The following is a 91,529-nucleotide window of genomic DNA, read 5'->3' on the forward strand; positions in this document are numbered from 1 at the left end:
GGCAAGGTGGCGCTCGCCCTCGGCCTGGTCTCGGCCGCGTACATGGCCGAGACGATCCGCGCGGGCATCCAGGCGGTCCCCAAGGGGCAGATGGAGGCGGCCCGTTCGCTGGGCTTCTCGCACGCGCGGGCCATGGTCTCGATCGTCGTCCCGCAGGCGTTCCGCATCGTGATCCCGCCGCTCACCAACGAACTGGTGCTCCTCTTCAAGGACTCCTCGCTGGTGCTCTTCCTCGGGGTCACGCTGGAGGAACGCGAACTCACCAAGTTCGGACGCGACCTGGCCAGCCAGACCGCCAACTCCACGCCGATCCTGGTCGCGGGCCTGTGCTATCTGCTGGTCACGATCCCGCTCGGATTCGTCGTACGCCGTCTTGAGGCGAAGGCCGGGGAGGCCACCAAGTGAGCAGGCCCGAGATCCAAGTGAAGGACCTGCACAAGTCCTTCGGTGACAACGAGGTGCTGCGCGGCATCGACCTGGAGATCGGTTCGGGCGAGGTCGTCTGCGTCATCGGGCCGTCCGGCTCCGGCAAGTCCACACTGCTGCGCTGCGTGAACCTCCTGGAGGAACCCACCAGGGGCCAGGTCCTCGTCGGCGGCACGGAGGTCACGGACCCCGATGTCGACATCGACGCCGTGCGGCGCCGTATCGGCATGGTCTTCCAGCAGTTCAACCTCTTCCCGCACCTGTCGGTGACCGAGAACCTCACGCTGCCGCAGCGCCGGGTGCTCGGGCGGGACAAGGACCGGGCGGCGGAGGTGGCCGCCGAGAACCTCAGGCGGGTGGGCCTGTCGGAGAAGGCCGACGCCTACCCCGCCTCGCTCTCCGGCGGTCAGCAGCAGCGGGTGGCGATCGCCCGCGCGCTCGCCATGGGCCCCGAGGTGATGCTCTTCGACGAGCCCACCTCGGCCCTGGACCCCGAACTCGTCGGCGACGTGCTCGCGGTGATGCGCGGGCTCGCGAACGAGGGCATGACGATGATGGTCGTCACCCACGAGATGTCGTTCGCGCGCGAGGTCGCCGACCGGGTCGTCTTCATGGACGGCGGGGTGATCGTCGAGGACGGCACCCCCGAGCAGGTCATCGGCAACCCGGGCAACGAGCGCACCCGCCACTTCCTCTCCCGGCTGCTGGACCCCGCGATGGCGGACGTGGAGGAGGAGACCCCCGACCGGGCGGACCGGGTGAACCGCGAGGGCCGGGGCCCGAACTAGGGTGCAGTCCATGAGCGATGGCGCGGTGCTGCACGTGAAGGGGCGGGTGCTCGTCGGGCCCGACGAGGTCCGGGACGAACTCTGGGTCGTCGGCGGGAGGATCTCCTACGAGCGCCCCGTCGGCGCCCGTGACGTCCGCGGTGTCGAGGGCTGGGTGCTGCCCGGCCTCGTCGACGCGCACTGCCACGTCGGACTCGACCAGCACGGGCCCGTGCCCGACGAGGTCTCGGAGAAGCAGGCGCTGACCGACCGGGACGCGGGCACCCTGCTCGTCCGGGACGCGGGCTCGCCCTCCGACACCCGCTGGATCGACGACCGCGCCGACCTCCCGAAGATCATTCGCGCGGGCCGCCACATCGCCCGTACCCGCCGCTACATCCGCAACTACGCGCACGAGATCGAGCCGGAGGACCTGGTCGCGTACGTCGCGCGGGAGGCCGGGCGCGGCGACGGGTGGGTGAAACTGGTCGGCGACTGGATCGACCGCGGCACGGGCGACCTGGGCGCCTGCTGGCCCCGGGACGCCGTCGAGGCCGCGATCGCCGAGGCGCACCGGCTGGGCGCCCGGGTCACCGCGCACTGCTTCGCCGAGGACTCCCTGCGCGACCTGGTCGAGGCCGGTATCGACTGCGTCGAGCACGCGACCGGGCTGACCGAGGACACCATCCCGCTGTTCGCCTCGCGCGGGGTCGCGATCGTCCCCACACTCGTGAACATCGCCACCTTCCCGCGGCTCGCCGACGGGGGAGACGCCAAGTTCCCCCGCTGGTCCGCGCACATGCGCCGGCTGTACGAACGGCGGTACGACACCGTGCGTGCCGCGTACGACGCGGGAATCCCGGTCTACGTCGGTACGGACGCGGGCGGCACGCTGCCGCACGGGCTGGTCGCGGCCGAGGTCGCCGAGCTGGTGACCGCGGGCATCCCGCGGGTCGAGGCGCTCTCCGCGACGGCCTGGGGCGCCCGGCGGTGGCTCGGCAGGCCGGGGCTCGACGAGGGGGCGCCGGCGGACCTGGTGGTGTACGAGGGCGATCCGCGCGCGGACGTCAGGGTGCTGGGCGCTCCGCGTCTGGTGGTGCTGAACGGGCGGCCCGTCGGGTAGCGGGCGGTGACCTGGGTGTTCGCAGCGGCGCACTCGGTGGTGGGGCGCCGGGCGAGTCCCGGGCCGTCGGATTCGAATGGATTCACGGATACGCCACGTTGGAGTGAAGTCACCTCAGGTTGCTGACCGTTCACTCTTAGTACGTAATTCTTTCCGGGTCCCAAGCTTTCTCTCCTGGGGGTCCCACCCTTGAACACCCACTACTTCCGCATGCCCGCACGCCGGTTCACCGCCACCGCGGCGGCCACCGTCCTCGCCGCCGGTCCGGTGGTGCTGGCCGGTGCGGGCTCCGCGCACGCCACCGGCGCGCAGGGCCGGGCGAGCGCCGTGGTTCTGCGCACCGGGCTCGACGTGTCCCTGGTCAACAAGACGCTGAACGTCCCGCTCGCCGTCTCCCTCAACGAGGTGCAGGCGCCGCGGAGCGCCGAACGCACCGCGCTGACAGCCCGGCTGGACGGTGTCGCCGGCGGCCGGCCCTTCAGTGTGCTGCGCGCGGACGCCGCCACCGCGAAGGCGACGGTGTCGCCGACGACGGCCGAGGCGTCCACCAACCTCGCGCACGCCAGGGTCCATGTCCCCGGACTTCCGTTGCTCTCCCTGGTCGAGATCTCCCAGGTCACCTCCACGGCGACCTGCGAGGCGGGCCGTAAGCCGGTCGCCTCGACGAACGTGCTGGGCGCGGTGACGGTCCTCGGCAGGAAGGTCACCGTCACGGCGGGCGGTCCGACGGAGGTGAAGGTGCCGGGGGTCGGTGAGGTGCGTATCGACTTCTCCGAGGCGCAGACCTCGTCGCGTACGGCGGCCGCGTCCGCGCTCGTGCTCAAGGTGTCCATCAACCCGTTGAAGCTGAACGTGGCCGAGGTGGAGGGGACCCTGACCCTCGCGGGCGTCTCGTGCGAGGCGCCGGCCGCGCCGGTGCGGGAGAGCGGCGGTGCCGCGCCCGTGTCCGAGGTGACGCCGCAGGGGGCGGCGCAGGCGCCCGCGCCGTCGAAGGCGGAGGCGGGGCTGGCCGAGACCGGGGGGTCGTCGGCGACGCCCTATGCCGTCGGGGCCGGGGTGGTGCTGCTGGCCGCCGGTGCGGGAGCGATCGCCCTGGGCCGACGCCGCACGCGTCCCTGACGGCGGGGTCCTCGACGGGTGCGGGTGAGCGGGGGCTGGTCGCGCAGTTCCCCGCGCCCCTCGGGTGCGTGGTCGCGTCCGGTGTCTCGCGCGCGGGCCGGGGATCTCCAGCCCGTCCGGCGTTCGAGGACGGGCCCTTCGGGCGACCGGGGGTCCGGGGGCGGAGCCCCTGGGTACGGGATGGGACGGGTAGGGGCGGCGGGGGCGAGAGGAACCCCCTGCCGCACCCCCCGTCTCAGCTCCCCGCCGCCGCCATCGCCCGGTCCAGCGCCTGCAGGAACCCGTTGACGGTGGTCCGGTCACGAACGGCGAGGCGCAGCCATTTCTCCCCGAGCCCCGGGAACGTGTCCCCGCGCCGCACCGCGAACCCCAGCCCGCGCAGCCGGTCCCGTACCGCCGCCGCCCGGGGCAGCCGCACCAGGACGAACGGCCCGTCCGCGGGCTCCACGACCCGCAGTCCGTCGGGTTCGAACTCCCGCAGACCCGCGACCAGATGGGCCCGGTCCGCGGCGACCCGGCGGGCGGCGTGCCCCGCCTCCGCGAGCGCCCGGGGCGACACGCATGCCTCGGCCGCGGCGAGCGCGGGCGTGGAGACCGGCCACAGCGGCTGCGCCCGCGACAGCTCCGCGATCGTCCCGGGATCGGCGAGGACGTAGCCGATCCGCAGCCCGGCCAGCCCCCACGTCTTCGTGAGGCTGCGCAGCACGACGAGGCCGGGCACGTCCGTCCGCCCGGCCAGCGCGTCGCGTTCCCCCGGCACCGCGTCCATGAACGCCTCGTCGACGACCAACGTCCGTCCGGGCCGGGCGAGTTCCACGAGCAACGCGGAGGGGTGCAGCACCGACGTCGGGTTGGTCGGGTTCCCGACCACGACGAGGTCGGCGTCCTCGGGCACCGCCCCCGGATCGAGCCGGAAACCGTCCTCCTCGCGCAGCAGCACACGGCCGACGGCGTGCCCCGCGTCCCGCAGCGCAGCCTCCGGTTCGGTGAACTGCGGGTGCACCACCACGGGCTGACGGATCTTCAGGCCGCGCGCGATCAGCACGAAAGCCTCGGCGGCGCCCGCGGTCAGCAGCACCCGCTCCACCGGCAGCCCGTGCCGCGCCGCCACCGCGGCCCGCGCGGTCCGCCCGTCCGGATACGCGGCGAGCCCGCCCAGCGAGGCGGCGATCCGCTCCCGCAGCCATACCGGAGGCGTGTCCGCGCGGACGTTCACCGCGAGGTCGGTGAGCGCCGGACCGCCGTCCCGCACCTCGACGTCGCCGTGGTGCCGCAGATCGTGTCCGTCCGCCCCGGTGGTGTCCCCGTCGCGCCCCGGGTTCCCGGCGTCGTCAGTGCGCATGGGAGGAGGAGTGCGCGGGACCACCGTGGTGGTGCCCGTGGTGACCGTCGTGGTGGTGGCCGTCGTCGTCCGGATGGAAGTGCGGCTGCTGGGGGAGCCCCACCTTGTCCTCGAAGCCGGGCAGCGCGATGCGGTAGACACAGGAGTCGCAGTTCATCCGCAGATCCCCCCGTACGGCCTCCCGGTACCGCTCCATGACCAGGTCGAGCAGCTCCGGCTCCGGACCGATGACGTCGGCCGAACGCACCTCGACGTCGGGGTGCGCCGCCGCCCAGCCCTCGGTCTGCTGCCGCACCCGCTCCGGCAGGATGCCCGTGAAGAGGAAGTAGGGCAGGACGACGATCCGGCGGGCGCCCAGGCGCACACAGCGGTCCAGGCCAGACGGCACGTCCGGCGCGGCCAGCGACACGAACGCCGTCTCCACCCCGGCGTACCCGCGCCCCTCCCACAGCAGCCGCGCGGCCTTGTGCACCTCGGCGTTGGCGTCCGGGTCGGTGGAGCCACGCCCGACGAGCAGCACGGTGACGTCGGCCCGGTCCGCGGGGGTGCGGACGGTGCCGCCGAGAACCTCGTCGAGCCGCCGCTCCAGGACCGCGAGCAGCGACGGATGCGGGCCCAGCGGACGCCCGTACGTGTAGGAGATCCCGGGGTGGCGCTCCTTCTCGCGGGCGAGCGCGGCCGGGATGTCGCCCTTGGCGTGCCCGGCGGACACCAGCATCAGCGGGACGGCGGCGAACCGCCGCACGCCCTGGTCCACCAGCTCGCCCACCGCTTCGGCGAGCGGGGGCGGCGACAGTTCGATGAAGCCTCCGGCGACGGGCAGTTCGGGGTGGCGGCTTCCCAACTCCCGTACGAAGGAGCGGAATGCCTCGGCTCCGGCCGCGTCCCGGGTGCCGTGTCCGGCGATGAGCAGGGCGGGGGGCGGGGTGGTCACGGTTTCTCCTTCGGTACGGGGTGGTACAGCAGGGCGTTGAGCGCGGCGGCGGCGACCGCCGAACCGCCCTTCTCGGACACGTTGCTGACAGCGGGCAGCCCGCTCTCGCGCAGCGCGGCCTTGGACTCGGCCGCGCCGACGAAGCCGACGGGCAGACCGATGACGAGCGCCGGATCGGCGTGCAGGGTGAGGAGTTCCTCCAGTGCGGTCGGCGCGCAGCCGATCACCCAGAGCGCGCCGGGCCCCACTTCCTCGTACGCGAGCCGGATCGCGTGGGCCGAACGGGTCAGCCCCGGGCCGGACTCGGCGTCCTTGAGGCGGCAGACGGTGGCGCGACGGGTGATGCCCGCCGCGACCATCTCCACGTCCACCACGACCGGTGCCCCGGCGTGCAGCGCGGCGTGTGCCGTGGCCAGGGTGTTCTCGTCGGTGACGAGGTCGCTCGCGTAGTCGAGGTCCGCCGCGGAGTGGACGACCCGCTCCACGACGGCACGTGTCAGCGGCGGGAAGTGCGAGGTGTCCAGGCGGGCGCGCAGCCGCCGGAAGGACTCCCGCTCGATGGGGTGGACGACCCGGGGCTCCGGGAAGACCTGGCTCACTCGGCTCACTTGGGCTCCTCCTGCCAGCGGTAGCCGCGGGGCGTCACCATGCGCCCGGCGATCTCGCGGGTCGCCGTGTTGCCCACGGTCACGACGGTCATCATGTCCACCGTCGCGGGATCGAGTCCCGCGAGAGTGGTGAGGCGGCTGCTCTCGTCGGGGCGCGAGGCGTTGCGGACGACGCCCACCGGCGTCGTCGGCTCCCGGTGCCCGGAGAGGATCGCGAGCGCCTTCGGGAGCTGCCAGTCACGGCCCCGGCTGCGGGGGTTGTAGAACGTCACGACGATATCGGCCTCGGCCGCCGCCCGTACCCGCCGCTCGATGACCTCCCAGGGGGTGTGGAGGTCGGAGAGGCTGATCGAGACGTGGTCGTGCCCGAGGGGCGCGCCGAGGATCGCGCCCGCCGCGAGCGCGGCGGTCACCCCGGGCACCCCGACCACGTCGATGTCGTCGGACGCCTCGGCCAGTGCGGGGGAGGCCATCGCGTACACACCCGCGTCCCCGCTGCCGATCAGCGCGACGGCCTGTCCGCGCCGGGCCTCGGACACCGCCGTGCGCGCCCGTTCCTCCTCGGCGCCGAGCCCCGACTCCAGGATCCGGGTGCCGGGCCGCAGCAGATCGCGGATCTGGTCGACGTACTGGTCGAGCCCGACGAGCACCGAGGCCCGCCGCAGCTCCTGCCTGGCCCGGGGGGTGAGCAGGTCACGGGCGCCGGGGCCGAGCCCGACCACCGCCAGCCGGCCGCGCGCCGGGCGGCGTACGACCGCACAGGTGGCCATCGCGGGCTGTCCGTCCGCCCGCGCCGACTTCCGCTTGGGGACCAGGAGTTCACCGCCGCGCAGCAGGGCCGCGGCCTCCGCCACGGACGGGGTGCCCAGGGCGGCGAGCGGCGCGCCGGAGGGGTTCGGCACGTCGACCGCCGCCAACTCCCCGGCGGTGTACGTGATCAGGGGCACCCCGAGCCGCTCGGCGGCCCCGACGACGCCGGGCTCCCCGGCCTTGGCGTCGACGGTGGCCAGCTCGGCGACGGACCGCGCGGACAGCCCGGCGTCGCGCAGAGCGTCCTCGACGAGTCCGAGCACCTCGTCCACGGGGGCGCCCTTCGAGGCGCCGACGCCGACGACGAGGGAGGGCGGGCGGAGGACCACCAGGCGCTCGGCGGGGGCGACGACCCGGTCGGTGACCCGGACCGTGTACGCGCCCTGCGCCCCGAGCGGCAGCGCGGGCAGCGGCCAGGGCGACTCGGCGTCCAGGGCGACGGGTTCGCCGTCCAGCAGGGCCCGGGTCACCCCGGCGACGTCCCCCTCCACGGGGAGGCCCAGCGTGTCCAGTCCCGGCACCCCCACCGCGTCCGTGGCCGTCGTCACCACCGGCTCGGCGCCGAGCAACTCGGCCACCTCGCCCGCCAGTTCGTTCGCCCCGCCGCCGTGCCCCCCGACGAGGGACACGGCGAACCGACCGGCCTCGTCGACGCACACGACACCGGGATCGGTGGTCTTGTCGCCCAGCAGCGGCGCGACCAGCCGCACCACCGCGCCCGTGGCGAGGAAGCACACCAGCTGGTCGCACTCCGCGAAGGCGCGCCGCACGGCGTCCCCGACGGAGGCGGTGTCCCCGCCGGCCCCGCCGGACCCGTCGTACACGCGGGTACGGGCCGGCCAGGCGGCGGCCAGCCGGTCGCGGGCAGCCGCGCCCGCCGCCGTGGCGGAAATCAGGCCGATCACTGGGAGACTCCTTCGGTAGGGGCCGGAGGCCGGACGCCCCACAGCAGGAAGACGGGATTGGTGGCAGCGAGCCGGGTGACGTTGCCCGGCAGCGGCGCGAGCCGGGACGACTGCAGCAGCACGCCGTCGCAGGCGAACCCCGCGGCCTCGAGCGCGTCCCGGGCCGCCGGGACCCGGTCCAGCGCGGCCATGGCGACGACGACGGCCCGCCGGGCGCGCCGCGCGCAGACCGCCACGATGGCGGGCAGCTCCCGTCCGCCACCGCCGATGAAGACGGCGTCCGGATCCTCCAGATCGGACAGCACGGTGGGCGCCGCCCCGTGCACGACCCGTACGTCGACCCCGTGCGCCCCGGCATTGGCCCGGATCCGGTCACAGCCGTCCCGCGTCTTCTCGATCGCGGTGACGGCGGCACCGAACCGCGCGCACTCGACGGCGACGGACCCGGAGCCCGCCCCGACGTCCCAGACCAGTTCCCCGAGGCGTGGCCCGATCCGGGCCAGCGCGAGTGCCCGTACCTCGAACTTGCTGATCATCGAGTCGCGGTGCGCGAACTCGCTCTCGTCCAGGGCCCACCGGTCGGGACCGGCGGCCGGCCCGGCCACCGTCCGCACGGGAGCCAGGACACGCGACTCGTCCAGGCACAGGACGACGCTGACCGCCGTACCCCAGTCGCGGGCCGCGGCCTCGGCGGGCGTGACCCGCTCCACGCGTTCGTGCGCGGGGTCGCCGAGGGCGCTCGCCACCACGAGGACGCGCGCGCCGGAGCGATGGGTGAGCGCGGCACCGAGTTCGGCGGGACCGGAACCGGGCCCGGTCAGCACGGCCACCTTCGGATGGGACCTGCAGACGTGCGCGGCCGTGCGCAGGTCACGCCCGTGGGCGCTCACCACCACCGCGTCGTCCCAGGGCAGCCCGAGCCGCGCGAAGGCGGTCGCGACGGACGAGACACCGGGCCGGACGTCCAGCCGCTCCGGCCCGAACCGCTCGGCCAGCGCCCGTACGATCCCGAAGAACCCGGGGTCGCCGGAGGCGAGCACGACGACCCGGCCGCCCTCCGCGTCTTCCGCGTCTTCCGCGCCTTCCTTCCGGTTCTCCTCCGCCTTCGCCAGGTACCGCTCGACGGTGTCGAGGGCGGGGGCGAGCGGGCCGAGGACGACCTGTTCGGCGCCCGCCGACAGCCGCGCGGCGGCCAGATGGCGCCGGGCCCCGACGACCAGTCCGGCCCGCGCCACGGCGGCCTCGGCGTCCGGTGGCAGCGGCGCCCCCGTCCCCGTACCGACGACGGTGATCACGACGTACTGCCGCGCCGCGCCGCACGCAGCTCCGCGCGGGCCCGCGGGTCGGCCTTGCGGAAGCCGTGGAAGTGACCGGGGTGGTAGAGGTGCGAACGGGTGCCGCTCGCGTCGAGCGCCGGACCGACGAGGAACAGCGTGTGCTTCCAGAGCTTGTGCTCCTTGACCGTCTCCTCCAGCGTCCCGATCGTGCACCGGACGATCAGCTCCTCCGGCCAGGTCGCCTGGTACGCGACCACGACCGGCGTCGAGGTCGGATAGCCGCCCTCCAACAGCTCCCGTACCAGCTGGCCGCTGCGGGCCGCCGACAGGAACAGCGCCATGGTCGTCCCGTGCCGGGCGAACTCCCGCACCTCCTCCCCGGGCGGCATCGGCGTCTTGCCGCCGCCGAGCCGGGTGAGGATCACGGACTGCGCGACCTCGGGAATCGTCAGCTCGCGCCGGGCGAGCGCGGCCACCGCGGAGAAGGAGGAGACACCGGGCACGATCTCGGTCTCCACGTCCAGGTCCGCGCACCGGTCGAGCTGCTCCTGCGTGCCGCCCCACAGGGACGGGTCGCCGGAGTGGATACGGGCCACCCTCAGGCCCTCGCGGGCGGCGCGCTCGTACACGGCCACGACGTCCTCCAGGGACATCGTCGCCGAGTCCAGGATCTCCGCACCCTCGCGCGCGTGTTTGAGTACCTCGGCCTGCACCAGGCTGGCCGCCCAGATCACGACGTCGGCCTCGGCGATCGCGCGCGCGGCGCGGAACGTCAGCAGGTCGGCGGCGCCGGGCCCGGCCCCGACGAAGGTCACCTTGCCGGTGGGGGCATCGGCCATGGGAATCGGTCCTCTCCTACGGAAACTCGGGTGCTGCGAAAAGATTTCGGTAGCCGGATCGGTGGCTACCCGCCCGTTGGACATGCGAGACCGGGGCCTGATCGGATAGCAAGGGCCTATGGCGGTCCTCGTCGCGCTCGGCGCGTTCCTGATGACGCTGGCCGGCGGCTGGACGGCACAGCGGGTGACCGACCGCCGTCATCTGGTGCTCGGCCTGGCCGGCGGGCTGATGCTGGGCGTGGTCGGCCTGGACCTGCTGCCGGAGGCCCTGCGCACGGCGGGCGACGTGGTCTTCGGCGTACCGGCCGCGCTGCTGCTGTTCGTCGCCGGGTTCCTCGTCGCCCATCTGGTGGAACGGCTGCTGGCCGCCCGGCAGGCCGCGCACGGCGGCGAGGAGTGCGCCGGCCGGGCGCCGGAGGTGGGCCTGACGGCCGCCGCCGCGATGGTCGGCCACAGCGCCATGGACGGCGTCGCGATCGGCGCCGCCTTCCAGGTGGGCGGCGGCATGGGCCTGGCGGTCGCCCTCGCGGTGGTCGCGCACGACTTCGCGGACGGCTTCAACACCTACACGATCACGAGCCTGTACGGGAACGCGCGCCGCAAGGCGATCACGATGCTGTTCGCCGACGCGGCGGCCCCCGTCGTCGGCGCCGCCTCCACGCTCTTCTTCACCATCCCGGTGGACCTGCTCGGCGGCTATCTCGGCTTCTTCGGCGGCGTCCTGCTGTACCTCGCCGCCGCCGAGATCCTGCCCGAGGCGCACCACGAGCACCCGGCCCGCTCGACCCTGCTGTTCACGGTCGCAGGCGCGGCCTTCATCTGGCTGGTGGTGGGCCTCGCCGGAACCGGATGATCTCTCGTCGCTCACAGTTTCCCGCCGCGTCCGCCGTCCCGCCGGGCGGGCGCGATGAGCGTGGAGAGGTACGGCAGCGGCTCGCCGCCCAGGTCGGCGGCGGGCCGGATGGACTCGCCCTCCAGACCGAGCGCCGAACCCCACACCGCGTCGTCGATCCGCCCGGTCTCCCGCAACGCGCGGGCCACCTCGTGCGCCTGCCGTCCGAACTTGTACGCGACGACCGTGCCGGGCCCGCTCAGGGCGTCCTTGAGCACGGCGGCCCCGGCCGTCACCGGTACCAGGGTGAGCGGCTCGGTCCCCTCCGTGAGCACGGCCCCCGAGCGGGCGGCGAGGTCCTGCATGGCGGTGATGCCGGGCACGGTCTCGATCTCCGTCCCCGGGACGAGCGCGCCGATGGTGTGCGCGAGATAGGTGAAGGTCGAGTACACGTTGGGGTCGCCGATGGTCGCGAAGGCGACGGTCGTGTGCCGCTCCAGCAGCTCCGCGACCCGCGCGCCCGCGGCGTCCCAGGCGGCATCCCGGCGCGCCCGGTCGGTCCGCTCGTTGAGCGCGAACACGATCCGCAGGACCTTCTCCGCGGCCACGTAGTGCAGGACGGTCGCCTCGGCGCGCCCGCGTTCCCCGGTGTCCATGACGGGCACCACGACCACCTCGGCGGCACGCAGCGCGTTGACGCCCTTGACGGTCACCAGCTCCGGGTCTCCGGGGCCTACGCCGACTCCGATCAGCTTGCCGCTCATGACGTCAGGCACCTCTCCACGAACCGACGGGCGACACCGGGTACGGACGCCCAGTGCGTGTGCAGATAACTCGCGTGCACACCTTGTTGTACGAAACCCTCGACGCGCGGACGCGGGGCGCGCACCCCCCAGGCGGGAGCCGCGCCGGCGCCGGGCTCCACGACCGTCCGGTGGAACTCGTGCCCGCGCATCCGGGTACCGGCCGCGGCGAGCACGCTGTCGGACACGGCCACGGCGTCCCGGTAGCCCAGGGTGAGCCGCTCGTCCATCCGGGCCGTGACGTCGAGCACCCCGCACATCGGCTGTCCGTCGAGCTCGCGCGAGAGATACAGCAGACCGGCGCACTCGGCGGCGACGGGCGCGCCGCCGGACGCCAGCCCGGCCACGGCCTTGCGCAACGGCTCGTTGGCGGACAACTCGGGCGCGTACACCTCGGGGAAGCCCCCGCCGATCACCAACCCGCCCGTTCCCTCCGGCAGTTGCTCGTCACGAAGCGGATCGAAGGTGACCACGTCGGCCCCGGCGGCGGTGAGCAGCTCGGCGTGCTCGGTATAGGAGAAGGTGAAAGCGGGGCCACCGGCGAGGGCGACGACCCTCGGCCCCCTCGGGGCGGGGGAAAGGGACGGCGGGGGCGACGAGACGACCGCCTCGGTGGCGTTCCAAGCCGCATCGGTCAACTCACCCGCACCACGCGCCAACGCGAACAACGCGTCCAGATCGCACCCCTGCCGCACCTGCTCGGCCATGGCCCGCACGGCGTCCACGGCGTCCGCGCGCCGCTCGGCGACGGGCACCAGTCCCAGGTGCCGGGACGGTGTGTCCACCTGCGGAGCGCGCCGCAGCACTCCGAGCACCGGCACCCCGGACGCGTCCAGCGCCTCCCGCAGCATCTCCTCGTGCCGGTCGGACCCCACCTTGTTGAGGATCACCCCCGCGACCCGCACCCCGGGATCCCAGGAGGCGAACCCGTGCACCAGCGCGGCCACGGACCGTGACTGCGACGAGGCGTCGACCACCAGCACCACCGGCGCCCGCAGCAGCTTCGCCACCTGCGCCGTGGACGCCAGGTCGCCCTGCCCGGCCGCTCCGTCGTACAGGCCCATCACACCCTCGACGACGGCGAGATCGCATCCCCGCGCCCCGTGCGCGAACAGCGGCGCGATCAACTCCGTACCGCACAGGTACGCGTCGAGGTTCCGCCCCGCACGTCCGGTCGCGAGCGCGTGGTACCCGGGGTCGATGTAGTCGGGCCCCACCTTGTGCGGGGACACGGCGAGCCCCCGCGCGGTGAAGGCCGCCATCAGCCCGGCGGCGACGGTGGTCTTGCCGCTGCCCGAGGAGGGCGCGGCGATGACCAGCCGGGGGACGGACGTCACCACTCGATGCCCCTCTGGCCCTTCTGGCCGGCGTCCATCGGATGCTTGACCTTCGACATGTCGGTGACGAGATCGGCGGCTTCGACCAGCTTCTCGGGGGCGTTGCGTCCGGTGATCACCACATGCTGGGTACCGGGCCGGTCCCGCAGCACCGAGACCACCTCGTCCACGTCCACCCACCCCCAGTGCATGGGGTACGCGAACTCGTCGAGGACGTACAGCCGGTACGTCTCGGCCGCGAGGTCCCGCTTGACCTGCTCCCAGCCCTCCCGGGCCTTCTCCTCGTTGGTCGAGTTGTCGCCCTGGAGGCCGCGCTGCACCCAGGACCAGCCCTCGCCCATCTTGTGCCAGTCGACGGACCCGCCCTCACCGCTGGCGCCCAGCACCCGCAGCGCGTTCTCCTCGCCGACCTTCCACTTCGCCGACTTGACGAACTGGAACACCCCGATGGGCCACCCCTGGTTCCAGGCGCGCAGCGCGAGCCCGAAAGCGGCGGTGGACTTCCCCTTGCCCACGCCCGTGTGCACCACGAGCAGCGGCCGGTTGCGCCGCTGACGCGTCGTCAGTCCGTCGTCCGGTACGACACTCGGCTGCCCCTGCGGCATTACGCGGCCCTCCTCGAAGTTCCCTGCACATCGCGCACGAGCCCGGCGATGGAATCCGCGCGCAGCTCGTCCAGCGTCACCGCCGTCCCGCCCAGTTCGTCCGCGAGCCGCCCCGCGAGCCCGAGCCGCACCGGCCCCGCCTCGCAGTCCACGACCACGGAGGCCACTTGGCCGGCCGCGAACAGCCGTGCCGCGCGCCCCGCGAGCGCGACCGGCTCGGGCCCGCCCGTGGCGCGTCCGTCGGTCACCACGACGACCAGCGGCCGGCGTGCCGCGTCCCGCAGCCGCTCGACCCGCAGCACCTCGTGCGCGCGCAGCAGCCCGGCCGCGAGCGGCGTCCGCCCGCCCGTGGGCAGCGACTCCAGCCGCGCCGCGGCCGCGTCCACCGAGGAGGTGGGCGGCAGCGCGACCTCGGCGGCGGAGCCGCGGAAGGTCACCAGACCGACCTTGTCCCGCCGCTGGTAGGCGTCGAGCAGCAGGGACAGCACCGCACCCTTCACGGCACCCATCCGCTGCCGCGCCGCCATCGATCCGGAGGCGTCCACCACGAACAGCACGAGATTGCCCTCGCGCCCCTCACGGGTGGCCTGGCGAAGATCGTCCCGTCGTACGACCAGACCGGGACCCGAGCGTCCCCGCGCCCGCTGGTGCGGCGCCGCCGCCTGTACGGTCGCCGCCAGGTGCAGCTTGGTGAGCGTGCCCCGGGGGCGCCGCGAGCCCGTCGTCCGGCCGTGCTCGGTCCGCGCCCGGGAACGCCGGCCGGCCGCGCCCTCGCCGAGACCGGGCACGCTCAGCACCTTCGTCCGGAAGGGTTCGGCGGCCCGCACCGGGGACTGCTCGCCGGCGCCCTGCCCGGCCGGCGCCTTTCCGTCCTGCGAGGGCTCGCCCTGTGCCGGGACGTCACCTGAGGGGGCGTCGCCCTCCGGCCCGTCCTGCGGCGGCCGCCCGCCCCCACCGGGACCGTCGGGGTCGGGGTCGGGGTCGGGATCCGTGTCGGGGTCGGGCCGCGGATCGTCGTCGGAACCGCCGAACTCCTCCAGCGTCTCGTCGAGTTTGTCCTCGTCGAGACCCGGAGCGTCGAAGGGGTTGCGCCGACGCCGGTGCGGCAGCGCGAGCAGCGCCGCCTGCCGTACGTCCTCGGGCAGCACCTCGGTGCGCCCCGCCCAGGCGGCCAGCGCGGTCGCGGTCCGGGCCATCACGATGTCGGCCCGCATCCCGTCCACCTCGAACGCGGCACAGGTCGCCGCGATCTGCCGCAGTGCCGGGTCCCCGAGGCGCACCGACGGCAACAGCCGCCGCGCCGCCGCGATCCGCGCCCGTACCGCGGACTCCTCGTCGGCCCACCGCGCCGCGAAACCGTCCGGATCGTCGTCGTAGGCGAGCCTGCGCCGGACGACCTCGACCCGCTGGTCGGGCTCCCGGGAGGCCGCGACCTCGACGGTCAGCCCGAACCGGTCGAGCAACTGCGGCCGCAGCTCGCCCTCTTCGGGGTTCATGGTCCCGACCAGCAGGAAGCGGGCCGCGTGCCGGACCGAGACGCCCTCCCGCTCGACGTACGAGGCACCCATCGCCGCCGCGTCCAGCAGCAGGTCGACCAGGTGGTCGTGGAGGAGGTTGACCTCGTCCACGTACAGGATCCCGCGGTGCGCGTCGGCCAGCAGGCCGGGCTCGAAGGCCTTCACGCCCTCCGCGAGCGCCCGCTCGATGTCGAGCGCGCCGACGAGCCGGTCCTCGGAGGCGCCGACGGGCAACTCGACCGTACGGGCCGGCCGCGACAGGTACGGGCCGCCGTCGTGCGGCCCGTCCGGGCACGCGGGGTCCGGCGCGTCCGGATCGCACGAGAAGCGGCACCCGGAGACGACGTCCACCTCCGGCATCAGCACGGACAGCGCGCGCACGGCGGTGGACTTGGCGGTGCCCTTCTCCCCGCGGACCAGCACACCGCCCACCGCGGGTGAGACGGCGTTCAGCAGCAGCGCGAGCCGCAGGTCGTCCTGGCCGACCACGGCCGTGAACGGGAACGGGGTACTCACTGGTCGTCGCCCTCCAAGTCGCCTTCGAGCTCCAGATAGGTGGCGCGCAGCCGCTCCAGGGTGTCCGCGTCCGGCTCGGCCCACAGCCCCCGGTCGGCGGCCTCCAGGAGCCGTTCGGTGATGCCGCGCAGCGCCCACGGGTTGGACTTCTTCATGAAGTCCTGGTTCTCCGCGTCGAAGACGTACTCCGCGCTGAGCTTCTCGTACATCCAGTCGTCCACGACCCCGGCGGTGGCGTCGTAGCCGAAGAGGTAGTCGACGGTCGCCGCCATCTCGAAGGCGCCCTTGTAGCCGTGCCGGCGCATCGCCGCCATCCAGCGCGGGTTGACCACCCGGGCGCGGAAGACACGGTGCGTCTCCTCCCCGAGGGTGCGGGTCTTCACCTGGTCGGGCACGGCCGAGTCACCGACGTACGCCTCCGGGCTCGCGCCCGTCAGATGGCGCACCATGGCCACCATGCCGCCGTGGTACTGGAAGTAGTCGTCCGCGTCGACGAGGTCGTGCTCGCGGGTGTCGACGTTCTTGGCCGCCACCGCGATGCGCCGGAACGCGGTCTCCATGTCACCGCGCGCCGCCCGGCCGTCCAGCCCGCGCCCGTAGGCGTAGCCGCCCCACACCGCGTACACCTCGGCGAGGTCCGCGTCGGAGCGCCAGTTGCGGGCGTCGATCAGCGGCAGCAGGCCGGCCCCGTAGGCACCCGGCTTGGAGCCGAAGATGCGCGAGGTGGCGCGCCGCCGGTCGCCGTGTTCGGCGGTGTCCTCGTCGGCGTGCGCGCGGATGTGGTTGAGGTCGGCCGGCTCGTCCAGCTCCGCCACCGCCCGCACCGCGTCGTCGATGAGACCGACCACGTGCGGGAACGCGTCCCGGAAGAAGCCGGAGATGCGCACCGTGACGTCGATGCGGGGGCGGCCCAGTTCCTCGGGGGGGACGATCTCGAAACCGGTCACCCGGCGCGAGGCGTCGTCCCAGACCGGACGGCAGCCCAGCAGCGCCAGGATCTCCGCGATGTCGTCGCCCTGGGTGCGCATCGCGGACGTGCCCCAGACCGTCAGACCGACGGACTTCGGGTACTCGCCGGTGTCCTGCAGATATCGCTGCACCAGCGAGTCGGCGAGCGACTGCCCGACCTCCCAACTCAGCCTGGAGGGAATCGCCTTGGGGTCGACCGAGTAGAAGTTGCGGCCGGTCGGCAGGACGTTCACCAGACCGCGGGTCGGCGAGCCCGACGGACCGGCCGGGACGTAACCGCCGTCCAGGGCCCGCAGGATGTGGGTGATCTCGTCCGTCGTCCGGGCCAGCCGCGGCACGACCTCGCGGCAGGCGAACTCCAGCACCGCGACGGCGTCAGGGAGTTCGGTGCCCAGCACCTCGCGCAACAGAGCGGGCACGGCCGCGCCGTCCCAGCCGCGTTCCTCCATGCCCTCGGCCGCGCGGCGGCACAGCTGCTCCAGCAGGTCGATCGCGTCGGCGCCCGTCCGCGCCGGTCCCCCGACGAGGTCCGTCAGTTCCACCGGCACCTTCACCGGCGCGCCGGGCTCGCTCAGCAGGTCCTTCTCGGACAGCCCGAAGTGCGCGGCGAGAGCGGCCCGCAGACCCGGCAGCGCGTTCGCGGCGCCACCCCACACCTGGGAGGCCCGCAGCACCGCCAGGACCAGGTTGACGCGCGGTTCGGCCTCCGGGCCACCGCCCAGGACGTGCAGGCCGTCCCTGATCTGCACGTCCTTGATCTCGCAGAGATAGCCGTCGATGTGCATCACGAACGCGTCGAAGTCGCCGTCGTCCGGCTGGTCGTCGACGTGCAGGTCGTGATGGAGCTCGGCCGCCTTGACGAGCGTCCAGATCTGCGCGCGGACCGCCGGGGCCTTCGTCGGGTCCAGGTCGGAGACGAGGGCGTACTCGTCGAGGAGCTGCTCCAGCTTGGCGAGGTCGCCGTAGGTGTCGGCGCGCGCCATCGGCGGCACCAGGTGGTCGACGACGGTGGCGTGCCCGCGCCGCTTGGCCTGGGTGCCCTCGCCCGGGTCGTTGACGATGAAGGGGTAGACGAGCGGGAGTTCACCGAGCACGGCGTCGGGCGCGCAGCCACTGCTGAGCCCCAGTCCCTTGCCGGGCAGCCACTCCATCGTGCCGTGCTTGCCCATGTGCACGACGGCGTCCGCGCCGAAACTGTTCTCCAGCCAGCGGTAGGCCGCCATGTAGTGGTGCGACGGCGGCATGTCCGGGTCGTGGTAGATCGCGATCGGGTTCTCGCCGAAGCCGCGGGGCGGCTGGATCATCACGACGACGTTCCCGAACCGCAGGGACGCCAGGACGATGTCGTCGCCGTCCACGTACAGGTTGCCCGGCGGTTCGCCCCACGCCTCCAGCATGCCGTCCCGCAGCCCGGGGTCGAGCCGGTCGAACCACGCCCGGTAGTCGGCGAGCGGTACCCGCGCCGGTGCGGTGGCCAGTTGTTCCTCGGTGAGCCACTCGACGTCGTGGCCGCCGGCGGCGATGAGACGGTGGATCAACTCGTCGCCGTTGTCCGGGTATTCGGTGAGGGAGTACCCGGCGTCCCGCAGCGCGTCCAGCACCCGTACGGCGGACGCGGGCGTGTCCAGGCCCACCGCGTTGCCGACCCGGGAGTGCTTGGTCGGGTACGCGGTGAAGACGAGCGCGAGCTTCTTCTCCGCGTTCGGCTTGTGCTTCAACCGGGCGTGCCGTACCGCGATTCCGGCGACGCGCGCGGCCCGTTCGGGATCGGCCACGTACACCGGGACGTCGTCGGGGCCCTGCTCCTTGAAGGAGAACGGCACGGTGATGAGCCGCCCGTCGAACTCCGGGATGGCGACCTGCATCGCCGCGTCCATGGGGGAGAGGGCGGCGTCCGACTCGTCCCAGGCCCGCTTGGACGAGGTCAGACAGAGCCCCTGCAGCACGGGGACGTCGAGGTCGGCGAGGGCGCCGATGTCCCAGGCCTCGTCGTCGCCGCCCGCGGACGCCTCCGAGGCGTGCGTGCCACCCGCCGCGAGCACGGTGGCGACCAGCGCGTCGGTCCTGCCGAGGATGTCGTACAGCCCGCTGTCGGCGCCGCGCAGCGAACCGCAGTACACCGCGAGGGCGTTGGCGCCGCGCGCCTCGACCGCGTCGCACAGCGTGTCGACGAAGGCCGTGTTGCCGGCCAGCTGGTGGGCGCGGTAGAAGAGCACACCGACGGTCGGACGGCCCTCGACGAAGGCACGCTCGCCGTGGACGCCGAACTCGGGCATCTTGCGCGGCTCCTCGAAGCCCTCGCCGGTGAGCAGCACGGTGTCGGAGAGGAACCGGGCCAGTTCGGTGAGGTTCCCGGGGCCGCCCTCGACCAGATAGCGCAGCGCCTCGGCCACCACACCGGCCGGCACCGACGAATCGGCCATCAGCTCGGCGTCGGGGACGCTCTCGCCGCCGAGCAGCACGGTGGGGACACCGGACGCCTTCAGGAAGGCCAGGCCGTCCTCCCAGGCCCGCTTGCCGCCGAGGAGCCGTACGACGGCGAGGTCGGCGCCCTCGACGAGCGCGGGGAGTTCGTCCGTGACGTCCACCCGGGTCGGGTTGCCGATCCGGTAGGCGGCGCCGGAGGCACGGGCCGCCAGCAGATCGGTGTCGGCGGTCGACAACAACAACACTGTGCTCATGCGGGCGCTCCCGGTGGAATGAAAGGCAGTCCTTGCGGCGCGCCGGACTCGATGAGCCGCCACAGCGCGTCCGTGTCCGCGTGTTCCTCGATCAGATCGCCGAGCCGGTCCAGCTGCTCCTCGCGCAGCGCCCCGAACGACGTGTCGGCGGCCGGTACGAAGCGGCGGCCCGCGGCGGCCGCCACCTCGCGCAGGAAGGCACGCCGGAAGCCGTCCGACTCCAGCGAGCCGTGCCAGTGGGTACCCCAGACGGCACCCACCCGGCACCCGTCCAGGAAGGGCTCGCCACCGGTCACCTCGGCGACGCCGTGATGGATCTCGTACCCCTCGACGTGTTCCCCGAGTGCCTCGCCGGCCGGGCGGGTGAGGGTCTTCTCGTGAGCGAACCGCACCCGGACGGGGAGGAGTCCGAGCCCGTCGACATGCCCGGCCCGTGACTCGACCTCGTCCTCGATGTGGTCCCCGAGGAGCTGGAAGCCGCCGCAGATCCCCAGCACCGGGCGGCCCTCGGCGGCCCGCCGGGCGAGCGCGTCCGCGAGGCCCCGCTCGCGCAGCCACGCCAGCGCCCTCACGGTGCCCCGGGTCCCCGGCACGACGACCAGGTCCGCGTCGGCCAGTTCCGCGGCCCGGTCCACGAACCGCACGACGACGCCGGGTTCGGCGGCCAGCGCGTCCACGTCCGTGAAGTTGGACATCAGCGGGACCGCGCAGACCGCGACGCGCAGGACGTCCTCGTCGACGGGCCCGGCGACCGCCGACTCCCGCACGGCACCGCGCAGCGACACGCGCAGGCCGTCCTCCTCGTCGATCCCGAGGCCGTGCCGGAAGGGCAGGACCCCGTACGTACGGCGTCCGGTGAGGTCCTTCAGCATGTCGAGTCCGGGCTCCAGCAGGGACACGTCGCCGCGGAACTTGTTGACCAGGAACCCGGCGACGAACTGCTGGTCCTCGCGGGACAGGAGCGCGACCGTCCCGAAGAACGAGGCGAACACGCCGCCGCGGTCGATGTCGCCGACGACGAGCACGGGCAGCCGCGCGTTGCGCGCGATCCCCATGTTCACGATGTCGGTCCGCCGCAGATTGATCTCGGCAGGACTGCCGGCCCCCTCACAGATCACCGCGTCATACGTGCCCCGCAACTCGGCGAGGCAGTCCAGCACGGTGCCCAGGAGCTGTCGCTGCCTACCGCCGTGGTAGCCGCGGGCCGTCATCTCGCCCACCGGCCTGCCCATGAGCACGACCTGACTGCTCCGGTCGCTGCCCGGCTTGAGCAGCACGGGGTTCATGAGCGCGGTCGGTTCCACCCGGGCGGCCTGCGCCTGCATGGCCTGGGCGCGCCCGATCTCGGCGCCCTCGCGGGTCACGAAGGAGTTCAGGGACATGTTCTGCGCCTTGAAGGGCGCGACCTTGACGCCCTGCCGCACCAGCCACCGGCAGATCCCGGCGGTCACGACGCTCTTGCCGGCGTCGGAGGTGGTTCCGGCGACGAGGAGACCGCCGCTCATGTCGTACGCCCCTTCGTGAGTGGTCCGTTGGCGAGCAGCCGCCCGGCCAGCAGCCGTCCCGCGGCACTCACGCCGAGGGCGAGCCAGCCGACGCGCCGCGACAGCCGCACGGCCCGTTCGATGTCGCCGACGCGCACGGCGCGCCCGCCGTCGTTGAGGACGGGCCGGTGCTCGATCCGGCCGGCGTACGAGAGGGTCCCGCCGAGCCGTACCCCGAGTGATCCGGCGAACGAGGCTTCCACGGGACCGGCGTTGGGGCTCGGATGCCGGCGGGCGTCGGTGCGCCAGGCGCGCACGGCCCCGCGCGGGTCGTCGCCGGCGACGGCGGCGAGCGCCGCGGTCAGCCGTGCTCCCGGCCAGCCCGCGACGTCGTCGAGGCGCGCGGAGGCCCAGCCGTAGCGCAGGTACCTGGCGGATCTGTGTCCGACCATCGCATCGAGCGTGTTCACGGCGCGGAACGCGACCAGTCCGGGCACACCGCCGACGGCTCCCCACACCAGGGCGCCCACCACGGCGTCGGAGGTGTTCTCGGCGACGGACTCCACGACGGCGCGCGCGATGCCGTCGCGGTCCAGTGCCAGGGGGTCGCGCCCGCACAGGTGCGGCAGCCGCGCTCGGGCGGCCTCGACGTCATCGGCGCCGAGCGCGGCACCGATCGCCCGCGCCTCGCGCCCGAGGGAGGTGCCCCCGACGACGGCCCACGTGGCGGCGGCGGTCAGGGCGACGGAGGCGGTACGGGAACGGCGTACGCCACGGCTCGCCAGCGCGGCGAGCACACCGGCGCCGCCGACGCAGACGGTGGTGTGCAGCGCTCCCCAGCCGCGGTGGTCGCGCCACAGCATCCGCTCCACGGCGCCCGCGGTCCGCCCGAACGCGGCGACCGGATGGCCCCGGCGGGGATCGCCGAGCAGCAGGTCGCCGAGGAGGCCGGTGGCGGCGCCGTACGCGAAGACGCGATCGGCACGCACGGGGTCAGCCCGCCGTGGGGTGAAGTGGAACCCTCGTACTCATCAAGACCCGCAACGGGCAGCCGCGCATGGCGATATGTCCTCACTCAGGGTGTCCGCGCCCTGGTTCGACGAGACCGGCGGTGAGAGTTCCTGGCTCCCGGGGAGTTCCTTCCCCGGTCACAGTGGCGGGACCGCGCCGGATTCACACCGGCTTCCTCTTCTGTCGCCGTACTTGGCTCCGGCAGTCCACCACGGGTTGCAGGACCCGTCAACTTGCCGTTGACCTGCGGGGGGAGAGTGTGCGAAGGCCCACATGGCGAGGGGCGGGGGAGGACGTGTGCGGGGGGTGCGGCACGGCATGCGCGTGGGGTGCGGGACGGCGATCCGTCCCGCACCCCACGTGAAGTGCTGCCCGTTTCAGGCTGTTTGCCGGGGCGCGGTCACTTGCCGACGATGAGATAGATCCCGTAGGCGACCGCCGCCGCGCACGCGGCGAAGCAGACGTACGCGCCGGTGACCGCGAGAGCGGCCGAACCGCCCTGGGCGGACGCGGACTCGCGCTTGGTGAGGCCGACGATGCCGAGGGTGAAGAGGCCGACGAGGGCCACGGTGACCACGAGGCTGACTCCGAAGACGGAGCCGAGGGCTGCCCAGTCGATGTTCATGCTGTTCTGTCCTTACACCGTGGCCGGGCGGGTGGGCTCCGCGTCCGGGGACGGGATGGTGGTCTTCAGATCGCCGGACAGGTCTCCGGTGACGGGGCCCGCGGGCGGCGGGGTGACCGCGGCCATCGCGGTGGTGACGACGCCGGCCGGCTCGGCGGCGTCGTTGACGTTGTCGATGGTGACCGGCTGGCGGCGGGACAGCGTCCAGATGGCGCCGGCGCCGGCGACCAGCAGCGCGCCGGTGAGGACGATGCCCCAGGTGCCCTGCTTGGTCAGGAACTCGGCGGCGGCACCGGCCAGTCCGGCGGCCGGCAGGGTCAGGCCCCAGGCGACGAACATCCGGGTCGCGGTCGACCAGCGGACGACACCGCCCTTGCGGCCGAGGCCCGAGCCCATCACGGCACCGGAGCAGACCTGGGTGGTGGAGAGGGAGAAGCCGATGTGCGAGGAGGCCAGGATGGCCGTCGCGGCGCTGGTCTGGGCGGCGAAGCCCTGCTGCGGGGCCAGGTCGGTCAGGCCCTTGCCCATCGTGCGGATGATGCGCCAGCCGCCCAGGTAGGTGCCGAGCGCGATGGCGGTACCGGCCGAGACGATGACCCAGGTGGGAGGGTTCGAGCCGGGGGCGATCACACCACCGGTGACCAGGGCGAGGGTGATGATGCCCATCGTCTTCTGGGCGTCGTTCGTGCCGTGCGCCAGCGAGACCAGACCGGCCGAGGCGATCTGGCCCGCGCGGTAGCCCTTGGCGGTCGCCTTCTGGCCGGCGCGGTCGCTGATCCGGTACGTCAGCCGGGTGGCCAGCATCGCGGCGAGTCCGGCCACGATGGGCGCGGCGACCGCGGGGAGCAGCACCTTGGTGACGACGGTCGAGCCGTTCACCGACGACCAGCCGGCCGACATGACCGCGGCGCCGATCAGACCGCCGAACAGTGCGTGGGAGGAACTGGAGGGCAGACCCAGGAGCCAGGTCAGCAGATTCCAGAGGATGGCGCCGACGAGCGCCGCGAAGATCACTTCGGTACGTATGCCCTCTTCGTTGATGAGTCCGCCGGAGATCGTCTTGGCGACCTCCACCGAGAGGAACGCACCGACGAGATTCAGCACGGCGGACATGGCCACCGCCGTCTTGGGCTTCAGAGCGCCGGTCGAGATGGTCGTCGCCATCGCGTTGGCAGTGTCGTGGAAACCGTTCGTGAAATCGAACACGAGAGCGGTGACGATCACGATTCCGAGGAGGAGCGTGATGTGTTCCATTTACCCAGGCTTCTGTTTGACGTCAGTGGCACGTGGACCGTAGGCAACCTGAGTGAACGGAAGATGAACTGAGGCAGGCTTAGGGGTGTATCGAACCATGGATCGCCCCTCCGTTTGTGCCGGTGTGGATACCGGAGGGGGGACCCAGGGTTCGAACGAAGGCGGAATATCGGGCTCCGCTAACCCTTCGCGAGCCTCTTCAGCCGGGCGCTGGATCCGTTGAAGAGATCCTGGTCACCCGGCAGGGTCCCCTTGTTGTCGTACTGCCAGAACGTCCAGGTCGACCAGCCGCCCGGCAGTGCGCCGATGTCCGCGGTGTCGTAGCGGGCCAGCCAGAGGGGGTGGTCCGCGGCGAAGGCGTGGCTGTCCCCGGTGCAGGTGTTCCACCAGTGGGCGGTCGTGTAGATCACCGGGCGGCGGCCCGTCTCCCGTTCGAGCTCGTCGCTGAAGTCCTGGATCCAGCTCACGAGCCCGGCCTTGGTCATGCCGTAACACTTGTGCTTGCTGTACGGGTTGTACTCGATGTCGAGCGCGGGCGGCAGCGTCCGGCCGTCGGCCTGCCAGGCGCCCCCGTTGCGCACGAAGTACTCGGCCTGGGTGGCACCGGACGACTTGTCCGGCACCGCGAAGTGGTAGGCGCCGCGGAGGATCCCCGCGTCGTAGGCCCCGTTGTACTGCTGGTCGAAATAGGGGTTGCGGTACGTGTGGGACTCGGTGGCCTTCACATAGACGAACCGGGCGCCCTTCGCCCTCGCCCGCTGCCAGTCGACGTACTTCTGGTGCGAGGAGACGTCGTGCCCCCTGGGTACACCGGCCGCGGTGGCCGGCGCGCCTGCGAGCCCGGTCGCGGTGGCGGCGAGCGCAGCCAAGGCGGCGCTCGCCGCGAGGGCGCGGGCGAGGGTGCGGGCGTGGCGACGGAACGGCTGGTGACCACGGGCCATGCTTCCCCCCGGAATGGCGTCGTGCACGGCAAATCCCCCAGAGGTTAGTGGAAGATCATTCAATACATGCCGATCACCGGCCAATAGCTTTAAAGAGGTGATCTGTCCGCATATGCACCCTTACGGACGTACGCCTTCCGCCCCGAAGTGCCCTCGCCGCCGCCCGGTTGGCGTCCGTCCTGGCAGGATCGCGGGCATGGCGGAGCAGCGGCGGGACGCGCGGGTCGGACGGGACGCGGGGGAGGGCGCGGACGGTGCGCGGGCGCGGGAGGTGGCGGACGCGTGGGGCGAACTCGTCGCGACGGCCCGTCGGACGGTGGCCGACGGGCTGGTCGTCGGAACCTCGGGCAACGTCTCCGTGCGGGTCGGCGACACGGTCCTGGTCACGCCGACCGGAGTGCCCTACGACCGGCTCACGCCCGACGACGCCGTCGGGGTCGGCCTCGACGGCCGGCAGACCCTCGGCGTCCTTCGTCCCACCAGCGAACTGCCGATGCATCTGGCGGTCTACCGCGCCACCGACGCGCGCGCCGTCGTCCACACCCACGCCGCGCACGCGACGGCGGTGTCCACGCTCGTGACCGAGCTTCCCCTGATCCACTACATGGCGGGCGCCCTCGGCGGACCCGCCCGAGTTGCCCCTTATGCGCCTTATGGAAGCCCCGAGTTGGCCGAGAGCATGCTTCGGGCGCTGACCCGGCGCACGGCCTGCCTCCTCCAGAACCACGGCACCGTCGCGTACGGAGACTCCCTGGACCAGGCGTACGACCGCACCGCCCAGCTGGAGTGGATGTCCCGCGTGTGGCTCCTGGCGTCGTCCGTGCCGGGACTGTCGCCCGCGCTGCTGTCGCGGGAACAGCTGGGGGAGGCGCAGGAGCGGCTGCGGGGGTACGGCCAGCCCGGCCCGGACGCGGACGGCGTGCCGGTCGCGTAACGGGCGCCACGGCGTCGTGTCGCTTCACCGCGGGACCGCGCGCCCGCTTCGTCCCGGGGCCGTGTCGCTTCGCCGCCGCCCCGGGACCCCCGTCGCCGTTCCCGGACGAGGAGCCGTCGGTCGCGCTCCCGCTGGCCGACAACGGGATGCGCCGTGAGACTGAACCCGTGCGTACTGCCAAAGCGACGGCCGCGGCCGTCACCGTAGCCCTGGCCGCGAGCGCGGCCTCCGTGGCGGTGGGACGGTTCGCCAGCGACGCCGCGCTCAAGACGTCGCCCGGCCGGCCCCTGCCCACCGAGCCCCGGCTCACCGTGCACGCAACGGCCCCGGGCCGGATCACGCTCACCCGTGCCCTGGCCTCCCGGCGACCGGGAACGTACGGACTGGCCGGCGACGGCTCGCACGCGGTCGTCGGCCCGGTCCTGGAGAACGCGCCCCACACCGCCGACACGGTCGTACGCCGCCTCGAACACGTCACCCACGGCACCCTGCGGCCCGGCGACCGGGTCTGGCTCACCCCGAACCTGTACGTCGGCAACCCGAGCACCGCGCTCGGCCTCGACCACGCCGACGTGGACGTGCCCGGCGAGCTGGGCCCGCTGCCCGCCTGGTTCGTGCCCGGTGTCCGCGACACCTGGGTGATCACCGTCCACGGCCTGGGCGCCACCCGGGAACTCCCGATGAACGTGATGCGGTTCCTGCACCGCAGCCGGCTCCCCGTCCTCGACCTCGCCTACCGGGGAGACGTCGGCGCGCCCCGCCCCCCGGACGGCCTCGGTCACCTCGGCGAGACCGAGTGGCGCGACCTGGACGCCGCGCTGCGCTACGCGGTCCGCTACGGCGCCGCGCAGGTCGTCCTCTACGGCTGGTCCACCGGCGCCACCATGGCCCTGCGCACCGCCGCCCACTCCGCCCTGCGGGACCGGATCGCCGGGCTGGTCCTGGACTCCCCCGTCCTCGACTGGGAAGCCACGCTGCGCGCCCTCGCCACCGCCCGCCACACCCCGAGGGCCCTGCTGCCGCTCGCGGTCCGGGCCGCCCAGGGCCGCACCGGACTGCACGGCGACCGCTCCTGGCAGGCCGCCGATCCCGACCGGCTCACGGTGCCGACGCTGGTGGTGCACGGCCCGGACGACGTCCTCGCCCCCTGGGGACCCTCGCGCCGACTCGCCCGCCGCCGCCCGGACCTGGTGACCCTGCACACGGTCGCGCAGGCCCCGCACGGCGCCCTGTGGAACGCCGACCCCACGGAGTACGAAGAGGTCCTGCGCCGCTTCCTGACCCCCCTGATGTAGGGGCCCTGCCCGCCGCACGGGAACCGGCGACGGCCGCCCCGGCACACGGCACCACTTCTTCCGCGCGGCGTCCGGGAGCCCCGTGCCGACCCTCCCGCGCGGCGCCGCGAGCGCTGTGCGGACCCTCCCGCGCGGCGCCGCGAGCGCTGTGCCGACCCTCCCGCGCGGCGTCCGGGAGCCCCGTGCCGACCCTCCCGCACGGCGCCGCGAGCCCCGTGCCGACCCTCCCGCGCGGCGCCCCGGCGAAGGCACCGGCAGGCTTCCGGTTGGGATCGGACCAAGTCGCACGGGGCCGCGAGCACACGTGTCGAGCCCCCGCAAAACCCCGTGCATTGGCCACCCCTGTCGCCTGCTGTGACATTCCGTTTGGGTTTTCGGACCGCCAACCGGAAGACTGCACCTGTGACGTCCCGTAACCCGCGCGACTCCAGGCTCCGACTCGTCCGCCCGCGGCCCCTGGCTGCCGCCCCCCGAGCGGTGACCCAGCGCAGCTCGCGCCGACCCGCACCCCGCCCCCCCGAGGGCACCCCGCCGCCGGCGGAACTCGCCCGCATGGCGCGCGCCGGCCTCGCCGACGCGGCCCGCGTCGCCCGCTGGGCCGACTCCATGCTCGGTCCGGGGCGCGACGGCGCGACCCCCGACGACAAGGGCACCCTCTCCGAAGCGACCGCCGAACGGGCCGCCGAGGAATTGGGCCTGACCCCGGTTCAGGTCCGCGCGGACTGGGACACCGCACGCCTCGCGGGCCTGGTCGAGGTGCACGGCGACATCGCCCGCCCAGGCTGGCGGCTGCGCGCCTGGAACCGCGACGACAGCGCCGTCCTGCGCGGCTGGGTCGCCCTCTTCGACGCCTGGTCGCTCGCCCATCCGGAGCCCGCGGACCGTGAGGCGTCCGCCGTCGCCGAGGTCGTCTCCGCGATGCCCCAGGTGCTCTCCTTCCTCCAGCTCTCCGCCGGGCCCGTCCCCGTGGAGCAGCTCCTCGACCTCCTCGAACAGCGGGTCACGGAGCTGCGCACCGAGCGCTGCGAGATCCCCTACGGCCCCCAGCCGGAGCCCGCTCCGGAGACTGCCGCGCCCTCGGACACGGACGCCCCGCTCGCCCCTCTCCTCGACTGGGCCCTGCACGCCCTCGCCGCCGTGGGAGCGCTCACCTGCGCCGACGGACAGGCCACCCTCACCCCGCTGGGCAGCTGGGCGGTCTGGGTCAAGCTGGAGCAGATCTGCGTCGCGGCGCAGAGCCCCGCGGGGAACATCGAGCAGCCCGCCGCGGACATGCTCCGCGGCTGTGCCCAACTGCGCCCGAACGCGGCCCGCGCCGAGTACCGCGCGTGGCTCGCCGCCCGCCCCGTCGGCAGCGCCGTCACCGAACTCCTGGCGGCCGCCCGCGGCGAGGACGCCCTCACCCGCGGTCTCGCCTTCGAGGCGCTGCGGGTGGTCGGCGCCCCGGCCGAGCCCGATGTGCGCTCCGTGGCCGAGGAGAGCTGGCTGCGCCCCTACGCCCTGCTGTGGCTCGCCGAGCACGACGGCCACGACCCGGAGGACGCCCACGAGGTGCTCACCCGCGAGGAGTCCACCTGGCTGTGGGTCGACACCGCCGCGGCGGTCGCCGACCACGGCGAGGCACCGCTCCTCGTGCGCCACCTGGAGTCCGCCGTGCAGCCGACCGTGCCCGCGCTCCTCGACGAGGTGCGCGCCGTCGGGCACCCCCGCACCGTCCAGGTCCTGGTCGCGCTCGCGGCCGCGCACCCCGACCCGGCGCTCGCCAAGGCCGTCCGCCGGGCCGCCTTCCAGGTGCACACCGGAGGGAGCTGAGCGGCGCCCTGGGGTGCGCCGCGAAAGCCCCGCCCGCCTCGCTCCGGGCGGACGACGGGACCTTTCGCTACCCGCCCTGGGCGCCCGTCTCCGGCGCGTACGTGCCGAAGCTCCAGATGTTGCCCTCGGCGTCGCGGGCCAGGTAGTCCCGCGAGCCGTACTCCTGGTCGGTCGGGGGCATCAGGATCTCCGCGCCGTGGTCCAGGGCGCGCCGGTGGTGTGCGTCGACGTCGTCCACGACCACGTACACCCCGGTGGGGCCGGCGTCCTTCATCGCGGTGTCGAAGACGCCGCCGCGGCCCTTGGAACCGAGCATGACCGCTCCGGTGCCCTGGACCAGCTCGGCGTGCATCACCGTGCCGTCCTCGCTCTCGTACACCGACAGCTCCGTGAAGCCGAAGGCCTCCGTGAGCTGCCTGATCGCCGCCTTCGCGTCCGCGTACAGCAGTGTCGGGTAGATGCTCGGACGTCCGCCGTCCATGCCCGCCATACCGACCACTCCTTCTCGTCCCGCCGCCGGAATGTGACCTGCCCCACAGTCTCGCACCGGCCACTGACAACGCCCCGGACGGCGGGACCGGGCCGTCAGCGGAAGGTGTTGCACTGCGCCATGTCGCCGGTGCGGTAGCCCTGGTAGAACCACTGCTGCCGCTGCGCGGCCGAGCCGTGCGTCCAGGTCTCCGGCGTCACCCGCCCCTGGAACCTCTGCTGGATCCGGTCGTCGCCGACGGCCGCCGCCGCGTCCAGCCCGTCGCGGATGTCGGCCGCGGTGAGACTGCTGAGCAGCGGCCTGCCCGTCGACGGGTCCTTCGTCGTCGTCGCGTGGTGCGCCCACACCCCGGCGTAGCAGTCGGCCTGGAGCTCCAGCTTCACCGAGTTGCTGGTCGCACCCGAGACACCGTCCTGGGCCCGGCCCAGCGTCCCCATCAGGTCCTGCACATGGTGCCCGTACTCGTGCGCCACCACGTAGGCCTGTGCGAACGGACCGCCGCTGGAGCCGAACTTGGTGCGCAGGTCGTCGAAGAAGCCCAGGTCCACGTAGACCTTGCGGTCGGCGGGGCAGTAGAAGGGCCCGACGGCCGAGGTCGCGGTGCCGCAGGCGGTGGCCACCCGGTTGCTGAAGAAGACGGTCGGCGAGCGTGTGTACACACCGTCGCGCCGCGCGAACTCCTGTGCCCAGAAGTCCTGCACGCTGTTGACCACCGCGACGACGCGGCAGTCCTCCTTGGCGTTCGCGTCGCGCCCCGTCCGGCACGTCTCCTTGATCTGGTCGAGCGAGGAGGAGGTCGCCGCGGGCTGGTCGTTGCCGGAGGAGAGCCCGAGCTGGTCGGGTCCCACTCCGAAGAACAGCCCGAGCAGCAGCGCGACCAGGCCGGCGATACCGCCGCCGACGGTCGCCCGGCCACCGGGGATCCGGCTGCCGCGCGCATCCTGCACCTCGGAGGTGTCCAGGTCGGCGTCGTCGTCGAACTGCATGGGCGCACCATCCTCCGCGTCCGGCCGCGTACGTCGCTCCGTGCCGCCATCCTCGTACGGCGTCGGCTCCCCGGCTCCGGGCGGAGGGCCGAACGGGGGACCTCCGCGCGGCCGGGCGCCGTGTCCCCGTGAAGCCACGCCGGGACATGCCTACGCTCTGCGCCGGAGCCCGGGCAGGGGCGAAGGAGGGGGCAGGGGTGTCCACTGCGCCGGTCGAGGCGACACGGTCCGCGCGGACCGCCGGGCCCGTACGGACCACGGAGTCGGTACGGACCGCGGAGCCTGTAGGGACCAAAGAGTCTGCACAGACCACGGAGCCTGTAGGGACCACGGAGTCGGTACGGACCACGGAGCCTGTACCGACCGACGGGTCGGCTCGGTCCGAAGGGTCGACTCGGACCTTCCGGGCCCCAGACTGCCGAACGCTCCCCGCGCCGCCTCCCCCCGCGGTCCGCCGCCGTACGGCTCGCGCCCTGCTCCTCGTCGCCGTCGCGCTGCTGCTCGCCGTCGCCCACCAGGCACGTCCCGCCCCCTACGGGGACCGGCTCGTGCTCCACGCGCGCGTAGGCCACACACAGGGCACGCCGCCGTCGTCGAGGCCCCCGCTGCGGACGACCGCCGCCGCCGTCGAGGCCTACGACGCGGCGACCGGCCGCGCCCGCTGGACGTACGCGCGCGAGGGCCGCCGCCCGCTGGCGGTGCTGCCCGCGCGCGGGCACGCGATCGCGCTCTGGGACGACGGGCTGGTCACCGACACGACGCGTCGCGACGGGAGCGCCGTCCGCTGGCACCGGGCACTGCCCGAGGCCGCCCGATGGCTCGCGGACCACGGGGCGACCGGCGTGCTGCGGCTCCTGGGCGACGGCATGCTCGCCGTGATCACCCCCGAACGTGTCGCCGCCTACCGCGTGGCCGACGGCGACCTGCGCTGGATCCTGCCCGCCCGGCCCGGCTGCCGCTTCGTGCCCGCACGTGCCGTTCGTCACGGCGCGGTGCTCCTGATCGCCCGTCCCTGCCCCGCCGAGGACCGCTGGACGGCAGGGCTCGTCGCGGTGGACGACCTGGGCGTCGTCGCCCCGCACCGCGCCCCGCTGGGCAACGGACGGCGGGGCGAGAGTCACAGCGCCGGACACCCGCGCCCAGGAAAAGTGGTTGCACCGCCCCGTTAGACTTGGCCCATGGCCATTCTCCTCGCGCATTAGACGGCGGGAACGTCCTCAGCCGCCCACCCCGCCAACGACCCTGCCCAGGAGTCTGTCCGTGATCTCCGCCTCCGGTATCGAGCTGCGCGCCGGCGCCCGCATTCTCATCGAGTCCGCCACCTTCCGCATCACCAAGGGCGACCGCATCGGCCTGGTCGGCCGCAACGGCGCGGGCAAGACGACGCTCACCAAGGTCCTCGCGGGCGAGGGCCAGCCCGCCGCGGGCAACGTCGCCCGCTCCGGCGAGGTCGGCTACCTGCCGCAGGACCCCCGCACCGGCGACCTCGACGTGCTCGCCCGCGACCGCGTCCTGTCGGCCCGCGGCCTGGACGTCCTGATCCGCAAGATGCGTGAGAACGAACAGCGGATCGCCAACGGCTCGGGAGCCACCCGCGACAAGGCCATGCGGCAGTACGAGCGCCAGGAGACGGAGTTCCTCACCAAGGGCGGATACTCCGCCGAGGCCGAGGCCGCCACCATCGCCGCCGCCCTCAACCTGCCCGACCGTGTGCTCGGCCAGCCCCTGCACACGCTCTCCGGCGGCCAGCGGCGCCGTATCGAACTGGCCCGGATCCTGTTCTCCGACGCCGACACGCTGCTGCTCGACGAGCCCACCAACCACCTCGACGCCGACTCGATCGTCTGGCTGCGCGACTACCTGAAGACGTACCGCGGCGGGTTCATCGTGATCTCCCACGACGTAGACCTCGTCGAGACGGTCGTCAACAAGGTCTTCTACCTGGACGCCAACCGCGCCCAGATCGACGTCTACAACATGGGCTGGAAGCTCTACCAGCAGCAGCGCGAGGCTGACGAGAAGCGCCGCAAGCGCGAGCGGCAGAACGCCGAGAAGAAGGCCGCGGCGCTGAACGCGCAGGCCGACAAGATGCGCGCGAAGGCCACCAAGACCGTCGCCGCCCAGAACATGGCCAAGCGCGCCGACCGGCTGCTCGCCGGCCTGGACGCCGTCCGTGTCTCCGACAAGGTCGCCAAGCTGCGCTTCCCGGAGCCCGCTCCCTGTGGCAAGACCCCGCTCATGGCCGAGGGCCTGTCGAAGTCGTACGGCTCCCTGGAGATCTTCACCGACGTCGACCTGGCCATCGACAAGGGCTCCCGCGTCGTCATCCTCGGCCTGAACGGCGCGGGCAAGACGACCCTCCTGCGCCTCCTCGGCGGCGTCGAGACCCCCGACACCGGCGGGGTCGTCGAGGGACACGGACTCAAGCTCGGCTACTACGCGCAGGAGCACGAGACCCTCGACCCGGAGCGCACGGTGCTGGAGAACATGCGCTCCGCGGCCCCGGACCTCGACCTGGTCGAGGTCCGCAAGACGCTCGGTTCGTTCCTGTTCTCCGGCGACGACGTCGACAAGCCCGCCGGGGTCCTCTCCGGCGGCGAGAAGACCCGTCTCGCGCTCGCGACCCTGGTGGTCTCCTCGGCGAACGTCCTCCTCCTCGACGAGCCGACGAACAACCTCGACCCGGCCAGCCGCGAGGAGATCCTCGGCGCGCTGCGCACGTACAAGGGCGCCGTCGTCCTCGTCACCCACGACGAGGGTGCCGTCGAGGCGCTCCAGCCGGAGCGGATCATCCTGCTGCCGGACGGTGTCGAGGACCTGTGGGGCGCCGACTACGCGGACCTCGTCGCCCTCGCCTGAGTCCCCGTAAGGCCCCCGGGGACCTGATGGGCAGCCCCGGGACCGCCGTCAGCACGACGTGATCGAATGACTGATCCACTGCGTATGGATCATTCGGCCGATCCGTGATCCATCATCTGTGTGAGATCTCCTCGTACCGAGGTGTGTCGTACATCGATTTCCCGGCCGAGTCCCTTGTTCTCAAGGGCTCGGCCGTTGTGCGTCGCTGACCTGGCACTTTGCCGAAGAACCCGTTCGGCCGCACGAAGGGACCGGGGTGGAACCCTTGATTCCACTCGTGGGGACGGGCTCCTGTCGTCAAAACCTTGTCCCACGGACCTTGCCGAATGGCTGGCCATGAAGCCCTTGAGGGGTGATCATGAGAAGTCCAGAGCGCACTTCCCATGAGGAGGCACGGGTGGCCGAGACTCTGAAGAAGGGCAGCCGGGTAACCGGCGCCGCGCGCGACAAGCTCGCGGCAGACCTGAAGAAGAAGTACGACTCCGGTGCGAGCATTCGAGCGCTGGCCGAAGAGACCGGCCGCTCGTATGGCTTCGTGCACCGGATGCTCAGCGAGTCGGGCGTCACGCTCCGTGGGCGTGGCGGAGCGACGAGGGGCAAGAAGGCCGCCTCGGCCTGAGGCCGGGCGTCCCCATCGGCTTCGGTGGTGGCCACCCGGTCGGTCGGGTGATCGACCGGGTGGTTACTGTGCAGTCACTTAGGTGTGTCCCCGTGTACGGGTGCGCGCCCGATCCGACCGCACCCATCGGAGGCAGCCCATGGCTTCGCTCGACAAGGACCTCGACCCCGTACTCGACAAGGACGGCGTACGGCTCACCGTCGACGACGCGATCGCCACGGTGACGCTGACCAACGCGGCCAAGCGCAACGCCCAGAGTCCCGCTCTGTGGCGGGCGTTGACGGAGGCCGGACGGTCACTGCCGGGCACCGTCCGGGTGGTCGTCCTGCGTGCCGAGGGCAAGTCGTTCTCGGCCGGGCTCGACCGGCAGGCGTTCACGCCCGAGGGCTTCGACGGCGAACCGTCGTTCATCGAGCTCGCGCGCGGCACGGACGCCGACCTCGACGCGACCATCGCCGAGTACCAGGAGGCGTTCACCTGGTGGCGGCGCAGCGACGTCGTGTCCATCGCCGCCGTGCAGGGGCACGCCATCGGAGCCGGGTTCCAGCTCGCCCTCGCCTGTGACCTGCGCGTCGTCGCCGACGACGTGCAGTTCGCCATGCGCGAGACCAGCCTCGGGCTCGTGCCCGACCTCACCGGGACGCACCCGCTGGTCGGTCTGGTGGGTTACGCCCGCGCGCTCGAGATCTGCGCGACGGGTCGCTTCGTGGCGGCCGAGGAGGCCGAGCGCACCGGTCTCGCCAACCTCGCGGTCGCGGCCGGACAGCTCGACGACGCGGTGCGCGATCTCGCCGCGGCCCTGCTCGCCGCGCCGCGCGACGCCGTCATCGAGACCAAGGCGCTGTTGCGGGGGGCGAGGGAGCGCACGTACGAGGAGCAGCGCCGCGCCGAGCGCGCGGCCCAGGCCCGGCGACTGCGGGACCTCGCCGGCGTGGGGGACTGAGACCGTCCTCCGGCGCCGGGATACGGGGGACGCGCGCGGTCCTCGCGTGCCCGCCCGCCCACACACGTGCCGCTAACGCACGGCGGTCACCAGTACGGCCACCGACGGGACGTCCGGCAGTGCCTCGGCGACGCGGGCCCTGACCGCCCGAGCCACGTCGGCCGTCCGTTCGGCGGCCGATACCGCCAGTTCGACCCGCACATGGCGGCGCGGCAGGGCCGGGTCCGTACCCCGGACGTCGGTGAAGTGGACCGGACGGCCCAGCGCGCCGGTCAGACGGTCCACCCCCGGGACGGACAGGACGGCAGCCACCACGCGCGCCTCCTCGGCCGCAGCGGAGTCGTCGACCGGACCCGACTCGCCGACCGGACGTGATCCTCCTGCCCGAGCCGTCTCGTCGACCGGACGTGATCCTCCGGCCCGAGCCGTCTCGTCGACCGGGCCCGTCCCGTCGACCGGAGCCGATCCGTTGCGCGGGCCCGGCCCACCAGCAGCCGGACCCGGTCCGTCGGCCGGACCCGGTCCGTCGGCCGGACCCGGTCCGTCGGCCGGGCCCGGTCCGTCGGCCGGACCCGGGGTGCCCCGGTCCGCGGCGGTGGGCGGCGTGTCCGTGTCCAGCAGCTCCGTGACGCGCAGGTCCACCTCCGTCACCATGAGCCCCAGACGTTCCGTCGCCGCCGTGGCCAGGGCCGAGCGCAACCGGGCCGCCGCCGTCGGGAGCGGTTCACCGCCCGGCGCCGAAGGGTCCGCCGAGGCGGCGAGATCCCCGGTGACGCGGAGCGGACCGGGCGGCAGCGCGCCCGGCGGAGGCGGTACGGCGGGCTCGTACGTCCGCTCCGGGTCCGTGAGGGAGATCCGCAGCGCGCCGAGCGCCACCCCGGGGACGGCGGCCGCCGCGCGCCGAAGCACCGTGCCGGCCGCCTCCTCGGTGATCCACGCGCCGTCGCTGGAGTGGCCGAGGGGGAGGAACCGCCCCAGTCCGAGCCGCTGTCTTACCGCCCGCGTCCATCGGTCCGACGTCATTCCTCCAGCCTGCCGCATCCCTGGCGCGCAATCGCGGGGGCGCACTTAGTGTGGGCGCAGGAGGACGACCGAAAGGGACGTGCGGCGATGACCGACATGACGGAGCGGAACCGGACGGAGAACCCCGAGGGCGAGACGCCCCAGACCCGTAAGCCCACCCGGCGCGGTGGCGGTGATCCCGCCACCCGGGGCCGGACCACGATCGCCGACGGCGTCGTGGAGAAGATCGCCGGACTCGCGGCCAGGGACGTGCTCGGCGTGCACGCGATGGGCAGTGGGCTGAGCCGTACCTTCGGGGCGGTGCGCGACCGGGTGCCGGGCGGCTCGAAGTCCGTCGCCAGAGGCGTCAAGGCGGAGGTCGGCGAGGTGCAGACCGCGCTCGACCTGGAGATCGTCGTCGAGTACGGGGTGTCGATCGCGGACGTGGCCCGCGCGGTCCGGGAGAACGTGATCACGGCCGTCGAGCGCATGACGGGTCTCGAGGTCGTCGAGGTCAACATCGCCGTGAGTGACGTGAAGCTTCCCGATGAAGAGGACGAGGAGCCGGAGTCGCGGCTCCAGTGACCGGACCGGCGACCGAACTGCTGAGGAGCGCACATGAGCTTGGCCGTGATCGGCATGATCGCCGGAATGGCGCTGGGCTTCGCCGGATACTTCGGGGGATTCGGGGCCTTCCTGCTCGTGGCCGCCCTGGGAGCCGTCGGCTTCGTCGTCGGACGGTTCCTCGAGGGGGACCTGGACCTCGGTGCCCTCTTCCGCCCGCGTGACGACCGGCGGCGGTGACACCCGTGACCGGCGCGCCCGGTGACACCCGGCGGCCTTCGGCGGTCGTCGTGGCCGCCGAGCGCGGCGCGACCCGGATCGCCGACCGCGTCGTGGCCAAGACCGCCGCACAGGCGGCCCGCGAGGTCCTCGGGCCGCTGCCCCCGGACGCCGCGCCGCCGCACGCGACGGTCCTCGTGCGGCACGACACCGCCCGCGTCCACGTCCACCTCGAACTCGCCTACCCCACCGACATCGGCGCCCGTTGCAAAGCGGTGCGTTGTCATGTCGAGGAGCGGGTAAGCGCGTTGACGGGGATGGAAGTGCCGGAGGTGACCGTCCAGGTGGAACGACTGCACCTGGTACCGGTACCCGGCGTGGCACAGGGGAGGACGCAATGAGCGAGCCTCAGGGCTCCGACAGCACGACCCGACGCTTGCCCGTGATGGAGAAGCGGCCCGAGGACGAGTTCGACCGGTCCGCGTCGGCGGACGCCCACGATCCCGCGGGCACCGCCGGCGAGGAGGACGGCGCCCAGGGACGGTTCTGGTCGACGCGCCGCGTCCCCGCGGGGATCGTCGCGGTGCTCCTCCTGATGGGCGCGGGCGCCTTCCTGTACGACGTCACGGCGGTCCGTGCGCACCGGCCCGCGTTGCACTGGCGCAGGTCTCTCGCCCGGCAACTGGCCGAACGCCCCCTCGACGACACGTGGGTGCTCGTCGGCGCCGGGATCGCCGCGGCCCTCGGGCTCTGGCTGATCGTCCTCGCGGTGACCCCGGGACTGCGGGGTGTCCTGCCGATGCGGCGCACCCACCACGACGTACGGGCCGGGCTGCACCGGGACGCCGCCGCCATGGCCCTGCGCGACCGGGCCATGGAGGTCGCCGGGGTGCAGTCGGCCAGGGTCCGTACCGGGCGGCGCACGGTGGACGTCCACGCGGTCTCGCATTTCCGTGAACTCGACGACGTACGTGCCGACCTGGACGCCACACTCGCCGACGGCATCAGGGGGCTGGGGCTCTCCCGGCCCCCGGCGCTCTCGGTGCACGTGAGGCGTCCCGGACGGAAGGGGTGAGTACGGTGCTCAGGATCGTCAACCGGGTGCTGCTGGGAGTCGTCGGGCTCGCCCTGGTCGTCCTCGGCGGCTCCGTGCTCGCCATCGGACTGGGTGCGCGGCCGCCCTCGTGGTGGATCCACGAAGGGCCGCACGACGTGCTGTTGAGCGACACCGGACGGACCCGCTGGCGGGACCAGGGCTGGTGGTGGCCGGCCGTCATCGCCGGGCTCGCGGTGCTCGTCCTGCTCGCCCTGTGGTGGCTGGCGGCCGTGCTGCGCCGGCGCCGGCTGGCCGAGGTACTGGTCGACGTCGGTGACGGCGAGGGCGCGCTGCTGCGCGGCCGGGCCCTGGAGGGCGTACTCGCCGAGGACGCCGGGCGTCTGGACGGTGTCACGCACGCCCAGGCGCAGTTGACCGGGAGGCGGGGCGCTCCGGGCGCACGGGTTCAGCTCCTGCTGGAACCGCATGTGGACCCCGGACACACGCTGCATCTGCTCACGACGGAGGCGCTCGCGCACGCGCGTGACTCGGCGGGCCTCGCCGCGCTGCCCGCGGAGGTGCGCCTCCGCGCGGTCAAGCACCGTGCGGAACGCGTGAGCTGAGCCGGACGGCGGCGGACCGGGGCTTCCCCCGGCCCGCCTGCCGCCGAAGGGGGATGGGCAGGCCCTCGCCGACCGCCCGGCCGCGGGAGCGGAGGGGAATCGCCGGGTGCGGCGGAGATCACCAGCACGCGTACCGCTGGAGCCCCGGGCCGCGCCGCCGGAACCGGTTTCGGCCGAGGCTCGTATCGCTGGAGCCCCGGGCCGTGCCGCCGGAGCCGGTTTCGGCCGAGGCTCGTATCGCTGGGGACCCGGGCCGTGCCGCCGGAACCGGTTTCGGCCGATGCCCGTACCGCTCGAGACCCGATGTCGCCGGCGCCCGTGCCGCAGGCCGGAACCGGTACCGCCTGCACACCTGTGCCCGCGGTACCGGCGACCGCTGCCGCCAGGGCGTGTCGCGAAGGTCCCGCCTGCCTCGCGACGCCTGGCACGCTCCCCCACTGCCTCAAGGGCGTGGGAGGTGCCCCCACTCGCCGCACCGGGCGAAAACCCGGGTACGTCCCGTACGCGGGCTTCCGCCCGGCACCGAGAGCACGCACCGGACGCCGCGAGGCCCGCCCTCCGGGCGGACGACGGGATTTTCGCAACACGCCCTAGAACCCGTGCCGCATACCGCCGTCCACCGGCAGCATGATCCCCGTCAGATAGGACGCCGCGGGGGAGAGCAGGAACGCCGCGGTGCGGCCGAACTCCTCCGGGGCGCCGTACCGGCGCAGCGGGATGCGGGCCTCGTTGGCCGCCCGGGTGGCCTCCGGGTCGGCGGAGAGACCGTCGAGCTCGCGGACGCGGTCCGTGTCGATACGGGCCGGGAGCAGACCGACCACGCGGATCCCCCGCGGGCCCAGCTCGTCGGCGAGGGACTTGGCGAAGCCGGCGAGCCCCGGGCGCAGACCGTTGGAGATGGTCAGGCCCGGGATCGGCTCGTGCACCGAACCCGACAGGACGAAGCCGACGACACCGCCGTCACCCAGCTCGGCGACGGCAGCGCGGGCCAGCCGGACCGCGCCCAGGAAGACGGACTCGTACGCGGCCGTCCACTGCTCGTCCGTGGTGTCCGCGACGAACCCGGGCGGCGGCCCGCCGACGCTTATGAGGATGCCGTCGAACCCGCCGAAGTGCTCGCGCGCCGCCGCGATCAGCCGGGCCGGGGTCCGCGGGTCGGCGTTGTCGGCGGCCACCCCCACCGCGTTCGGGCCGAGCGCGGACGCGGCGTCGGCGGCGCCCTTCTCGTCGCGCCCCGAGACGATCACCTTCGCGCCGTCGGCGGTGAGCTCGCGCGCGGCGGCGTTGCCCAGACCACGGGTGGCTCCCGTGACGACGTACACACGGTCCTTCAGTCCAAGATCCATGGCACCCATCCTCCCTCACCCCGTCATACCGTCCGTTCGGCCCCTCCCATCGTCTCGGGGCTCTCGCCCCCGAACAGGTTGAACGCGGTGCCCACCAGGCCGAGATGGCTGAAGGCCTGCGGGAAGTTGCCGAGCTGGCGGCGCCCCACGGGGTCGTACTCCTCGGCGAGCAGCCCCACGTCGTTGGCGAGCCCGATCAGCCGCTCGAACAGGTCGCGGGCCTCCTGCGTACGGCCCGTCATCTGCAGCGCGTCGGCGAGCCAGAACGAACAGACGAGGAAGGCGCCCTCGCCGCCCGGCAGGCCGTCGACGTCCGTGCCCTCCTCGCTGTAGCGGCGCAGCAGGAAGTTGTCGCGTTCGAGTTCCGCGCGGACCGCGTCGATGGTGCCGACGACCCTCGGATCGTCCGGCGGCAGGAAACCGGCGCGCGGGATGAGCAGCAGCGACGCGTCCAGCTCACGCGAACCGTAGGACTGCGTGAAGGTGTTCCGCTCGGCGTCGAACCCGCGCTCGCACACCTCCTTGTGCACCTCGTCGCGCATCTCGCGCCAGCCCTCCAGGTCGCCGGTGAGCCCCGGTTCCGCCTCCAGGGTGCGCACGGCGCGGTCGGCGGCCACCCACGCCATCACCTTCGAGTACACGAAGTGCCGACGGGGACCGCGCACTTCCCAGATCCCCTCGTCGGGCTGCCGCCAGGCGGTCCGCAGGAAGTCCATCAGCGCGCACTGCAGCCGCCACATGTGCGGCTTGGACGGCAGGCCGGAACGCCGGGCCAGTTCGAGCGAGTCGATGACCTCGCCGTACACGTCCAGCTGCAGCTGCTTCACCGCCTCGTTGCCGATCCGGACCGGGTACGAACCGGCGAAGCCGCGCAGCCAGGGCAGCTCGAACTCGGGCAGCCGGCGCTCACCGGAGAGCCCGTACATGATCTGCAGGTCGGCCGGGTCGCCCGCGACCGCGCGCAGCAGCCAGTCGCGCCAGGCCTCGGCCTCCTCGTGGTACCCGGCCGCGAGGAGCGCGCCCAGCGTGAGCGTGGAGTCGCGCAGCCAGCAGTAGCGGTAGTCCCAGTTGCGGACGCCGCCCAGCTCCTCCGGGAGCGAGGTGGTGGGGGCCGCCACGATGCCGCCCGTCGGCGCGTAGGTGAGGGCCTTGAGGGTGATCAGCGAACGGACCACGATGTCCCGGTGGGGGCCCTCGTAGCGGCAGCGCGCCGCCCACGCCTGCCAGTCGGCGACGCTGCACCGCAGCGCCTCGAACGGGTCGATCAACGGTGGGCGCGCCCAGTGCGAGGGATGCCAGGTCAGTACGAAGGCGACCTTCTCGCCCGCCTCCACGGTGAACTCCGAGAGCGTGCGGAAGTCCTTGCCCCAGGTCCGTACCTCGGGCTCGCTGCGCAGCCACACCGAGTCCGGGCCCGCCACCGCCACCCGGTGACCGTCCGACTTGCGCATCCACGGCACGACCGAGCCGTAGTCGAAGCGCAGCCGCAGGGTGCTCTGCACCGTGACGCGGCCGCTGATGCCTTCCACGATGCGGATGAGATCGGGCGCCTTGTCGCGTTGTGGCATGAAGTCGGTCACCCGGACCGTGCCGTCGTCCGTCTCCCATTCCGAGTCGAGCACCAGGGAGTCCGGCCGGTACGCGCGCCGGGTGCAGGGGCCCGCCCCCTTGGGCGCGATCCGCCAGTGGCCGTTGTTGTCGTCGCCGAGCATCGCGGCGAAACAGGCGGCCGAGTCGAACCGTGGCACGCATAGCCAGTCGATCGACCCGTCCCGGCCCACCAGTGCGGCCGTCTGTTCGTCCCCGATGAGCGCGTAGTCCTCGATACGTGGGTGCACGTGGGGCGGGTTCCCGGCAGGGGCCGGGGCCAATCGGGTCGGGGGCCGACCGGGTGAAGCGAGGGTACGTTCGAGGGCGGACCGCGCAGGGCTCCGGGCGGGGAGGATCGCCTCCGCGGGCGGTGGGCCGCGCGGACCGGGGCGGTTCCCGCGCGGTCCGCGGGGCGGGACAGGTCCCGCGGGGTCTACACGGCGGCCGGGGCCGGTTCCGGGGCGGTGTGCGTGGTGGCGGCCGTCGCGCGGTCACGACGCTCGCGGCGGACCAGGACCACCCAGCCCACGGGAACGCCCGCGGAGAAGAGCCACCACTGGATCGCGTACGCCATGTGCGGGCCGATGTCGTTGTGCTCGGGGTCGGGGAGCAGTTCGGGCGAGTCGCCCCTGGGCGCGGGCGCGGTCTGCTCGATGTAGCCGCCCAGGACCTGCTTGCCGAGGTTCTTCGCCTGCTGCCCGCTGCTGATCAGCATGACCTGGCGGTCGGGCAGCCCCGCGACGTTCTTGATACCGCTGGCGCCGGTCGTCTCGTCCGGCATCAGCCGCCCGGTGACGGTGACCTCGCCCTTCGCGGGCGCCGGGATCCTCGGGAAGGCGGTCTGCACGCCGTTCGCCGGGATCCAGCCCCGGTTGACCATCAGCACCCGGCCGTCGGCCAGGTCGAAGGGGGTCAGGACGTGGAAGCCGACCTCGCCGTCCGCGTTGGTGCGGCGCCGTACGACGACCTCGTGCGCGGTGTCGTAGGTCCCCTTGGCGGTCACCCGGCGGTACAGGTCGTCGTGCGGGACGCGCTGCCCCGGCGCGGTGAGCGACTCGGCCGGCACCGGCTTCGCCGACAGCGAGGCGGAGATCACCGCGTTCAGCGCGACCTTGTGCTCATGCCGGTGCAGCTGCCAGAAGCCCAGCTTGATCATCGTCGGGATGAGGGCGAGGGCCACCAGGGTGAGAATCACCCACTGCCGGGACAACAGGAAGCGGTACACCCCATTGACGGTACTCGGCACGATTCGGCCCTCGACGGGAGGGTCCCGCCGAGGGCCGCGCCCCGGCTCACACTTTGTCGACGATCCCCACCCTCCCCTCGGCGCGGGCGCAGTGGGCTCCGCAGAACCAGTGGCCCTCGACCTCGACTCCCTGGCCGATGATCTGGACACGACAGTGCTCGCAGATCGGGGCCATCCGGTGGATCGCGCAGGAGAAGCAGTCGAAGACGTGCACCGCGCCCTGCGCGTGCACCTCGAACGTCATTCCGTAGTCATTGCCGCATACTTCGCATCTCGCCATGCGCCACAGGGTGCGGGGCGGACGCGGAACCGGCGAGCGGGTGCCGGGCGAGTCGCGCGCCAATCACCCGTACGTCGGTCAGTCACCCGTATGCCGGTCGGTCACCCAGGTGTCCGCCGGTCACCCGTACGCCGGTCACCCGTGTGCCCGTCGGTCACCCGTACGCCGGTAGGTCACCCGTACGCCGGTAGGTGTCCGGCGCACCGGTCACCCGAGGGCGTGCCGGCCGTGCCCGGTCACTTCCCCGGTGCCGGTTCCACGTCCCGCAGCAACTGGCCGAACGCCGCCTCGTCGATCACCGGCGTGCCGAACTGCCGGGCCTTGAGCACCTTGGACGTGCTGGAGTCCGGATCGTTCGTGACCAGCAGGCTGGTCAGCCGGGACAGGCTCGTCGCCACATGCAGCCCCGCCTCGACGGCACGGTCCTCCAGCAGTTCGCGGTCGACGGACGTGTCCCCGGAGAACGCCACCCGCATGCCCTGCTTGAGTGGTTCACCCGGTTCGTAACGTCCTGGGTTGGGATAGGGGCATGCGGGGCGTTTGCGTGAAGGGCGCCAACTCCCCGACGGATAGCCGCCCCCGGACCCGTGACCGCCTCCGGAGGACCCGCCCTCGTACCCCCCGGACTGCCGCCCGATGCGGGGCGCCGCCGGGCTCTGCGACCACTCCTTGAGCGGCCGGCACTCCAGCAGCGGCAGCCGGATCCCCTCGCGCGCGGCCGCCCGCAGGCTCGGCCGGAACGCCTCGGCCAGCACCCGCGCGTCGTCCAGCGCGTGGTGCGCGCGCTGCTGCACGACGCCGAAGTGCGCGGCCAGCGACTCGAGCTTGTGGTTGGGCAGCGGAAGGCCCAGCTCCTTGGAGAGCGCGATGGTGCACAGCCGCTGACGCACCGGCGCCTCGCGCTCGGCGCGCGCGTACTCCCGCGCGATCATCGACCAGTCGAAGACGGCGTTGTGCGCGACGAGGACGCGGCCGTCGAGCCGGGCGGCGAACTCCTCCGCGATGTCCTGGAAGAGCGGGGCGCCTTCGAGCACGTCGCTCGTCAGACCGTGGATCCACACCGGGCCCGGGTCCCGCTCCGGGTTCACCGTCGTGTACCAGTGGTCCTCGACCTCGCCGCGCGCGTCCAGCCGGTAGACGGCGGCCGAGATGATCCGGTCGTCCCGGGCCAGGCCGGTGGTCTCCACGTCGACGACCGCGTACCCGTGCGGATACGCGGCCGGCCAGGAGGCTGGGGACGCTGCGGTCGTCAGGTCTTCGAGCATGGTCATTGAGGATACGGGCCACGACCGACAGCCCTGTCCCCGGACTCCGCGCGCCCGCCGGGGCCGGGCCGCTCCCTATGGCGTCAACAACCCGGCCACCAGCGCCTTGACGGACGCAGTGAACAGCCGCTCGGTGTCGACCGGTCCGGCCAGCGCCCGCGCGAGCGCCGGGTCGCGCTCGGCGGTGCGCGCCCCCCACAGCTCCTCCTCGCCGGGACGCTGCGCCGGAGCGCGCTCGCGGTTGCGCTCGACCAGGACGTGCCCGACGACCTGGAACTGCACGGCCCGGACGACCCGGGCGGCGCGCGCGCCCCGCAGCCCCGCCGCGTGCACCTCGCGCACCAGAGCCCGCTGCGCGGGCAGGAACATCCGTTCCGTCAGGCCACGTTCGTGCACCATCGCGATGAGGTGCGGATGCTCCCGCAGCTGCCGGCGCAGGACGCGGGCCACCGACACGACACGCGCCGCCGGGGTGCGCCCGGTGGGCCGGATCTCGCCGAGGTCGGCGACGGTCCGCTCGACCAGTGCGTCGAGCAGGGACTCGCGGTTGCCGACGTGCCAGTAGATCGAGGTGACCGCCGTGCCCAGCTCGGCCGCGAGCCTGCGCATCGTCAGCGCGTCCGGGCCGTGCCGCCTCACCAGGGTCCCGGCGGCGTCGAGGACCGCCTCGCGGCTGACTCCCGGTCTCGTCATGATGCCCCCAAGTCCGTTTCGTGCACGCGTATTTACCCTTCGCGAGGTCTGCTGTAACTGTGTTACAGCTGACGGTCCATCAGGGAAGGGCGGTACGACATGGCACGAGTGAGGTACGGCGCGCGCAGCGAGGCGGAGATCGCCGCCGCGCGTACCGCGAGCGCCAGGCTCCCCGACATCTGGTCCACCGGTGTGGTGGCCGTCTGGGAGAGCGATCCGGACGCGGTCGCGGCGGTCCTGCCGCCCCCGCTCAAACCCACCGCGCGACCCTTGGTACGGGTGAACATCAGCAAGGTCGACCTGCCCGGCTACCCGCTGGGTGCCGGCTCGTTCGCCGTCGCCGCGGCGCACGACGGGGTCGAGGGCTGGTATCCGCTCGTGATGCCCATGACCCACGAACGCGCCCTGACCGGCGGCCGGGAGGTCTTCGGTGAGCCCAAGAAGCTCGGCGAGGTGACCGTCGAGCGGGACGGTCTCGTGGTGCGGGCCGCGCTCGCCCGGCACGGCATCGCGTTCGTCGAGGTGCGCGGCGCGGTCAGCGGGGACCTGCCGCTGCCCGAGCCCGCCCGGAAGACCGACTTCTACTTCAAGTTCCTTCCCGGGGTGGACGGTGCGGGCTTCGACGCCGACCCCGTCCTGGTGCACTGCGTGCGCGAGGAGAGGGTGCGCAGGCTGGAGCGCGTCACCGGGGACGTCGTCCTGCGCGAGTCGATGTACGACCCGGTGGCCGACCTCCCCGTCCGCGGACTCGTCGGGATCACCTTCGGCGAGAAGACCACGGACCAGCGCGGCAGGGTCGTCGAGCGCGTCGACCCGTCGGCCCTGCTGCCCTACGTCCACCAGCGCTACGACGATCCGCGGCAGCTCCTCGACGGTCCGCCCGAGGGGAGCGTCTGATGCGCCTGCGGGCGGGACACGTCACCGTCGTCACCGGCGCCGCGAGCGGCATCGGACTGGCCATGGCGCGGCGGTTCGCGGCCGACGGTCTGAAGGTGGTCCTCGCGGACGTCGAGGAGGGGGCCCTGGAGAAGGCGGCGAGCGGGCTGCGCCAGGGCGGGGCCGACGTGCACGCGCGCGTGGTCGACGTCGGGGAGCGCGCGGAAGTCGTCGCACTCGCCGAGGACGTCTACGGGAGGTACGGCGCCGTACACGTCCTGTGCAACAACGCCGGGGTCGGCTCCGGCGCCGAGGGCCGTATGTGGGAGCACGACCCGAACGACTGGAAGTGGGCCTTCGCCGTCAACGTCTGGGGTGTCTTCCACGGCATCCAGGCGTTCGTGCCGAGGATGATCGCCGGCGGAGAGCCGGGTCACGTCGTCAACACCTCGTCCGGCGACGGCGGGATCGCCCCGCTGCCCACGGCCTCCGTCTACGCCGTCACCAAGGCCGCCGTCGTGACGATGACCGAGTCCCTCTACGCGCATCTGAAGGCGGAGCACGCGCGCGTGGGGGCGTCCGTGCTCTTCCCCGGGCCGCACATGCTCCGCACCGGGCTGTGGGAGTCGCACCGCAACCGGCCGTCGCGGTACGCGAAGCAGCGGCCGCGCAGGACCCCGTACCGCGGGCTCGACAAGTGGGAGGCCGCGATGCGGCAGGCGGGGCGGGAGGTGCGGTTCACGCCGGTCGAGGAGGTCGCCGACCTGGTGGCGGAGGGCATCGGCGCGGACCGCTTCTGGCTGCTGCCGGAGAGCGAGCACAGTGACCGCCAGATCCGGGCACGCGCGCGGTCGATGCTCGACCGCGCGGACCCCTCGTACCTCGAACACTTCATCCTGGACTGAGGAGGCGGCCGATGACCGACCTGGATCCCTACCTGATCATCTCCTCCGACTGCCATGCCGGACTCCCCACCGAGGAGTACCGGCCCTACCTCGACTCCCGTTTCCACCGGGACTTCGACGAGTTCCTCGCGGGCCGGGACCGGCGCCGTGAGGAGATGACACGGCTCGGCGTCCGCAACGAGGCGTTCGCGGACAAGTGGTTCCGGGACAACGAGGAGGGTCTGCGCGGCGGGTGGGACACCGGGCAGCGCCTGAAGGAGCTGGACGGCGACGGGGTGGCCGGGGAGGTGGTCTTCCCGGACGCCGACGCCGTGGACAGCCGGACGGCCGCCCCCTTCGGCGTGGGCCTCGGCCTCTCCGGCGACCAGGACCCGGCGCTGGGCATGGCGGGCGCGCGGGCCCACAACCGATGGCTCGCGGAGTTCGTGGGCGAGAACCCCGAACGGCACCGGGGGGTCGCGCTGCTGCCCGTCACGGCGGAGACCGATCTGGTCGTCGCGGAGGTGTACCGCGCCAAGGAGTCGGGGCTCGGCGCCCTGATGATCCCCGCCATGTGGGTCGACAAGGAGCCCTACCACGACCGCCGTTACGACCCCGTGTGGGCGGCGGCCGCCGAGTGCGGGCTCCCGGTGGTCACCCATTCCGGGGCGGCGCCGCGCCACGAGTACGGCGACCACCTCGGCATCTACGTGAGCGAGGTGACGTGGTGGCCGGCGCGTCCGCTGTGGTTCCTGCTCTGGTCGGGAGTCCTCGAGCGGCACCCGGTCCTCAGGTTCGGCGTCGCGGAGTCGGGCTGCTGGTGGCTGCCGAACCTCCTCTGGTTCATGGACCGCCTCTACCTCGGCGCGCACGGCGGCAAGAAGCTGTCGCCCTTCGCCGAGCTGAAGCGGCCCCCGCACGAGTACCTGGACCGCCAGGTGTTCGTCTGCGCCACCAACACCAAGCGGCGCGAACTCGCCCAGCGCTACGAGATCGGCGTCGACAACATCCTGTGGGGCAGCGACTTCCCGCATCCCGAGGGCACCTGGCCCGACACGCGCGCGTGGCTGTCGAGGACGTTCCACGACATCCCGGTGGCGGAGACCCGCCGCATGCTCGGTCTGGCGGCCGCCGAGGTCTTCGGCTTCGACACCGGGAAACTGGCCCCGCTCGCCCGGCGCATCGGCCCGACCCCGGCCGACCTCGGCCAGTCCGAGGACCAGGCGGCCGTGACGGCGTCCTGGGCACGCTCGCGCGAGGTGGGCCGCCACTGGCTCACGGACCACGACTTCCCCGTACTGGGGGCCACACCATGACCCCGTCGACCCCGTCGACCCCGTCGACCCCGTCGACCCCGTCGACCCCGTCGACCCCGTCGACCCCGTCGACCCCGTCGACCCCGTCGACCCCTGGCACCCCCGCGGCGCCCCCCGACGGCGACCGGTACACGGTGATCTCGGCCGACTGCCACGCGGGCGCCGATCTCCTCGACTACAGGCCCTACTTGGCGAAGGAGCACCACGACGAGTTCGACGCGTGGGCGGCCACGTACGTCAACCCGTACCAGGACCTGCTCGCCGACACGGCGGACAGGAACTGGAACTCCGAGCGGCGCCTCGCGGAACTGGAGCGGGACGGGATCGTCGCCGAGGTCGTCTTCCCGAACACCATCCCGCCCTTCTTCCCGTCGGCGTCCCTGACGGCACCGGCGCCGACGGGACAGGAGTTCGCACGGCGGTGGGCCGGGCTGCGCGCCCACAACCGCTGGCTGGCGGACTTCTGCGCGGCCGCGCCCGGCCGCCGGGCGGGCGTGTTCCAGATCCTCCTGAACGACGTCGACGAGGCCGTGCGGGAGATCCGCTGGGCGGTCGGCGCGGGCCTCGGCGGCGGTCTCCTGCTGCCCGGCACGCCCCCGGGGTCGGGCCTGCCCGAGCTGTACTCGACGGCGTACGACCCGATCTGGGCGGTCTGCGCCGAGCTGGGCGTGCCCGTGAACCACCACGCGGGTTCCGCGTCCCCGCCGTTGGGCGACGAGCCCGCCGCACGTGCGGTCTTCATGGTGGAGACGACGTGGTTCTCGCACCGGGCGCTGTGGCACCTGGTGTTCGGCGGCGCGTTCCGCAGGCATCCCGGACTGAGACTGGTGCTGACCGAGCAGGGTTCGGGCTGGATCCCCGGGGTGCTCGACATGCTGGACTACTACCACGGGCGACTGGTCGCCGCCGGGACGAGGGCGTCCACCGCGGAGGCCAAGTTCGGCGCCGGGCTCGGGGCCTCGATGGGCGAGCGGCCCTCCCGGGTCTGGCGCGAGAACTGCTGGGTCGGCGCGAGCTTCATGCGCCCGCACGAGGTGCCGCTGCGCGACCGCATCGGCCTCGACAAGATCATGTGGGGCAGCGACTACCCGCACGACGAGGGCACCCACCCCTACTCCCGCGAAGGGCTGCGGATCGCCTACGCCGGGCTGCCGCGGGAGGAGGTCGCCGCCATGGTCGGCGGCAACGCGGCCCGGGTGTACGGCTTCGACCTGGAGCGTCTCGCCCCGCTCGCGGCCGAGGCGGGACCGACGGTGGCGGAACTCGCCGAACCGCTCGGCGAACCGCCCGCCGACGCGACGAGCCCGGCGTTCGCGAAGGGAGGGTCGGTGCGCGTGTGGTGACGCACCGGGTGCGATCCTCGCCGTGTGACCGAAGCGACGCACGACGAGGCCCACAAAGGAACCCTCGGATCGCGGCTGAACTGGCTGCGGGCCGGGGTCCTGGGCGCCAACGACGGGATCGTCTCCACCGCGGGTCTCGTCGTCGGGGTCGCGGGCGCCACGGACGACCGCGGCGCACTGCTGACGGCGGGCCTCGCGGGCCTGCTGGCCGGCTCGATGTCCATGGCGGCGGGGGAGTACGTCTCGGTCTCCACCCAGCTGGACTCCGAGAAGGCCGCGCTGGCGACGGAACGACGCGAACTCAGTGAGCAGCCCGAGGCCGAACTCGAGGAGCTGACCGAACTCCTGGAGCAGCGCGGCCTGTCGCGGGAGGTGGCCCGGGAAGCGGCACAGCAGCTCACCGAACGGGACGCGCTCAGGGCCCACGCGCGCGTGGAGCTCGGCATCGACCCCGACGATCTCACCAACCCGTGGCACGCCGCCTGGGCGAGTTTCGTGTCCTTCACGGTGGGCGCCCTGCTGCCGTTGCTGGCGATCGTCCTCCCGCCGGCCGGCTGGCGCCTGCCCGTCACCGTGGTCTCCGTCCTCGCCTCCCTTTTCGTCACCGGCTGGGTGAGCGCCCGCCTGGGTGCGGCGGACCCCCGCCACGCGGTCCTGCGGAACGTGGCGGGCGGGGCGCTGGCGATGGGGGTGACGTACCTGGCGGGGGTGCTGCTGGGAGCGGCCGGGACATGAGGTGCCGCGGCGGTGGACGACCCGTGAAGGTGCCCCGCGGGTCCCGCCCACATCCGCCGGCGCCGGCCCCCCATTGGCGGAGATCACCAAGAAGCAAGCGCGTACCGCCGGTAATACTTGTCGGTAACAACGTCTAGCCGCGGCCGGTCCGCCGTCCTACGGTGCATCCATGCCGAACCTGCCCGATGTCGTGCTGTGGTCGATACCCGCCTTCGTGCTGCTCACCGTGATCGAGATCGTGAGTGTCAGGATCCATCCGGACGAGGAGGACGAGGGGTACGAGGCGAAGGACGCCGCCACCAGCGTCGGCATGGGCCTCGGCAGTCTCGTCTTCGACTTCCTCTGGAAGATCCCGATCGTCGCGCTCTACACCGCGATCTACGAACTGACACCGCTGCGGGTTCCGGTGCTGTGGTGGACCGTCCCGCTGATGCTGCTGGGACAGGACTTCCTCTACTACTGGTCGCACCGCGGACACCACGTCATCCGCATCCTGTGGGCCTGCCACGTCGTCCACCACTCCAGCCGGAAGTTCAACCTCACGACCGCGCTGCGCCAGCCCTGGACCACCTGGACCGTGTGGCCCTTCTACGTGCCGCTGATCGCCCTCGGCGTGCACCCGGCGGCGCTCGCCTTCTGCTCGTCCGCGAACCTCGTCTACCAGTTCTGGATCCACACCGAGCGGATCGACCGGATGCCCCGCTGGTTCGAGTTCGTCTTCAACACGCCGTCGCACCACCGGGTGCACCACGCCTCCCAGGGCGGCTACCTGGACCGCAACTTCGGCGGGATCCTCATCGTGTGGGACCGGCTCTTCGGGTCCTTCGTCCCGGAGACCGAGCGGCCCGTCTACGGGCTCACCAAGAACATCGCCACATACAACCCGCTGCGCGTCGCCACCCATGAGTACGCCGCCATCGCCCGGGACCTGAGGGCGGCGGCGAGCTGGCGCGAGCGGGCGGGACGGGTCTTCGGCGGCCCCGGCTGGCAGCCGGCCCCGGCCCGCGCCGAGCGCGCGCCGGTCACGGAGTCCGCCGCGTGAGCACACGGCACGCGCGCGTGCTGCTCGTCTCCTTCGGCGTGGCGGCCCTCGTGGACCTCGTCTCGCTGGCCGCCGGGTTCACACCGGGGCACCTCGTCGCCAAGCCCCTCCTGATGCCGCTGCTCGCCGCCCACACGGTCGCCCGCGGCGGACCGCGCCTCCTGGTCGCCGCGCTGCTCTGCGGCTGGGGCGGCGACCTCCTGCTGCTGTCCGACGCCGACCCGGCCTTCCTGGTGGGGATGGCCTCCTTCGCGGCCGGACACGTCTGCTATCTCGTCCTCTTCCGACGAACCGCCGCGCTCCGCCCGGCCACCCGCGCGCGGGGCGCACTGCTCACCGGCTACGTCCTCGCCCTGAGCGCCACGGTCGTCCTGCTCTGGCCCGGCCTGCCCGCGGGTCTGCGGATCCCCGTGGCCGGCTACAGCCTGCTGCTGACCGCGATGGCGTACGGCGCCACCGGACTCGGACGCCTCGCGGCCGCCGGCGGGGCGCTGTTCATGCTCTCGGACACGCTCATCGCCACCGGGGTCGCCGACTGGCCGCAGCTCCCGAGACCGGACTTCTGGATCATGTCGACCTATGCCGCCGCCCAGTTCTTGCTGGTCAGCGGAGTCCTGAGCACCCTCGGCGCGCGGCCCGCGCCGAGGGCGGCGTACGGTGAGATGCGCTCAACCACCCCCTGAGCGCATCTCACCCCAGCCGATCAGCCGAGAAGGATCCTCGTCATGCGCGCCACCACCATCCACGCCCCGTACGACATGCGTGTGGAGGACGTGCCCGAGCCCGTGGTGCAGTTGCCGACCGACGCGGTCGTCCGGGTGCTGCGGTCCTGCATCTGCGGAAGCGACCTGTGGGCCTACCGGGGTGAGGCGGCGCGCAAGGCGGGGCAGCGGATCGGGCACGAGTTCCTCGGCATCGTCGAGGACGCCGGATCCGACGTGACGGGGGTGCGGCGCGGGGACCTCGTGGTCGCACCGTTCATGTGGTCCGACGGCGTCTGCGACTACTGCCGCGAGGGGCTCACCACCTCGTGCGAGCACGGCGGCTTCTGGGGGGCGGTGGGTTACGACGGCGGGCAGGGCGAGGCCGTGCGGGTCCCCTTCGCCGACGGCACCCTCGTCCAGCTGCCCAAGGAGGCGGCCTCGGACGACCGTCTGCTGTCGGCCCTGCTGACGCTGTCCGACGTCATGGGCACCGGCCACCACGCGGCCCTCGGCGCGGGGGCCCGCAAGGGCGCCACCGTCGCGGTCGTCGGGGACGGCGCCGTGGGCCTGTGCGCCGTCCTGGCCGCCAAGCGGCTCGGCGCCGAGCGGATCATCGCACTCGGACGCCATGAGGTGCGTACGGACATCGCGCGCCGTTTCGGCGCCACGGACGTCGTCGCCGAGCGCGGCGAGGCGGCCGTCGAGGCCGTGCGCGAGCTGACCCGGGGACAGGGCGCGCACGCCGTCGTGGAGGCGGTCGGCACCGAGCAGTCCATGCGGACGGCCGTGAACATCACCCGCGACGGCGGCGCCATCGGCTTCGTCGGGGTGCCGCACGGCAGTGGCACGGGCCTGGACCTGGGCGTCATGTTCGACCGGAACATCGCGCTGCGCGGCGGTGTCGCACCGGTGCGCGCGTACATCCCGGAGCTGCTGCCCGACGTCCTCGACGGCACCATCGACCCGTCGCCCGTCTTCGACCGGACCGTCGACCTGGAGGGCGTGCCCGAGGGCTACAAGGCGATGGACGAGCGCACCGCCCTCAAGGTGCTCGTCACCAACGGCTGCTGACGGTCCGAAGACCGACGGCGGCCTGGCGGCCGGTGAAGCTCCGAAGGCCGACGACGCCCCGGCGGCTCCCGGCGGCTCCCGGCGGTCCGAGGTCTGCCGACCCCTGGCCGTCCCGCGCCCTGCCGACGCCCCTGGCGGCGGGAGCCGGACACGCGGCGGACGGCGATCCGCCGTCCGCCCGCCGCCGTCCGGTGACGGTCCGTCCGGTGACCGGCCGACCGTCCTCCGTCCGGTGACCGGCCGACCGACCGCCGCCCGCCGTTGACCGCCCGCCAGCCGTCAGCCGCCGCCCGCCAGCCGCCAGCCGCCAGCCGCTAGCCGTCAGCCGCCGTCCGCCGTCCGCCAGCCGCCGACCGTCCGCCAGCCGCCGTCCGCCGACTAGCTGACTAGCCGACTGGCCGACCGTCCGCCGTCCGTAAAGCGTCGGCTGTCCGCCGTCCGTCCGACCGTTCATGACCATCTGATGGGCAGCGGCAGCGCCGTCAGCAGCCCCGACGCCGCGACGACCAGGGCCAGTGCCGCGACCTCCCCGCGCGCGGGGACACCGGCGCCGAACCGGTCCGCGGACCGGCGCAGCCGCAGCCGCAGCCGCGCGAGCAGGGCCAGCACGGCGACGGCCGTCACCAGGAGCAGCTTGGCCAGCAGGGCGCGCCCGTACGACGTCGACGTCAGCTGGTCCAGGACCGTGCCGGACGGCATCCGGCGCAGCGTGCTTCCCGCGCCCGTCGCGGTGATCACCGCGAACAGGACGGCGGCCACGCGCGCGTAGCGGCCGAGCAGCGCCGCACCGGCCTCGGCGGCGCCCCACGCGCGCAGCGTCCGCAGGACGTGCGGCAGGCCGCCCGCCCACAGGGCCGCGCAGGTCACGTGGACGAGGGTCAGACCGGATCCGATCAGCGGCTGGTGCTCGGCCGGCGGATGGGCGCGCAGCGCCTCCGCGACCGCGACCGCTGTCAGCGGCCAGACCTGGGCGGCCGGCCGTCGCGAGAGGGCGCACAGCCCCGCCACGGCGAACGCGTTGACCTCCAGGAGCGCGAGCTTTCCGTCCCGGGTCCGGTAGAGGCCGCCGACGTCCACGTCGGAGAGGTGGTGCGGCAGCAGATTGCCGGTGGCCACCACCGAGGCGAGCCCCAGCGCGGCGACGAAGCCCGCGGCGGCGGCGTACGGTGCCCAGCTGCGCGGCGCCACCCGCGAAGGCGCACCCGGTACACGGCGGGCCAGCCGGGCCGCGAACAGTTCGCCCGTGGGGACGCACAGCGCCGCGAACAGGACCGTACGCAGCAGGGCGATGCCGCCTGTTCCGGGGGCGGCGGCCTCGCCGGTGCCGTCCAGCGCGGGGCGCGGGCCGAACAGCGGGATCAGGGCGGCCAGGGCCACCAGGACGAGGAGGGCGACGGCCGGTCCGGCCGCCGGGCGCCGCGCCGGACCATTTGTGCCCGCCGCCTCGGCCGCCGGTCGTGTCGAGGTCACCCCGAGATCTTCGCCAGTCGGCGCAGATCCGGGCAAGTGCGGGGAAAGAAGCGGTGGTTCGGCATTCCGCCCGCAGGTACCTGTCCGGCCGGGCCCTCGCTCACGCCCGCCGGGCGCACCGGGTGCTCGGCGCGGCCCGGTGGCTCAGGCCCACCGGGCCGCGTCCGTCCCCCAACGTCCCGGTGGCCGCGCCCAGTCGGCCGGCCCGCCGGTGAAGGAGACGGGTGTCCTGGCGTACTTGAGCCGGCCCAGGTCACTGTCGGTCTCGGCGAGCCAGGGTTCCGGGTCGTACGAGGCATCCCAGCGCTCCTCGTCCGGACGCTCCTGGTCCGGACGCTCCTGGTCCGGACGCTCCTCGTCCGGACGCCCGAGACCGTCGACCAGCCACGCGGCCGTCCGGGCGAGCGCCAGCCGGACGAGCCGCGTCCCGCCCTCCCGGGACCGCTCGGTGAGCGACCGGAGCACCGCGGCGGCCAGCAGATACCCCGTGCCGTGGTCGAGGGCCTGCGCGGGCAGCGCACCCGGCCGCTCGGCGGACCCCTCGATCGCCGCGATCCCGGTGGCGACCTGCACCAGGCTGTCGAAGCCCCGCCGCCCGGACCACGGCCCGTACCGGCCCCACGCCGACAACTGCGCGACCACCAGGCCGGGCCGCCGCACGGCCAGTGCCTCCGGCGTGAGCGCGAAGCGGTCGAGGGCGCCGGGCCGGTACCCGGTGACCACGACGTCGGCCCCGGCGAGCAGGTCCTCGAAGGTACGGCGGTCCGCGCGCACGCCCAGGTCGAGCCGGGTGGAACGTTTCCCGAAGCCGGTGTCGGCGTGCGCGTCGGGGTCCTCGGGCAGCCATGGCGTGTCCACGCGCAGGACGTCGGCGCCCAGCAGGGCGAGGGTGCGGGTGGCGACCGGGCCGGCGATGACCCGGGTGAGGTCCAGCACCCGCACGCCGGCCGCGGGCCGCAGCGGATCACCGGAGAGCCGCCCCGGTGCGCTCGGCGCCGACCGCTCCGCCCCGGCGACGGACTCCCGGCTCAGCAGGGGGTGGCGCGCGACGGCCGCCCCCTGTTCGTGCGCCGCCCACTGCGCGGGCGTACGCAGGGCGACGGCCAGACCCCCGGCCGCGTACACGGTGGCCTCCACCTCCGCGGCGGATCGCTCGCCGAGGCAGGCGGCGACCGTCTCCACGGACGCGTCCGCGTCCAGCCTCAGCGACTCGAGCAGCCGCGCCCGGTGGTGGGGGTAGTTGGCGTGCGTGCGCACCCAGCCGTCGGCGGTCCGCCAGAACCGGGACAGCGGCGCGAAGTTCACGGGGGCTCGTCCGTCGACGAGCAGATGCCGTTCGCTGACGAACGCGGTGGCGACGGCCGCGTCGTCGACCAGCACCCCGGGAACGTTCCCTCCGGTGCGGACGGCGGTCAGCTCGGCGCCCGCGAGCGCGCACGCGCCCACGCACGCCCGCGCCAACTCCCGTACGGGCAGACGGGCGTCGAGCGCTCCCGGCCGGACGACCGTCGACAGTCGGGACAGCAGCGCCGGGTCTCCGCCCAGCGCCGCCCACACGGACTCCGTACCAGCAGCCGATCGCGTCATGCGGACACTGTGCCAGGTGGGTTCCGGGTGCCCGGAACCCACCGCCGCAGAGTCCGGAGCGGACCCTTTCGCCGCCGCTTGCGCCCCGGTGCCACGGCCGTCCTCGGTGAACGGCCATGGCACCGGCGGCGCGGGTGAGGCGCCGTCACCACACGGGTGTCACCGACGCGTCGCCCGCGCCGGAGGCCTCGGGTCCCGGGCTACCTGACCGCTCGCAGCGCGTTGACGATCCCGGCTCCGTAGAACCCGTTCAGGTGCTTGTTGCCGACGCAGGTGGCGTCGACTACGCCGTCGCCGTTCCCGTCGTACGGGCCGGCCGGGCAACCGGGGTTGTCCGCCTCGGCCTTCAGGAGCCTCTGGAGCGTGGCCGGGCCGGCCCAGGGGTACTTGGACTTCAGCAGCGCCGCCACGCCCGCGACGTGCGGTGTCGCCATCGAGGTGCCCTGCAGCCAGCCGTACTGGTTGTTCGGCAGCGTGGACAGGATGCGGCCGTTCTTCGACGGAGTGTCCGGGATCTGGAACCGGTCACCGCCGGGCGCCGCGACGTCGATGACGCCCTTGCCGTAGCTGGAGAAGTACGACTTGGCTCCGGTGACACCGGTCGAGCTCACCGTGACGACGCCCGGCAGCTGGGTCGGCACGTCGAAGCACTTGTGCGGGTCGACGGTGCGGGGGACGGGCGTCGAGTCGTCGGGGCTGGACGCGTCGGAGAGCGCGTCCGCGTCGAGGTCGTCGTTGGAGTTGCCCGCCGCGGCGACGTTGAGCGTGCCCTTCCGCTGGGCGTACAGCTGGGCCCGGTCGACCGCGTCGACGATCGCCCGCTGGTCGGGGTCGTCCATGCAGTTGTAGAGCCACGGGTCCACGTAGTAGCTGTTGTTGGTGATCTCCACGCCGTGGTCGGCGGCGAACACGAAGGCGCACACGACGCTCTCCGGGTAGAACAGCTGGGTGGAGTCCGGCTCGGCCACCGTGATGCCCGAGACCTTCACACCCGGTGCCACGCCCGCGACACCGACGCCGTTGCGGGCGGCGGCGATCTCACCCGCGACATGCGTGCCGTGGTAGTGGTCGGCGTCCACCGGGCGCCAGGCGCCGTACGTGGTGTCCGGCTTGCCGCCCACACAGTTCGCGGACTGGGAGGCGGAGAAGTTCGGGGCGATGTCGGGGTGGGTGTCGTCGACACCCACGTCGATCACGGCCACCGTCACCTTCTTGCTGCCCGGGTCCTTCTTCGCGGCCCTGTCGGCGCCTATCGCGCGCAGGTCCCACTGGTCGGCCTCCAGGGGCTCCTGGCCCGGCGCGGCGCTCCGGGAGACCTTGGCCGCCTCCGCGGCCGACAGCACCTTCGCCGCGCCCTCGTCCGTGGTCCCCGCGGCCGCCAGCGGCGCCGTCCGTGTCGCACCGGCCGACTGCACCCCGCGCACGGCGCGGATCCGGCTGCCGAAGTCCGGGTCGGCGGAGTGGACGACGATCACGCCGATCTGCTCGTAGGCGATGACGACACTGCCGCCGGCCGCGGCGATCGCCTTCTTCACCGACGCGATCGTGTGGTGGTCCGTCCTGGTGTTGACCACGTACGCCAGGGCGGGGCCGTCCGCCCGGGTGGCGGTGGACGCGGTGAGTGGTGCGGCCGACGCGGCGCCCGGCAGGAAGCCGAGCGAGGCGGTGAGCGACAGGACGACCGGTACCGCGAGGGCGAGCCGGCGTCTGGATCGCAGATGAGCCATGGGATCTCCACATCATCCGGAACGAAAGCCGCCCGAACACACGGGGCGCTCGGGCAGGTACATGACGAGTGGTGCAGGCCGAAGCTATCCCCCGTCCGAGCTGGCCAGCAACGATTTCCGGAGATGACTTCCGAAACACCTGGGAGCCGACTTCCGAAAGAACCCCGGGGAGTTGAACCGGTCCGCGCGCGGCGCCGTGACCTTGAACGGGAGCGCGAGCCCGCTCGGGCCCCCGGCGGATCACACCCGACGCACACCGTCACCACCCGGTCAACGTGATCCGTGCCACTGTGAGGTTCGTACAACGTCCGTGCCCGACCCGACCCGGTCCGCGAGCCCCAACTCGCCCCGCCCACCGTCACATCCGCACCCGCAACGCGAGGAGACTCCGTGGCTACCGACGCACCGCCCCCCTCGAAGGCCGATCCAGGACTGCCCTCGACCGAGGAGTTCGCGGAGGTGCAGCAGAGCGCCGAGTTCGCCGAACTGCGCCGCTCGCACCGCTCCTTCGCCTTCCCCCTGACCGTCGGCTTCATCGCCTGGTACCTGCTGTACGTCCTGCTCTCGAACTACGCGGGCGACTTCATGGGCACCAAGGTGGCCGGCAACGTCAATGTCGCCCTGGTCCTCGGACTCGCCCAGTTCCTCACCACGTTCCTCATCGCCTGGTGGTACTCGCGGCACGCCGCCGCGCAGCTCGACCCCAAGGCCGAGGCGATCAAGTCCCGGATGGAGGGCGGCGCATGAGCCCCGTACCGACCCTGATCGCAGCCGGTGAAGCAAGTCAGCACCGGCCGCTGATCATCACCCTGTTCTCGGTGTTCGTCGCCGCGACCCTCGTCATCACCGTCTGGGCGGGCCGCCAGACCAAGGACGCCGCCGACTTCTACGCGGGCGGCCGCCAGTTCACCGGATTCCAGAACGGACTGGCCGTCTCCGGCGACTACATGTCCGCGGCCTCGTTCCTCGGCATCGCCGGCGCCATCGCCCTCTTCGGCTACGACGGCTTCCTGTACTCCATCGGCTTCCTCGTCGCCTGGCTGGTGGCCCTGCTCCTGGTCGCCGAACCGCTGCGCAACTCCGGCCGCTACACCATGGGCGACGTCCTGGCGTACCGCATGCGCCAGCGCCCGGTACGCACCGCCGCCGGCACCTCAACGATCGTCGTGTCGATCTTCTACCTGCTGGCCCAGATGGCCGGCGCGGGCGTCCTGGTCTCGCTGCTCCTCGGCATCACCAGCGACGGCGGCAAGGTCGCCATCGTCGCCCTCGTCGGCGTCCTGATGATCGTGTACGTGACCATCGGCGGCATGAAGGGCACCACCTGGGTGCAGATGGTCAAGGCCGTCCTGCTGATCATCGGCGCGCTGCTGCTCACCTTCCTGGTCCTGCTGAAGTTCAACTTCAACATCTCCGACCTGCTCGGCAAGGCGGCCGACAACAGCGGCAAGGGCGCGCCCTTCCTGGAGCCCGGCCTGAAGTACGGCGCCACCTCCACGACCAAGCTGGACTTCCTCTCCCTCGGCATGGCCCTGGTCCTGGGCACCGCCGGACTTCCGCACATCCTGATCCGCTTCTACACCGTGCCCACGGCGAAGACCGCGCGGAAGTCCGTGAACTGGGCGATCGGCCTCATCGGCGCCTTCTACCTGATGACCCTCGCCCTCGGCTTCGGCGCCGCCGCGCTGATCAAACCCGACGAGATCATCGCCTCCAACAAGGCGGGCAACACGGCCGCGCCCCTGCTGGCCCTGCACCTGGGAGGCGTCGACTCCGACTGGGGCGCCATCCTGCTGGCCTCCATTTCCGCCGTCGCCTTCGCCACGATCCTCGCGGTCGTCGCGGGCCTGACGCTGGCCTCCTCCTCGTCGTTCGCGCACGACATCTACGCGAACGTCATCAAGAAGGGGAAGGCCGACGAGAAGGACGAGATCAGGGCGGCCCGGTACGCGACGGTCGGCATCGGCGCCGTGTCCATCCTCCTGGGCGCCCTCGCCCGTGACCTCAACGTCGCCGGCCTGGTCGCCCTCGCCTTCGCCGTCGCCGCGTCCGCCAACCTGCCGACGATCCTCTTCAGCCTCTTCTGGAAGCGGTTCACCACCCCGGGCGCCCTCTGGTCGATCTACGGCGGTCTGGTCACGGCGGTCGGCCTGGTGCTGTTCTCGCCCGTCGTCTCCGGCAAACCCACCTCGATGTTCCCGGACGTCGACTTCCACTGGTTCCCGCTGGAGAACCCCGGCATCATCTCGATCCCGGTCGGCTTCCTGCTGGGCTGGCTGGGCACCCTGCTGTCCAAGGAGGAGCCCGACGCCGGCAAGTACGCCGAGCTGGAGGTCCGCTCCCTGACGGGCACCGGAGCGCACTGACGCCCCTCGCCGACGGCCGCGTCGTAGATCCCTACGACGCGGCCGCGCCGTACCTCGTGGGATCCGGCCACGCTGGATGTCCGCCCTGTCACGTAGGCTCGAACGTGCCGGGCAAGGATGATCCGCATCGAGGGAGGGGGCCGACATGCTCATCGACACCTACGGCCGAGTAGCCACCGACCTGCGCGTCTCCCTGACGGACAAGTGCAATCTGAGGTGCACCTACTGCATGCCCGAAGAGGGCCTGCAATGGCTGTCCAAGCCCGATCTGCTCACGGACGACGAGATCGTCCGTCTCATCGGGATCGCCGTCACCCGTCTCGGTGTCACCGAGGTCCGCTTCACCGGCGGTGAGCCCCTGCTGCGCCCCGGCCTGGTGGGCATCGTGGAGCGGGCCGCCGCGCTCACGCCCCGCCCGCGGATGTCCCTGACCACCAACGGCATCGGCCTCGAGCGCACCGCCGCCGCCCTGAAGGCGGCGGGACTGGACCGGGTGAACGTGTCACTGGACACGCTGCGCCCGGAGGTCTTCAAGACCCTCACCCGCCGGGACCGTCACCACGACGTCGTCGCGGGCCTAGAAGCCGCCCATAACGCGGGTCTGACCCCGGTCAAGGTCAACACGGTCCTGATGCCGGGCCTGAACGAAGACGAGGCCCCGGACCTGCTCGCCTGGGCCGTCGCGCACGACTACGAGCTGCGTTTCATCGAGCAGATGCCCCTGGACGCCCAGCACGGCTGGAAGCGCGAGGGCATGGTCACCGCGGGCGACATCCTCGACTCGCTGCGTACGCGCTTCACGCTCACCGAGGAGGGCGACGGCGAGCGCGGGTCCGCTCCGGCCGAGCGTTGGCTCGTCGACGGCGGCCCGCACCGCGTCGGCGTGATCGCCTCCGTCACCCGCCCGTTCTGCGCGGCCTGCGACCGTACGCGTCTCACCGCCGACGGCCAGATACGCACGTGTCTGTTCGCGACCGAGGAGACCGATCTGCGCGCCGCGCTGCGCTCGGAGGCTCCCGACGAGGAGATCGCGCGCGTCTGGCGCCTGGCGATGTGGGGCAAGAAGGCGGGCTCCGGTCTGGACGATCCGTCGTTCCTGCAGCCGGCGCGCCCGATGTCCGCGATCGGCGGCTGAGGCGATCCCGCCGGGGGGCCAGGGCGCGAGCTCAGGCGCCGGGGGCCACCCAGTCCGCCAGCGGGACCACGTCCTTCAGGAACCCTCGCACGCCGAGGAACTGGGACAGGTGTTCGCGGTGCTCGTCGCACGCCAGCCAGGTCTTGCGGCGCTCCGGTGCGTGCAGCTTCGGGTTGTTCCAGGCGAGCACCCACACCGCGTCGGCGCGGCACGCCTTGGCGGAGCACTGCGGGGTGGCGGGAGCGGGCGACGGGTCGAAGAGCGGGAGGTTCACGACTCAACCCTAGGCGGCTGCCGGAGCTGTTCCGAACGCCCCCCGAACGAACCTCGTACGGCCCCGTGGACGGCCATGAACCGGTCTTCGATCGATCTTCGACCGGGACCCTCGCGCAGTCTCTCGCGCAGCGTCCGAACGGGCCCCGAACCGCTCTCCCCGTTCGTCGAACCGACCCTGATCCGGCCCCGGAAACGGCTCCCAAAAGGCGACGCCGAGCAGCCACGGGGGGAGCTGCCCGGCGTCGGTCTGTCGCTCCGACGGGGGATGCGGAGCGCGTACGAAGTATGTCACGGGTAACCCGCTGCCCGGCACCTGAACAACATGATTGATCTGAGCTTTTCTTGAGCTTGGCGCGCGGCCGGATTCCGTTTTCGGCGGATCGTCCGGCGGATCGTCCGTGGTCAGGCGAGGGGCGACTCGGAGTCCTGCGCGCCCGCGCGGGTGGCCCCCGGTCCCGTCCCGGCGTCGGCGCCCACGTCCTCAGGGACCGGCTTCGCGAAGGCGTCCGGCCGCGGCGGGGAGATCATCGCGGGGCCGGGAAGAGTGACGAAGGTGGAGGGCAGCGACGGCGCGTTCTCGCGGCCGGCGTTGGCGATCACCACGGCGACATAGGGGAGCAGGATCCCGAGCACCAGCGCCACGATCGCGACGTGCCGTTCGACGTTCCAGAGGGTGGCGGCGAGGATCACGGAGAGCGTGCGCACGGACATCGAGATGATGTAACGGCGCTGTCTGCCGCGGACGTCCTCGTCGAGCCCCTGCCTGGCCCCGGTGATCCGGAAGACCTGACCGCCGCTCTGCTTCCGCAGCATGTGCCACCACCTGCCTGTGTCGGACTCTCCCCGGCCCGTACCCGCGCGGACCCGGTCAGGGACGCGGGCCCGAACAGGTTCCACGTTACGCCGCGCCTGCGTCGCCTTCGAGACCGGGGCGGGTCCGGTCCGAGGGGACCTGATGCGCCGTCCCGCGTATGGCCGAGCCCGACATGCGCCGTACGACGGCCGGACCGAGACTGGCCGTACTGCTCACGCGGAGCCGTACTAGGAGGCATACATGGGCTGGTTGTGGGCGATCATCGTGGGCTTCGTGCTCGGCCTGCTGGCCAAGGCGATCCTTCCGGGCAAACAGCACAGCCCGCTCTGGCTGACCACCATCTTCGGCATCATCGGCGCGATCGTCGGCAACGCCATCGCGGGCTGGCTCGGCATCGCCGAGACCAGGGGCATCGACTGGGGCCGGCACGCGCTGCAACTGGTGGCCGCCATCGTCATCGTCTTCCTGGGCGACATGGTCTACATGTCGTTGCGCGGCAACAGACAGCGGGCCTGAGCGTACGGCGGCATGACGGCCTGACGGTACGAATACGAAGGAGGGGGCGGCCCATGACAGGGCCGCCCCCTCAGCCGTGCGTGCGCACGCGCGCTCAGGCGCCCGTGACCTCCACCGCGGCCAGGCTCTTCTTGCCGCGGCGCAGTACCAGCCAGCGCCCGTGCAGCAGGTCCTCCTGGGCGGGGACCGCGTCCTCGGCGGTGACCTTCGTGTTGTTCACGTAGGCACCGCCCTCCTTGACCGTACGGCGCGCCGCGGACTTGCTGGCGACCAGGCCGACCTCCGCGAAGAGGTCCACCGCGGGGCCGAGCTCGGCGACCTGGATGTGCGGCACCTCGGAGAGGGCCGCTGCCAGCGTCTTCGCGTCGAGCTCCGCCAGCTCGCCCTGGCCGAACAGGGCCCTGGACGCGGCGATCACGGCGGCCGTCTGGGCGGCGCCGTGCACCAGCGTGGTCAGCTCCTCGGCGAGCGCGCGCTGTGCCGCGCGGGCCTGCGGACGCTCCTCGGTCTGCCGCTCCAGGTCCTCGATCTCCTCGTGGGACCGGAAGCTGAAGATGCGCAGGAACTTGGAGACGTCCCGGTCGTCCGCGTTCAGCCAGAACTGGTAGAACGCGTACGGCGTGGTCATCTCGGGATCCAGCCAGACCGTGCCGGACTCCGTCTTGCCGAACTTGGTGCCGTCCGCCTTGGTGATCAGCGGAGTGCCGAGCGCGTGCACCACGGCCTCCGGCTCGACCCGGTGGATCAGGTCCGTGCCCGAGGTGAGATTGCCCCACTGGTCGCTGCCGCCGGTCTGCAGTGTGCAGCCGAACCTCCGGTACAGCTCCAGGAAGTCCATGCCCTGCAGGATCTGGTAGCTGAACTCCGTGTAGCTGATGCCCGCGTCGGAGTTGAGCCGCCGCGAGACGGCCTCCTTGGCGATCATCTTGTTGACCCGGAAGTGCTTGCCCATGTCGCGCAGGAACTCGATGGCCGACATGCCCTGGGTCCAGTCCAGGTTGTTGACCATCACCGCGGCGTTCGGGCCCTCGAAGTCCAGCAGCGGGGCGATCTGCGCGCGCAGCCGCTGCACCCACTCGGCGACGACCTCGGGCGAGTTCAGCGTGCGCTCGGAGTTCGGCTTCGGGTCACCGATCAGACCGGTGGCACCGCCCACCAGGCCCAGTGGGCGGTGGCCCGCCCGCTGGATCCGGCGCATCGTGAGGATCTGCACGAGGTTGCCGAGATGCAGGCTGGGCGCGGTCGGGTCGAAGCCGCAATAGAACGTGACGGGACCGTCCGCGAACGCCTTGCGCAATGCGTCCTCGTCCGTGGAGAGGGCGATCAGCCCCCGCCACTTCAGTTCGTCGACGATGTCCGTCACGGTTCTCGTATCTCCTTGAGTGGTCTCGTGAATCAGGTACGAGGTTATACGCCCTGGCTGACAGAGCTCATGTTGAAGTCGGGCACGCGCAGCGCGGGCATCGCGGCACGGGTGAACCAGTCGCTCCATTCGCGAGGCAGGGTCTTCTCCGTACGCCCGGCCTCCGTAGCGCGCCCCAGCAGGTCCACCGGCGACTCGTTGAACCGGAAGTTGTTGACCTCGCCGACGACCTGGCCGTTCTCCACGAGGTAGACGCCGTCCCGGGTCAGGCCGGTCAGCAGGAGCGTCGCCGGGTCGACCTCGCGGATGTACCAGAGGCAGGTCAGCAGCAGACCCCGCTCGGTGGCGGCGACCATCTCCTCCAGGGAGCGGTCCTCGCCGCCGTCGAGGATCAGGTTCCCGATCGTCGGCGCGACGGGCAGCCCGGTCAGGCCGGCGCTGTGCCGGGTGGTGGAGAGACGGGCGAGCGTGCCCTGGCTCACCCAGTCCGTCGCGGACAGCGGGAGCCCGTTGTCGAAGACGGACGCGTCGTCGCCGGAGGAGTGCGTGAGCACGAAGGGCGCCGACTCCAGCCCCGGCTCGTTCGGGTCGCTGCGCAGCGTCAGCGGCAGCTCGGTGAGCCTCTCACCGACGCGGGTGCCGCCGCCGGGCTTGCTGAAGACCGTCCGGCCCTCGGCCGCGTCCCGGGCCGCCGCCGACCACATCTGGTAGATCAGCAGGTCCGCGACGGCGGTCGGCGGCAGCAGTGTCTCGTAGCGCCCCGCCGGCAGGTCGACGCGTCGCTCGGCCCAGCCCAGCCGGACGGCCAGCTCGGCGTCGAGCGCCGCCGGATCGACGTCCTTGAAGTCACGGGTGGAACGCCCCGCCCACGCGGAGCGCGTACGGTCCGGCGACTTGGCGTTGAGCTCCAGTGTCCCGTTGGGCTGGTCGTGCCGCAGACGCAGACCCGTCGACGTGCCGAGATAGCTGGAGACCAGTTCGTGGTTGGCGAAGCCGTACAGCTCACGGCCGCCCGCCCGCGCGCGGGCGAACGACTCGCCGAGCGCGGGGGCGAAGTCCGCGAAGACGGTGGAGGAGGTCTCGGCGGGCGCGTCCGTGAAGTCCGGGGACTCCGGTACCCCGGTGACCAGCGGCTGGGCGTCCTCGGCGGGGCCCGCGCCGCGTGCCGCCGCCTCCGCGGCCCGCACCAGCGGCTCCAGCTCGTCCGAGGTCACCGCCGCGCGCGAGACGACCCCGGACGCCGTGCCCTCACGGCCGTCGACGGTCGCGACGACGGTGAGCGTGCGCCCGCGCGTCACCCCGTTCGTGGTCAGCGCGTTGCCCGCCCAGCGCAGGTTCGCGGTCGAGTGCTCGTCGGCGATCACCACGCAGCCGTCGGCGCGGGAGAGTTCGAGGGCGCGCTCGACGACCTCGTGCGGCTTGTTCGGCTTGTTGGTGCGCTCGCTCATCGGCCGGCCTCCTGCGTCGTGTTCAGAATGTTGACGCCCTTGAAGAGGGCGGACGGGCAGCCGTGCGAGACCGCCGCGACCTGGCCCGGCTGGGCCTTGCCGCAGTTGAAGGCACCGCCCAGGACGTACGTCTGCGGACCGCCCACCGCGGCCATGGACCCCCAGAAGTCCGTCGTCGTCGCCTGGTACGCGACATCGCGCAGCTGACCGGTGATCCGGCCGTTCTCGATCTTGAAGAACCGCTGTCCGGTGAACTGGAAGTTGTAGCGCTGCATGTCGATCGACCAGGACCGGTCACCGACGACGTAGATGCCGCGGTCCACACCCCCGATCAGGTCCTCGGTGGAGAGCCCCGCGGGGTCCGGCCGCAGGGACACGTTGGCCATCCGCTGCACCGGCACGTGCCCGGGGGAGTCGGCGTAGGCGCATCCGTTCGAACGCTCGAAGCCGGTCAGCCGGGCGATACGGCGGTCGAGCTGGTACCCGACGAGCGTGCCGTCCTTCACCAGGTCCCAGGACTGGCCCTCGACGCCCTCGTCGTCGTACCCGATGGTCGCGAGGCCGTGTTCGGCGGTGCGGTCACCGGTGACGTTCATCCGCTCGGAGCCGTACCTCAACTTGCCGAGCTGGTCGAAGGTGGCGAAGGAGGTGCCCGCGTACGCCGCCTCGTAGCCCAGCGCGCGGTCCAGCTCGGTGGCGTGGCCGATGGACTCGTGGATGGTCAGCCACAGGTTGGAGGGGTCGACCACGAGGTCGTACAGCCCGGACCGGACGCTCGGTGCCCGCATTTTTTCGGCGAGCAGCTCGGGCATCCGCTCCAGCTCGGAGTCCCAGTCCCAGCCGGTGCCCGTCAGGTACTCCCAGCCGCGCCCGGCCGGAGGCGCGATGGTGCGCATCGAGTCGAACTCGCCGCTCGACTCGTCGACGGCGACGGCGGTCAGCTGCGGGTGCAGCCGGACGCGCTGCTGCGTGGTGACGGTCCCCGCGGTGTCGGCGTAGAACTTGTTCTCGTGCACGGTCAGCAGCGAGGCGTCGACGTGGTTGACGCCGTCGGCCGCCAGCAGCCGGGCACTCCAGTCCGAGAGCAGCCCGGCCTTCTCCTCGGCGGGCACGGAGAAGGGGTCGATGTCGTACGACGAGACCCAGGTCTTCTCGGCGTGCACCGGTTCGCCGGCCAGCTCCACCCGCTCGTCGGAACCCGCCGCCTTGATCACCTGGGCCGACAGCTTCGCCATCGCGACGGCCTGCGAGGCGACCTTCGCGGCCGCGTCCATCGTCAGATCCACGCCCGACGCGAACCCCCAGGTCCCGCCGTGCACCACCCGCACCGCGTACCCCAGGTCGGTGGTGTCCGAGGATCCGGCGGGTTTGGCGTCGCGCAGCCGCCAGGACGCGCTGCGCACCCGTTCGAACCGGAAGTCCGCGTGCTCGGCGCCCAGGGCACGGGCGCGCGCCAGCGCGGCGTCGGCGAGGGCGCGCAACGGCAGTGCCGTGAAGGCTTCGTCGATGGAATGAGGCACGGAGGTCTCCCTGCTGTCGTGGCCTGTCGGGTCCGATCATGTCGCGCGGGCGGGTCCGGCGGCCACGGCTTTGCCTCGGCCGAGGCCGGATCTTTCCGTCGGCGGAAGGCGGCTTTCTGTAGGGATCCGACAGCGAGCCCCCCGCGCCACTGTCGGGGACCGATTCTCCGGGAGACGGACCGGACCGATAGGTTTTCGGGGAAGGCGCCTGTCCTGCAGGGGTTTCAGACTGCTATCGAAAGGGTGATCCGTTGAGCCGCTCGGTTCTCGTCACCGGAGGCAACCGGGGCATCGGCCTCGCCATCGCCCGCGCGTTCGCCGATGCCGGCGACAAAGTCGCGATCACATACCGCTCGGGTGAGCCGCCGGCCGCCCTCACCGCCCTGGGCTGCCTCGCCGTCAAGTGCGACATCACCGACACCGAGCAGGTGGAGCAGGCCTACAAGGAGATCGAGGCCGAGCACGGTCCCGTCGAGATCCTGGTCGCCAACGCCGGTGTCACCAAGGACCAGCTCCTGATGCGCATGTCCGAGGAGGACTTCACCTCCGTCCTCGACACGAACCTCACCGGCACCTTCCGGGTCGTCAAGCGCGCCAACCGCGGCATGCTCCGGGCCAAGAAGGGGCGCGTCGTCCTCATCTCCTCGGTCGTGGGGCTGCTGGGCTCCGCGGGACAGTCGAACTACGCCGCCTCCAAGGCCGCCCTCGTCGGCTTCGCGCGGTCGCTCGCGCGGGAGCTCGGCTCGCGGAACATCACCTTCAACGTCGTCGCGCCCGGTTTCGTCGACACCGACATGACCAAGGTGCTCACCGACGAGCAGCGTGCGGGCATCGTCGCCCAGGTGCCGCTCGGCCGGTACGCGCAGCCCGAGGAGATCGCCGCCGCGGTGCGGTTCCTCGCCTCGGACGACGCCTCGTACATCACTGGAGCCGTCATTCCGGTTGACGGCGGACTGGGAATGGGTCACTGATCACCATGAGTGGAATCCTCGAGGGCAAGCGCGTCCTGATCACCGGTGTGCTGATGGAGTCCTCCATCGCGTTCCACACCGCCAAGCTGGCCCAGGAGCAGGGCGCCGAGATCATCCTGACCGCGTTCCCGCGGCCCACGCTGACCGAGCGCATCGCGAAGAAGCTCCCCAAGCCGACCAAGGTCATCGAGCTCGACGTCACCAACGACGAGCACCTCGGGCGGCTGGCCGACATCGTCGGCGAGGAGCTGGGCAGCCTGGACGGCGTCGTGCACTCCATCGGCTTCGCGCCGCAGGACGCCCTCGGCGGCAACTTCCTCAACACGCCGTTCGAGTCGGTGGCCACCGCCATGCACGTCTCGGCGTTCTCCCTGAAGTCGCTGACCATGGCCTGCCTGCCGCTGATGCAGAACGGCGGCTCGGTCGTCGGCCTCACCTTCGACGCGCAGTACGCCTGGCCGCAGTACGACTGGATGGGCCCGGCCAAGGCCGCGCTGGAGGCCACCAGCCGCTACATGGCGCGCGACCTGGGCAAGCAGAACATCCGCTGCAACCTCATCTCGGCGGGCCCCATCGGATCCATGGCCGCCAAGTCCATCCCGGGCTTCAGCGACCTGGCCGCCGTGTGGGACGACCGCTCCCCGCTGGAGTGGGACCTGAAGGACCCGGAGCCGGCCGGCAAGGGCGTCGTCGCCCTGCTGAGCGACTGGTTCCCGAAGACCACCGGCGAGATCATCCACGTCGACGGCGGTCTGCACGCGATCGGCGCGTAGGCGCTCGCACAGGCGTTCCCGTACGGAGCGGGCCGCCTCGTGGCTCGAACGGAGGCGGCCGTCCTGTGCGGAAGTGACCCCTCCCGTCCGGAGGCGACCCTCCCGTCCCTCGTACGAGGAGCACCGCCCCGTACGGCCTTGACGCCCCGCTCCCCGCCTCGCGCGGGGAGCGGGGCGTCGCCCGTTCGGCCCAGTCGGCCGGGCGGCACGGGTACCCCGGCACGCACGATTGGAGTACGTACCGCCCCGTAGCCGTACGGCCGAGGAGGTTCCCCTTGTGCGCCTGTCCCGCCGTTTTGCCCCGGTGTTCGCCGCCGTCACGCTGATGGTCGCGCTGCCGTACGACGCGATGCCCAACGCGCGCGGACGCCACGAGAGCACCGCCGTGCCCCAGCCGTTCGGCGCGGCGTGCCGCACCACGGTCGCCGGCTCCCACGCGGTCGCGTACTGCCACAACCCCTATCCGGGGACGGACCTGGTCAGTCTGCACATCGAGTGCGACCGCTGGTGGGACATCGACACCGACAGCGCCCCGGTCGAGGCGGGACCCGCGATGACGGTGCGGATGGAGGGCCGGTGCTGGAAGGAGATCCGCTCGGTGTGGGTCAGCCACCGGAAGCGGGACGCCTGAGCCACGGGCGGCACTGGAACGGATAGCCCGCGGCCTCCGTGGCCGCCGCCTCCGTGTCACCCCCGCGGATCGCGTCGACGAGCCGCGCGTGGTCCATGTACGTCTCCGGCGTCAGCTCCTCGCCGACGTCGTCGCGCAGCCAGTCGCGCAGCACCTCGCCCAGGTCCGCGTACATCGCCGTCATGACGTCGTTGTGGGACGCGGCCACCACCGCCAGATGGAAGGTCGCGTCGGCGGTCACGAATGCCTCCGTGTCGCCCGACTCCCAGGCGTCCTCGCGCCGGAGCAGCAGCGCGTCGAGCTGCTTGAGATCGCGCTCGGTGCGCCGTTCGGCGGCCAGCTTCGCGGCGCTCGACTCCAGGGTGGAACGCAGCTCGGCGATGTGCCGGGGATCGGCGTCGGCGAAGCGGCGGTGCATCACGCCCGCGAGTTCGCTGGTCGCGACGACGTAGGTGCCCGAACCCTGGCGGATGTCGAGCAGGCCGTTGTGGGCGAGCGCCCGGACGGCCTCCCGGACCGTGTTGCGGGCGACGCCCAGCTGTTCGACGAGCTCCGGTTCGGTCGGGATGCGGGAGCCGACCGGCCACTCGCCGGAGGTGATCTGGTTCCGCAGCTCGGCGATGACCTGCTCGGACAGCGCCGAACGGCGGGGGTGGCTCAGCGGCATGGCGGTCCTTCGTACGGGCCCGGGTGCGGTCGTTCGCGCGGGGCCGGAGGTTCCGGAGATTAACGCAGTGAGATTGGACAGCCAATCATCCCATGATTCTATGATGGCGCCATGGCCATCGAGGAAACCCGGACCACCACGTCCCCACCGATACGCGGCCGCGCGGATCTGGAGCCCAGGAGCGGGGCGGCGTCCCCGCAAGCTCCCCCGCGCGCGTGGGCGACGCGGCTGGTGATCGTGGGCATCGTCCTCGCGGCCCTCAACCTGCGTCCGGCCATCACCAGCTTCGGTGCCCTCCTCGAAGAGGTGCGCGACGGGCTCGGCATGAGCGGCAGCGTCGCCGGACTGCTCACCTCCGTGCCACCGCTCTGCTTCGCCCTCTTCGGCGTCATGGCGCCGCGGCTCGCCCGCCGCTTCGGGCCCGGCGTGGTCGTATGCGCCGGGATGGTCGCCATCACGGCGGGGCTCGCGATCCGCCCGTACACCGGGAGCGCGGCCGGCTTCCTGGCCGCCAGTGCCCTCGCGCTCATGGGCATCGCCGTCAGCAACGTGCTCATGCCGGTGATCGTCAAGCGCTGGTTCCCGGACCGGGTCGGCTCCATGACCGGCCTCTACTCGATGGCGCTCGCCCTGGGCACCTCGGCCGCGGCCGCCCTGACCGTGCCCATGACCGACGCCCTGGGCGGCAGTTGGCGCTCGGGGCTCGCCGTGTGGGCGGGGCTCGCCGGGGTCGCCGTACTGCCGTGGATCGCGCTCGTCCGCACCCGGGGCGCCGCGTCCCCGGGCGGCGCCCGCCCGCCCGCCGCGGACACCGCCCCGCCCGAGCCCGAGGGGCTGCGCATCACCCGCAGCCGGACCGCCTGGGCCCTCGCCGTCTTCTTCGGTCTCCAGGCCACCGCCGCCTACATCACGATGGGCTGGATGCCGCAGATCTTCCGCGACGCGGGCGTCTCCGCGGGCACCGCGGGACTGCTCCTCGCCGTCACGATGGTGATGGGCGTGCCACTGGCCTTCGTCATCCCGCGCCTGGCCACCCGGCTGCCCCGCCAGGGGCCCATCGTGGTCGCGCTCGGTGCCTGCGGACTCGCCGGATACGCGGGTCTGTACGCCGCCCCGGCCGGCGGCGCCTGGGCCTGGGCCCTGCTGCTCGGCGTCTCCAACTGCGCCTTCCCGCTCGCCCTCACCATGGTCGGCATGCGCGCCCGGACCGGGGTGGGTGTCGCCCAGCTCTCGGCCTTCGCGCAGAGCACCGGCTATCTGCTCTCGATCCCCGGCCCCCTCCTCGTCGGCGTGCTCTACCAGCACAGCGGCGGCTGGGGCCTGCCGATCGCGCTCATGGCCGCGCTGATGGTCCCGCAGATCGCGGTGGGCGTCCTGGCGGGCCGCGACCGCACGGTCGAGGACGAGGCCACCCCCGTACCTCGGCCCTGAGGACACGGGCCCGGGGGCCGGGCGACACGCGGCGGGACGGCCGACCCCACCCGCCGGAGACCGGGCGAAGGGTGCGAGACTGGGCGTATGCCAGTGCTCGATCCGAACCCTCAGAACGGCCAGAAGAAGATGCTGCTCGTCTTCGGCATGTTCCTCGCCATCACCGTGATCATCGCCGTCATCGCGACCATCGCGTCCCCGTGACCCCACCCGCGACCCCCGGGACGGCGATGGTGGGGCTAGCCCCCGTGTCCCCTAGGGGGTGAGTGTCAGGGTCAAGTGGGTGGATCACCGGATGGGTTGGCGTACCCGGATTCCGTAACTTCGAGATGTGGCCGCGAGGACGCGGAACACGGACCACGCGAAGACCCACGGAGGCGGCATGTCGGCCCGTACGCACACCCGGCCCCACCCGGTGACCCCGGGCCGCGTCGAGATCCGTCTGCCCTGGTGGGCCGTCGCCCTGCCGGCCCTCGCCTTCGCCACCCTGCTGCTCCTGCTGCTGAACCCGGCGGACGCGCATGCCGCGGCCGGCGACCCCGCGCTCACCCACCTCTTCGAGCGCCTCCAGCAGACCGTGCAGCACCAGGCATCCTGAGCCGCCTTCACGCACGGTGCCGCACCCCTCGCGCACCGTGCCGAACGGCACGTGTCCCGTGGTGAAGGAGCCCGTCAACTCCTTGAGCCACATGGCGTGTTTCGTGCGAAGCTGGGACTCATGAGCGTCGCAGAACCCCGCAGGATTGTCCTCTTCCGGCATGCGAAAGCCGACTGGCCGGAGGTGTCCGACCATGAGCGGCCGCTCGCTGACCGGGGCCGTACGGACGCCGCCGTCGCCGGACGCAGGCTGGCCGACACCGGCATCCCCTTCGATCTGGCCCTCTGCTCCACCGCGGCCCGGACCCGTGAAACCTGGAAGCTCGCCGTCCATGAGTTCCCGCACCGGCCGAAAACGGTCTATGAGGAGCGGCTCTACGAGGCATCGCCGGGCGAGCTGATCGCCGTGCTCAACGAAACCCCGGACGATGCCCAGGACGTGCTCCTGATCGGGCACAATCCCGGCATCCAGGGCCTCGCCGAGGTACTGGCCGGCCGGGCCGACGGCGAGGCCCGTGCCCGGATGACCGAGCGCGGCTTCCCCACCGCGGCCTTCGCCGTGCTGTCCTTCGACGGTTCCTGGAAATCGCTGGAGCCCGGCGTGACCACGCTGACCGACTACTGGGCACCGACCGAGTGACCCACCCGTGCGGACGACGCGGGGGCCCGGCACCGTCCTGACGGCGCCGGGCCCCCGTCGTACCGGCCAGGGTCCCGGGCGTGCGTGCGTCCGGCGGGCGTCAGGAACGCGCGGTCAGTGGTCGTCCAGATGCATGTCCGCCGCCTCGACCTCTTCGCGGGTGACCCCCAGCAGATACAGCACGGTGTCCAGGAAGGGGAAGTTCACCGCGGTGTGCGCGGCCTCCCGTACGACGGGCTTGGCGTTGAACGCGACACCCAGACCCGCCGCGTTGAGCATGTCGAGGTCGTTGGCGCCGTCGCCGATCGCCACGGTCTGGACGAGCGGCACCCCCGCCTCCGCCGCGAACCGGCGCAGCAGCCGTGCCTTGCCCGCGCGGTCCACGATCTCCCCGGTGACCCGGCCGGTCAGTTTCCCGTCGGCGATCTCCAGCGTGTTGGCCTGCGCGAAGTCGAGCCCGAGCCGCTCCTTCAGGTCGTCCGTGACCTGGGTGAACCCGCCCGACACGACACCGACTTGGAAGCCGAGGCGCTTCAGCGTACGGATCAGGGTGCGCGCTCCGGGCGTCAGCCGTACCTCCTCGCGCACCTTGTTCACCACCGAGGCGTCCAGCCCCTTCAGCAACGCCACGCGCGCGTGCAGCGACTCCTCGAAGTCCATTTCCCCGCGCATCGCGGCGGCCGTCACCTCGGCGACCTCGGCCTCGCACCCGGCGTGCGCGGCGAAGAGCTCGATCACCTCGTCCTGGATCAGCGTCGAGTCCACGTCCATGACGACCAGCCGCTGGGCCCGCCGGTGCAGCCCCGACGCGACCACGGCGATGTCCACCCCGAGTGCCGCGGCCTCCGTCACCAGCGCGGTGCGCAGCGCCTCGGTCTCCGCACCGGACACGGCGAACTCCACCGCCGTCACCGGGTACTTGGCGAGCCGGAAGATACGGTCGATGTTCCCGCCGGTCTTGGTGATCCGCGCGGCGATCGAGGCCGTCGACTCGGCGGTGAGCGGATGACCGAGCACGGTGACGTGCGAACGCCCCATGCCACGCGGCCGGTTGTCGCCGAGGCCGGAGATGATCTCCGCCTGCATCTTCATCGAGTCCGCCCAACTGTGCACGGTGGCCCGCAGGTCGCCCTCCAGACCGGAGGGCGGCTCGGTCACGAGCGCGCACAGCACGATCCGGCCACGGGTGACGACCTGCTCGATGTCGACCACGTCGACGGAGAAGGCGGCGAGGGTGTCGAAGAGTCCGGCCGTGATGCCCGGCCGGTCCTTGCCGAAGATCTTGACAAGGAGGGTGGGGATATCGGGGGTCTGCGTAGCGCTCATGGTGCTTCCACCGTATCCGGCACCCAGTGCCTTCCGCCCCCGCGGTCCGTCCAGCGGACAGGGAACTCTGGGTGTCGGAGTGGTGTCGCGCGCGTTTCCGCGAGTCGACGCCCAGCCCCGCCACGCTGTGGGCGGCCGGGCTCAGTCGTGCCGCCGGGGGCCGGGCGGCGGAGGCTGCCCCTGGTCGGGCGGGGGCTGCGGGGGAGGGGGCACGCTCTGCCCCGGTGGCCGCCTGCGCGGTCCCGGCGGCTGTGGCAGCGGCCGGACGACCGTCGGCGCGCCGTACACGTCGTCGGGCGCCCGCTTCCGCTCGGGCCGCTGCCCGCCGCGCGGCTCCCGCAGCTCGTCGGGCAGCCGCAGATACGGATTGGTGTCGGGGTTCGCGGGCCGGTACGGCGCGCTCGGCGCGTACGGTCCCGACCGCGGCGGGAGGCCGGCGTGGGGCGGCGGGCCCGAGGTTCCGGCGTCACCCAGTGCCAGGGGCGCCGCCCGCCGCCCCACGGCGCCGGCCGCGTGGGCCAGCAGCGCGCCGGCCGCCCCCGCGCCCGCGCCCCACCCGGCACCGAACAGCAGTGCGATGCCCAGATGGCCGTGCAGCCGGATCCCGGCGCCGAACGCGTCGATGCCGAACACCGACAGCGAGGCGTCCACGGACACGTCCGTCAGCCACGCCAGCAGCGGCAGTGCCAGCGCCGTCGCGATGCCCAGCCGAAGAGCGCAGCGACCGGCGAACCCGAGGGCGCCCACGCCTCGTACACCGGGAGCATCCGGGATGCCCCCGGAAGCGGCATCCCGCCGCCGTACAAAAGGCGTACGCGTGGCGGCGAGGACGCCCGCGAAGAGCATCATGAGCGCTGCCGCGACCCCCAACAGCCACACCCGCCCGTCGAGTTCGGCGAGGCGGCCCAGGGTCACCGGCCGGCCTGAGTCGGCACTCAGGAGCCTGTCCAGGGGGTCGGGGAGCAGCCTGGTGAGTTCACCGGTGGCCCTGCCGTCCCAGGGGACGAGGAGACCGATCGGCACACCGAGCCACACCCCGTTGGGCGCGCCGAGCAGCGCCGCGCCCGCGATCAGCTTGGGGTGGGGGTCACCGATCGCCGCGTACGCCGCCGCCGCGAGCCCCGCGACGACCGCCACCAGTGCCACCGTGACCAGCGCGGACGCGGCCGGCCGCACCGTCCGGTGCACAGCCTCCCAGCCGCGCGGCAGGGGGGTGCGCCGGGAAGCCAGCAGGGAGATCACCAGGACTCCGGCGGCCCAGGCGGCACCGCCGAGCAGTGTGGGCACCGTGTCCACGGTGAATCCCACCGCCGCCTTCGCGTCCACGAGGTCGTCGATCCTGCCCGGCAGCAGTCCACCGAGGTCACCGAGCCCGCCCGGCAGCTTGTCGGTGATCTTCCCGAGCCCGCCGCCGCCCGTCACCCTGTCGAGTCCGAGCTTGTTCCCGTCGATGGTGATGACGTCGTGACCGGCCCAGGCGAGTCCGCCCAGGGTCGCCACGAACAAGGTGACGACCGCGCCCGCGCGCGCCAGGAGTTCGGACGGCGCGATCACAACTCCCGCTCCCCGCAAGGAGCGCAGGAAGAAGTAGGAGAGCAGGAGCGCGCCGACCAGTCCCACCCCCAGGGGCGTGATCTGGATGGCCGTGTGCGCCTCGGCGCCCTTCAGCCCGAAGGCCGACACGTTGCCGGACGGTTCGACCGCGCCGTTCGCCCCCAGTGCCACCACGGCGGCGGTCATCGGCCCGAGCGAACCGGCCTCGTCCGCGCCCACCAGATGGAGGCCGAGCGCGGCCGTGCCCGCCATCGCGATCAACGCCCAGCTCACCGAGGCGATCGCGGACAGCAGCACATCCCCCCACGGCACGCGCCTGCCGCGCCCCACGGTGTCGATGCTCATCGTCAGACCCCCCGATCCGCGCCGCGTACCACCACCATGGATGTCCCCCTCGCGTGGGATTACCACTCTCCGGTCCGGTATCAACCCCGTCAACGGAAACGGGCAACCCACCCGTACCCGGTCTTCGCGGGGCCCGGCTTTCGGTCAGGGGCCTGCTCCTGAAATAGTTCCCCCCGATGTTCGACATCCCTAGACTCCCTGTGATGGGGGTAACTCGGGGGACAACTCAGTGGGGCATGGAGTGCCGGAACTCGTACTGGAATTGAACGGACGGACCTGGACGCTCGATGCGGCCAGGCCATACACCCTCGGACGTGATCCGCAGGGGGACGTCGTGCTCGACGACGCCAGGGTGTCCTGGCGTCACGCCACGATCAGCTGGAGCGGCCGCAGTTGGGTCATCGAGGATCACGGCAGCACCAACGGCACGTTCGTGCAGGGGCAGCGGATCCATCAGCTGGAGATCGGGCCCGGTTCGGCCGTGCACCTGGGCAACGCGACCGACGGTCCGCGGCTGAAGCTGTCGGGCGCCGCGGCCCCGGCCGTACAGCCCCAGCAACAGCCGTACGCGGCGCAGGGCGCGGGCCCCGGCTGGGCCCAGCAGGCGCCGCAGCAGCAGGCGCCCGAACAGGGTCACCAGCCGTCGCAGAGCGCGGGGCAGGTGCCGAGGCAGCAGGGACCAGGTGGCGCCGCGGGGGCGCCACCGGTCTACGGAGACCGCAGCCCGACCACCTTCTACCAGCTGGACCTCGGCCGGGTGATGCGCATCGGCCGTGCGCTGGAGAACGAACTGGTCGTCTCCGACCTCCAGGTCTCGCGCCACCACGCCGAGTTCCACGCGACGCCCGACGGCCGCTTCGAGATCCGCGACCTGGGCTCGCACAACGGCACGTACGTCAACGGCATGCCGATCGCCAAGGGCGGCTCGGCACTGCTCGGCCCGAACGACATCGTGGGCGTCGGCCATTCGACGTTCCGTCTCGTCGGCGACCGCCTCGAGGAGTTCGTCGACACCGGCGAGGTGTCCTTCTCCGCCCGTCACCTGACCGTCACGGTCGACGGTGGCAAGCAGATCCTCAAGGACGTCTCCTTCGGCGTGCCCGAGAAGTCGCTGATCGCGGTCATCGGCCCGTCCGGCTCCGGCAAGTCGACGCTCCTGAAGGCGCTCACGGGCTACCGCCCGGCCAACCAGGGTGACGTCCTCTACGACAACCGCAACCTGTACAAGCAGTTCGCCGAGCTGCGCCAGCGCATCGGTCTGGTCCCGCAGGACGACATCCTGCACAAGGAGCTGACCGTCAAGAAGGCCCTCAAGTACGCGGCCAAGCTGCGCTTCCCCGCCGACACCACGGGCGAGGAGCGCGAGGCGCGGATAAACGAGGTGCTGCGCGAGCTGAAGCTGGACATCCACAAGGAGAAGAAGGTCACCTCCCTCTCCGGTGGCCAGCGCAAGCGCGTCTCGGTGGCACTGGAGCTGCTGACCAAGCCGTCGCTGATCTTCCTGGACGAGCCGACCTCCGGCCTCGACCCGGGCATGGACCGCGACGTCATGCAGCTGCTGCGCGGCCTCGCCGACGACGGCCGTACGGTCCTGGTGGTCACGCACTCCGTGGCGGAACTGGCCATCTGCGACAAGCTGCTCGTGATGGCCCCCGGCGGCTCGGTGGCGTACTTCGGGCCGCCCGAGGAGGCGCTGAACTTCTTCGGCTACGAGACCTGGGCCGACGTCTTCTCCGCCTTCGAGAACTACCGCGACTACGACTGGGCGGGCCGCTGGAAGGGCTCGCAGCACTACCAGATGTACGCCGCGGACATCGACGCGGTCGCCCCGCAGTCGGTGAACGTGCCGCCGCAGCAGGCGATGAAGCCGCCGAAGCCGCAGAGCTGGGGCTCACAGCTGACCACCCTGGTCCGCCGGTACGTCTCGGTGATCGCGTCCGACAAGGGCTTCCTGGCGCTGACGGTGATCCTGCCGGCGGTGCTGGGCTCGGTGAGCCTGCTCATCGACTCGGACAAGACCCTGCTGGTCAACCCGATCGTCACCAAGTCCGGCGTGCACGTCGCGAACGGCACGGCGACGACGGTGCTCCTGATCCTCGCGGTCGGCGCGTGCTTCGCGGGCGCGGCCAACTCCGTCCGTGAGCTGATCAAGGAACGGGTGATCTACGAGCGGGAGCGCGCGACGGGTCTGTCGCGTTCCGCGTACCTGATGTCCAAGGTGATCGTCCTCGGCGTGGTGACGCTGTTGCAGGGCGCCCTGGTCGGTGCCATCGGCTTCGGCAGCCGCACGGTCCCGGACAAGGGTCTGATCCTCACCAGCCTGCCCAAGGTCGAGCTCACCCTGCCGATCATGGCGCTCGGCTTCGCGTCGATGATGTTCGGCCTGGTCATCTCCTCGCTGGTGAAGACCGCCGAGAAGACGATGCCGCTGCTGGTCATGTTCGCGATCGTCCAGGTCGTGTTCACCGGCTGCCTCTTCATCCTGAACGGCACGATCGGCGTCAATCAGTTCTCGTACCTGATGCCGGCCCGCTGGGCCGTCGCCGCGTCCGGCGCCACGCTGGACTTCAACAACATCTTCCCGAACCAGGACGATCCGACGAGCACGGACCCGCTGTGGAACCACACGGCCGGCATCTGGGTCATGGACATGGTCGCCCTGATCGCCCTCGGTGTGCTCTGCGGGTTCTTCGTGGCCCGCTTCCTGCGCCGCCACGAGCCCGAGGTCATGCGCAAGTAGTCACGGGTGGCGCGCGGAGATGCGCGGAGATGCGCGAAGGGCGGCACCCCGGTGGGGGTGCCGCCCTTCGGCGTACGGCGGAGAGGTCCGCGCCCTGCCTCAGTACGCGCTGTTCACGTTGTCCATCGAGCCGTACTTGTCGGCCGCGTAGTTGCAGGCGGCGGTGATGTTGGCGACCGGGTCGTAGATGTTCCACGAGGTACCGGGCACGTGGTAGGCCTTGAAGGTCGGCGGGATGACCTGCAGCAGGCCCTTCGAGGGGATGCCGTTGATGGCGTTGATGTCCCAGCCGTTGATGGCACGGGGGTTGCCGGACGACTCCCGCATGATGTTCTTGTACAGCCCGTGGTACGAGCCGGGGATCTTGTGCTTCTTCATGATGTCGAGCGACTCGTGGATCCAGCCGTCGAGGTTGTTCGTGTACGACTTGGCGGCGACCGTCTCGAGCTGGACGCGCTGCACCGAGCGGCTCGCGGCCTGCTCCTTGACGCGCGCCTCCTGGGCGGCCTTCGCGGCGGCGGTCTTCCGGGCGAGCTCGGCGTTCTTCTTGACGACGGCCGCGTCGGCGGCCTTCTTCGCGGCGATGCTCTGGGCCTTCAGGCTGGCGCCGGCCATGCGGTCGGTGATGCTGGCCTTGACGTCCTTGACGGGCTGCTGACCGAAGGCGACGGGAGCCTGCGACACGGCGGCGTCGTTCGTGCTGGTGTGGGCACCACTGGGCGTCGCGGTGAACGCCAGGGCCGCTGCACCGAGGGTGGCGATACCGGCGATCGAAAGCTTGTGGACCTTGGTCAGCTTCGGACTATGACCAGGAGTGATGATGTTCTTGGGCATAACTGATGGACCTCTTCGAATAGCGCGGATGCCGCTCTCGGTCCGGTGGGGACAGTTCGTTTCCGGATCAAACGCTGCGGGTAAGAACCTGCGGCGTTGAGCGACTGGAGCCATTGTTAGCGGCCGCAAAATCGTGTGGCAAAGGTGTGACGTACGACGCCGAGTAGTAGATCCAGGAGGGGCAAAACGGGACATAGTGGCACGTCTGCCCCGCTCATCAGGGCACCGTTTATCTCCTATGTCCGTTCGTACGTGATGTGCGCCCTATGTGCGGGCTCACATGGCGCTTAGATCATTCTCACCGCGAGTTGCTGAAGCAACGCTCAGGGTGAGCGTTCTCCGCCGGGAGGATGAGGTGGGCGTCCCCGAACTCGTGCCACAGGTAGAGCCCCCGCACCGCCGCGGCGTACGCGCGCTCGACCGCGGCCCTTCCCGCGACGGCCTCCAGCATCAGCAGATGGGAGGCCTCCGGCTCGTGCAGCCCGGTCAGCAGCCCGTCGACCACCCGCACACCCCGCCGCGGCGTCACCACGAGATCCGTCCACCCCCGGCAGGCGTGGACCACCCCGTCGGGGCCCGCCGCCGACTCGACCGCACGCACGGCCGTCGTACCGACCGCCACGATCCGCCCGTCTCCCGCACTCGCCGCGTTGATCAGCCGCGCCGACGCCTCCGGCACCTCGTACCACTCCGCGGAGGGCGGTTCATGGGCCTCGGCCGAGGAGACACCCGTGTGCAGCCTGATCGGAGCGACCTGCGTTCCCCGGCTCACCAGCTCCGTCACCAGACGCGCGGTGAAGGGCCGGGCCGCGCTCGGCATCTCCGCGCTGCCCGCGCCGTCGGCGGACGGCAGCGCGAACACCGTCTGATAGACGGAGAGCGGCTGGTCCCGCTCCGTATAGGAGTACCGAATGGCACGCCCGTGCCGCCGCAGCAGCCCGGGTACATCCGCACCAGGCACCCGCGCCCACCACAGCCGGGGGCCGCCCGCCGCCAGCGGCTCCTCCAGTACGAGCCGCACATCGCCCGCGAGACACACCTCCGTCCCCGCGGGCCCGCCCCGGCGCGGACCCGTGGTGCCCCTCCCATCGGGATGCCGCAGCTCGACGGCCCAGCGCCCGTCATCGCCCCGGGTGGAGAAATGGACCACCACGCGCGCGTGCCCGATCCGTCCGTCGACGGCGGCTGCCAACGTGGGAGAGGTGTTCACGACGAGCAGGTCCCCGGCCCGCAGCTGCCGGGGCAGCTCCGCGAACGTGTGATGGGACACCTCCCCGCCCCGGGAGACCAGCAGTCGCACGGAATCCCGGTCCCGCCCGGGTCCGCGCTGCTCGGCCGGCACCCGCGCCGACAACTCCTCCGGAACCCGCACCACGGTCGTCACCGCTCCTCCAGGAGCGCGGGCGCCGCGTAGCGGCCACTGGCCGGCCGCTCGTCGAGCAGCCTCAGGAAGGCCGGCACCACGCTGTCCGGCGCCGGCCGCGGCCCCCCGTCGTCCGGTACGGCCGCCGCGTACAGGTCCGTGGCCATGTCCCCGGGGTCCACGGACCAGACCCGCAGGCCGGGCTCCTCCTCGGCGAGCACGGCCGAGAGGTGGTCGAGGGCTGCCTTCGACGCCCCGTAACCGCCCCACGTCGGGTACGCCTCGGCCGCCGCGTCCGAGCTGACCGCGACGACCGCGCCCGCCCGCGCGGCCCGCAGCAGCGGCAGCGCCTCCTGGACCAGGCCGAGCGCCGCGACCACGTTGACCTCCAGAGCCCGCCGCAGCCCGCCCGGTGTCAGATCCTCCAGCCGGACCAGCGGCTCGGCGCCGAGCGCGCTCGCGTTGTTGACCAGCAGATCGACGCCCCCGAACCCACGGGCCGCCGCCACCAGCGCCGCCCGGTGCCCGGCGTCCGTGACGTCCCCGGGCAGCGCCGCCACCCGGGTCCCGTACCCGGAGAGCGCCTGCGCCGTCTCCGCCAGAACATCGGCGGTCCTGGCGTCGAGCACCAGATCCCAGCCGCGCCGCGCCAGGGCCGCGCCGAGCGCCCGCCCCAGCCCCTTCGAAGCCCCCGTGATGACCGCTACCGGCATGACGTCCGTCCCCTCGTCCCGGCCCGCCGCCGTCGGCGGGCGTCCTCAACGTAGGAACCGGACCGCTCCCGCCGCCTCGTACGCGGGTCCCGGCGACCGGGGGCCCTTCGTCCTAGGCCCAGCGGCCCGGAGACGGCCACCACAGGTCGGATACGCACGGTCACACCCCACGGGTACGTTGGGGTCATGAGCCAAGGTCCCCGGTCCGGTCTGTACGCGGTGAGCTCCGCACTGCTGGCCATGAGCAGGCACCTGGAGGTGCGCGACGTCCTCAAGACGATCGTCGCCTCGGCCCGCGAGCTGCTCGACGCCCAGTACGCGGCGCTCGGCGTCCCCGACGACCACGGCGGCTTCGCACAGTTCGTGGTCGACGGTGTCAGCGACGCCCAGTGGAAGGCCATCGGCCCGCTTCCTCGCCAGCACGGCATCCTCGCCGCGATGCTGCACGAGGCCCGACCCGAGCGCCTGGCCGACGTGCGCAGGGACCCCCGCTTCGAGGGCTGGCCCGCCGCCCACCCCGACATGTCCGACTTCCTCGGCCTGCCCGTCCGCGACGGCGACGAGACCATCGCGGCACTGTTCCTCGCCAACAAGAACGGCACCAGGACCGACGGCGGCTGCGGCTTCACCGAGGACGACGAGGAACTCCTCACGATCCTCGCCCAGCACGCGGCGATCGCCCTGACCAACGCCCGCCTGTACGAGCGCAGCCGTGAACTCACCATCGCCGAGGAGCGCTCCCGGCTCGCACACGAACTGCACGACGCCGTCAGCCAGAAGCTGTTCTCCCTGCGTCTGACGGCGCAGGCCGCCGCCGCCCTCGTCGACCGCGACCCCGCACGCGCCAAGGGCGAACTGCACCAGGTGGCCTCGCTCGCCGCCGAGGCCACCGAGGAACTGCGCGCCGCCGTCATCGAGTTGCGCCCCGCCGCCCTCGACGAGGACGGCCTCGTGGCCACGCTGCGCACCCAGATCCAGGTGCTCGACCGCGCCCACTCCGCGCGCGTGACCTTCACCGGCCTGGGCGTGCGCGCCCTGCCCGCCGCCCAGGAGGAGGCCCTGCTGCGCGTCGCCCAGGAGGCCCTCCACAACGCGCTGCGCCACTCCGGGGCGGCCCGCGTCGATGTCCTCCTGGAGAAGCGCGGACCGGGCGCCGTGCTCCGCGTCAGCGACGACGGCGACGGCTTCGACCCGACGGCGATACGCACGGCGGGACGCCACCTCGGCCTGGTCTCCATGCGCGACCGGTCGAGCGGGGTCGGCGGCACGCTGACCGTGGAATCGGCGCCCGGGAAGGGCACCACGATCGAGATGGAGGTCCCTGGTGGCTGAAGCAATCAAGGTGCTGCTCGTCGACGACCACCAGGTGGTCCGCCGGGGCCTGCGCACCTTCCTCGAGGTGCAGGACGACATCGAGGTCGTGGGGGAGGCGTCGGACGGCGCCGAAGGGGTCGCCCGCGCCGAGGAGTTGAAGCCCGACGTCGTCCTCATGGACGTCAAGATGCCGGGCATGGACGGCATCGACGCGCTGCGCAGACTCCGTGAACTCGCCAACCCCGCGCGCGTGCTGATCGTCACCAGCTTCACCGAGCAGCGCACGGTGGTCCCGGCCCTGCGCGCGGGCGCGGCGGGCTATGTCTACAAGGACGTGGATCCCGACGCCCTCGCCGGGGCCATCCGCTCCGTGCACGCCGGGCACATCCTGCTGCAACCCGAGGTGGCGGGCGTCCTGCTGTCCCAGGAGGAGGTCAACTCGGGACAGGGAAGGGGAGGTTCGCTCACCGAGCGGGAACGCGAGGTGCTCGGCCTGATCGCCGACGGCCGGTCCAACCGTGAGATCGCACGCGCGCTCGTCCTCTCCGAGAAGACCGTCAAGACGCATGTCTCGAACATCCTGATGAAGCTCGACCTCGCCGACCGGACGCAGGCCGCGCTGTGGGCCGTACGGAATGGAGCGGCGGGCTGACCGCGGCAATTCGGAGGGTTCCGCTCCGGGCTGAGATTCATACCGTCGGGTGTATGTCACCCGGATGGCGCATCCTTCGCGGACCCGGGCCGTTCTCCAGTGCGTGCCGCGGTGATCTGCCGCGGTGATCGCTAGGGAGGGCTCAGAAGTGAAGAACCTGAAGAAGGCCACGGCTGTCGCGATGGTGGCGGGCGGCCTGGTCGCCGCCGGTGCCGGTATGGCTTCCGCGACGGACGGCTCGTGGGCGGGCGGCCAGGCCGCGGGCTCCCCGGGTGTCGTCTCGGGCAACGTCATCCAGGCGCCGATCCACATCCCCGTGAACGCGGTCGGCAACAGCGTGAACGTGATCGGGGTTCTGAACCCGGCCTTCGGCAACCTCGGCCTCAACCACTGAGGTCCGTGCCGCACTCGTCATGACCACCGGCCCCTCAGGCGCTTCTGAGGGGCCGGTCGGGTGTTGTCGGCCGATCTGTACATCGTTCGATTGGCCCGAACGGTCACTTCGGCCGGCATTTCCGTACCGTGAGGCGGCTTTCCGCGTTGCTCAACGTACGACCCGCGGCCGGGTCGGAACCGCAATCGCAGGAGGAACGTTTCTCATGAACATCGCCAAGAAGGCCGCTGTGGCCCTCACCGTCGCCGGTATCGCCGCGGGAGCCTCGGCCGGCGCAGCAGTGGCCGACGCGGGTGCCAGGGGCGCGGCCGCCCAGTCGCCGGGTGTCGTCTCGGGCAACGTCATCGAGGCGCCTGTCCACATCCCCGTCAACGTCGTGGGCGACAGCGTGAACGTCATCGGTCTCCTGAACCCGGCGTTCGGCAACAGGGCCGCGAACGGCTGACGCACCCCGCCACACAGGGCCCCGCGGACATCCGCGGGGCCCTGCGTCGTCCGGACGGTACGCACCGAACAGCCCGTTGCCGGCGCGGGCACGCACATCCGGCCCGTCCGGCGTTCGAGGACGAGCCGTCCGGGCGGGACCGCGTCGCGCGAAGCGAAACCGCGGGGGCTTCCCCCACTCGGCGCACGCAGGGCGCAGCGCACGCCCCGCTCAGCGCGCCCCCCGCTCAGCGTCTCCCGTTCAGCGCAAGCGCCGCTCAGCGTCTCCCGTTCAGCACGCGCCGTTCAGCACGCGCCGCTCAGCGCGCCCCCCGCTCAGCGTCTCCCGTTCAGCGCAAGCGCCGCTCAGCGTCTCCCGTTCAGCACGCGCAGTTCAGCACGCGCCGCTCAGCGCGCTCCCCGCTCAGCGTCTCCCGTTCAGCGCACGCCGTGCTCAGCGCACGCCGGTCAGGGCGCCCCCCGTTCAGCGCGCTCCCCGTTCAGCGCACCCCCCGCTCAGCGCACGCAGTGCTCAGCGCACGCCCCGCTCGCGCTCCTCCACGAACGCGTTGTACGCCGCCACCTGCGCGCGCCGGGCCGTCCGCTCCACCGGCCGCAGCGCCTCGGTCCGGGCCGCCATCTCCGAGGCGCTCACCGCCCCGCCGTGCCCGTTCTCGTACGCGACGGAGACCAGCAGACCCACTCGCTGGGCGAGCTCCAACACCCGCACCGCGCGCGGCGGATACCCGGGCGCCAGCACCTCGCGCCCCCGCTCGGCCCGCGCCCGGTACGCGTCCACCGCCGCCTCCGCGACCGGCCCCGACCCGGCCACGTCCAGCCGCGACAACACCTCCGTCGCCTCGCGCAGCGCCTCCGCCAGCTCCCGCTCGGCCTCGCCGAGGGACGGCACGTCGGCGGGCGGCGCCTCCCGCACCCGGAGGCAGTGCCAGACGACCTCGACGTGGACGTCACCGACAGGCCCGGCCTCGTACACCTCGGGCACGAGCCCCAGCGCGGCGCCGTGGCAGACGACCGCCTCCTCGGCGTCGAGGGCGCGCGCGTTGAAGTCCGGCGGCCCGCTCAGCCCGAGCGGGTGTCCCGGCGCGGGCAGCGCGACCCGCAGCCCGGCGACCCCGAGCGCCCGCAGTCGGCCGAGGGCGAGCGTGAGCCCGACGGGCCCCGCCTCGCCCGGCAGCCCCTCGACCCGGTGCACCGCGTCCTCGCCGACGATGGCGAGTACCGCGTCATCCGGAGATACAAAACCGGCCAAAAGGGCATTTCCCCATGAGGCCAAGCGTCCTGAGCGTGGTTCCGAGAGCATGCCTCCACCCTAAGGACCGGCCGATGGACAGGAGCGCCCGACCGGTGGCGTAGGTTTTCCCTGGGGGCTGCGTCCACAGACGTAAGCGACGGCCGAGACTGCAATGGGAGACAACGCGCTCATGAGCGATGTACTGGAGCTGGAGGACGTGTCCGTGGTCCGCGAGGGCCGGGCTCTGGTGGACCAGGTCTCCTGGTCGGTCAAGGAGGGGGAGCGCTGGGTCATCCTCGGCCCGAACGGCGCCGGCAAGACGACCCTCCTGAACCTCGCCTCCAGCTACCTCTTCCCGAGCCAGGGCACCGCCACCATCCTCGGCGAGACCCTCGGCAAGGTCGACGTCTTCGAGCTGCGCCCGCGCATCGGCGTGGCGGGCATCGCCATGGCCGAGAAGCTCCCCAAGCGCCAGACCGTCCTGCAGACCGTGCTCACCGCCGCCTACGGCATGACCGCGGGCTGGCACGAGGACTACGAGGACATCGACGAGCAGCGCGCCCGCGCCTTCCTCGACCGCCTCGGCATGAGCGACTACCTCGACCGCAGGTTCGGCACCCTCTCCGAGGGCGAGCGCAAGCGCACCCTGATCGCCCGCGCCCTGATGACCGACCCCGAGCTGCTCCTGCTCGACGAGCCGGCCGCCGGCCTCGACCTCGGCGGCCGCGAGGACCTCGTACGCCGTCTCGGCCGCCTCGCCCGCGACCCCATCGCCCCCTCCATGATCATGGTCACGCACCATGTCGAGGAGATCGCCCCGGGCTTCACCCACGTGCTGATGATCCGCCAGGGCAAGGTGCTGGCCGCTGGCCCCCTGGAGCTCGAACTCACCTCCCGCAACCTCTCCCGCTGCTTCGGTCTCCCCCTCATCGTCGAGCAGGTCGGCGAGCGCTGGACCGCGCACGGACTCCCGATGGCCTGACCCGCACGGAACAGCCGGCCCGAACCGCCCCGTGAGAGGCATCCGCTCCGCGGGACCCGGCACGAGCCCCTTCTCCACCCGATGCGCGCCCTGTCGCAGGACCGACCCGCGGACCTACCATGACCGCGTGGACGACATCAACGCATGGGTGTGGTGGCTGGTCGGCGCGGCCGCGCTGGGCATCCCGCTCGTGGTGACCGCGATGCCGGAGTTCGGCATGCTCGCCGCGGGCGCCGCGGCTGCCGCGGTCACGGCCGGCCTCGGCGGCGGTGTCGTCCTCCAGGTGCTCGTCTTCTCCGCCGTCTCCGTCGCGCTCATCGCGGTCGTACGACCCATCGCGACCCGGCACCGTTCCCAACGGCCCCAACTCGTCTCGGGCGTCGAGGCGTTGAAGGGCAGGCAGGCCGTCGTCCTGGAGCGGGTCGACGGTTCGGGCGACGGCCGTATCAAGCTCGCCGGAGAGATCTGGTCGGCACGCGCCCTGGACACCGGACAGGCCTACGAGGTGGGCCAGGAGGTGGACGTCGTGGACATCGAAGGAGCCACGGCGATCGTCATGTGACCTCGAGCGACGCCAACTGAACCGAACGCCCCACGCGGCAGACGACGGTCTGTCAGACTCGTCCAGCAAGATCTTCAACAACCATAAGATCTTTCGGAAACACCGAGGCGGAGAAGGGTACGGGGAGTTATCGATGGCACCCATCATCATCGTCCTGATCATTCTGGTGGTGCTGGTTTTCATCGCCCTGATCAAGACCATCCAGGTCATCCCACAGGCCAGTGCCGCCATCGTCGAACGCTTCGGCCGGTACACGCGGACCCTGAACGCCGGTCTGAACATCGTGGTCCCGTTCATCGACTCGATCCGCAACCGCATCGACCTGCGTGAACAGGTCGTCCCCTTCCCGCCGCAGCCGGTGATCACCCAGGACAACCTGGTCGTCAACATCGACACGGTCATCTATTACCAGGTCACCGACGCCCGCGCCGCGACCTACGAGGTGGCCAGCTACATCCAGGCGATCGAACAGCTCACCGTCACCACGCTGCGCAACATCATCGGTGGCATGGACCTGGAGCGGACCCTCACCTCCCGCGAGGAGATCAACGCGGCCCTGCGCGGTGTCCTCGACGAGGCGACCGGCAAGTGGGGCATCCGCGTCAACCGCGTGGAACTGAAGGCGATCGAGCCGCCCACCTCCATCCAGGACTCGATGGAGAAGCAGATGCGCGCCGACCGTGACAAGCGCGCCGCGATCCTCACGGCCGAGGGCATCCGCCAGTCGCAGATCCTCACCGCCGAGGGTGAGAAGCAGTCCGCGATCCTGCGCGCCGAAGGCGAGGCCAAGGCCGCCGCGCTGCGCGCCGAGGGCGAGGCCCAGGCGATCCGCACGGTCTTCGAGTCCATCCACGCGGGCGACGCGGACCAGAAACTCCTCGCCTACCAGTACCTCCAGATGCTCCCCAAGATCGCCGAGGGTGACGCCAACAAGCTCTGGATCGTGCCCAGCGAGATCGGTGACGCCCTCAAGGGACTGAGCGGCGCCATGGGCAACTTCGGCCCCATGGGCGGTGGTTCGGGCAACGCCGGCCCGGAGCGCCGCGAGAAGCCGTCCGTCACCGACTGATGACGACGTACGACGAGGGGGCCCGTCTCCGGTTGGAGACGGGCCCCCTCGTCGTACGTCCTGCCGCCGCCCGACAGGCCCGCTAGGCCGCGGGCTGCACCAGCCATTGCGGCAGCGCGTCGAGGTCGTCGCGGTCCAGCGTCAGCAGCATCGCGTCGGCGGGCGTCGGCTCGAACGGCTGCCTGAGCAGCGGCATCCCCGCCTGCTCCGGCGTACGGGCCGCCTTGCGGTGGTTGTCCTCGGCGCAGGACGCGACCGTGTTCAGCCAGGAGTCCTGGCCGCCCTGCGCGCGCGGTACCACGTGGTCGACCGTCGTGGCCCGCCTGCCGCAGTACGCGCAGCGGTGGCGGTCGCGCACGAGGACTCCGCGCCTCGACCACGGGGCTTGTCTTCGGAAAGGCACCCTGACGTATCTGCACAGCCTGATCACCCGCGGCACGGGTATGTCGAGGGCGGCGCCACGCATACGCAGCTCGGGGTGGGCCTGCTCGACGACGGCCTTGTCCTGGAGCACCAGAACGACGGCCCGGTTCAACGTCACCGTCGACAGCGGCTCAAAGCTCGCGTTCAGAACCAGCGTGTCCCGCATCCTGCCCACCTCCCGTACGCACCGGCCCACCGCCTGGCGGGCTTGGATCAACTCTGGCCGGGCACGCCGAGATGGACAACGCAATAAAAATGCCCGCCTCTGATCACTTCCAAGACCAGAGGCGGGCAAACGTTCAGTGAACGTCCGTCTGCGACGCTTTACGCGGGAGCCGCGTACTCGCCCAGGAGATGGGCGCGGGCCAGCGTGTGGAACCGCAGGTTGAATCCGACATAGGCCGGCGACGCGTCCGCGTCCGGGCCGAGCTTCTCCTGATCCACCGCGTACACGGTGAAGAGGTAGCGGTGCGCGGGGTCCCCGGCCGGCGGCGCGGCGCCACCGAAGTCCTTGGTCCCGTAGTCGTTGCGCACCTGGACCGCACCTTCCGGCAGGCCCTCGAACTTGCCGCTGCCCGCCCCCGTCACGAGCTCGGTGACGGAGGCCGGGATGTCGAACACCACCCAGTGCCAGAACCCGCTGCCCGTCGGCGCGTCCGGATCGAAGCACGTCACGGCGAAGCTCTTGGTCCCGGCGGGGAAGCCCTCCCAGCTCAGCTGCGGCGAAGTGTTCCCGGCCGCGTAGACCTGGGCGTCCTTCAGCACCGCGCCCGACGCCACGTCCTCACTGGTGACCGTGAAAGCCGGCACGGGCGGATGGAAGTCGTGCGGGAGCGGCGCCCTTTTGAGCTCGGTCACGTCAGTACCTCCTGAACGGCGGAATCTCTCGGCCCGAGCCTAGAACCAGCTGCGCTTGCTGCCGACCTCGGACAGCCACTGGTTCAGATACCCGGCCCAGTCCGTGCCCTGGAAGTCGTGCAGACCCACCTGGAAGGAGCGGTACGAGTCACTGCCCTCGCTGAACAGGCCCGGCTTCTTGTCCATCTCCAGGATGACGTCCATCGCACGGTCGTCCGCGACGAAGCTCAGCTCCACCTGGTTCAGCCCGCGGTACTGCGAGGGCGGGAAGAACTCGATCTCCTGGTAGAACGGCAGCTTCTGCCGGCTGCCCCGGATGTGACCGCGCTCCATGTCCGCGTTCTTGAAGCGGAAGCCCAGCTGGATGAAGGCGTTCAGGATGGCCTGCTGCGCCGGGAGCGGGTGCACGTTGATGGGGTCGAGGTCCCCGGAGTCCACGGCACGCGCGATCTCCAGCTCCGTGGTGACACCGATGTGCATGCCGCGCAGGCTCTGCCCGTCGATCGTGGTGATCGGGGTCTCCCAGGGAATGTCGAGTCCGAAGGGAACGGCGTGTACGGCACCGGCCTGCAGTTCGAAGGCCCCGCCGAGCCGCAGCTTCGCGAACTCGATGTCCTGCTTGTACTCCTGGTCGTCGTGCCCCTCGACCTCGACCTTGGCCTGGAGCCCCACCGACAGCCCCTCGATGGCCTGGTTCACGGATCCGCCCTGGATCCGCACCTCGCCCTGCACGACACCGCCCGGCACGACGTTGACCTCGGTCAGCACCGTCTCGACCGAAGCCCCGCCGGCTCCCAGGCTCGCAAGCAGCCGCTTGAACCCCATGTCTCAAACCTCCCCAGGCAACGCCTGTGCTCCGTAGTACTGCGTCTGGATTCCTGATCCCTACAAACGCGATCCGACCGCGGCCGGTTCCGCGTTCTCACCCTTACAAGGGGAACGCTCCTTGACCACCCGTCGGCACCCACACGTACCCACACGTACCCACGTGTCCTTGTTGCTCGACTACGCTCGTACGCCATGATCGCGGCCCCTGACCGTACGCCCCTGACGCGTGAGTTCTTCGACCGCCCCGTACTGGAGGTCGCCCCGGACCTCCTGGGGCGGGTCCTCGTGCGCACCACCCCCGATGGTCCGATCGAACTCCGCCTCACGGAGGTCGAGGCGTACGACGGCCCGGACGATCCCGGCTCCCACGCGTATCGCGGACGCACGGCCCGCAACGGCGTGATGTTCGGTCCGCCCGGACATGTGTACGTCTACTTCACCTACGGCATGTGGTTCTGCATGAACCTGGTGTGCGGTCCGGCGGGCAGGCCCAGCGGGGTCCTGCTGAGGGCCGGCGAGGTCGTCGAGGGCGCCGGGCTCGCTCGCAAACGTCGACTCTCGGCCCGGAACGACAAGGAACTGGCCAAAGGGCCCGCTCGCCTGGCGACGGCCCTGGGCGTGGACCGGTCCCTCGACGGCGCCGATGCCTGCGCCCCCGAGGGGGGTCCGCTGACCATGCTGACGGGGGCACCCGTCACCTCCGACCAGGTACGCAACGGTCCACGTACCGGGGTGTCCGGCGACGGAGGCGTCCACCCGTGGCGCTTCTGGGTCGCCAACGACCCCACCGTGAGCCCTTATCGGGCCCATACGCCCCGCCGCCGCTCAACTTGACTCGCCTCTGGGGGGTCCGTAATGTAGCCCGAGCCGCTTGACCCGGGTACGGCGTTCAGCCTGCAGCCGGAAGTGGCCAACCCACTACCTACGACCTCCCCTCAGCGGGGGCGAATTCGGCGTGTCCGCATGCCTGAATTCAAACTCGCGATGCTCGATTATGAGTTGCGGAGGGAATCGGCTAGCGTAGTGAATGTCGAAAGGCCGAGAGCCGAAAGAACTCAAAGCCGAAAGACAAACCCACTGACTGGGAATCAGGCCCGAAAGGATCTGATAGAGTCGGAACCGCCGGAAAGGGAAACGCGAGAGCGGAAACCTGGAAAGCGCCGAGGAAATCGGATACGGAAACGGTCTGATAGAGTCGGAAACGCAAGACCGAAGGGAAGCGCCCGGAGGAAAGCCCGAGAGGGTGAGTACAAAGGAAGCGTCCGTTCCTTGAGAACTCAACAGCGTGCCAAAAATCAACGCCAGATATGTTGATACCCCGTCTCCGGCCGATCGGCTGGGACGAGGTTCCTTTGAAAAAGTCCTGCCCTTCGGGGTAGGCGCACAGCGAGGACGCTGTGAACCGGGAGGATTATTCCTCTTCCTGGTTCCGCTCTCGTGGTGTCGTCCCGATTACGGGAAAACATT

General features: G+C 72.3%; 88 protein-coding genes and 1 riboswitch (1 of these 89 only partly in view). Of the genes, 45 read left to right on the top strand and 43 right to left on the bottom strand.

Annotated features, from left to right (window positions below; genetic code table 11):
• From ACFVTC_RS06465 to ACFVTC_RS06480, 4 genes are all read left to right on the top strand, one after another.
• On the top strand, positions 1 to 405 hold the 3' end of the coding sequence (locus tag ACFVTC_RS06465) for an amino acid ABC transporter permease (protein ID WP_390124534.1). It extends 429 nt beyond the left edge of the window; only the last 405 of its 834 coding nucleotides appear in the window; the start codon falls outside the window, past its left edge; its stop codon occupies positions 403 to 405.
• The gene (locus ACFVTC_RS06470) at positions 402 to 1,214 is read left to right on the top strand and encodes an amino acid ABC transporter ATP-binding protein (RefSeq protein ID WP_390124536.1); all 813 of its coding nucleotides are present in this window, start codon (positions 402 to 404) and stop codon (positions 1,212 to 1,214) included. Before ACFVTC_RS06465 ends, ACFVTC_RS06470 begins: the two co-directional genes overlap by 4 nt.
• A 10-nt stretch (positions 1,215 to 1,224) precedes the next feature.
• Positions 1,225 to 2,316 carry an amidohydrolase family protein gene (locus tag ACFVTC_RS06475; protein WP_168527483.1) on the top strand — a complete coding sequence of 364 codons (1,092 nt, stop codon included), beginning with the start codon at positions 1,225 to 1,227 and terminating at the stop codon, positions 2,314 to 2,316.
• A gap of 189 nt (positions 2,317 to 2,505) precedes the next feature.
• Positions 2,506 to 3,435 carry an SCO1860 family LAETG-anchored protein gene (locus ACFVTC_RS06480; protein ID WP_390124539.1) on the top strand — a complete coding sequence of 310 codons (930 nt, stop codon included), beginning with the start codon at positions 2,506 to 2,508 and terminating at the stop codon, positions 3,433 to 3,435.
• A 235-nt stretch (positions 3,436 to 3,670) separates the two neighbouring features.
• On the opposite strand, the gene cobC is transcribed toward ACFVTC_RS06480, so the two are convergent.
• From cobC to cobM, 6 genes are read right to left on the bottom strand one after another with little or no spacing between them, the layout of a single operon-like run.
• Complete coding sequence (gene cobC / locus ACFVTC_RS06485) at positions 3,671 to 4,777, bottom strand: Rv2231c family pyridoxal phosphate-dependent protein CobC (RefSeq protein ID WP_390124541.1); 1,107 nt, start codon at positions 4,775 to 4,777, stop codon at positions 3,671 to 3,673.
• A complete protein-coding gene (locus ACFVTC_RS06490) occupies positions 4,767 to 5,711 on the bottom strand; it encodes a sirohydrochlorin chelatase (protein ID WP_390124543.1) in 945 nt (314 codons plus the stop codon). Before ACFVTC_RS06490 ends, cobC begins: the two co-directional genes overlap by 11 nt.
• Positions 5,708 to 6,310 carry a precorrin-8X methylmutase gene (locus ACFVTC_RS06495; RefSeq protein ID WP_390124730.1) on the bottom strand — a complete coding sequence of 201 codons (603 nt, stop codon included), beginning with the start codon at positions 6,308 to 6,310 and terminating at the stop codon, positions 5,708 to 5,710. Before ACFVTC_RS06495 ends, ACFVTC_RS06490 begins: the two co-directional genes overlap by 4 nt.
• Positions 6,311 to 6,315: 5 nt before the next feature.
• Positions 6,316 to 8,034, bottom strand: coding sequence for a precorrin-3B C(17)-methyltransferase (gene cobJ / locus ACFVTC_RS06500; RefSeq protein ID WP_390124545.1), 1,719 nt, complete (start codon positions 8,032 to 8,034; stop codon positions 6,316 to 6,318).
• Positions 8,031 to 9,329, bottom strand: coding sequence for a precorrin-6y C5,15-methyltransferase (decarboxylating) subunit CbiE (gene cbiE, locus ACFVTC_RS06505; protein ID WP_390124547.1), 1,299 nt, complete (start codon positions 9,327 to 9,329; stop codon positions 8,031 to 8,033). The genes cobJ and cbiE overlap by 4 nt, the downstream gene beginning before the upstream one ends.
• Complete coding sequence (cobM, locus tag ACFVTC_RS06510) at positions 9,326 to 10,150, bottom strand: precorrin-4 C(11)-methyltransferase (RefSeq protein WP_390124549.1); 825 nt, start codon at positions 10,148 to 10,150, stop codon at positions 9,326 to 9,328. Before cobM ends, cbiE begins: the two co-directional genes overlap by 4 nt.
• A 118-nt stretch (positions 10,151 to 10,268) precedes the next feature.
• On the opposite strand from cobM, the gene ACFVTC_RS06515 reads away from it, so the two are divergent.
• Positions 10,269 to 11,003, top strand: a complete 735-nt coding sequence (locus tag ACFVTC_RS06515; RefSeq protein WP_390124551.1) for a ZIP family metal transporter — start codon at positions 10,269 to 10,271, stop codon at positions 11,001 to 11,003.
• An 11-nt stretch (positions 11,004 to 11,014) separates the two neighbouring features.
• Here the strand turns inward: ACFVTC_RS06515 and cobI are convergent, their stop codons facing one another.
• The 10 genes from cobI to ACFVTC_RS06565 form a co-directional block, all read right to left on the bottom strand.
• Entirely contained in the window at positions 11,015 to 11,746 is a 732-nt protein-coding gene (gene cobI, locus ACFVTC_RS06520) for a precorrin-2 C(20)-methyltransferase (RefSeq protein ID WP_390124553.1), read from the bottom strand.
• Positions 11,743 to 13,125, bottom strand: coding sequence for a cobyrinate a,c-diamide synthase (locus ACFVTC_RS06525; protein WP_390124555.1), 1,383 nt, complete (start codon positions 13,123 to 13,125; stop codon positions 11,743 to 11,745). Before ACFVTC_RS06525 ends, cobI begins: the two co-directional genes overlap by 4 nt.
• On the bottom strand, positions 13,119 to 13,727 hold the full coding sequence (gene cobO, locus ACFVTC_RS06530) for a cob(I)yrinic acid a,c-diamide adenosyltransferase (RefSeq protein ID WP_390124558.1): 609 nt from the start codon (positions 13,725 to 13,727) through the stop codon (positions 13,119 to 13,121). The genes ACFVTC_RS06525 and cobO overlap by 7 nt, the downstream gene beginning before the upstream one ends.
• A complete protein-coding gene (locus tag ACFVTC_RS06535) occupies positions 13,727 to 15,760 on the bottom strand; it encodes a putative cobaltochelatase (protein ID WP_390124560.1) in 2,034 nt (677 codons plus the stop codon). Before ACFVTC_RS06535 ends, cobO begins: the two co-directional genes overlap by 1 nt.
• Positions 15,757 to 19,410: a cobaltochelatase subunit CobN gene (gene cobN / locus ACFVTC_RS06540; protein ID WP_390124562.1), complete on the bottom strand. Its 3,654-nt coding sequence runs from the start codon at positions 19,408 to 19,410 to the stop codon at positions 15,757 to 15,759. The genes ACFVTC_RS06535 and cobN overlap by 4 nt, the downstream gene beginning before the upstream one ends.
• Positions 19,407 to 20,915: a cobyric acid synthase gene (locus tag ACFVTC_RS06545; RefSeq protein WP_390124564.1), complete on the bottom strand. Its 1,509-nt coding sequence runs from the start codon at positions 20,913 to 20,915 to the stop codon at positions 19,407 to 19,409. Before ACFVTC_RS06545 ends, cobN begins: the two co-directional genes overlap by 4 nt.
• Positions 20,912 to 21,883: a cobalamin biosynthesis protein gene (locus ACFVTC_RS06550; RefSeq protein WP_390124566.1), complete on the bottom strand. Its 972-nt coding sequence runs from the start codon at positions 21,881 to 21,883 to the stop codon at positions 20,912 to 20,914. Before ACFVTC_RS06550 ends, ACFVTC_RS06545 begins: the two co-directional genes overlap by 4 nt.
• Positions 21,884 to 21,988: 105 nt before the next feature.
• A riboswitch (cobalamin riboswitch) is annotated at positions 21,989 to 22,132 on the bottom strand.
• A 173-nt stretch (positions 22,133 to 22,305) separates the two neighbouring features.
• Entirely contained in the window at positions 22,306 to 22,530 is a 225-nt protein-coding gene (locus ACFVTC_RS06555; protein WP_153291313.1) for a hypothetical protein, read from the bottom strand.
• 12 nt (positions 22,531 to 22,542) lie between these two features.
• Positions 22,543 to 23,784, bottom strand: a complete 1,242-nt coding sequence (locus ACFVTC_RS06560; RefSeq protein WP_390124568.1) for an anion permease — start codon at positions 23,782 to 23,784, stop codon at positions 22,543 to 22,545.
• A 179-nt stretch (positions 23,785 to 23,963) separates the two neighbouring features.
• Complete coding sequence (locus tag ACFVTC_RS06565; protein ID WP_390124570.1) at positions 23,964 to 24,725, bottom strand: lysozyme; 762 nt, start codon at positions 24,723 to 24,725, stop codon at positions 23,964 to 23,966.
• Between the two features lie 196 nt (positions 24,726 to 24,921).
• Between ACFVTC_RS06565 and ACFVTC_RS06570 the strand changes: the two genes are divergently transcribed.
• The 3 genes from ACFVTC_RS06570 (at position 24,922) to ACFVTC_RS06580 (ending at position 28,766) form a co-directional block, all read left to right on the top strand.
• A complete protein-coding gene (locus tag ACFVTC_RS06570; protein WP_390124572.1) occupies positions 24,922 to 25,659 on the top strand; it encodes a class II aldolase/adducin family protein in 738 nt (245 codons plus the stop codon).
• Positions 25,660 to 25,826: 167 nt separating this feature from the next.
• On the top strand, positions 25,827 to 26,954 hold the full coding sequence (locus ACFVTC_RS06575; RefSeq protein ID WP_390124575.1) for an alpha/beta hydrolase family protein: 1,128 nt from the start codon (positions 25,827 to 25,829) through the stop codon (positions 26,952 to 26,954).
• A gap of 402 nt (positions 26,955 to 27,356) precedes the next feature.
• Positions 27,357 to 28,766, top strand: coding sequence for a hypothetical protein (locus ACFVTC_RS06580; RefSeq protein WP_390124577.1), 1,410 nt, complete (start codon positions 27,357 to 27,359; stop codon positions 28,764 to 28,766).
• Positions 28,767 to 28,833: 67 nt separating this feature from the next.
• Here ACFVTC_RS06580 and ACFVTC_RS06585 read toward each other — a convergent pair whose 3' ends face one another.
• Both ACFVTC_RS06585 and ACFVTC_RS06590 read right to left on the bottom strand, forming a co-directional pair.
• On the bottom strand, positions 28,834 to 29,256 hold the full coding sequence (locus tag ACFVTC_RS06585) for a VOC family protein (RefSeq protein ID WP_390124579.1): 423 nt from the start codon (positions 29,254 to 29,256) through the stop codon (positions 28,834 to 28,836).
• Between the two features lie 95 nt (positions 29,257 to 29,351).
• Entirely contained in the window at positions 29,352 to 30,242 is an 891-nt protein-coding gene (locus tag ACFVTC_RS06590) for a neutral zinc metallopeptidase (protein ID WP_390124581.1), read from the bottom strand.
• A 548-nt stretch (positions 30,243 to 30,790) separates the two neighbouring features.
• Between ACFVTC_RS06590 and ACFVTC_RS06595 the strand changes: the two genes are divergently transcribed.
• The 4 genes from ACFVTC_RS06595 to ACFVTC_RS06610 all read left to right on the top strand — a co-directional run bounded on the left by ACFVTC_RS06595 (position 30,791) and on the right by ACFVTC_RS06610 (position 34,663).
• Positions 30,791 to 31,411, top strand: coding sequence for a PQQ-binding-like beta-propeller repeat protein (locus ACFVTC_RS06595; protein ID WP_390124583.1), 621 nt, complete (start codon positions 30,791 to 30,793; stop codon positions 31,409 to 31,411).
• 91 nt (positions 31,412 to 31,502) lie between these two features.
• Positions 31,503 to 33,101: an ABC-F family ATP-binding cassette domain-containing protein gene (locus tag ACFVTC_RS06600; protein WP_390124585.1), complete on the top strand. Its 1,599-nt coding sequence runs from the start codon at positions 31,503 to 31,505 to the stop codon at positions 33,099 to 33,101.
• Between the two features lie 397 nt (positions 33,102 to 33,498).
• A complete protein-coding gene (locus ACFVTC_RS06605; protein WP_006123601.1) occupies positions 33,499 to 33,720 on the top strand; it encodes a helix-turn-helix domain-containing protein in 222 nt (73 codons plus the stop codon).
• Positions 33,721 to 33,859: 139 nt separating this feature from the next.
• Positions 33,860 to 34,663, top strand: coding sequence for an enoyl-CoA hydratase/isomerase family protein (locus ACFVTC_RS06610; protein WP_390124587.1), 804 nt, complete (start codon positions 33,860 to 33,862; stop codon positions 34,661 to 34,663).
• 72 nt (positions 34,664 to 34,735) lie between these two features.
• Here the strand turns inward: ACFVTC_RS06610 and ACFVTC_RS06615 are convergent, their stop codons facing one another.
• Positions 34,736 to 35,686: a hypothetical protein gene (locus ACFVTC_RS06615; protein WP_390124589.1), complete on the bottom strand. Its 951-nt coding sequence runs from the start codon at positions 35,684 to 35,686 to the stop codon at positions 34,736 to 34,738.
• A gap of 87 nt (positions 35,687 to 35,773) precedes the next feature.
• On the opposite strand from ACFVTC_RS06615, the gene ACFVTC_RS06620 reads away from it, so the two are divergent.
• The 5 genes from ACFVTC_RS06620 to amaP are packed head-to-tail and all read left to right on the top strand — an operon-like array spanning position 35,774 to position 38,107.
• Positions 35,774 to 36,250, top strand: coding sequence for an Asp23/Gls24 family envelope stress response protein (locus ACFVTC_RS06620; protein WP_168527460.1), 477 nt, complete (start codon positions 35,774 to 35,776; stop codon positions 36,248 to 36,250).
• Between the two features lie 33 nt (positions 36,251 to 36,283).
• A complete protein-coding gene (locus tag ACFVTC_RS06625; protein ID WP_168527459.1) occupies positions 36,284 to 36,469 on the top strand; it encodes a hypothetical protein in 186 nt (61 codons plus the stop codon).
• Positions 36,466 to 36,849, top strand: coding sequence for an Asp23/Gls24 family envelope stress response protein (locus tag ACFVTC_RS06630; RefSeq protein WP_390124592.1), 384 nt, complete (start codon positions 36,466 to 36,468; stop codon positions 36,847 to 36,849). Before ACFVTC_RS06625 ends, ACFVTC_RS06630 begins: the two co-directional genes overlap by 4 nt.
• Positions 36,846 to 37,523, top strand: coding sequence for a DUF6286 domain-containing protein (locus ACFVTC_RS06635; RefSeq protein WP_390124594.1), 678 nt, complete (start codon positions 36,846 to 36,848; stop codon positions 37,521 to 37,523). Before ACFVTC_RS06630 ends, ACFVTC_RS06635 begins: the two co-directional genes overlap by 4 nt.
• Before the next feature lie 5 nt (positions 37,524 to 37,528).
• Positions 37,529 to 38,107 carry an alkaline shock response membrane anchor protein AmaP gene (gene amaP / locus ACFVTC_RS06640; RefSeq protein ID WP_390124596.1) on the top strand — a complete coding sequence of 193 codons (579 nt, stop codon included), beginning with the start codon at positions 37,529 to 37,531 and terminating at the stop codon, positions 38,105 to 38,107.
• 590 nt (positions 38,108 to 38,697) lie between these two features.
• On the opposite strand, the gene ACFVTC_RS06645 is transcribed toward amaP, so the two are convergent.
• The 6 genes from ACFVTC_RS06645 to ACFVTC_RS06670 form a co-directional block, all read right to left on the bottom strand.
• On the bottom strand, positions 38,698 to 39,453 hold the full coding sequence (locus ACFVTC_RS06645; protein WP_390124598.1) for an SDR family oxidoreductase: 756 nt from the start codon (positions 39,451 to 39,453) through the stop codon (positions 38,698 to 38,700).
• A gap of 23 nt (positions 39,454 to 39,476) precedes the next feature.
• On the bottom strand, positions 39,477 to 41,291 hold the full coding sequence (locus ACFVTC_RS06650; RefSeq protein ID WP_390124600.1) for a glycoside hydrolase family 15 protein: 1,815 nt from the start codon (positions 41,289 to 41,291) through the stop codon (positions 39,477 to 39,479).
• A 185-nt stretch (positions 41,292 to 41,476) separates the two neighbouring features.
• Positions 41,477 to 42,268, bottom strand: a complete 792-nt coding sequence (locus ACFVTC_RS06655; RefSeq protein ID WP_390124602.1) for an SURF1 family protein — start codon at positions 42,266 to 42,268, stop codon at positions 41,477 to 41,479.
• A 67-nt stretch (positions 42,269 to 42,335) separates the two neighbouring features.
• A complete protein-coding gene (locus tag ACFVTC_RS06660) occupies positions 42,336 to 42,569 on the bottom strand; it encodes a hypothetical protein (protein ID WP_079665165.1) in 234 nt (77 codons plus the stop codon).
• A 236-nt stretch (positions 42,570 to 42,805) separates the two neighbouring features.
• Positions 42,806 to 43,834: a DEDDh family exonuclease gene (locus ACFVTC_RS06665; RefSeq protein ID WP_390124604.1), complete on the bottom strand. Its 1,029-nt coding sequence runs from the start codon at positions 43,832 to 43,834 to the stop codon at positions 42,806 to 42,808.
• A 75-nt stretch (positions 43,835 to 43,909) separates the two neighbouring features.
• Positions 43,910 to 44,527, bottom strand: a complete 618-nt coding sequence (locus ACFVTC_RS06670) for a TetR/AcrR family transcriptional regulator (RefSeq protein WP_390124606.1) — start codon at positions 44,525 to 44,527, stop codon at positions 43,910 to 43,912.
• A gap of 99 nt (positions 44,528 to 44,626) precedes the next feature.
• Here ACFVTC_RS06670 and ACFVTC_RS06675 point away from each other — a divergent pair, with 99 nt between their 5' ends.
• From ACFVTC_RS06675 to ACFVTC_RS06710, 8 genes are all read left to right on the top strand, one after another.
• A complete protein-coding gene (locus ACFVTC_RS06675) occupies positions 44,627 to 45,424 on the top strand; it encodes an acetoacetate decarboxylase family protein (protein ID WP_390124608.1) in 798 nt (265 codons plus the stop codon).
• A complete protein-coding gene (locus tag ACFVTC_RS06680) occupies positions 45,424 to 46,308 on the top strand; it encodes an SDR family NAD(P)-dependent oxidoreductase (RefSeq protein ID WP_390124610.1) in 885 nt (294 codons plus the stop codon). The genes ACFVTC_RS06675 and ACFVTC_RS06680 overlap by 1 nt, the downstream gene beginning before the upstream one ends.
• An 11-nt stretch (positions 46,309 to 46,319) precedes the next feature.
• Positions 46,320 to 47,603 carry an amidohydrolase family protein gene (locus tag ACFVTC_RS06685; protein ID WP_390124612.1) on the top strand — a complete coding sequence of 428 codons (1,284 nt, stop codon included), beginning with the start codon at positions 46,320 to 46,322 and terminating at the stop codon, positions 47,601 to 47,603.
• 134 nt (positions 47,604 to 47,737) lie between these two features.
• Positions 47,738 to 48,946 (top strand): amidohydrolase family protein, encoded by a 1,209-nt coding sequence (locus tag ACFVTC_RS06690; protein WP_390124732.1) that lies wholly within the window; start codon positions 47,738 to 47,740, stop codon positions 48,944 to 48,946.
• A 24-nt stretch (positions 48,947 to 48,970) separates the two neighbouring features.
• On the top strand, positions 48,971 to 49,681 hold the full coding sequence (locus ACFVTC_RS06695; RefSeq protein ID WP_390124614.1) for a VIT family protein: 711 nt from the start codon (positions 48,971 to 48,973) through the stop codon (positions 49,679 to 49,681).
• 169 nt (positions 49,682 to 49,850) lie between these two features.
• The gene (locus ACFVTC_RS06700) at positions 49,851 to 50,723 is read left to right on the top strand and encodes a sterol desaturase family protein (RefSeq protein ID WP_390124616.1); all 873 of its coding nucleotides are present in this window, start codon (positions 49,851 to 49,853) and stop codon (positions 50,721 to 50,723) included.
• Entirely contained in the window at positions 50,720 to 51,406 is a 687-nt protein-coding gene (locus ACFVTC_RS06705) for a lysoplasmalogenase (protein WP_390124618.1), read from the top strand. The genes ACFVTC_RS06700 and ACFVTC_RS06705 overlap by 4 nt, the downstream gene beginning before the upstream one ends.
• A 42-nt stretch (positions 51,407 to 51,448) precedes the next feature.
• Positions 51,449 to 52,498, top strand: coding sequence for a zinc-dependent alcohol dehydrogenase family protein (locus ACFVTC_RS06710; protein WP_390124620.1), 1,050 nt, complete (start codon positions 51,449 to 51,451; stop codon positions 52,496 to 52,498).
• Positions 52,499 to 52,948: 450 nt separating this feature from the next.
• On the opposite strand, the gene ACFVTC_RS06715 is transcribed toward ACFVTC_RS06710, so the two are convergent.
• From ACFVTC_RS06715 to ACFVTC_RS06725, 3 genes are all read right to left on the bottom strand, one after another.
• Positions 52,949 to 53,968 carry a CopD family protein gene (locus ACFVTC_RS06715; protein ID WP_390124623.1) on the bottom strand — a complete coding sequence of 340 codons (1,020 nt, stop codon included), beginning with the start codon at positions 53,966 to 53,968 and terminating at the stop codon, positions 52,949 to 52,951.
• Between the two features lie 144 nt (positions 53,969 to 54,112).
• On the bottom strand, positions 54,113 to 55,555 hold the full coding sequence (locus ACFVTC_RS06720; protein ID WP_390124625.1) for a CoA transferase: 1,443 nt from the start codon (positions 55,553 to 55,555) through the stop codon (positions 54,113 to 54,115).
• Between the two features lie 200 nt (positions 55,556 to 55,755).
• A complete protein-coding gene (locus tag ACFVTC_RS06725) occupies positions 55,756 to 57,282 on the bottom strand; it encodes a S8 family serine peptidase (RefSeq protein WP_390124627.1) in 1,527 nt (508 codons plus the stop codon).
• Between the two features lie 390 nt (positions 57,283 to 57,672).
• Between ACFVTC_RS06725 and ACFVTC_RS06730 the strand changes: the two genes are divergently transcribed.
• The 3 genes from ACFVTC_RS06730 to moaA all read left to right on the top strand — a co-directional run bounded on the left by ACFVTC_RS06730 (position 57,673) and on the right by moaA (position 60,783).
• A complete protein-coding gene (locus ACFVTC_RS06730; protein ID WP_153291340.1) occupies positions 57,673 to 58,029 on the top strand; it encodes a DUF485 domain-containing protein in 357 nt (118 codons plus the stop codon).
• The gene (locus ACFVTC_RS06735) at positions 58,026 to 59,648 is read left to right on the top strand and encodes a cation acetate symporter (RefSeq protein WP_390124629.1); all 1,623 of its coding nucleotides are present in this window, start codon (positions 58,026 to 58,028) and stop codon (positions 59,646 to 59,648) included. Before ACFVTC_RS06730 ends, ACFVTC_RS06735 begins: the two co-directional genes overlap by 4 nt.
• Positions 59,649 to 59,793: 145 nt before the next feature.
• Positions 59,794 to 60,783, top strand: coding sequence for a GTP 3',8-cyclase MoaA (moaA, locus tag ACFVTC_RS06740; protein ID WP_390124631.1), 990 nt, complete (start codon positions 59,794 to 59,796; stop codon positions 60,781 to 60,783).
• 31 nt (positions 60,784 to 60,814) lie between these two features.
• On the opposite strand, the gene ACFVTC_RS06745 is transcribed toward moaA, so the two are convergent.
• Both ACFVTC_RS06745 and ACFVTC_RS06750 read right to left on the bottom strand, forming a co-directional pair.
• The gene (locus ACFVTC_RS06745; protein WP_390124633.1) at positions 60,815 to 61,057 is read right to left on the bottom strand and encodes a hypothetical protein; all 243 of its coding nucleotides are present in this window, start codon (positions 61,055 to 61,057) and stop codon (positions 60,815 to 60,817) included.
• A 404-nt stretch (positions 61,058 to 61,461) separates the two neighbouring features.
• Positions 61,462 to 61,872 carry a DUF3099 domain-containing protein gene (locus tag ACFVTC_RS06750; protein WP_390124635.1) on the bottom strand — a complete coding sequence of 137 codons (411 nt, stop codon included), beginning with the start codon at positions 61,870 to 61,872 and terminating at the stop codon, positions 61,462 to 61,464.
• 241 nt (positions 61,873 to 62,113) lie between these two features.
• Between ACFVTC_RS06750 and ACFVTC_RS06755 the strand changes: the two genes are divergently transcribed.
• On the top strand, positions 62,114 to 62,389 hold the full coding sequence (locus ACFVTC_RS06755) for a GlsB/YeaQ/YmgE family stress response membrane protein (RefSeq protein WP_168527439.1): 276 nt from the start codon (positions 62,114 to 62,116) through the stop codon (positions 62,387 to 62,389).
• A gap of 94 nt (positions 62,390 to 62,483) precedes the next feature.
• Here the strand turns inward: ACFVTC_RS06755 and tyrS are convergent, their stop codons facing one another.
• From tyrS to ACFVTC_RS06770, 3 genes are read right to left on the bottom strand one after another with little or no spacing between them, the layout of a single operon-like run.
• A complete protein-coding gene (gene tyrS, locus ACFVTC_RS06760) occupies positions 62,484 to 63,752 on the bottom strand; it encodes a tyrosine--tRNA ligase (RefSeq protein ID WP_390124637.1) in 1,269 nt (422 codons plus the stop codon).
• Positions 63,753 to 63,796: 44 nt separating this feature from the next.
• Positions 63,797 to 65,200, bottom strand: coding sequence for a metallopeptidase TldD-related protein (locus ACFVTC_RS06765; protein WP_390124639.1), 1,404 nt, complete (start codon positions 65,198 to 65,200; stop codon positions 63,797 to 63,799).
• A complete protein-coding gene (locus ACFVTC_RS06770) occupies positions 65,197 to 66,720 on the bottom strand; it encodes a TldD/PmbA family protein (RefSeq protein WP_390124641.1) in 1,524 nt (507 codons plus the stop codon). The genes ACFVTC_RS06765 and ACFVTC_RS06770 overlap by 4 nt, the downstream gene beginning before the upstream one ends.
• A 251-nt stretch (positions 66,721 to 66,971) precedes the next feature.
• On the opposite strand from ACFVTC_RS06770, the gene fabG reads away from it, so the two are divergent.
• The 3 genes from fabG (at position 66,972) to ACFVTC_RS06785 (ending at position 69,095) form a co-directional block, all read left to right on the top strand.
• Positions 66,972 to 67,691, top strand: a complete 720-nt coding sequence (gene fabG, locus ACFVTC_RS06775) for a 3-oxoacyl-[acyl-carrier-protein] reductase (protein ID WP_148007539.1) — start codon at positions 66,972 to 66,974, stop codon at positions 67,689 to 67,691.
• A 5-nt stretch (positions 67,692 to 67,696) separates the two neighbouring features.
• The gene (gene fabI, locus ACFVTC_RS06780) at positions 67,697 to 68,464 is read left to right on the top strand and encodes an enoyl-ACP reductase FabI (RefSeq protein ID WP_390124643.1); all 768 of its coding nucleotides are present in this window, start codon (positions 67,697 to 67,699) and stop codon (positions 68,462 to 68,464) included.
• A 277-nt stretch (positions 68,465 to 68,741) separates the two neighbouring features.
• Positions 68,742 to 69,095: a hypothetical protein gene (locus ACFVTC_RS06785; protein ID WP_390124645.1), complete on the top strand. Its 354-nt coding sequence runs from the start codon at positions 68,742 to 68,744 to the stop codon at positions 69,093 to 69,095.
• On the opposite strand, the gene ACFVTC_RS06790 is transcribed toward ACFVTC_RS06785, so the two are convergent.
• Positions 69,070 to 69,762 carry a FadR/GntR family transcriptional regulator gene (locus ACFVTC_RS06790; protein WP_390124647.1) on the bottom strand — a complete coding sequence of 231 codons (693 nt, stop codon included), beginning with the start codon at positions 69,760 to 69,762 and terminating at the stop codon, positions 69,070 to 69,072. The two genes, ACFVTC_RS06785 and ACFVTC_RS06790, sit on opposite strands and share 26 nt — an antisense overlap.
• A 111-nt stretch (positions 69,763 to 69,873) precedes the next feature.
• Between ACFVTC_RS06790 and ACFVTC_RS06795 the strand changes: the two genes are divergently transcribed.
• The 4 genes from ACFVTC_RS06795 (at position 69,874) to ACFVTC_RS06810 (ending at position 72,430) form a co-directional block, all read left to right on the top strand.
• The gene (locus tag ACFVTC_RS06795) at positions 69,874 to 71,193 is read left to right on the top strand and encodes a CynX/NimT family MFS transporter (RefSeq protein ID WP_390124649.1); all 1,320 of its coding nucleotides are present in this window, start codon (positions 69,874 to 69,876) and stop codon (positions 71,191 to 71,193) included.
• Positions 71,194 to 71,280: 87 nt separating this feature from the next.
• On the top strand, positions 71,281 to 71,397 hold the full coding sequence (locus ACFVTC_RS06800; RefSeq protein ID WP_390124651.1) for an SGM_5486 family transporter-associated protein: 117 nt from the start codon (positions 71,281 to 71,283) through the stop codon (positions 71,395 to 71,397).
• Positions 71,398 to 71,575: 178 nt separating this feature from the next.
• Positions 71,576 to 71,791 carry a hypothetical protein gene (locus ACFVTC_RS06805; RefSeq protein ID WP_356283350.1) on the top strand — a complete coding sequence of 72 codons (216 nt, stop codon included), beginning with the start codon at positions 71,576 to 71,578 and terminating at the stop codon, positions 71,789 to 71,791.
• 120 nt (positions 71,792 to 71,911) lie between these two features.
• Positions 71,912 to 72,430 (top strand): SixA phosphatase family protein, encoded by a 519-nt coding sequence (locus ACFVTC_RS06810; protein WP_390124653.1) that lies wholly within the window; start codon positions 71,912 to 71,914, stop codon positions 72,428 to 72,430.
• A gap of 114 nt (positions 72,431 to 72,544) precedes the next feature.
• Here the strand turns inward: ACFVTC_RS06810 and serB are convergent, their stop codons facing one another.
• Positions 72,545 to 73,756 carry a phosphoserine phosphatase SerB gene (serB, locus tag ACFVTC_RS06815; RefSeq protein ID WP_390124656.1) on the bottom strand — a complete coding sequence of 404 codons (1,212 nt, stop codon included), beginning with the start codon at positions 73,754 to 73,756 and terminating at the stop codon, positions 72,545 to 72,547.
• A 141-nt stretch (positions 73,757 to 73,897) separates the two neighbouring features.
• On the bottom strand, positions 73,898 to 75,655 hold the full coding sequence (locus tag ACFVTC_RS06820) for a streptophobe family protein (RefSeq protein WP_390124658.1): 1,758 nt from the start codon (positions 75,653 to 75,655) through the stop codon (positions 73,898 to 73,900).
• Between the two features lie 241 nt (positions 75,656 to 75,896).
• On the opposite strand from ACFVTC_RS06820, the gene ACFVTC_RS06825 reads away from it, so the two are divergent.
• Positions 75,897 to 78,395 (top strand): FHA domain-containing protein, encoded by a 2,499-nt coding sequence (locus ACFVTC_RS06825; RefSeq protein WP_390124660.1) that lies wholly within the window; start codon positions 75,897 to 75,899, stop codon positions 78,393 to 78,395.
• A gap of 99 nt (positions 78,396 to 78,494) precedes the next feature.
• Here ACFVTC_RS06825 and ACFVTC_RS06830 read toward each other — a convergent pair whose 3' ends face one another.
• From ACFVTC_RS06830 to ACFVTC_RS06840, 3 genes are all read right to left on the bottom strand, one after another.
• On the bottom strand, positions 78,495 to 79,229 hold the full coding sequence (locus tag ACFVTC_RS06830) for a transglycosylase SLT domain-containing protein (protein WP_390124662.1): 735 nt from the start codon (positions 79,227 to 79,229) through the stop codon (positions 78,495 to 78,497).
• 298 nt (positions 79,230 to 79,527) lie between these two features.
• On the bottom strand, positions 79,528 to 80,613 hold the full coding sequence (locus ACFVTC_RS06835; RefSeq protein WP_390124664.1) for an S-adenosylmethionine:tRNA ribosyltransferase-isomerase: 1,086 nt from the start codon (positions 80,611 to 80,613) through the stop codon (positions 79,528 to 79,530).
• Positions 80,610 to 81,305 carry an SDR family NAD(P)-dependent oxidoreductase gene (locus tag ACFVTC_RS06840; protein ID WP_390124666.1) on the bottom strand — a complete coding sequence of 232 codons (696 nt, stop codon included), beginning with the start codon at positions 81,303 to 81,305 and terminating at the stop codon, positions 80,610 to 80,612. The genes ACFVTC_RS06835 and ACFVTC_RS06840 overlap by 4 nt, the downstream gene beginning before the upstream one ends.
• Positions 81,306 to 81,491: 186 nt before the next feature.
• Here ACFVTC_RS06840 and ACFVTC_RS06845 point away from each other — a divergent pair, with 186 nt between their 5' ends.
• From ACFVTC_RS06845 to ACFVTC_RS06860, 4 genes are all read left to right on the top strand, one after another.
• Positions 81,492 to 82,637, top strand: coding sequence for a GAF domain-containing sensor histidine kinase (locus tag ACFVTC_RS06845; protein ID WP_390124668.1), 1,146 nt, complete (start codon positions 81,492 to 81,494; stop codon positions 82,635 to 82,637).
• Positions 82,630 to 83,271, top strand: coding sequence for a response regulator (locus ACFVTC_RS06850; protein ID WP_390124670.1), 642 nt, complete (start codon positions 82,630 to 82,632; stop codon positions 83,269 to 83,271). The genes ACFVTC_RS06845 and ACFVTC_RS06850 overlap by 8 nt, the downstream gene beginning before the upstream one ends.
• A 148-nt stretch (positions 83,272 to 83,419) precedes the next feature.
• On the top strand, positions 83,420 to 83,665 hold the full coding sequence (locus ACFVTC_RS06855) for a chaplin (protein WP_168527425.1): 246 nt from the start codon (positions 83,420 to 83,422) through the stop codon (positions 83,663 to 83,665).
• A 205-nt stretch (positions 83,666 to 83,870) separates the two neighbouring features.
• Positions 83,871 to 84,110: a chaplin gene (locus ACFVTC_RS06860; RefSeq protein ID WP_390124673.1), complete on the top strand. Its 240-nt coding sequence runs from the start codon at positions 83,871 to 83,873 to the stop codon at positions 84,108 to 84,110.
• Between the two features lie 510 nt (positions 84,111 to 84,620).
• Here the strand turns inward: ACFVTC_RS06860 and ACFVTC_RS06865 are convergent.
• Positions 84,621 to 85,409 carry a hypothetical protein gene (locus ACFVTC_RS06865; RefSeq protein ID WP_390124675.1) on the bottom strand — a complete coding sequence of 263 codons (789 nt, stop codon included), beginning with the start codon at positions 85,407 to 85,409 and terminating at the stop codon, positions 84,621 to 84,623.
• A 121-nt stretch (positions 85,410 to 85,530) separates the two neighbouring features.
• Here ACFVTC_RS06865 and ACFVTC_RS06870 point away from each other — a divergent pair, with 121 nt between their 5' ends.
• The 3 genes from ACFVTC_RS06870 (at position 85,531) to ACFVTC_RS06880 (ending at position 87,953) form a co-directional block, all read left to right on the top strand.
• Positions 85,531 to 86,322 (top strand): ABC transporter ATP-binding protein, encoded by a 792-nt coding sequence (locus ACFVTC_RS06870; RefSeq protein WP_153291365.1) that lies wholly within the window; start codon positions 85,531 to 85,533, stop codon positions 86,320 to 86,322.
• Between the two features lie 127 nt (positions 86,323 to 86,449).
• Entirely contained in the window at positions 86,450 to 86,884 is a 435-nt protein-coding gene (locus ACFVTC_RS06875; protein ID WP_390124677.1) for an NfeD family protein, read from the top strand.
• A 133-nt stretch (positions 86,885 to 87,017) separates the two neighbouring features.
• Entirely contained in the window at positions 87,018 to 87,953 is a 936-nt protein-coding gene (locus tag ACFVTC_RS06880) for an SPFH domain-containing protein (protein WP_390124679.1), read from the top strand.
• Positions 87,954 to 88,035: 82 nt separating this feature from the next.
• Here the strand turns inward: ACFVTC_RS06880 and ACFVTC_RS06885 are convergent, their stop codons facing one another.
• The 3 genes from ACFVTC_RS06885 to ACFVTC_RS06895 all read right to left on the bottom strand — a co-directional run bounded on the left by ACFVTC_RS06885 (position 88,036) and on the right by ACFVTC_RS06895 (position 90,059).
• The gene (locus tag ACFVTC_RS06885; RefSeq protein WP_168527421.1) at positions 88,036 to 88,542 is read right to left on the bottom strand and encodes an HNH endonuclease; all 507 of its coding nucleotides are present in this window, start codon (positions 88,540 to 88,542) and stop codon (positions 88,036 to 88,038) included.
• Positions 88,543 to 88,700: 158 nt separating this feature from the next.
• Complete coding sequence (locus ACFVTC_RS06890) at positions 88,701 to 89,234, bottom strand: YbhB/YbcL family Raf kinase inhibitor-like protein (protein WP_390124682.1); 534 nt, start codon at positions 89,232 to 89,234, stop codon at positions 88,701 to 88,703.
• A gap of 39 nt (positions 89,235 to 89,273) precedes the next feature.
• A complete protein-coding gene (locus tag ACFVTC_RS06895; protein WP_356283228.1) occupies positions 89,274 to 90,059 on the bottom strand; it encodes a sporulation protein in 786 nt (261 codons plus the stop codon).
• Between the two features lie 195 nt (positions 90,060 to 90,254).
• Between ACFVTC_RS06895 and ACFVTC_RS06900 the strand changes: the two genes are divergently transcribed.
• The gene (locus ACFVTC_RS06900; protein ID WP_390124684.1) at positions 90,255 to 90,896 is read left to right on the top strand and encodes a DNA-3-methyladenine glycosylase; all 642 of its coding nucleotides are present in this window, start codon (positions 90,255 to 90,257) and stop codon (positions 90,894 to 90,896) included.
• Positions 90,897 to 91,529 lie beyond the last annotated feature (633 nt).

The sequence above is a fragment of the Streptomyces sp. NPDC057950 genome (assembly GCF_042887295.1).
GTDB classification, from domain to species: domain Bacteria; phylum Actinomycetota; class Actinomycetes; order Streptomycetales; family Streptomycetaceae; genus Streptomyces; species Streptomyces kaempferi.

Coding starts and splice junctions, on each gene's coding strand:
- ACFVTC_RS06475 (WP_168527483.1), top strand. CDS start 1,225: ATGAGCGATGGCGCGGTGCTGCACGTGAAGGGGCGGGTGCTCGTCGGG.
- cobC (WP_390124541.1), bottom strand. CDS start 4,777: ATGCGCACTGACGACGCCGGGAACCCGGGGCGCGACGGGGACACCACC.
- cobM (WP_390124549.1), bottom strand. CDS start 10,150: ATGGCCGATGCCCCCACCGGCAAGGTGACCTTCGTCGGGGCCGGGCCC.
- ACFVTC_RS06515 (WP_390124551.1), top strand. CDS start 10,269: ATGGCGGTCCTCGTCGCGCTCGGCGCGTTCCTGATGACGCTGGCCGGC.
- cobI (WP_390124553.1), bottom strand. CDS start 11,746: ATGAGCGGCAAGCTGATCGGAGTCGGCGTAGGCCCCGGAGACCCGGAG.
- cobO (WP_390124558.1), bottom strand. CDS start 13,727: ATGCCGCAGGGGCAGCCGAGTGTCGTACCGGACGACGGACTGACGACG.
- cobN (WP_390124562.1), bottom strand. CDS start 19,410: ATGAGCACAGTGTTGTTGTTGTCGACCGCCGACACCGATCTGCTGGCG.
- ACFVTC_RS06545 (WP_390124564.1), bottom strand. CDS start 20,915: ATGAGCGGCGGTCTCCTCGTCGCCGGAACCACCTCCGACGCCGGCAAG.
- ACFVTC_RS06555 (WP_153291313.1), bottom strand. CDS start 22,530: ATGAACATCGACTGGGCAGCCCTCGGCTCCGTCTTCGGAGTCAGCCTC.
- ACFVTC_RS06560 (WP_390124568.1), bottom strand. CDS start 23,784: ATGGAACACATCACGCTCCTCCTCGGAATCGTGATCGTCACCGCTCTC.
- ACFVTC_RS06565 (WP_390124570.1), bottom strand. CDS start 24,725: ATGGCCCGTGGTCACCAGCCGTTCCGTCGCCACGCCCGCACCCTCGCC.
- ACFVTC_RS06570 (WP_390124572.1), top strand. CDS start 24,922: ATGGCGGAGCAGCGGCGGGACGCGCGGGTCGGACGGGACGCGGGGGAG.
- ACFVTC_RS06585 (WP_390124579.1), bottom strand. CDS start 29,256: ATGGCGGGCATGGACGGCGGACGTCCGAGCATCTACCCGACACTGCTG.
- ACFVTC_RS06590 (WP_390124581.1), bottom strand. CDS start 30,242: ATGCAGTTCGACGACGACGCCGACCTGGACACCTCCGAGGTGCAGGAT.
- ACFVTC_RS06610 (WP_390124587.1), top strand. CDS start 33,860: ATGGCTTCGCTCGACAAGGACCTCGACCCCGTACTCGACAAGGACGGC.
- ACFVTC_RS06615 (WP_390124589.1), bottom strand. CDS start 35,686: ATGACGTCGGACCGATGGACGCGGGCGGTAAGACAGCGGCTCGGACTG.
- ACFVTC_RS06620 (WP_168527460.1), top strand. CDS start 35,774: ATGACCGACATGACGGAGCGGAACCGGACGGAGAACCCCGAGGGCGAG.
- ACFVTC_RS06625 (WP_168527459.1), top strand. CDS start 36,284: ATGAGCTTGGCCGTGATCGGCATGATCGCCGGAATGGCGCTGGGCTTC.
- ACFVTC_RS06635 (WP_390124594.1), top strand. CDS start 36,846: ATGAGCGAGCCTCAGGGCTCCGACAGCACGACCCGACGCTTGCCCGTG.
- ACFVTC_RS06645 (WP_390124598.1), bottom strand. CDS start 39,453: ATGGATCTTGGACTGAAGGACCGTGTGTACGTCGTCACGGGAGCCACC.
- ACFVTC_RS06660 (WP_079665165.1), bottom strand. CDS start 42,569: ATGGCGAGATGCGAAGTATGCGGCAATGACTACGGAATGACGTTCGAG.
- ACFVTC_RS06665 (WP_390124604.1), bottom strand. CDS start 43,834: ATGCTCGAAGACCTGACGACCGCAGCGTCCCCAGCCTCCTGGCCGGCC.
- ACFVTC_RS06670 (WP_390124606.1), bottom strand. CDS start 44,527: ATGACGAGACCGGGAGTCAGCCGCGAGGCGGTCCTCGACGCCGCCGGG.
- ACFVTC_RS06675 (WP_390124608.1), top strand. CDS start 44,627: ATGGCACGAGTGAGGTACGGCGCGCGCAGCGAGGCGGAGATCGCCGCC.
- ACFVTC_RS06680 (WP_390124610.1), top strand. CDS start 45,424: ATGCGCCTGCGGGCGGGACACGTCACCGTCGTCACCGGCGCCGCGAGC.
- ACFVTC_RS06685 (WP_390124612.1), top strand. CDS start 46,320: ATGACCGACCTGGATCCCTACCTGATCATCTCCTCCGACTGCCATGCC.
- ACFVTC_RS06700 (WP_390124616.1), top strand. CDS start 49,851: ATGCCGAACCTGCCCGATGTCGTGCTGTGGTCGATACCCGCCTTCGTG.
- ACFVTC_RS06710 (WP_390124620.1), top strand. CDS start 51,449: ATGCGCGCCACCACCATCCACGCCCCGTACGACATGCGTGTGGAGGAC.
- ACFVTC_RS06720 (WP_390124625.1), bottom strand. CDS start 55,555: ATGACGCGATCGGCTGCTGGTACGGAGTCCGTGTGGGCGGCGCTGGGC.
- ACFVTC_RS06725 (WP_390124627.1), bottom strand. CDS start 57,282: ATGGCTCATCTGCGATCCAGACGCCGGCTCGCCCTCGCGGTACCGGTC.
- ACFVTC_RS06735 (WP_390124629.1), top strand. CDS start 58,026: ATGAGCCCCGTACCGACCCTGATCGCAGCCGGTGAAGCAAGTCAGCAC.
- moaA (WP_390124631.1), top strand. CDS start 59,794: ATGCTCATCGACACCTACGGCCGAGTAGCCACCGACCTGCGCGTCTCC.
- ACFVTC_RS06750 (WP_390124635.1), bottom strand. CDS start 61,872: ATGCTGCGGAAGCAGAGCGGCGGTCAGGTCTTCCGGATCACCGGGGCC.
- ACFVTC_RS06755 (WP_168527439.1), top strand. CDS start 62,114: ATGGGCTGGTTGTGGGCGATCATCGTGGGCTTCGTGCTCGGCCTGCTG.
- ACFVTC_RS06765 (WP_390124639.1), bottom strand. CDS start 65,200: ATGAGCGAGCGCACCAACAAGCCGAACAAGCCGCACGAGGTCGTCGAG.
- fabI (WP_390124643.1), top strand. CDS start 67,697: ATGAGTGGAATCCTCGAGGGCAAGCGCGTCCTGATCACCGGTGTGCTG.
- ACFVTC_RS06790 (WP_390124647.1), bottom strand. CDS start 69,762: ATGCCGCTGAGCCACCCCCGCCGTTCGGCGCTGTCCGAGCAGGTCATC.
- ACFVTC_RS06795 (WP_390124649.1), top strand. CDS start 69,874: ATGGCCATCGAGGAAACCCGGACCACCACGTCCCCACCGATACGCGGC.
- ACFVTC_RS06800 (WP_390124651.1), top strand. CDS start 71,281: ATGCCAGTGCTCGATCCGAACCCTCAGAACGGCCAGAAGAAGATGCTG.
- ACFVTC_RS06805 (WP_356283350.1), top strand. CDS start 71,576: ATGTCGGCCCGTACGCACACCCGGCCCCACCCGGTGACCCCGGGCCGC.
- ACFVTC_RS06810 (WP_390124653.1), top strand. CDS start 71,912: ATGAGCGTCGCAGAACCCCGCAGGATTGTCCTCTTCCGGCATGCGAAA.
- serB (WP_390124656.1), bottom strand. CDS start 73,756: ATGAGCGCTACGCAGACCCCCGATATCCCCACCCTCCTTGTCAAGATC.
- ACFVTC_RS06820 (WP_390124658.1), bottom strand. CDS start 75,655: ATGAGCATCGACACCGTGGGGCGCGGCAGGCGCGTGCCGTGGGGGGAT.
- ACFVTC_RS06830 (WP_390124662.1), bottom strand. CDS start 79,229: ATGCCCAAGAACATCATCACTCCTGGTCATAGTCCGAAGCTGACCAAG.
- ACFVTC_RS06840 (WP_390124666.1), bottom strand. CDS start 81,305: ATGCCGGTAGCGGTCATCACGGGGGCTTCGAAGGGGCTGGGGCGGGCG.
- ACFVTC_RS06845 (WP_390124668.1), top strand. CDS start 81,492: ATGAGCCAAGGTCCCCGGTCCGGTCTGTACGCGGTGAGCTCCGCACTG.
- ACFVTC_RS06860 (WP_390124673.1), top strand. CDS start 83,871: ATGAACATCGCCAAGAAGGCCGCTGTGGCCCTCACCGTCGCCGGTATC.
- ACFVTC_RS06865 (WP_390124675.1), bottom strand. CDS start 85,409: ATGCTCTCGGAACCACGCTCAGGACGCTTGGCCTCATGGGGAAATGCC.
- ACFVTC_RS06870 (WP_153291365.1), top strand. CDS start 85,531: ATGAGCGATGTACTGGAGCTGGAGGACGTGTCCGTGGTCCGCGAGGGC.
- ACFVTC_RS06880 (WP_390124679.1), top strand. CDS start 87,018: ATGGCACCCATCATCATCGTCCTGATCATTCTGGTGGTGCTGGTTTTC.
- ACFVTC_RS06885 (WP_168527421.1), bottom strand. CDS start 88,542: ATGCGGGACACGCTGGTTCTGAACGCGAGCTTTGAGCCGCTGTCGACG.
- ACFVTC_RS06895 (WP_356283228.1), bottom strand. CDS start 90,059: ATGGGGTTCAAGCGGCTGCTTGCGAGCCTGGGAGCCGGCGGGGCTTCG.
- ACFVTC_RS06900 (WP_390124684.1), top strand. CDS start 90,255: ATGATCGCGGCCCCTGACCGTACGCCCCTGACGCGTGAGTTCTTCGAC.